Here is a 115,343-nt window from a genome sequence, read left to right on the forward strand (position 1 = left end):
TCGGGGGACCAACCCTGCGCGAGCAGGATGTAGGCCTTCGGAACGGCCAGGCGCACCGGATCGGGTGACGGCACGACGGCGGCCTCGACCACCGCCTCGTGCTCGATGAGCACGCTCTCCAGCTCGAACGGGGAGATCCGGTAGTCCGAGGCCTTGAAGACGTCGTCGGTACGCCCGACGTAGGTGATGTAGCCGTCCTCGTCCCGGGAGGCCACGTCGCCGGTGTGGTAATAGCCGTCCGCCATCCGCTCGGCGGTCAGCACCGCGTCGCCGTGGTACCCGACCATCAGGCCGGCCGGGCGCGGGTCCATCGCCACGCAGATCTCGCCCTCGGTGGACTCGGTCCCGGTCACCGGATCGATCAGGGCGATCCGGAAGCCGGGCACCGGGCGTCCCATCGACCCCGCCTTGACCGGCTGCCCCGGTGAGTTGGCAACCTGCACCGAGGTCTCGGTCTGGCCGAAGCCGTCCCGGATGGTCACCCCCCATCCGCTGCTGACCTGCTCTATCACCTCGGGGTTGAGGGGCTCGCCGGCCCCGACGGCGATCCGTGGCGGGGTCTTCAGCGCGCTCAGGTCGGACTGGATCAGCATCCGCCAGACGGTCGGCGGTGCGCAGAAGCTGGTCACCCCGCAGCGATCCATCTCGGCCATCAGCCGGCCGGCGTCGAACCGTGAGTAGTTGAAGATGAAGACGCAGGCCTGAGCGTTCCACGGCGCGAAGACGTTGCTCCAGGCGTGCTTGGCCCAGCCGGGGGACGAGATGTTGAGGTGGACGTCGCCGGGCTGGAGACCGATCCAGTACATCGTCGAGAGATGACCCACCGGGTACGACACGTGGGTGTGCTCGACCAGCTTGGGCCGGGCCGTCGTGCCGGAGGTGAAGTAGAGCAGCAGCGTGTCGGCGGCGCGGGTGACACCGTCCGGGGTGAAGGCCGCGTCCGATCCGGCACACGCCTCGCGCAGGTCGTGCCACCCCTCGGCGGCGCCTACCGCGATCCGGGTGACCGACGGGTCGACGGCGCCGAACCTGCCGATGGTCGCGGCGTTGGTGACGACGTGCCGGGCACCGCCGCGGGCCACCCGCTCGGCGGCGTCGGCCGGGCCGAGCAGCGGGGTGGCCGGGATGATCACCGCGCCCAGCTTGATCCCGGCGAGCAGCGTGTCCCAGAGCTCCACCTGGTTGCCGAGCATGACCACGATCCGGTCGCCGCGCCCGACGCCCCGGTCCCGCAGCCAGTTGGCCACCCGGTTCGAGCGCTCGGCCATCTCGGCGAAGGAGAACCGCTGCTCGGAGCCGTCCTCCTCGACGATCCAGAGTGCCGGTTCCGGGTTGCCGGCGGCGATCGTGTCGAACCAGTCGAGTGCCCAGTTGAACTCGTCCAGCTCCGGCCAGGCGAACCGCTGGTACGCCGTGGCGTACTCCTCACGGTGTGCCAGCAGGAAGTCTCGCGCGCTGCGGAAACGCCGGTAGCCCTCGGACATGCTGCCTCCTTCGCTGCCCCGTCAGTCTGCGCTTCTTTCCGCGACTGACGGGGTGGAGAGAGGACTTTTCTCAGACTGCGGCGGGGCTGGTGGCCTGGCTCGTCACCGGGGTGGGAAAGTGACCCTCCCGGGCGTCGTGTGCCTCCTGGGCCTTCGCCAGCTGCTGCGGGAAGCGGCGGCAGGCCTGCAGGAACTTGAAGATCAGGAAGAACTCGAAGAGCAGCAGGCCGGCGCCGGAGAGGATGGTGACCGGGAAGATCAGGCCGGTCACCGGGCCGAGGATGTAGACGAACATCTCATACTCGATGCCGCTGAACAGGTGCGTGCGGATCCGGTTACGGCGCAGGTAGCCACCGACCCGGCGCTTGAGCGACCGCTGCGGTGCCGCGGTGGCGGGGCCGTCACCGGCCTCGGGCAGCTCGTCGCCCGGCTCGGCCATCTGCTCGGCCGACTCCGGGTGCACCTCGCCGCGGAGCGCGTCCAGCTGCTCCCGCATGCCGCGGCGCACCTTGTGCACCTGGCTGCCGTTGAGGTAGCGGAACAGGTCGAGGAAGACCGCGACGGACATCAGCCAGAGCCAGGCCACGTCGTGGGTGTACAGGTACTGCCCGCCGAAGAGGGTCAGCGCGCAGAAGAAGACCCGGACGCGGTCGAGCACGAAGTCCAGCCACTGGCCGAAGACCGTGCCGGTGCCGTTCAGCCGGGCGATCTTGCCGTCCATGCAGTCGACCACGAAACTGACGTGGAAGAGCAGGCCGCCCACGATCAGCCACAGCCGGTCGCCCTGGGCGAAGCTGACCATCGCGCCGACACCGAAGACGGTGGCGATCAGGGTCAAGATATTGGGCGTGATCCACCGGTACGGCGCGACGAGGCGCACCAGCCTGGATGCCAACGGGTCGACCAGTAACACGGTCCACCACGCGTCGACCGGCTTGTAGGTCCGCTCCCGGATCTCCTGCAAGGTCACCTTCACGCGCGGCACTCTAAACCTTAATCCTAGGCAAACGCCACGTGCCCCGCTGGTTCACAGGAGGCTACTACCAGCGGTGACGCCGGTGACGTATGTGGGTGATGGACGATGTCTTCAGGATAACCGGACGGTTACCGGAAGGCTCCCGTGCGCACGCTCACGTCCGGGTGCCGGTTCCGGCGTACGGCGATGAGGGTATAGCCGGATCGTGCTCGGGAAGAAACTGACAGTCGCGGAACAACTGGTCGAGGTGCTGGCTCAGGCCGGCGTCCGGCGCATCTACGGGATCGTGGGGGACAGCCTCAACGCGTTCACCGACGCGATCCGCAAGCAGGACGTCGTCGAGTGGGTCCACGTGCACAACGAGGAGGCGGCGGCGCTGGCCGCGGCGGCCGAGGCACAGCTCACCGGGCGGCTGGCGGTCTGCGCGGGCAGTTGCGGCCCGGGCAACACGCACCTGATCCAGGGCGTGTTCGACGCGCACCGGTCCGGAGCGCCGGTGCTCGCCATCGCCTCGCACATCGTCTCCACCGAGATCGGCACCGGTTTCTTTCAGGAGACCGACCCGAAGCAGCTGTTCGGGCAGGCCGGCCACTGGACCGAGCTGGTCTCGTCGCCCGCCCAGCTGCCCCGGATGGCCCGGGTGGGCATCCAGGAGGCGGTCGGCCGGCGCGGCGCGGCCGTGCTGGTGGTGCCGGGGGACGTGCTCGCGGCTGCCGCGGCCGGGGAGACCGGTGCGCCGCAGCCGTACGCGGAACCGGCGCCGTCCGTCCCCTCCGAGCCGGTGCTCGCCGCGCTGGCCGAGCGGATCGATGCCGCGGACCGGGTGACGATCTTCGGCGGGATCGGCTGCGCCGGCGCCCGGGACGAGGTGCTCGCCCTGGCCCAGGTGATCGCCGCGCCGGTCGGGCACACGCTGCGGGGCAAGGAGTCGCTGCAGTACGACAACCCGTTCGACGTGGGGATGACCGGGCTGCTCGGGTACGGCGCGTGCTACGAGGCGATGCACGAGGCGGACCTCCTGCTGATGCTGGGCACCGACTTCCCGTACCGCCAGTTCCTCCCGCAGCGGAACACCGTGCAGGTGGACGCCGACCCGGCACGGCTGGGCCGCCGCACCGCCCTGGAGCTGGCGGTGACCGGTGACGTCGGCGCCACCATCCGCGCGCTGCTGCCCCGCCTGCGCCCGAAGAAGCGCGACTTCCTGGACCGGATGCTGCACCGGCACGACGCGGAACTCTCCCGGGTGGTCGAGGCGTACACCCACGACGTCGGGGAGACGACCCCGATCCATCCCGAGTACGTCGCCCGGGTCCTCGACGAGGAGGCCGCCGCCGACGCGATCTTCACGGCCGACACGGGCATGTGCACGAGCTGGGCCGCGCGCTACCTGACCCCGAACGGCCGGCGCCGCGTGCTCGGCTCGTTCGTACACGGCACCATGGCGAACGCCCTCCCGCACGCGATCGGCGCGCAGACACTGGACCGCACCCGCCAGGTGGTCTCGATGTCCGGCGACGGCGGCCTCGCCATGCTGCTGGGCGAGCTGCTGACCGTGCGTACGCACCGCCTCCCGGTCAAGGTGGTGGTCTTCAACAACTCCAGCCTGGGCATGGTCCGCCTGGAGATGATCGTCGCGGGCGACCCGCCGTACGAGACCGACCACGACCACGTGGACTTCGCCGCCATCGCCGCGGCCGCCGGCTTCCACGCCGTCCGGGTCGAGAAGCCCGGCGAGCTCCGCGCGGCGATGCGCGAGGTCCTGGACCACGACGGCCCGGCCCTGCTCGACGTGGTCACCGACCCGGATGCCCTGGAGGTCCCGCCGCACGTCTCCAAGGAGGAGATGGCCGGTTTCGCCCTCGGCATCGGCCGCACCGTCCTGGCCGGCGGCGTGGGCCAGATGCTCCACGTGGCCCACGCCAACCTCCGCAACATCCCTCGCTAGGTCCCCAGTGTCGCCGCGCTGCGCGCCGCCCCGTGCCGCCGCCCGCGTCGCCGCGCCGCGCGCCGCCCGGGTGGCGGCGCGGGCCTCAGCGGTTCTGCCGCAGGTCCGCGCCGACGTCGTGGAGGTGGCGCAGGGCCTGGCGGTAGGACTCGATCAGGCCGGTCTCCTCGTAGGGGACCCCGATCTCGGCGCAGTAGCCCTGGACGATCGGCCGGGCGCGGCGCAGGTTCGGGCTGGGCATGGCCGGGAAGAGGTGGTGCTCGATCTGGTGGTTCAGGCCGCCGAGCGCCGCGTCGACCAGTCGGCCACCCCGGACGTTACGTGAGGTCAGCACCTGTTTGCGCAGGTAATCCTCGGTGCCGTCGGGGTGGGGCATGCCCTTGTGGTTCGGCGCGAAGGTCATGCCGAGGTAGACCCCGAACAGCGCCTGGTGCACCACGAGGAAGGCCAGAGCCTGCCCCGGGGTGAGCACCAGCAGCAGCGCCGCCGGATAGCCCACGATGTGCGCGCCGAGCAGCGCGCCCTCCAGGCCACGGCGTTTCACCATGCCGGCGAGCAGCGCCCGGACGCTGTCCCGTCGCAGCGAGAGCCCGAGCAGGGTGAGCAGCGGGAAGAAGAGCCAGGCCTGGTGTCGTACCAGAAAGCCCTTGTTCTTCGCGGCCTCCCGGGACCAGACCAGAACGCCGGGTCCGACGTCCGGGTCCAGATCGTCGTGGTTCGGATTGGCGTGGTGCTTGGTGTGCTTGTCCATCCAGTAGCCGTAGGACATGCCGATCGCCAGGTTCCCCGCGATCAGCCCGGCCCGGGCGCTCGGTGTGTTGGTGCGGAACACCTGCCGGTGTGCCAGGTCGTGCGCCACCAGCGCGATCTGGGTGTAGACGACCGCGAGGAACACGGCGATCACGAGGGTCCACCAGGTCGCGCCGGCGACCAGGAAGGCGGCCCAGCCACCGGCCAGCGCGAGGGTCACCAGACCGATGCGCACGGCATAGTGGGCGGGCCGCCGCTCCAGCAGGCCGGCGGCGTTGATCCGCCGGTTGAGCTCCGCGAAGTCGCTTCCGGCCGTCCGTGTCTTCCCCGTGGTCGTCGTCATGTCCGCAAGCCAACCGCTTCGCGTGCGGTCTGTCGGTAGTGCAGGGGTGACGGTTCCCGGTAGTGCCAGCACCACCCCGTCCCGGTCGCGCGTCGCTTCGGTCCTGCTTCGCGCTCGCTCAGTCCCGCTTCGTCAGCCAGTCGGTCAGGGTGATCCCGCCGATCCGGGCGCCGGCGCCGGTGATCAGGGTGTCCGGGCCGATCGCGGTGCCGAAGTAGCGCGCGGCCGGGTCGCCCACCACCGGACGGTCGTCGCCGGTGGCGGCCAGGTAGCGGCGGAGCAGGTCGTCGAGCGGGCAGGCGTCGGGTCCGCCCAGCTCGACGATGCCGCCGGCCGGCTCGCCGGGGGCGAGCTCGGCCAGCGTGGCGGCCACGTCGTCGGCGGCCACCGGTTGCATCGGCCCGGACGGTACGCGGACCACCCCGTCCACCGTGCCGGCGCCCGCGATCGCGCCGAGGAACTCGAAGAACTGGGTCGCCCGCAGGATCGTGAAGGGGACCCCGCTCTCCCGGATCAGCTCCTCCTGGGCGACCTTGGCCCGCAGGTAGCCGCTCTCCGGCGCCCGGTCCGCGCCCACCACCGAGAGCGCGACGTGGTGCGCGACACCGGCGGCCCGCTCTGCGGCGAGCAGGTTGTGCCCCGAGGTCTGGAAGAACGCGAGCACGTCCGCGTCGGCGAAGGACGGCGAGTTGGAGACGTCGACGACGACGCGCGCGCCCGTCAGCACCTCGGCGAGACCGGCGCCGGTCAGGGTGTCGACCCCGGTGGCGGGCGAGGCGGCGACCGCCTCGTGGCCTCGCTCGCGGAGCAGGGCGATCAGCCGGGAACCGATGAGCCCGGTGCCGCCGATGACAACGATCTTCATGGTGGTGGATCCCCTCATTAACTCGGACATTGCTTGTCCGGGATGACTTCGATGCTACTCGGATAAGTCGTGTCCGAGTCAAGTAGGCTGGCGGCATGAAGATGTCCGGCGGCGTCGAGTGGGCGCTGCACTGTGCGGTGGTGCTGACCGCGGCGGAGCGCCCGGTGCCCGCGGCGCGCCTCGCCGAGCTGCACGACGTGTCCGGGAGCTACCTGGCCAAGCAGCTCCAGGCGCTGTCCCGGGCCGGACTGATCCACTCCGTGCAGGGACACGCCGGCGGCTACGCGCTGACCCGCCCGGCGTCCGAGATCACCGTGCTCGACGTGGTCATCGCGGTCGACGGGCCGGCGCCCGCCTTCGTCTGCACCGAGATCCGGCAGCGTGGCCCGATGGCCGCCCCTCCCGAGATCTGCGTCCGGCCCTGCGCGATCTCGCGGGCGATGTCCGCTGCCGATCAGGCCTGGCGGTCCGCGCTGGGTGCCGTCACCGTGGCCGACCTGGCCCGGGACGTGGTCGGTGACTACGGCCCGCCGGTCCTCGACGGCATCCGGGGATGGCTGGCTCCCGCCGAGGAGTAGTGCCAGCACTACCGACACGGCGGTCGCCGGAGGCCAGGATGGACACATGGATTCGCGTGACTGGATCCGCGACGGCCTCCGCGCCGTGGCGGGCGGGGTGGCCGGGATCGCGCTGGCGGTGCTCAACCTTCCGCTGCTCGTGCTCTCCCTGGTGACCCTCGTGCTGAGTGTCGTGCCGGGCCTCGGGTTGGTCCTCTTCCCGCTGGTCACCCGGCTGGTGCGGCGGCGCGCCGGTCTGGCCCGGCGGCTCGCCGGGGGCTACGGCGTGACGATCGCCCGGCCCTACCGCCCGCGTCCCGAGGGGATCCGCCTCGGCGGCTGGCGGGACTACCGCTGGATCATCACCGACCAGGGCACCTGGCTCGACCTGGCCTGGCTGCTGCCCGGTGCCGTGGTCGGGTTGGTGCTGGGCGTGCTCACGCTGGCCGTCCCGCTCTACGGAGTCGAGGGCATCCTGCTGATCCCGCTCTGGATCTGGCTCGGCACGGGGTGGTACGGCTACGGTGCGATCTGGCCGATCGAGACGGTCGGCCAGGGTTTCCTGTCGCTGCCGCAGGGCGCGCTGATCCTGGCGATCGGGATCGCGGCCGCGCCGTACCTGCGACGCGTCGACGCGCTCTTCAGCCGGCTGCTGCTCGCGCCGACCCGGAACGCCCAGCTGCGCATGCGGGTCAGCCAGCTCACCGTGACCCGGGCCGACACGGTCGACGCGCAGGCCGCCGAGCTGCGCCGGATCGAGCGCGACCTGCACGACGGCGCGCAGGCGCGGCTGGTCTCGCTGGGCATGACGATCGGGATGGCCGAGGAGATGGTGGCCGACGACCCGGACGGTGCCCGCAAGCTGCTCGCCGAGGCGCGCGAGACGAGTTCGGCCGCGCTGGTCGAGCTCCGGCACCTGGTCCGCGGGATCCATCCGCCGGTGCTCGCCGAGCGCGGGCTGGAGGGCGCGGTCCGGGCGCTCGCGATGGCGCTGCCCATCCCGACGTCGGTGGGCGCGGCGGTGCCGGGGCGGCTCGACACGCCGGTGGAGAGCGCGGCCTATTTCGCGGTCGCCGAGGTCCTGGCCAACGTGACCCGGCACAGCTTCGCCCGCAACGCCGAGGTCCAGCTCTGGCACCACGGCGGCACCCTGACGATGCGGATCAGCGACGACGGCCTCGGCGGTGCCGACCCGTCCGGCGGCACCGGGCTGCGAGGCATCGAGCGTCGTCTCGCCGCCTTCGATGGCACGATGAGCCTGTCCAGCCCGCCGGGCGGTCCGACTGTCGTGATCATGGAGCTGCCGTGCGTGTCGTCCTCGCCGAAGACCATGCCCTCCTCCGGGACGGGTTGACGCGCTTGCTCTCCGCGCACGACTTCCAGGTGGTCGCGGCCGTCGACAACGGACCGTCGCTGTTGCCGGCGCTGATCGAGCACCGGCCCGACATCGCGGTTCTCGACGTACGCCTTCCGCCGACCTTCACCGACGAGGGCCTGCAGGCCGCGATCGCCGCCCGCGCCCGGATCCCCGGCCTGCCGGTCCTGGTGCTCTCCCAGCACGTCGAGCCGCTCTACGCCCGTGAACTGCTCTCCGACCGCACCGGCGGCGTCGGCTACCTCCTGAAGGACCGCGTCTCGCACGTCGCCCAGTTCGTCGACGCCGTCCGCCGCGTCGCCACCGGCGGCACCGCGATGGACCCCGAGGTGGTCTACCAGCTCCTGGCCCGCCGCCAGTCCCCGCTCACGGCTCTGACCACGCGCGAGCACGAGGTCCTCACCCAGATGGCCGAGGGCCGCTCCAACGCCGCCATCGCCGCCAAGCTCTTCATCGGAGAGAAGGCCGTCAGCAAACACATCAACAGCATCTTCACCAAGCTCGCCCTCCCTCCTTCCGACGACGACAACCGCCGCGTCCTCGCCGTCCTCACCTACCTCAACGCCTGACCCGCTCCCCTTTCTGGGTCAGGAGGTCAGGGTGGCGACGCGGCCCTCGGCGCCGGAGGACCAGCAGGAGCCGTCGGGGGTGCAGGCGACGGCGTCGAATGTGCCGGTGTCGAAACGATGCCAGGTGCGGCCGGCGTCGTGGGTGATGTCGCTGCCGGTGGGGCCGACGGCGAGGGCGGTGTCCGGGGCGGAGGTCCACGCGACGCCGGAGCGGTACTCGCCGGGCGGGGTGCGGGAGACGGTCCACGAGCGGGCGCCGTCCGTGGTGGAGGCGGCGGCGGAGGGCGCCGAGGTGGGGGTGGCGTAGTCGCCGCCCACGGCCAGGCCGTGCCGGGCGTCGCGGAAGGCGAGGCCGTAGACGCCGGCGCTGGGGCCGCTCGGGATCGGTGTGACCGAAACGGACCAGGTGCGCCCGCCGTCGTGGGTGGCGAAGACCCGCGCCGTGGCGCCGCCCCCGGTGGCGAACCAGGCGTCGTGTCCGGGAGCGGGCGCGGAGACCGGCGACGTGGCGTCGTGTCCGGGAGCGGGCGCGGGTGCGGAGTCCCGCGAGGTGGCGGATCGGGCGTCGTGGGCCGGGGCGGAGACGAGGCAGGTGCCGCTGGCGGCGAAGGCGAACTCGCCCGGCAGCGCCTCCGGCATGCCCGTCGTGGGGCGCACGGACCAGGAGCGGCCCCCGTCGGTGGTGGCCAGGATGCGGAAACGGCCGTCGACCGGGTCGGAGAGGGCCAGGCCGTGGCGGGGGTCGAGGAAGGTCAGGCAGTCGTAGAAGGCGGCCGGGTCCGGGTTGCGGAACGACTCGAGCCAGGTGGTGCCGCCGTCGGCGGTGGTGTAGACGCGGGAGTCGGTGCCGGAGCCGATGGTCAGGGCGACCGCGTGGTCGGCGTCGAAGGCCTCGATGTCGCGGAACTGCAGGTCGGCGGCGGCCGCCGGGCCGACGGAGGACCAGGTGCGGCCCCCGTCGACGGTACGCAGGACGGTGCCCGCGCTCCCGGCGGCCCAGGCCACGCGGGAGCTGACCGGCGCGAGTCCGCGGAACCGGGCCGTGGATCCGGTGTCGCTGAGATGCCAGGTGGGGGAGTGTGCCGGTCCGGTGAGCCCGGTTCCGATCAACAGTATCGATAATCCCCAATGAATGCTCATCACCGGAGACTAGCCGGGCTAACCGTCCAGCAGCGCCCGCAGGCGGATGGTGTCGTCGACGGACCAGCCCGGCGGTGGGGCGACCGTCGCCCACCCGTCCACCGTGGCCGCCTTGTAGACGTGGCCGTGCCCGGTCGGCGCCTTGTTGGCGAAGAGCAGGTCGCAGGTGGTCTGCCAGAACGTGATGCCGGGATACCAGTGCATCGCCGGGGTGACGTCCGGACCCCGCTCGCCGCGGAGCCACGCCGGGCGTTTCCAGAGCAGGTCCCAGTTCCACCAGACGATCGGGTCGGACGAGTTCTGCAGGTAGACCACCTTCGGCTGGGTGCCGGCCCGGTTCCGCAGTTCCTCGGCGGTGTCGGCGAACTCCACCGGCAGGGACGGGTAGACCGGATCCCAGACCGGCGTGCCCGGAGCGCGTGCCCGGGTGAGCGCGTGGTGCACCGGGTTCGCGAAGGTCGGTCCCTCCAGGAGGATGCCGTCCGCGCCGTCGACCAGGTTCCGTGCGGTGCCGAACGTCGCCTCCAGCCCGTACGTACCCAGGCTCTCCCCGAAGAGCAGCAGCTTGGGCCGGTGCGCGGCGGGCATCGCGGCCCACCGGTCCCGGACCGCGGTGATCAGCGCGGAGGCGGCGTCCACCACCTCGGACCGGTCGCCGAGGAACGCGATCCAGCTCGGCAGGTACGAGTACTGCATGCTGACCAGCGCGGTGTCCCCGGCGTACATGTACTCCAGCGACTGGGTGACCCGGTTGTCCACCCAGCCGGTGCCGGTCGGGGTGAAGACGGCGACCACCGCCCGGTCGAACGCGCCGGTCCGGTCCATCTCGCGGACCACCAGGGCGGCCCGCTCCTCGACGGTGTCCGCGGAGTCCAGCCCGGCGTAGAGGCGGATCGGCTGCGCGGCGGGACGACCGGCGAAATCGGTCAGCTGCCCGGTGGTCGGGGAGCCCGCCACGAAGTTGCGGCCCTGCCGGCCGAGCGAGTCCCAGGAGACGTCCGATCCCGGCCCGCCGGACCGCAGTCCGGAGGCGGGCACCAGCACCCCGGTCCCGGTCCCGTCGTTGACCACGGCGGCCGTCCGGTCGGCGACCGCGAACAGGTGCGCGATGAGCAGCCCGTCGAAAGCGCCGTAGCTGAGCACCGCGACCACCAGCGTGCCCGCGCAGTACGCCGCCCGGTCCGGCACGATCAGCCGGAACACCTGGGCGCACCCGTGGGTGGCCAGCCGGAGTGCCCGGGCGATCAGCAGCAGTAACGCGAAGGTGAGCAGGCTCGCCCCGACGGTCCGGACGATGTCGATCTCCTGGGCCGGGGGCAGCCCGAGCCGCAGGCGCACCTCACGCTGCCAGCGGGTGCCGAGCCAGAGCGAGACGGCGAGCAGCGGCGGCAGGATCGCGATCAGGATCCGCCAGGCGAAGCGGCTCTCCCAGCGGATCCGGACCAGCGCGCCGATCGCGGTGCCCAGGGCGTACCCCATGGCGGCCGTGATGCCGGCGATCACGCCCTGCAGGAACCAGGCTCTGGGCAGCAACGACGGTGTGAACGAGAGGGTGTGGAAGACGACGGCGGTGCCGGCGCCGGTGATGCTGAGGCCGGACCGCATGATCCGGGGGCTCGTCCTCTCCGGAGCCGTCCCCTCGGGGGATCGCCGGGGCATCGGGATGCGGACACGGAGTGGGGGTGCGACCACGGGTCTGGGCATGCGGTGCTCCGATCATCGATCGGTTCCTTCCCCCATCATCACGGGTCGATGCCCCTCCGCGCTGTCCCGTTTTGGTTGAGTGACGCCCCGGCGTGCCGATGACTACCGTGAGGAGGACGCCATGCGGGTGCGGAACTGGATCGCGGTGCTGGTCAGCGTGATCCTGCTGGCGGCCGCCGGCACGGTCGCCCTGCTGGTCAACCGCTCGGCGGTGAGCGCCGCCGACGCGGTGCACCGGGCCGACAGCACGGCGCTGGGCGCGAACAACGCGACGCTCACCGGCCAGCTGCAACTGCTCTCCGCGCAGGAGCTGGCCGAGGTCCTCGCCGACTATCCGCTGCGCCTGGCGAAGGCGGACACCGCCGATCGGGCGATCCTGACCGCCGCGGCGGCCAAGAGCACCACCTTCCAGTACGGCCTGATGCTCACCGACCTCGACGGGAACGTGCTGACCGCGAGCCGCGACTCGGGGCTGCCCGCCCAGGACGACGCGGCCTGGGCGCCGATGCGCGAGCAGTTCCGGGACGGCGCGACGACCGGCTTCTCCGGCGTGATGATCGTGGACAACATCACGGTCGCGGCGGTCGCCGTGCCGGTGACGGTGGCGGGGACGGTCAGCGGATACCTGGTCGGGCTGAACCAGATCGCCACCACGGCGCTGCAGAAGTACACCGCGGAGCTCTCCGACGACGCGTACATCACGGCGATCGTGGACAGCTCGGGGCGGGTCGGCGCGAGCAGCGTGCCGGACCTGATCGGTGGCTCGCTCAACGAGGCGATCGACCCGTCGCTCGGCTCGGGCGCCACGCACTTCGTCGAGTACAAGGCCGGGAAGACCGCGATGATCGCGATCGTGGTCGGCGGGCTGCCCAGCGGCTGGTCATACGTCCGGACCCAGAGCAAGTCCTCGTTCGACGGCGCGGTGCACGGCCGCAGCCAGACCCTCAACGTGGTGCTGCTGCTCGTGGTGCTGATCGGCATGTCCGGCGTCTCGCTGCTCGGGTACCGCACGCTGATCCAGCGCCGCCGGTCCGACCAGCGCTTCCAGGCCCTGTTCCAGCACGCCCCGGACCTGGTCGCGATCCTGGACGACCAGGGCCGGATCATCTTCACCAGCCCGAGCTCGCACGCGGTCCTCGGGTACGAGCACGGCTCGCTCACCGGTCAGAGCGTCTTCGACATGCTGCACCCGGACGACCAGGAGGGGATGCGGGCCCGGCTGGCCGCCCTGCTCGCCGACCAGTCCGGCGTGCTGCGCCTGCAGTGCCGGGTCCGGTCGGCCACCGGGCACTTCCGCTGGTTCGACTTCACCGCCTCGAACCAGATGCAGAACCCGGCCCTGAACGGCATCGTGATCAACGCCCGGGACGTCTCGGAGAACCGGGCCTTCCAGGAGCGACTGGCCCACGAGGCCCAGCACGACGCGCTCACCGGCCTGCCGAACCGTCGCCGGATGCAGGATGTCCTCGGCACCTCGCTGGGCCGGATCCCGGTGGCGGTGCTCTTCGTCGACCTGGACGGCTTCAAGCCGGTCAACGACGAGCACGGCCACGAGGCCGGCGACGAGCTGCTGCGCCAGGTGGCGGACCGGCTGAGCGGCTGCATCCGGGCCGGTGACGTGCTGGCCCGGGTCGGCGGCGACGAGTTCGTGGTGCTGATGCCGGGGCAGATCTCGCCGGCCGCGGTGGAGGCGACCCGCAACCGGGTGCGCCAGGTGGTCGAGCTGCCGTTCCGGATCGCCGGCGCGGAGATTCACATCGGGGCGAGCGTCGGCGTGCACATGGCCACCCCGGCCGAGGATCCGGACGCCGCGCTGCGGGCCGCCGACCACGCGATGTACGAGATCAAACGCGGTCGTCAGGCTTCCGGGCATACCGGTCGGCATCGCGCTACCGACCGGAGTTGATGCACACTGAGTGCATGAACTCCACGGTGCTCTCCCGGCGGGATCTCGACTTCCTGCTCTACGAATGGCTGAACGTCGAGTCGCTGACCGCACGGGAGCGGTTCGCCGAGCACTCCCGGGAGACGTTCGACGCGTTCCTGGACGTCTCGCAGCGGATCGCCGAACGGGACTTCGCTCCGCACAACCGGGCGAACGACCTGCATGAGCCGACCTTCGACGGCAACCGTGTGGAGACCATCCCGGAGGTCGCGAAGGCGCTCCAGGTCTTCGCCGAGTCCGGCCTGATCGGCGCGACCATGGACGCCGAGTACGGCGGGCTCCAGCTGCCGCAGGTGGTCCAGCGGGCCTGCTTCCTCTGGTTCCAGGCGGCGAACACGGCCACCTCGGCGTACGCGATGCTCACCTCGGGCAACGCGCACCTGCTGCTGGCGCACGGCACCGAGGAGCAGAAGCGGACGTACGTGCTGCCGATGCTGGAGGGCCGGTTCACCGGGACGATGTGCCTCTCCGAGCCGCAGGCCGGGTCCTCGCTGAGCGAGGTCACCACCCGGGCGGTCAAGCAGGCGGACGGCACCTACCGGGTCACCGGCGGCAAGATGTGGATCTCCGGCGGGGACCACGAGCTGAGCGAGAACATCATCCACCTGGTCCTGGCCCGGGTCGCCGGTGCGCCGGCCGGGGTCAAGGGCCTCTCGCTCTTCATCGTGCCGAAGCGGGACCCGGCGACCGGCGAGCGCAACGGCGTCACGCTGGCCGGGCTCAACCACAAGATGGGCTACCGGGGCACCACCAACGCGGTGCTGGCGTTCGAGGACGCGGCCGGTGAGCTGGTCGGCGAGGAGGGTCGCGGCCTGCAGTACATGTTCCACATGATGAACGAGGCGCGGATCGGCGTCGGGTCGGGCGCGGTCGCCCTCGGTTACACCGGCTATCTGCACGCCCTCGACTACGCCCGCGAGCGCGAGCAGGGCAGGCCTCCTGCCGCGAAGGACCCCGCGGCCCCTCCGGTGCCGATCATCAAGCATTCCGACGTACGCCGGATGCTGCTGGCCAGCAAGACGTACGTGGAAGGCGGTCTTGCTCTGGTTCTCTTCGCGGCGAAGTTGCTGGACGAGCCGTCGGCGGAGAACGACCTGCTCCTGGACGTGCTGACCCCGATCGTGAAGGCCTGGCCGTCCCAGTGGTGCCGCCTCGCCGACGACCACGCCATCCAGATCCACGGCGGCTACGGCTACACGCGGGAGTACCCGGTGGAGCAGTTCTACCGGGACAACCGGCTGAACTCGATCCACGAGGGCACCGACGGCATCCAGGCGCTGGACCTGCTCGGCCGCAAGGTGACGATGAAGGGCGGCGCGGGCCTGGCGCTCCTCCTCGATCGCGTCGCGGCCGCCGCCCGGAAGTGCCCGGAGATCTCCGGCCCGGTCCTCGATGCCTGCGAGCGGCTGAAGCGGACCACGGCCAAGGTCTGGGCGAGTGGTGATCCGTCGACCGCGCTGGTCAACGCCACCGCCTACCTCGACGCCGCCGGTCACCTGGTGGTCGCCTGGATGTGGCTGGAGCAGTGGAACGCCGCGGCGGGTAAGGAGGGCGACTTCTACCAGGGCAAGCGCGTCGCGGCCCGGTACTTCATCACCCACGAACTGCCCCGGATCAACCCGATGCTCGACCTGCTCGACTCGGGAGACACCCTGCTTCTCGACCTCGACGACGCCTGGTTGGGTTAGTTTCAGAGGCATGGCCTCTCCCGCCACGGTCGTCGAGGCCGGTGACTACGAGGTCCGGGTCTCCAACCCGGATCGGGTCTACTTCCCCGAGCTCGGGGTCACCAAGCTCGACCTGGTGCGGTACTACCTCGCGGTGGGCGACGGGATCGTCCGCGCCCTCCGCGAGCGGCCCTGCATGCTGCACCGGTTCCCGGACGGACTGGCCGGCGAGAAGGTGCACCAGAAGCGGGTGCCGAACGGCGCGCCACCCTGGCTGGAGACGGTCCGGGTCACGTTCCCCCGGTACCACCGGCACGCCGACGAGCTCTGCGTGACCAAGCCGGCCGACGTGATCTGGGCGGTGCAGATGTCCACCGTGGAGTTCCATCCGTGGAACTCGCGCCGGGCCGACACCGAGAAGCCGGACGAGTGGCGGATCGACCTGGACCCGATGCCGTCATGCGGCTTCGACACGGTGCGGCGGGTCGCCGGAGTGGTCCACCAGGTGCTCGACGAGCTCGGCATGGTCGGCTACCCGAAGACCTCCGGCGGCAGCGGCCTGCACATCTATGTGCGGATAAGGCCGGACTGGGGCTTCGATGACGTCCGCCGGGCCGCCCTCGCGTTCGCCCGCGAGGTGGAGCGGCGCGCGCCGGACGACGTGACGACGACCTGGTGGCGCAAGGACCGGGATCCCCGGGCGGTCTTCGTCGACTTCAACCAGAACGCCCGTGACCACACGATCGCGAGTGCGTACTCGGTCCGCGGGGTGCCGACGGCCACGGTCTCCACTCCGGTGGACTGGTCGGAGATTCCGGATGTGGACCCGGCGGAGTTCACGGTGCGCACGGTTCCGGCCCGATTTGCCGCGAAGGGCGACCTGCATGCCGGAATCGACGCGATAAATCACGACATATCACCGTTACTGGCATGGGCGGACCGTGACGCCGCGGCGGGCCTCGGCGAGGCGGAGGCGGAGGCGGAGGCGGAGGCCTAGGGCCGAGTCCGCGGCTGGCGACCCGCAGTGCTCTCCCGGATCACCAGACGATGCGGAGCCCGCACCTCCAGGCCCGGCGGCGGGGTAGGGCTGCCGATCCGCAGCAGGAGCCGCTCCACCGCGGTCGTCGCGATCATCTCCTTGTCCGGTGAGATCGTGGTGACCGACGGGTTCGAGTACGCCCCGTCCTCGATGTCGTCGTACCCGATCACCGCGACGTCCTCCGGCACCCGCAACCCCCGGGCGATCAGCGTGTGGATCGCCCCGAGCGCCACCAGGTCCGAGTAGCAGAAGACCGCGTCCGGTGGCTCCGGCAGGTCCAGCAGGTGGGTCATCGCCCGCGCGCCGTCGAGCCGGTTGAACCGGGGCGTGCTGATGATCAGGTCCTCGCGCGCGGTCAGCCCGCGCGCCGCGAACGCCTCCCGGAAACCCCGGGTGCGCAGCTGGGCCGCCTCGCCGGTGGCGTACGGCTGGTCGCCGATCGCGGCCACCCGGGTCCGGCCCAGGTCGAGCAGGTGCTCGGTGGCCTGCCGGGACGCGGCGACGTCGTCGATGCCGACGTGGTCGAAGGTCCCGTCGCTGGTCCGCTCGCCGAGGATGACCAGCGGCAGGTTCGGGTCGTGGTCGGCGAGGGCGTTCTGGTCGAGGCCGAGCGGGCTGAAGATGACGCCGTCGAAGAGGAGCCGGCGGGAGCCGTGGGCGATGAACGCGCGCTCGTGCTCGGCGTCGCCGTCGGTCTGGTCGATCAGAACGTTATAACCGCGTTCCCGTGCCGCACGGATCACGCTCTGCAACAACTCGGAGAAGTAGGGGGTGTCCAGGTACGGCACCACCAGCGCGATCTGCCCGGACCGGCCCTGTGCCAGGTTCCGGGCCAGTACGTTGGGCCGGTACCCGAGCTCCTCCACGGCTTTCTGCACCCGGACCCGGGTCCGCTCGGTGACGTTGGCGTAGCCGTTGACCACGTTGGAGACGGTTCTGCTCGACACGCCGGCCAGTTCGGCCACGTCACGAAGCGTGACTTCTCGACGCAATGATGCCCCCTCTGCCTGCGCCAAGTTTCCGGCAGGTTACCCCTTGCCGTCGATTGGCCGTCCGTGCATGCTGTTTTGCAGCGCTGCAAAAGCGTAGCAATATGAGACGACGCGCAGCGAAAAAGAGAGCGTACGGCCGGACCCCCGGTGTGCCAGCACCGGAGGCCGGCTCTCTGACCCGATCAACTGGATACGAATTTTGTGAGGACCCAGTGAACGTGCGTAACCCTAGTCTACGGCGGGGTGCACGGCGATCAGTTGTGGCGACCGTCGCCGCCTTCACGGCCCTGGCCGTGGCGGCGTGCAGTGGTGGCTCCGACGCCGGTACCGACAAGGCCTCCGGTCCGACCACGGTGAAGGTGTGGGCGTGGTACCCCTCCTTCCAGAAGGTCGTCGACCTCTACAACAAGACCCACACCGACATCAAGATCGAGTGGACGAACGCCGGCGCGGGCCAGGACGAGTACACCAAGCTGCAGACCGCGCTCAAGGCCGGCAAGGGCGCGCCCGACGTGGTCATGCTGGAGTTCCAGGAGCTCCCCACCTACCAGCTCACCAAGCACCTGGTGGACATGGGTGAGTACGGCGCCAACGACCTCAAGAGCAAGTACGTCGACTGGGCCTGGAAGCAGGTCAGCACCGGCGACAAGGTCTACGCGATCCCGGTCGACTCCGGCCCGATGGCGATGCTCTACCGCGAGGACCTCTTCAAGCAGTACGGCCTGACCATCCCGAAGACCTGGGACGAGTACAAGGCCCAGGCCGAGAAGCTGAAGACGGCGTCGTCCGGCAAGGCGTTCATGACCGACTTCGGCGCGAACGACGGCGGCTTCCTGACCGGCCTCAGCTGGCAGGCGGGCGCGAAGCCGTACACCTATGACACGGCGAACCCGTCGAACATCGGCGTGACCGTGAACGACGCGGCCACCAAGCAGGTCCTGACGTACTGGGAGGGCATGGTCAACGGCGGTCTCGCCGACACCAAGGCCTACGGTACGACCGACTTCTACAGCGGTCTCGGCTCCGGCAAGTACGTCACCTACCTGGCCGCCGGCTGGGGCCCGGGTTACCTGGCGAGCGTGGCCAAGACGACCTCCGGCAAGTGGCGCGCGGCCCCGCTGCCGCAGTGGACCGCCGGCGCGAACGCGCAGGGTGACTGGGGCGGCTCGTCGTTCGCGGTGACCGACCAGGCCTCGGACAAGGAGGCCGCGTCCAAGGTCGCCATGGAGATCTTCGGCGCGGACAACACCGACGCGTGGAAGATCGGCATCGACGAGGCCTATCTCTTCCCGACCGCGACCCCGGTCCTGGAGTCGGACGCGTTCCTCAAGAAGGAGTACGAGTTCTTCGGCGGCCAGACGGTCAACGACGTCTTCGTCCCGGCGTACAAGGCGATCGCGCCGTTCTCCTGGAGCCCGTTCAACAGCTACAACTTCAACCAGTTGACGACCGGCCTGAACCAGGCGATCGAGAAGAAGAGCTCCTGGACGGCCGCGCTCGACACGGCGCAGACCAACATCACCCAGTACGCCACCCAGCAGGGCTTCAAGGTTCAGTAATGACGCAGGTGCACACCCGGTCCGCGGCCGCTCCGGCGGCCGCGGGTCCCGCGGCCCGGAACAAGGTGAGTCACGCCCGTGAGGCCCTGACCGGGTGGATCTTCGTCCTCCCCTTCGTGGTCCTGCTGGTCGCCTTCCTTCTGCTTCCGATGGCGTACGCGCTCAAGCTGAGCCTGTACCGGTCCACCCTGATCGAGGGGGAGCACTTCGCCCTCTTCGAGAACTACACCCAGGCGTTCCAGGACCCGCTGGTCCGCCAGGGCGTGCTCCGGGTGATCATCTTCGGACTGGTCCAGACGCCGGTGATGATCGGTCTGGCGCTGCTCGCGGCGCTGCTGATCGACCACGCGACGTCGCGGTTCTCCCGGATCTTCCGGCTGGCCGCGTTCGTGCCCTACGCCGTGCCGGTGGTGATCGGCACGCTGATGTGGGGCTTCCTGTACAGCAAGGACACCGGCCCGCTCAGCTTCCTGGGGGTCGACTTCCTCTCCGGCGGCACGGTCCTCGCCTCGCTCGGCAACATCGTGACCTGGCAGTGGGCCGGGTACAACATGATCGTGCTGTACGCGGCGTTGCAGGGCCTGCCGCGCGAGGTCTACGAGTCCGCCAAGATCGACGGTGCCGGGCCGGCCCAGATCGCCTGGCGGATCAAGACCCCGATGATCTCCTCGGCGATCATCCTGGCCACGCTCTTCACCATCCTGGGCACCCTGCAGTTCTTCACCGAGCCGCTGATCCTGCAGCCGCTCAACCCGGGCTCGATCACTCAGCACTACACGCCCAACGTGTACGCCTTCAACCAGGCGTTCTCGTTCCAGCAGTACAACTACTCGGCCGCGATCTCGTTCCTGCTCGGAGCGGTGGTCTTCGTCGGGTCGTACATCTTCCTCTTCGCGACCAGGAAACGGAGCGCGCTGTGAGCACGAAGAACGAGCGCGCCGGGATCGTCCCGCACATCGTGATGGGCGTGATGGCGATCTACTTCCTGCTGCCGTTCTGGTGGCTGCTGGTCGCCGCGACCAAGAGCAACGACGGGCTGTTCCAGTCCGCGCCGCTCTGGTTCGCCGACTTCCACCTGATCGGGAACCTGAAGACGGTCTTCACCCAGGAGAACGGCATCTACCTGGTCTGGCTGCGCAACTCCGCGCTCTACGCGGTGGTCAGCGGGCTCGGTGCGACGGTGGTCTCGGCACTCGCCGGGTACGCCTTCGCCAAGCTGCGCTTCCCCGGCCGGACCAAGCTCTTCGCCCTGCTCCTCGGTCTGATCATGGTGCCGGCCACCGCCCTGGTGCTGCCGACCTACCTGCTGATGTCGCAGGCCGGGCTGGTCGACACGGTCTGGGCGGTGATCCTGCCCTCGCTGCTCAACCCGTTCGGGGTCTACCTGCTCCGGGTCTACACCCACGAGTCGGTGCCGGACGAGATGCTCGAGGCGGCCCGCATCGACGGCGCCGGCGAGCTGCGGGTCTTCACCAGCGTCGCGCTGCCCGCGATGCGGCCGGCCCTGGTCACCGTGCTGCTCTTCTCGATGGTCGCGTCCTGGAACAACTTCTTCCTGCCGCTGGTGATGCTCAGCGACGACCACCTCTTCCCGCTGACGGTCGGGCTGCGCACCTGGTACATGTCGGCGATCCTCGGCAACGGCGGCGAGGCCCTCTTCAACGTGATCGTGACGGGCGCCCTGGTGGCCATCCTGCCGCTGATCGCCGCCTTCCTCCTTCTTCAGCGTTACTGGCGCGGTGGCTTGACCATCGGCGCCGTCAAGTGACGTCTTCTCCTCCCCCAGCGCTTCGTTAAGGACACCGAAATGCTCCGTGCGCGTGTCGCATTGAATCCGGCTGCCGTCGTGGCCCCCGTCAACCGCCGTACCTTCGGCTCGTTCGTCGAGCACATGGGCCGCTGCGTCTACACCGGCATCTACGAGCCCGGGCACCCGAGCGCGGACGAGGACGGCTTCCGCGGCGACGTCCTGGCGCTGGCCCGCGAGCTCGGTGTCACGATGGTCCGTTACCCCGGCGGCAACTTCGTCTCCGGATACCGCTGGGAGGACGGCACCGGCCCGGTCGAGAAGCGCCCCCGCCGGCGTGACCTGGCCTGGCGGAGTATCGAGACGAACCAGGTCGGCATCGACGAGTTCGCCAAGTGGGCGGAGAAGGCCGACGTCGAGATCATGTACGCGGTCAACCTCGGCACCCGCGGCGTCCAGGAGGCGCTCGACGTCCACGAGTACGTCAACCACCCGGAGGGCACCGAGCTCTCCGAGCGGCGGCGGGCGAACGGCGCCGAGAAGCCGTACGGGATCAAGCTCTGGTGTCTCGGCAACGAGCTGGACGGACCCTGGCAGACCGGCCACAAGACCCCGGAGGAGTACGGTCTGCTCGCCGCCTCCACCGCCCGGGCGCTCAAGTCGGCCGAGCCGGACCTGGAGCTGGTGGCCTGTGGCAGCTCCAGCTCGACCATGCCGACCTTCGGCTCGTGGGAGTCGACGGTGCTGGAGCACGCGTACGACGTGGTCGAGTACGTCTCCTGCCACGCGTACTACGAGGAGTACGACGGCGACCTGGGTTCCTTCCTGGCCTGCGCGGTCGACATGGACCACTTCGTCGACAGCATCGTCGCCACCGCGGACGCCGTCGGCGCGCGCCTGAAGAGCAAGAAGAAGATCAACCTCTCGTTCGACGAGTGGAACGTCTGGTACCTCTCCCGGTTCCAGAGCGCGCCGCTGCCCGAGGAGTGGAAGGTCGCACCGCCGGTCATCGAGGATCAGTACAACGTGGCCGACGCGGTGGTGGTCGGCAACCTGCTGATCTCGCTGCTCCGGCACAGCGACCGGGTCACCGCCGCCTGCCAGGCCCAGCTGGTCAACGTGATCGCCCCGATCATGACCGAGCCCGGCGGACCGGCCTGGCGGCAGACCATCTTCCACCCGTTCGCCCGGACCGCCGCGCTGGCCAAGGGCGACGTGCTGGAGACCCGGATCGACAGCCCGACCTACGAGACCGCCCGGTACGGCACCGCCCCGCTGGTCGACGCGGTCGCCACGCACGACCCGGCCACCGGCGACGTGGTCCTCTTCGCGGTCAACCGCGACCAGGAGAACCCCCTGGAGCTGACGGTGGACCTGTCGGCGTTCGGCGGGAACCTGACGGTCGCCGACTCCTGGACCCTCACCGACGACGACCTGCGCGCGAGCAACACCCGTGACGAACCGGAGCGGGTCACCCTCCGCCCCACCGCGGAGATCCCCACCGGCGGCCTCACCGTCGACGGCGGCACGATCACCGCGACGCTGCCCCGCGTCTCCTGGACCGCGCTGCGCCTGACCCGGGCCTGAGCCCCGTTCGCGGGTGGGCCGGGGTGTCGAGCGTGCCCCGGCCCACCCGTGGGCGGCTTCCGGAGAATTCTGCCGAAGAAGTGTTATCGGCCGCGGCGAAACTCGTCGCGGAACTTAGTCATTAAAGCAACCTTAAAGACCGCACCGGCACCATTGAATTCTCTCCATAATGGGCGCGCCCCGTCGTCCCCCTGGAGGAAAGATGCGCCGGAAGAGAAGTCTGATCCTGGCCTCGGTGACCGTCGTCGCCGCGCTGGGAACCGCCTGGTTCGCGCTGCCCGCCTCGGCCGCGTCGGCCACGGCGTCCCTGCGTACGGTCTCGGACTGGGGGACCGGCTGGCAGGACGAGGTGGTCGTCACGAACGACGGCACGTCCGCGATGTCCTCCTGGAAAGTCGAATTCGACCTCCCCTCGGGCACCACGATCGGCAGTTTCTGGGAAGGCCAGATGACCGCCGACGGGAGTCACCGGACATTCACGAATCGTAGTTGGAACGGCACGATTCCGGTCGGCGGAACGGTGACGTTCGGATTCATCGGCTCGGGTGCCCAGCCGACCGGCTGCAAGCTCAACGGCCAGTCGTGCGACGGGACGCCCGGCGGCACGACGGCGACCACGGCCCCGGTCGCCGCCACGACGGCCGTCGCCCCGGCGGTCACGGCCACGAAGACCGCGACCGCTACCGCGACGGCCACCACGGCGGCGACGAAGACCACGGCCGCTGCCGAGGCCGGGACCGCGACCTCGATCCCGCCCGCCGAGGCGCTGCTGCCGGTCACCGTGACGAACAAGACCGGCCGCTCGGACGCGGTCCACCTCTACGTGCTCGGCGTCAACCTGGACACCGGCAGGCTCGGCTACGTGAACAAGGCCGGCGCGTTCACCGCCTGGACCGGCGGCGCGGCCGTCCCGGTCGCCGCGCCGGACGTCTCGATCGACGGCCCGGCCACCGGCGGGAGCACCACGATCAAGGTGCCGCGCAACATCTCCGGCCGGCTCTACTTCTCGTTCGGGAAGAAGCTGGACTTCCGGCTCACCACCGACGGCCTGGTCCAGCCCGCGCCCTGGGCGTCCGGCGACCCGAACCACGACATCCTCTTCGACTGGAGCGAGTTCACCGTCAACTCGTCCGGTCTCTGGCTGAACAGCTCGCAGGTCGACATGTTCGCGATCCCGCACGTGGTGAGCGTCCTCGGCGGCAGTGGTACCACCTCGTCGACCGGTGCGGTGGTCTCCGGCGGCCGGCAGAAGGTGATCAACGCGATCAAGGCGGACGCCGACTTCGCCAAGAGCGTGGTCACCGCCGCCGACGGCACCGTCCTGCGCGTCCTCGCCCCGGGCAAGGCGGCCGAGGCGGGCCTGATGAGCGCGACCTACCTGGACTCCTACATCTCCAGCGCGTGGAGTGCGTACACCGGAAAGAATCTGACCGTGGTCCCCTTCACGGATCAGCCGAGCGTCAGGTACACCGGGCGCACGACGGGTGACGTCATGAACTTCACCGACACCTCGGGCAAGGTCGTCGCCTCGTTCACCAAGCCGTCCAGTGCGAACGTCTGGGGCTGCGACGGCGCGCTGGCCGCCCCGAACGACCAGGTGGTCGGCCCGATCGCGCGGACCCTCTGCGCCGCCCTGCAGCGCACCACGCTGGGCCGGCTCGACACCCAGCCGAGCGGCACCGCGAGCGACTTCTATCAGGGCAGTCCCACCAACGTGTACGCCAAGGCGATCCACGCGAACATGGCCGACGGCAAGGCGTACGCGTTCGCCTTCGACGACGTGCAGAACCAGGAGTCGCTCGTCCACGACGGTGACCCGCGATCGGCGGGCATCACTCTGACGGCTTTCTGAACAGCGCGGCTGTATATCGACGGGGTTCGCTGTCTCGGGCAGCGGGCCCCGCTCCGCATGGTGGGACGAATCACTCCATCGCAAAACGCAATCTTAGATTTCGCGGCAGTGCTGGTGGCGTGCCGTGTGGATCGTCCGGAGGCCGCAGAGGACCGCGCCCGGAACCCCCGTGGTGCCGCGCTTAAGTTTCCTTCCGATGTCCGGCCGGTTAGCCTCCCCTCAAGTTAGGTAAGGTTAACCTTAGGAGGCTGCGTTGGAGGGGTCCGTTTCCCCGCATCTGTTCTCCGGGGCCACACTCGACGGCTACACGTCCGGTGTGTGGCACGCGTCGGCGCTGCTCGCCGACCGGGTCAAAGCAGTGCGGCAGCCGTACTCCGGCGCCACCGTCACCGAGCTGCAGGAGCAGGTCGACGCCGTCGACCTGGACCGCCCGCTCGGCGACACCGGGGCGGCACTGCACGAGGTCGCCCGGCTCTACCTGGACAACGCCGTCTGGTTCCACGAACCGACGTACGTCGCCCACCTCAACTGCCCGGTCGCCATCCCGGCGCTCACCGCCGAGGTGCTGATCTCCGCGGTCAACTCCTCGGTCGACACCTGGGACCAGAGCGCGACCGGCACCCTGATCGAGCGCCGCCTGATCGACTGGACCGCCGGCCGGATCGGCTTCGGTCCCGGTGCCGACGGCGTCTTCACCAGCGGTGGCACCCAGTCCAACCTCCAGGGCCTGCTGCTGGCCCGGGAGGAGATCCTGGCCGGGCTGGCCGAGGAGCGGGCGACCGCGATCCCGCGGCTGCGGGTCTTCGCCACCACCCAGAGCCACTTCAGCGTCGGCAAGTCGGCCGGCATCCTCGGCATGTCCGCGGACGCGGTCGTCGGGGTGCCCACCGACGCCACCGGCGCGATGGACACCGGTGCCCTGGCCGCGGCGATCGCCGCGGTCCGCGCGGCGGGCGGCATACCGATGGCGGTGGTCGCCACCGCCGGCACCACCGACCTCGGGCGGATCGACCCGGTTGACGCGATCGCGGGGATCTGCGCCGACCAGGGCCTCTGGCTGCACGTCGACGCCGCGTACGGCTGTGGCCTGCTGGTCTCCACCCGCCGCCGGCACCTGCTGGACGGCATCGAGCGGGCCGACTCGGTCACCGTCGACTTCCACAAGAGCTTCTTCCAGCCGGTGAGCTCCAGCGCGATCGTGGTCCGCCGGGGCGAGACGCTGCGCCGGATCGCGGTGCACGCCGACTACCTCAACCCGAAGACCGCGACCGTGCCCAACCAGGTCGACAAGAGCCTGCAGACCACCCGCCGCTTCGACGCGCTGAAGCTCTGGATGACCCTGCGGACGATGGGCTCCGACCAGATCGGCGACATGTTCGACACGGTGATCGACCGGGCGGCCGAGTCGTACCAGCAGATCGAGGCGGACCCGGACTTCGAGACCCTCGCCGTGCCGACGCTGAGCACCGTGCTCTTCCGGTTCCGGCCGGACGGGCTCGGCGTCGAGGAGTGCGACGAGCTGATGCCCCGGCTGCGGCAGCGGCTCTTCTACGGCGGTCAGGCGATCGTCGCCGGCACCGTGATCGGCGGCCACTACTGGCTGAAGTTCACCCTGCTGAACCCGAACACGACGATGGGCAACGTGCGCGACGTCCTGGGCCTGATCCGCGGCATCGGCCGGGAGATGCTGGGCGAGCGCGAGGAGACTCCGGCGGTGATGGTCTGATGCACACCTACGACTTCGTGGCGATCGGCGCCGGCCCGTTCAACCTGGGGCTGGCCGCGCTCACCGAGGACCTGCCGGACATCGACGGGATCTTCCTGGAGGCGCGGTCCGCATTCGACTGGCACCCGGGGCTGATGCTCGACGGTGTCACCATCCAGGTGCCGTTCATGGCGGATCTGGTCACCATGGCCGATCCGACCTCGCGGTTCTCCTTCCTCAACTACCTCAAGCAGGTCGGGCGGCTCTACCCGTTCTACATCCGGGAGAGCTTCTACCCGCTGCGCGCCGAGTACAACGAGTACTGCAAGTGGGTGGCGACGTCGGTCTCCACGATCCGCTGGGACACCCGGGTCGACACGGTCACCCACGACGGTGAGGCGTACCTGGTGCACGCCGCGACCGGGGAGACGTTCCGGGCCCGCAAGCTGGTGCTCGGCATCGGCACCGCGCCCCGCGTCCCGGCCGCCGTCGACCAGGGGCCGTACGTGCACAGCGCCGACTACCTGCCGAACAAGGCGGAGCTCCAGCAGCTGGACTCCATCACGATCGTCGGCAGCGGGCAGAGCGCCGCCGAGATCTACCTCGACCTGCTGAGCGAGATCGAGACGTACGGCTACCACCTGAGCTGGATCACCCGGTCGCCGCGGTACTTCCCGATGGAGTACACCAAGCTGACCCTGGAGATGACCTCGCCGGAGTACATCCGGTACCACCAGGCGCTGCCGATCCAGACCCGCGACCGGCTCGGCCGCGAGCAGCGCAACCTCTACAAGGGGATCAGCGGTGACCTGGTCGACACCATCTACGACACGCTCTACGCCAAGAGCCTGACCGGCCCGGTGAACACCACCCTGCTGACCGGCACCGCGCTGACCGGCGTGATCTGGGACGAGGCCGAGCAGCGGTACACGCTCGCGCTGCACCACGAGGAACAGGATCGCTCGTTCACCGCGAGCACCCGGGGCCTGCTGCTCGCCACCGGGTACGCCCCGCGCCTGCCGTCCTTCCTGGACCCGGTCCGCGACCGGATCAACTGGGACGCCCGCGGCCGCTTCGACGTGACCGTGGGCTACAGCGTGGACCGGAACGGCGACGAGATCTTCGTGCAGAACGCCGCCGAGCACACGCACAGCGTGACCGATCCCGACCTGGGCATGGGCGCATACCGGAACTCGGTGATCCTCAAGGGCATCACCGGCCGGGAGATCTACCAGATCGAGGAGTCGATCGCCTTCCAACAGTTCGGCGCTCCCACCGCCGACCTCCCCCGACAGCTGGTGACCTCATGAGGCTGATACCCCTCGACCTCGATCGCGACCTGGCGATGCTGCACGGCTGGGTCACCCACCCGCGCTCGGTCTACTGGATGCTGCAGGGCGCCACCGTCGAGCAGGTCCGCGCGGAGTACCAGGGCATCGTCGACAACCCGCACCACCACGCGTGGATCGGGCTGGACGACGACGGCACGCCGCTCTTCCTCGCCGAGACGTACGATCCCGCGCACAGCGAGCTCGCCCCGCACTACGACGTCCGGCCCGGCGACATCGGCATGCACGTGCTGGTCGCGCCGCCGACCCGGAAGCGCTCCGGGCTCACCTCGGCGGTGATGCGCGCGGTGATGGACTTCTGCTTCGCCGACTCCCGGGTCGACCGGGTGGTGGTCGAGCCGGACGTCACCAACGAGGCGATCGCCCGGAAGAACGCCGAGGTCGGCTTCGTGGTGGTGAAGGACGTCCCGCTGCACGGCAAGACGGGACGGCTCAGCTTCTGCACCCGGGCGGCGTACGAGATGAGTGTCCCGCACCTGCGGCCGGAGACGATCGCGTACGCCCACCGGCGCCTGATCGCCAAGGCGATCGCCGAATTCAGTCACGAGCGCCTGATCGCACCGGTGTCGCTGGGCGAGGACCGCTACCGGTTCGGCGACCACACCTTCACCGCGCGGCGGTTCGCGCTGGAGCACTGGGTGGTCGACGCCGACTCGATCGAGGGCCCGCTCGACGCGCTCGACGTCATCGCCGGTCTGCGGGAGACGCTCGGCATCCCGGAGAAGCTGCTCGGGACGTACCTGGAGGAGATCTCCGCGACGCTGGCCGGCACCGCCTGGAAGCTCACCCACCGCCGGGAGACCGCCGACGAGCTGGTGCACGCCGACTTCCCGACCATCGAGGCCGCGATGACCGAGGGCCACCCCGGCTTCGTGGCCAACAACGGCCGGATCGGTTTCGGTCTGCGGGACCACGAGGCCTTCGCCCCGGAGGCCGGGCAGCCGGTCCGCCTGCGCTGGGTCGCGGTTCTCAAGACCAAGAGCATTTTCGTGTACGACGGTGACGAACGCGACCACTACGAGGACGAGCTCGGTCCCGGGGGCCTCGCGCACTTCGAGCAGCAGCTCCGAGGACGCGGCCTGGACCCGGAGGAGTACCGCTACCTGCCGGTCCACCCGTGGCAGTGGGAGCACAAGGTCACCGTGACCTTCGCCGCGGACGTGGCGAGCCGGGCGATCGTGCCGCTCGACGAGAGCACCGACCGGTACCGCGCCCAGCAGTCGATCCGGACGTTCTTCAACGTGGACCGGCCGGACCGGCACTACGTGAAGACCGCGATCGCGGTGCAGAACATGGGCTTCCTGCGCGGGCTCTCGCCGAAGTACATGCAGGCCACGCCGCCGATCAACGAGTGGGTCGCGAGGCTGGTGGCGGGCGACGAGGAGCTGCGGGCGTGCGGCTTCGGCGTGCTCCGCGAGCTGGCCTCGGCGGGGTACACCGGGGACGCCTACCACCGGATCGGGGTGCCCAGCGCGTACACGAAGATGCTCGCCGCCCTCTGGCGCGAGAGTCCCGTGCCGCAGCTCGCCGCCGGCGAGCGGCTGGCCACCATGGCCAGCCTGCTGCACCGCGACCGGGACGGGAACGCCCTGGTCACCGCCCTGATCCGGGAGTCCGGGGTGAGCGCCGCGGAGTGGGTGGCGTCCTACTTCCGGGCCTACCTGCGCCCGGTGGTGCACTGCATCCTCCGGCACGACCTGGCCTTCATGCCGCACGGCGAGAACCTGATCCTGGTCCTCGAGAACCACGTGCCGCGCCGGGTGTTCATGAAGGACATCGGCGAGGAGGTCGCGGTGATGAACGACCAGCCGCTGCCGCCCGAGGTGGAGCGGATCCGGGTCGACGTCACCGACGAGCTCAAGGAACTGGCGATCTTCACGGACGTCTTCGACGGCTTCCTGCGCCACCTGGCCGGGATCCTCGCCGTCGACGGGGTGCTGCCGGAGCGCGAGTTCTGGGCACTCGCCGGCGACTGCGTCCGCGAGCACGCCAAGGACCACCCGGACCTGGCCGGCCGGCTCGACCTGCTCCGGCCGACCTTCGCGCACTCCTGCCTCAACCGGCTGCAACTGCGCAACACGCTGCAGATGGTCGACCTCACCGACCAGGCCAGCTCGCTGATCTTCGCGGGCGAGCTGGAGAATCCGATCGCGGTCTTCGGGTGAGGGTCTACCGCGACGACTACGGGATCCCGCACCTGCGGGCCGGCTCGGTCCTCGACCTGGCCTACCTGCAGGGGCGGGTGACCGCGTCCGATCGCGGTCGCCAGATCACCGTGGAACGGCTGCGCTCCGAGGGCCGGCTCGCCTCGGTGCGCGGCGCCGAGGAGGTGAGCTGGGACCGCTTCGCCCGCCGGGCCCGGCTCGACGACACCGCCCGGCGCTGCTTCGCCACGCTCTCCGACGAGACCCGGGAGTTCCTGACCGCCTACGCCGAGGGCGTGACGGCCGGCGGCGTGCCGTGGCACCCGTGGTCGTCGCTCGGCGTCTTCCAGGTGCAGCACATCCTCTTCGGCACCTTCCCCAACAAGATGTGGCGGGCGCACGTCGCGCGGACGATGGGCGAGCGGGCGCTGCCCTGGTTCGCGATCGAGGGACCGGCGGGCTCGGGCAGCAACGCGTGGGCCGTCCCGTTCGAGATCGCCGGCGACCCGCACCGCGTCCTCGAACTGCCCGGCGTCTACCAGCAGGTCCGGCTCGCCTGCGACGAGTTCGACGTGGCCGGGCTGACCTTCCCCGGAGTCCCGGGCGTGCAGCACTTCGGGCACACCGGCACCGTGGCCTGGGCGATCACCAACGCGATGGCCGACTATCAGGATCTCTACCGCGAAGAGGTGCGCCGGACCGGGGCGGGGGCCGAGGTCCGTGGTGCGTCCGGCTGGGAGCCGGCCCGCACTCTCCAGGAGCTTATCGAGGTACGCGACGGCGAGCCGGTCGAGGTGGAGATCCTGGAGACGCCGCGCGGCCCGGTCATCGACGGGGACCTGGCGTTGCGCACCCCGGCCCGGGTCACGTCCGACCTGGGGTTCGGCGCTCTGCTGCCGCTGCTCCGGGCACGGACCGCGGACGACGTGGCGGCGGCGTTCGCGCTCTGGGTGGAACCGGTCAACAGCGTGCTCGTCACCGACACCGGCGGCCGGGTCCTGCAGCTCACCGCGGGCCGGGTGCCGCTGCGCCACGAGCGCAACCGCCTGCTCCCGGTCCCGGCCTGGGATCCGGCGTACGCCTGGCAGCCCGGCTGGGCCGTCATGCACCGGTCCGAGGTGACCGACGCGGTCAACGCCAACGACCGCCGCCCGGACACCGAGCCGTACGGGGCGGACTTCGCACCGCCCGGCCGCGCGCGGCGGATCCGTTCGCTGCTGGACGCGGGGGCCGCGCCGGAGAGCATCCACATGGACACCGCGTACCCCGCCGACTCGGCCGAGGCCGGGCGGCGGCAGGCGTGGCGTACCGCGGTGGCCGTCGCCCTGCACCGGCACCCGGACCTGAAGCCGCTCTTCGAGCCGCACGGCTACGACCCGGTCTTCGGGCCCTGGACCGACCCGCGGGCCCGGATCGGCCTGGCCATGGACGGCATCCTGGCCGGGCTGGGCCTCGATACGGAGGACCTCGCCACCCCGGTGGACGCCCCGCCCTGGGGCGACCGGCACCTGCTCCACCCGATCCTGCTGCCCGGGCTGGACGCGGAGATCCCGCCGACCCGGCTTGCCGGCTCGTCCGACTGCGTGCTCAACACCGCGAGCGTGCCCGGTCTCAGCGACCTCTGCTGGCGCGGCCCGGTCGCCCGGTACGTCTGGGACCTGCACGACCGGCAGCGCAGCCGGTGGGTCGTCCCGTTCGGCGCCGCGGACGCCCCGGACTCGCCACACTTCCTGGACCAGCTGCCGCTCTGGCAGTCGGGCGACCTGATCCCGCTGGTCACCGACTGGGACCGGCTCACCCCGTACGAGGAGTACCGATGACCGTCGTCTCGGAGAAGCTGGCCGGACTCGGCGAGCTGACCATGATCCGCCTGGACCCGGCCGCGCACGCCCCGATCGTGCACTGCTGGGTGATCAAGGAGCGGAACCGGTTCTGGGGGATGACCGAGCACACGGTCGACCAGGTCGAGGAGGTCTACGGCTTCGTCGACGGCCTGACCACGCACCATGCGTACCTGCTGCTGATCGACGACGCGCCGATCGGGGTCTTCCAGACGTACGAGCCCGCGCACGACCCGGTCGGCGAGCTCTACCCCGTGCTCCCCGGCGACTTCGGCATGCACCTGCTGCTGGACGCGGGCGACCGGCAGCTCCCGCACGTGACGACCGCGGTCTTCCCGGTGCTGCTCCGCTTCCTCTTCGCCGACCCGGCCCACCGGCGGGTGGTCGCCGAGCCGGACATCCGGAACGAGCGCATGATCGCCCGTCTCCAGCGCCACGGATTCACACTGGGGGAGGAGATCGACCTGGGCCACAAGACCGCCCGCCTGACCTTCCTCACCCGCGCCGACTTCGAGAGATGACCCGCCCTGTGGAGGACGTCCCCCTGTGGATGACAGGGGCCGTCCCCCGCCTCTTCGGCATACCGTCTGCGTCCGGGGTCGAACGAGTCCGGCTCGCCACTGCTGGCCTTCGTCACCTACGACCGGCGACTGCTCGACAGCGCCGAGGCAGCCGGGCTCCCCACGGCGAGTCCCGGCCGGGACGGAACCACCCTCCCGAACGATCGTGACGGCCTGAATCGTTCTGCCGGTTGGCCTATCGTCGCGGCATGGAGTATCGCGGGGAGTTGCAGAAGACCGGGGGTAACACCACCGGGTTCGAGATTCCGGACGACCTCGTCGCGGGGCTCGGCGGGGGCGGGCGGCCCAAGGTCGTGGTGCGGGCCGGGGACTTCGAGTTCCGGTCCTCGATCGCGAAGATGGGCGGGTCCTACTGGCTCGGGGTGAGCGCGGACCGCCGGGCGGCGGGCGGCCTCTCGGGCGGCGAGACCTACGACCTGACGATCGAGCTGGACGACGCGCCGCGCACCGTCGAGGTACCGGCGGACCTGGCCGCGGCGCTGGCCGCCGAGCCGCCGGTGAAGGCGTTCTGGGACGGGATGAGCGTCAGCAACCGGCGCTGGCACGCCGACCAGCTCACGTCGGCGAAGACCGCCGAGACCCGCGACCGCCGACTGGCCAAGTCGCTCGATCTGCTGCGTGCCGGCAAGGCCCGCTGACGCGCGCTCAGGACGTGGCGGCCGGGCGGTAGGCGACCTCCGGGTCCAGTAGGGACGTCCAGGGCGGCCGCCAGGACGGGCCACGGGCGGCCATCTCCTCCTGCAGGTTGGTACGCCACGGGCCGGAGACGCCGTCGTCGTGCCACCACGCGGGCCAGGAGTCGTAGCGGCGTTCGACCTGGACGCCGGAGGGGCCGGTCTCGACGCGGAGGAAGAGCCAGCGGCCGTAACGCGGGTCGGACTCGGCGTGGCGCAGGGCGCGGACCAGCTCGGTGAGGTGGCGGAAGGACGCGTACCGCTCCTCGCCGGGGTGGTCGCCGGGCGGGTGGTCGCCGGGCTGGGAGCCGAGGCTGGTGGCGTCGGCGTAGGCGAGCAGGGAGCAGCGGCCGTCGCCCGTGGGTGAGCGGTCCTCCAGCCAGCCGACCAGGGTGTCCAGCTCGTCGGTGGCGGGTGGGGTGGGGCGGGGCAGCTCGGTGGCGTCGTGCATGGCGGCCCAGACGAGACGGTCGTGCTCGCCCTGGCTGAGCCGGCGGACGCGGCGCATCGGCGGGCGCTTGCCGGGGGCGATCCGGGGCGGGCGGGTGCCGGGGGCGATCCCGGCCCGGACGGCGACGGCGACGGCCGCCGCGATGTCCGGGCGCGCCCCGGTGTCCGATGGCGTCCCGGTGTCCGACTGCATCCGGTTGTCCGGCGGCGCCCCGTTGTCCGGCGGCGCCCCGTTGTCCGGCGGCGCCCCGGTGTCCGGGCGCGGCTCGGCGTTCGGGTGCGGCTCGGGGGACGGGGTGCCGGTGAGCAGGTCCTCGAAGTGGCGGGCGGCGACCTCCCCGCGTACGCCGGAATGAAGCAACGTGGCGCAGGCCGCGTGCACCCGCTCGCGCCGCACCTCCTCGCGCAGGTCGAGACCGCCCGCGCCGGTGAGGACGGCCATCAGCGCGGAGAGCGTGTTCTCCTCGGTCAGCAGCGAGGTGAGCAGGCCGGTCATGCCGTCCGCCAGGGGGCGGTGGTAGCGGACGCGGGACCAGCGGCCGTTCTCGTGCCAGATCACGAAGCCGAGCCGGTCCCGTTCGGCGAGCGGGCCGAGCTCCGCCCAGGGCAACCAGTCGGGGGCGCCGGTGAGCAGGTCGATCGGTGGATCGGCGTCGGTGGTCGCGTGCTGCCCGGCGTGCAGGCCGAAGAGCACGGCACGGCGGCCGTCGAGCAGCGCGAAGCGGGCCCAGCTGCCGGGAGAGTCCGGGCCGCCCAGATGGGCGCCGTGGTCGTCGATCGACCAGAGTCCGGTGTTCCCGATGCCGGTCAATGCGGCACTCAGTGTCGCCCAGCGCGTCCAGAGCAGTCCGGGCGCGGGCAGGTCCACGTCGGTCAGCATCTGTCCACTGTGCCAAATGGGAACGGCGGGTCGTCACCCCAGGGGTGCGAGAGGCGAAACATCCGGAAAGCGAGTATGTGCACGAGGGGAGACCCGCCCCGCCAGGCTGACTCGACGACGGTCTAAGGTGGCGGCCCTCGATTCAGGAGATCACCTAGGTGTTTCCTGTGCATCAGCTTTCTACGATGCGGTCCTCCTCGAGAAAGGGGCACCGCATGCACCTCTCACGATCACGCCTGCTGGCCGCCGGCATCGCCGCCGTCGCCGTGGCCGCGAGCATCGCCGTCCCGTCCGCCGCACAGGCGTACGCGACGGCCGCGGTCACGAGCAAGGCCGAACGCAAGCGGGTCGACTCGGTCCCAACACCGAAGCTCGGCTGGTACAAGTGCTACGACATCGCCGAGTGCGCCACGGTGAAGCTGCCGCTCGACTACGACAAGCCGAAGGGCGCGAAGACCGAGATCGCGGTTCTGCGGGTCAAGGCCAAGGACCAGAAGCACAAGATCGGCAGCCTGTTCCTGAACCCGGGCGGGCCGGGCGGCTCGGCCACCTCGTTCGCCCTCTTCGCGCCGTACTTCCTGAGCGACTCGGTGCTGCAGCGCTTCGACATCGTCGGCGTCGACCCGCGGGGGATCGGGGCCAGCGCCAACGTGAAGTGCTTCAAGTCCGTGAAGGATCAGACCGCCGTCTTCGACAAGATGAGCGTGGCCTTCCCGTACGGCAAGAGCCAGGAGCAGACCTACATCAAGGGCGCCCAGCAGCTCGGCAAGGCGTGCTCGACCACGGGCAAGTCGCTCGCCGGCGCCATGTCGACCGCCGAGGTGGCCCGCGACATGGACGTGGTCCGGCGCGCGGTGGGCGACAAGAAGCTCACCTACCTGGGCTTCAGCTACGGTACGGAGCTCGGCGAGACGTACGCGAACATGTTCCCGGACCGGTTCCGGGCGCTCGCCATCGACGGCAACCTCGACCCGCGGGCCTGGGCCGGCAACGGCAAGGCGGGCGACCAGATCCTGGACGCGCGACTGCACTCGGCCGACGGGGCGTACCGGGCGCTGAAGGAGATCTTCAAGCGCTGTGACGCGGCCGGCGAGACGTACTGCCCGTTCGCGGCCGGGAACCCGGAGAAGAACTTCGCGGCGATCGCGGACAGCCTCAAGGCCAAGCCGCTGGTGATCACCGACGAGTTCGGGACCTACACGATCACGTACGCGGACTTCGTCGGGGCGATCCTCGGCTCGCTCTACGGCACCTACGCGGGCGAGGACACCATGTCGATCGCGGCCGAGGTCAGTGCACTGATCAACGGCGGGTCGGCGGCGGCCGCGGCCAAGGTGGCGGTCAGTGACCGGATCCAGACGGCCCGCCGGATCGGGTACGACTTCCCGTACGACAACGGTTTCGAGGCGACCAGCGCGGTCATCTGCACCGACGGTACGCACCCGAAGAACGCGTCGAGCTGGCCGGGCGCCACGGCCACCCGGGACACCAAGGCACCGTACTTCGGGCGGGCCTGGGGCTGGATCGACGCCCAGTGCGCGCGGAGCACCTGGACCGTGCGGGACGAGGACGCGTACAAGGGTCCGTTCAACAAGCGGACGGTCAGCCCGGTTCTGATCATCGGCAACTACTGGGACCCGGCGACCAACTACGACGCGTCGGTCGCGGTGAGCAAGCAGCTGCCCAACTCGCGGCTGCTGACCAGCGACAACTGGGGGCACACCGCGTACGGGACCGGCGTCTGCGCGACGAACGCGATCGACCGGTACCTGCTGAGCGGGAAGCTGCCGGCGAAGGGCACCGTCTGCACGGCCGACCACCAGCCGTTCACCGAGCCGATCGAGACGGGCGAGGAGCTCGCCGCGAAGGCCACCGCGGCGGCGGTCACCGGCAAGCAGCTGCCGCCGGTCGCCACCCCGAAGCCGATCTCCATCCTGACCGGCGGCCGGGACTGATCAGTAACGGGGAATGATCAGCGGCCGCAGCCGATCGGTGGCCGCGACTGATCGGCCGGTTCGGCCAGCGATCAGCGGTTTACGGCACCGACGGCGCTGACGGGCCGGGGCCGGGCTCACACGCCCGCCCCGGCCTTTCGGCGTCCGTCCGTCGCGGTCAGCGGGGCAGTTCCTCCTCGGCGGCGGCGAGCCAGTCGAGGGCGTACTCCAGGTCGGTGGCGGCGGCGCGGCGGCGGTAGGAACGATCGGAGCGGGCCGCCACCGCGCACGCCTCGATCCGGCGGCGCAGGCCGGTGTAGAGGAACGGGTCGTCGATCGGCGCGGGACCCGGCGACGCGGCCCGCGCCCGCCGCCGGCGCCGGGCGCGCAGGGCGGTGCGGGCCCCGATCGCGGCCCAGAGCGCGGCGACCGCCACCCCGCCGAGCACCGGCGGGCGGCCCGGGTCGTCGAGCAGGAGCACCACCGGCGCCGCGACCAGCAGCGCGGCGGATCCACCGGCGAGGAGAGCGGGAAGATCGGGAGACGGCCCGTCGGCCCGGTAGCGGCGTGCCGCCGAGTGGATCTCGCCGCGGGCCTGGCCCAGCCGGGCGAAGCCGACCCGGTCCGGCCGGTCCGCGGCCCAGTCCCGGCACTGCGCGTCCGTCGCGGCCCCGGCCAGGGCCCGCTCGATCCGCCGCAACCGCGGCACGACCCCACCGGTGAACGGATCATCCCGCCTCACGGCTCACACCCCCTCGGACCGCTCGGTCACTCGGCAGGCCGGGCCCGCTCCGGTGGCAGGGGTGATCGGGAACGGTCACGGCCAGCCCTTCGCGAGGTCGTCGAGGTAGCGCTCCAGACAGTCGACGGCCTGGCAGAGCAGCATGTCGGCATCGGCCAGCCGGGCCACCACCGGGTCGTCGGCGATCGCGCGGCGCAGCGCCGGCGTGGTCCACTCCCGCGACCCCACCCGGCGCAGGGCCGCCGAGACCAGGCGTACCCGGGCCCGCAGCAGCGCCTCCGGGACCGCGACCAGCCCGGAGCCGGTCGTGGTCCCGGGGGCGGTCGCCGGCATGGTGAACGCGACCGGCGGCCGCCGGCGGCGCAGCGCGACGGTCACCCAGAGCGCGGCGCTCAGCAGCGCCCCGGCCGTGACCAGGGTGCCCGCGGTGCTCCATCCGGCCGCCCGGGCGATCGCCGCGCCACCCGCCACCGCCACGAACGACACGAGCGTGGTGATCAGGGCCGGCGCGGGCCCGGACGGCGCCGCGGCGGCCCCGGCGAGCGCGGCGTCGGCCTCGGCCAGGCGGGAGCACGCCGTGCGGATCCAGAACTGGTCGAGGTCACCGGCCGTACCCACGATCTCGGCCAGCCCGTCGGCCACCAGGGCACGCACGGCGCTCAGCTCGGCGGGCAGCGAGCGGACCGGCATACCCCCGAGCGTCGCACCGTTCCGTCCCCCACGAACTGTCGGATTTCCGCGCCCACCGCCGGCGGTGCCCGCTCACCGGCCGCACCATGCCGGACGACGGGGACTCGCCCGTGGTCAACGACGCGATCGCCCGCTGTTCCGGTCTCGCACCGTGCGCCTGCCGCTCGACCCCGGAACCCTCTGACCCGCCTCGGGGCGTACCGGAGGAGGTGGGGTGGGGTAAAGGCTTAAGGGGTGGGGTGGCGGGCCGATTGTCGCGCGGTGCGGAAGAACTGGCTGAGGCTGCCGGCGGGCAACGTGGAGCGGGCGAGGCTGGCGGCCGTCGGCATCGGGTCGGTCGCGATGACCATGCAGATCCCGCAGGTCGGCAATGTGTTGCGGTCGGTGGCGTACCAGCGGATGTCGATGGTGGCGATCGCCGTCCTGGTGATCGTCTGTGTCGTCGTCTATCTGCGTAAACGCGCCTACCTCTGGACGCTGCCGCTGATACCGGTGCTCAGCGTGCTCGGCGCCTCGGGCCTCAAGGATCCGCTCGCGGGCATGTCGCTCGCGATCTTCCCGGTCGTGCTCTGCTCGCTCTACGGGTCGACCCGGGTCTGGCTGATCCGGGCGCTCACCGCGATGGCCTCGGTGCCGGTCGCGCTGGCGATCTCGCCCCGGATGCTGGAGCAGGAGATGCCCTGGCACTCCCCGTCGGTGCTCGGACTGGTGCCGCAGATCCTCCTGATGAGCGCGTTGACCAGGGCGTTCTACGTCGGGTTGCGGCGGCAGGAGCGGGCCGCGGCGCGGGACGCCACGGTCGCGCAGGCCGGGCGGCTGCTGCTCGCCGCGACCGACGCGGCCGAGATCCGGCGGATCGGGGAGGAGGCCGGCGAGGCCCTGCTCCGGCTGCACCCGGGTGTGGTGCTGATGATCGTCTACCGGGCGCGGGAGGGGCTCACGCTGGCGTACCCGGTGGAGCGCCGCGGCCGGGTGCTGGCCGCGGGGCCCGCGCCGCAGCCGGGTGAACTGTCCCGGATGATGCCGGGGTTCACCGACTGGCACGTGGACCCGCTCGGGGAGGACCCGGAGACCGCCGGGCTCTACATGGTGGTCGGCGGGCGGCGTGCGGTCCCGGCCGAGGTGCTGGACGCCTTCCGCAGCGTCTCCTACCAGGTGATCCTCGGGGAGCAGAGCCTGCGGGCGCGGGCCGAGCTGGAGTACAGCGCGCACCACGACCACCTGACCGGCCTGCCCACCCGGGCGAAGTTCCTCCGGGCGGTCGACGAGGCGCTCGCGCTGGACCGGCCGGTCGCCCTGCTCAACGTCGACCTGGACGGGTTCAAGCAGGTCAACGACGACCACGGGCACGCCACCGGCGACGACCTGCTGGTGCACGTGGCGACCCGGCTGGCCGCGGCGGCGGGTCCGCACGGGCTCGCGGCCCGGTTCGGCGGCGACGAGTTCGCGGTGCTGCTCTTCTCGCCGGAGGGCGCCCCGGAGATCGCCGCCCGGCTCTGCGCCGAACTGGCCGAGCCGGTGCGGCTGCGGTCGGCGACGATCCGGCCCGGCGCGAGCATCGGGGTGGCGCTCGCCTCCCCGGGCGTCACGGTCACCGAGCTGATGCACCGCGCCGACGTGGCGATGTACGCGGCGAAGGCGGCGGGCAAGAGCCGTGTGGTGCTCAGCGATCCGGTAGCCGTCTGAGCCAGGTCGCGGCGGCCTCCGCGGTGGGCACGGTGGGTGCGGCCGGCAGCGGCGGGCGATCCACCATGATCACGGGTACGCCCGCCTCCCGGGCCGCCACCAGTTTGGCGTCCGTGCCGCCGCTGTCCTTGGTGACCAGCACGTCGATCCGGTGTGCGGCGATCAGCGCCCGTTCGCCCGCGACGGTGAACGGGCCCCGCTCCAGCAGCACCTCGGTCCGGCGCGGCATCGGCGGTTCCGGCGGCTCCACCGAGCGGGCCAGGAACCAGCACTCGTCGCGTCCCGCGAAGGCCGCGATGCCCTGCCGCCCGGTCGTCAGGAACACCCGTCGCCCGACGCGGGGCAGCAGACCGGCGGCGGCCTCGAGATCCGCGACGCGGTGCCACTCGTCGCCCGGCGAGGCGCTCCAGCCAGGCCTCCGCAGGATCATTCCGGGTACGCCCGAGGCCTGACATGCCTGGTGGGCGTGCCGGGTCATGGTGGCGGCGAACGGGTGGGTCGCGTCCACGAGGACGTCGATCGCGGCGTCCCGCAGGTACGCCGTCAGCCCGTCCACGCCGCCGAACCCGCCGATCCGCACCTCGCCCGCGGGCCTCCGCGGCGACGTGGTCCGCCCGGCCAGCGAGGTGATCACGTGGTGCTCGCCGGCGATCAGCGCGGCGAGTTCCCGGGCCTCGGTGGTGCCCCCGAGGATCAGGACCCTCATGACCGGCAGCGGTCCGCCGAGTAGAGGTGGCTGTCCGGGAACTGCCCGGCGGTCAGCGCGGCACCCACCACGATCACCGCGGTCCGCCTGATCCCGGCCTCCTCGACCTTGGCCGCGATGTCGGCGAGCGTGCCGCGGACGATCAGCTCGTCCGGGCGGCTGGCCCGGGCCACCACCGCGACCGGGCAGTCCGCGCCGTACTCGCCGACCAGCTCGGCGACGACCGCGCCGATCCGCTGCACGGCCAGGTGCAGCACCATGGTGGCCCGGCTCCGGCCCAGCGTGGCCAGGTCCTCGCCGGGCGGCATCGCGGTGGCGCGCTCCGCGGTCCGGGTCAGGATCACCGTCTGGGCCACCGCGGGCACGGTCAGCTCCCGGCCCAGGGCGGCGGCGGCCGCGGCGAACGCGGGCACACCGGGGACGACCGCGTACGGCACCCCGGCGGCGTCGAGGCGGCGCATCTGCTCGGCGACCGCGCTGAACACCGACGGGTCGCCGGAGTGCAGCCGGGCCACGTCCTGCCCGGCCGCGTGGGCGGCGGTCATCTCGGCGACGATCTCGTCGAGCGTGAGGTTCGCGGTGTCCACCAGACGGGCGCCCGCGGGGCAGGCCTCCAGCAGCTCGGGCGGGACCAGGCTGCCCGCGTACAGGCAGACCGGGGAGGACGCCAGCAGGCGGTGGCCGCGCAGCGTGATGAGGTCGGCGGCGCCGGGACCGGCGCCGATGAAATGTACGGTCATCGGGACACCGTCCAGATCGTCACCGGCATGAACGACCGCCAGCCGGTGAAGCCACCGACCGGCGATCCGCGTTGCACGGTGAGCCGGGTCAGCTCACCGCCGAGCTTCGCGTACGCCCCGGCGACCACGGCCTCGGACTCGACGGTCACCGCGTTGGCGACCAGCCGGCCACCCGGGCGCAGCGCGGTGAGGCAGCGGTCCAGCACGCCGTCCCGGGTCAGCCCGCCGCCGATGAAGATCGTGTCCGGTTCCGGCAGACCGTCCAGCGCGCCCGGCGCCCGGCCGTGCACCACCCGCAGCCCGGGGACGCCGAGCCTGGCCGCGTTCGCGGTGATCGTGGCGACCCGCTCGGCCGAGGACTCGATCGCGATCGCGCGGCAGGCCGGGTGGGCGCGCATCCACTCGACGCCGATGCTGCCCGAGCCGGCGCCGACGTCCCAGAGCAGGGCGCCCGGGACGGGGGCGAGCGCGGCCAGGGTCACCGCCCGCACCTCGCGCTTGGTGAGTTGCCCGTCCGTCTCGTACGCCTCGTCGGGCAGCCCGGCGACCAGCGGGATCGCCGGGCCCTCGCCGCACTCGACCGCGATCACGTTGAGCGGGTCGCCGGCCGGCATCGCCCAGTCGCCGGCGGTGCCCGTGACGATCCGTTCGCCCGCCCCGCCCAACTGCTCCAGCACGGTGATCTGCGTCTCCGGGTAGCCCCGCGCGGCGAGCAGCGTGGCGACCTCGGCGGGGGTGTCCGCGCCCCGGGCGAGCACCAGGATCCGGCGTCCGGGATTGATCGCCCGGCCGAGGGTCGCGACCGGTGCCGTGACGAGGCTGACCACGTCGGTACGGGCCAGGTCCCAGCCGAGCCGGGCGGCCGCGAGGGAGACCGACGAGGGGTGCGGGATCACCCGGATCCGGTCCGGCCCGGCGACCCGGGCGAGGGTCGCGCCGATGCCGTGGAACATCGGATCGCCGCTGGCCAGGACGGCGACGCGGTGCCCGGCCTCGGACTCGAGCAGCCCGGGGAGCGCGGGCAGCAGCGGTGCCGGCCACGGCCTCCGGCGAGCCGTGACGTCGCCGGGGAGCAGGTCCAGCTGGCGTGCGCCACCGAAGATCACCTCAGCACGGGCGAGCGCCTCCCGGCCCGTACCGGAAAGGCCGGGCCAACCGCCGGCGCCGATGCCGACGACCGTGACCACCGCGGGGTTCTCCGAACGCACCCGCTGAACCTATCCCGCGATCTCCGGTGCGAATTTTCTGCCCCGAGGTTGAGCCGAACGACGGCGGTGTGCGTACGCATTCCTGACGGCTCCCACCGGGCCGACACGTCGGCCGCAGGGGTGGCGGGCGCCAGACGACTGCTGAGCAGGTGAGGACGATGGCCATTCCGGCCTTCCAAGACCAGCGAGAGCTGCCGGACGACGACGACGGATACTTCGCCGGGCTGCGCGCGGCCCCGGACACCCGCCCCTCCTGGGACTCCCCGTCCCGTTCCGAGGACCGCCCCTCGTGGGACACGCCGTCGCGGTCCGAGGAGCGCCCTTCCTGGGATGCGCCGTCGCGGTCCGAGGCCCGGCAGGCACGTCCGTCGTGGGACTCCCCGTCGCGATCCGAGGACCGCCCCTCGTGGGACACGCCGTCGCGGTCCGAGGAGCGCCCTTCCTGGGACGCGCCGTCGCGGTCCGAGGCCCGGCGCTCGCGCTCCGAGGAGCGCTCCTCGCGGGAGCAGGACCGCGACGGGGAGTACCGCGAGCGGGAGCGGGAGCGCGACTACGAGGACCGCCCGTCGCGGTCGCAGGCCCGGCCCTCGTGGGACACGCCGTCGCAGGCCGCGCCCCGGCCCTCGTGGGACTCGATGCCGGAATGGCCGCAGAGCGAGCCCGGCCCGCAGGCAGCACCCGCCGACCCGTACCGCCGTGGCGACATCGTCGTCGAGTCGAGCACCTCGCCGACCGGCTGGAAGGTCGGCACCGGCGTACCGGTACCGGACGACCGGCCGCCCGCCGAGGCGACCTCCGGCAACCGGCTGCTCACCGTCCTCCTCTTCTTCTCCGGACTGGCCACCAGCGTCGCGCTCTGGCTCTTCGACACCCAGGCCGGTGCGGTCAACGACACACCCACCGCCATGCTCGCGGTCGGCCGGATCACCGGGCTGATCGGCGGCTACCTGCTCTTCATCCAGCTGCTGATGATGAGCCGGGTGTCCTGGCTGGAGGAGTGGGTCGGCTCGCGGGACCTGCTGCGCTGGCACCGCTGGCTCGGCACCACGCTGCTGATCTCGGTGCTCACCCACATCGTCACCATCGTGTACGGCTACGCGCTGCTGGCGCAGACCGGCGTGGTCGAGCAGGGCTGGACCGTGATCACCACGTTCCCCGAGATGATCAGCGCGACCGTGGCCACCGGGCTGCTGGTGCTGCTCTCGCTCACCTCGATCCGGTTCCTGCGCAACGTGCTGCCGTACGAGCTCTGGCAGCTCATCCACGTGACCGGCTACCTGGTCCTGCTCCTCGGGTACGGCCACCAGATCGCCACCGGTGCCGACCTGAGCGGGACGTTCGCCTCGTACTTCTGGCCCGGCCTCGGCGCGCTCACCCTGGCCGCGCTGGTCTGGGGCCGGATCGTCGAGCCGGTCTGGCTGAACGCCCGGCACCGGTTCACCGTCGCCGAGGTGGTCGGCGAGGGCGCCAACACGTTCTCGATCTACATCGCCGCGAAGCGCCTGGACAAGCTCCCCGCGCAGGCCGGCCAGTTCATGCGGTGGCGGTTCCTGAACGGCAACGGCTGGTGGCAGTCGCACCCGTTCTCGCTCTCCGCCGCCCCGAACCGGGAGTGGCTGCGGCTGACCGTCACGGTCGCCGGCGGCCACACCGCCAAGCTGGGCGAGCTCCGGCCGGGCACGCCGGTCTGGGCGGAGGGCCCGTTCGGCACCTTCACCGCGCAGCGCCGGACCCGCCGCCGGGCCCTGCTGATCGCCGGTGGCAGCGGTATCGCGCCGGTCCGGGCGCTGCTCGAGGACATGCCGGCCGACACCATCGTGATCTACCGGGCCAGCCGCCCGGACGAGCTGGTCTTCCGCGCCGAGCTGGAGGAGCTGGCCGAGGAGCGGGACGCCTGGGTGCGCTACATCGTCGGGTCGCGGACCGACCCGGGCCCGCGGCGGCTCTTCACCCCGGCCGGCCTGCGCGGGCTGGTGCCCGACGTGAACCGCCGGGACGTCTACCTCTGCGGCCCGCCCGGGCTGGTGGAGGCCGCGGTCGGCACCCTCAAGCAGCTCGAGGTGCCGGACAGCCAGCTCCACCTCGACCCGTTCGAGTTCTGACCGTTCCGTTCCCTTGTTCCTCGAAACACCTACGACCTGGGAGATCCCGCCATGCGCCGTAGCACCGCAGCAGCCGTCGGCACCCTCACCGGTGCGGCCCTGATCCTGGGGGTCCGCCTGAGCGTGCAGCCTGTGGCGGCACCCGACGCCGCACCGGCCGCCCAGGAGGTGGTCGACGAGCCGGTGGCCGACGAGACCACCGAACCGGCGGAACCCGAGGACTCCTCCTCGTCGTCCGCCGAGGACGCCGACGCCGAGGATGCCGACGCCGAGGACGCCGGGGACGACGAGGCCGCGGCCGACGACACCGGCCTGGCCAACGGCACCTACAAGGGCAAGGCCGTGCAGAACCCGTACGGCACGGTCCAGGTGACGATCAAGGTCAGCGGCGGCAAGATCAGCGCGGCCGACGCGACGTACCCGAAGAGCGGGTACAGCGCCACGATCAACCCGAACGCGGTCAAGACGCTGGCGCAGGAGACGCTGAGCAAGCAGAGCGCCGACGTGGACGCGGTCTCCGGGGCCACCTTCACCAGCCAGTCGTACGTCACCTCGCTGCAGGCCGCGCTGGACAAGGCGGGAGCGTAGGGTTCCACCTCGTGCGCCACGTCGAACAGGTCATGGGAACCGTCGTCAGCATCGAGATCGTCGATCCGCTGCCCGACACGGTCCTCCGGGAGATGATCGAGTCGACCTGCGCGTGGCTGCACGAGGTGGACGCCCGGTTCAGCACGTACAGGGACGACAGCGAGGTCAGCCGCCTGCGGGCCGGCGCGGTCCGGGCCGAGGAGTGCTCGCCCGACCTGCGGCTGGTCCTGGAGCGCTGCGCCGACCTCTGGCGGACCACCGACGGCTACTTCGACGCGTACGCCGGTGGCGCCCTCGACCCGTCCGGCTACGTGAAGGGCTGGTCGGTCGAGGAGGCGTCGTCCCGGCTGGCCGCGGCGGGCTCGTCGCGGCACTACATCGGCGCGGGCGGCGACATCCGGATGCGCGGTACCGGCCCGTCCGGCGGCCGGTGGCGGGTCGGCGTACGGCATCCGTGGGAGGCCGACAAGCTGGCCTGGGTGCTCGCGCTGACCGACGGCGCGGTGGCGACCTCCGGCACCTACGAGCGTGGCGCCCACGTCTGGAACCCGCGCACCGGTGAACCCGCTACCGGGCTCCGCTCGGTCACGGTGGTCGGCCCGGACCTGGCCGTGGCCGACGCGTACGCCACCGCGGCCCTGGCCATGGGCGAGCCGGGCCTGGCCTGGCTGGCCGGGCTGACCGGCGAGGGCTACGAGTCCGCCGTGGTGACGGAGGACGGGCGGGCCTTCACCTCGGCGGGATTGCCGGTCGCGGTCTCCTAGAATTCCGCGAACATGTACGGGATCCGGCGCGGGAAGAGCGTGCCGAGGGCCTCGACGGCGGGTGCGCCGAGTGTGCCCAGGCCGCGCAGGACGACCTCGACCGGGTCCAGTACGCCGTAGACCAGGGCGCTCAACCCGGCGGCCGTCAGCGTGGCCGCGGGCGTGCCGCCGCCCCGCTGCACGGTCAGCCGTCCGTCGTCCGCGCCGAGCCGCCAGACGCCCCCGATCAGCTCGTCGTCCGCGACCTCGACCGTGAGGCCGCCGGCGCCGACCGGGGTGCCGGCCAGCGCGGGCAGGTCGAGCACGCGGACCATCGGGGCGTTGCTGCCCGGCGAGGCGAGCCGGCCCGTGGTGGTCACCTCCATCTCGGTGGCCCAGAGGTCGGGGATCTCGTCGGCACCGAGGAAGACCTCGACGTGGGAGACCTGGTCGACGTGGCGGGCCAGATATCGCAGAAGCAGGGCGCGTCCCAGCGGGCCGGTGGCGAAGAGGTTCGACGCGAGCAGCTCGCCGCCGAACTCCGTGATGCGGTAGCGCACCGCGCCGACCACCTCGTCGCCGGAGCGGGCGACCGCGAGCCAGAACGGGTCCTCGCGGAACTCGGCGCCGCGCACCTCGTCGAAGACGGCGAACCCGTGCCTCTCCCGGAGGAGACGGTGAGTCAGGGCCTCGTACGCCGGGAACGCCTCTCGCATCGGCGATCGGGTGACCGAACCGGGAAGGTCTCGCCGCAGCAGCTCGGCGAGCCCTTCGGGGGTGAAGCGCGCCTTCCGGACACGGGGGATGCCCACGTAGCCGAAGCGGGCGTAGAAGCCCGGCCGGAACGGGTAGAGCGCGCTCACCGGGCAGCCCTGGTCGCGCATCTGCCGCAGCAGACGGGTCAGCAGCTCCCGGACCAGCCCGCGGCGCCGCGCCGACGGGTGCGAGGCGACCGACGCCACACCGGCCATGTCCCGCACCTCGCCGCGCACGTTCTGTCGCATCGGCAGCGCGGAGGCGCAGGCCAGCGCCGCCCCGCCCTCCTCCGCGACCAGCCCGACGCCGCTCGTGAAATAGCGCATCCGGCTCCGGTAGCGCTCCAGCGCCTCCTCGGGGCTGGGGGAGGCCTCGAACGCGTACGCCTGCAACGGGTACATGACCTCGGGGCGCTCGTCGGCGCTGATCTGCCGGAATTCCATGCACCCATCCAACCCGCGGCGGCCGCCCGGCGCTCGCCATATATTCCGCCCTGTGGACGGGCCGCGTTCACCCAGGTCACGACACGCCGGACCACCCCGGTTTGGCGGTCGGCCCGGTGACCAGCTATGGTTTTGTCCGTCGCCGGGGAAGCCGGACGGCACGCGGACGTGGCGCAGTGGTAGCGCATCACCTTGCCAAGGTGAGGGTCGCGGGTTCGAATCCCGTCGTCCGCTCGGAGCGGCCTTGAACGTTGGTTGAGCCGGGGCCACCTCGGTGGAGTGGCCGAGAGGCGAGGCAACGGCCTGCAAAGCCGTGTACACGGGTTCAAATCCCGTCTCCACCTCGCAAGACTGCTTTGCATGAAGCAGGTACCAGGGCGATTGGCGCAGCGGGAGCGCGCTTCCTTGACACGGAAGAGGTCACTGGTTCGATCCCAGTATCGCCCACGAGTGACGGGACCCTGTGTTCGCGGAAAGCGCGAACCGGGGTCCCTCGTCATGTCTGCTCAGGGGGCCGAGCCCCCTGAAACCCCGCGTTGCGAATTCTTGCGCTTGCGGGATGGGTGCGCGCCTGGGGCTGCGCCCCTTGCCCCCGTTGCGTCACGCGTGGTCCGTGCTCACGATCATGGGCGGCTGGGGCGGCTGGGGCGGGTGGGAATCCGCGATCGCCGGGTGAGTCGTTCTGGCGCCGCTATGGCGGCTGCGCGAGTGCGCGATCGCGGATCGTGCACGCTCACCGCCCCTGGTCACCCTTGATCGGGTGCGGGTGTCGCCCCGCTCGTGTCGTTCGGGTGCGGGTGTCGCCCCGCTTGAGTCGTTTGGGTGCACGTGTTGTTCCGCTTGAGTCGTTTGGGTGCATGTGCTGTTCCGGGGCCGGCGACCGTAGCGCCGCCGTGTGTGGCGTCGGAGGGGGTGAGGGGAAGCGGAGGGGGAGCGGGGGTGATGAGGGTGGGTGAGAGGGGCGTGGGTGGGCCGGTGATCGGGAGTGTGGGATCCGGATCACCGGCCCGGGGGTCGGTCAGCCGATGCCGATGTTGTTGTGGGCGCTGACCGGGGCGTAGCGGGTGTTGCCCCAGAAGGTGGCGTCGTAGCCGTTGACCAGGAGGTTGGCCAGGGAGATGGGCGGCGGGACCGGGCCGTTGTTGCACTCGGCGTAACCGTTGAGGTCCGTGGTGGCCTCGCAGAGCGGGAAACGCTCGCCGGTGGTGACGAACGTGATGATCAGGTTCGGCACCGGGCGGCCGGTGATGGTGATGAACCGGGCCTTGAGGCCGAGGGTCTCCCGGGCGATGACGTCCAGGGTGCCGTAGTACGCGGTGGCGTGGAGCCGTTCCAGGCGGAGGGCGGGGGTCGCCTCGGCCGGGCTGGCGATGGCGGCGGTGGCTAGACCGGCCAGGGCCGCGGCGGCAGCGAACCACCGCTTTGTCGTGTGCTTCATGGCGCATAAAGCTAGGAGATCCGCCGGTTTTTCCCAAAATCGACACACCTGGGGACATGATATTTGCCCCTATCGGGTGGATTTAAAGATATTCATCGGGGAACCGCAACCGGCGGGGTGTCTTCCCCGTTTCGGCCGCGCCGCCCTGGCTGGGAATGGTTAATTCGGCGGTGAAGTGGACGCGGCTCATGACGCTGTTGTTACCGGATCGTTGTGATTAGGTTTCCGTGTTCCTGATATCGAGATATTCGTTCTGCTGGTGCCCTGGAATGGGTAGCGATTAAATTTCGCCGGCCACGCGCGGACCGGTCGGTACGGGCTGTACGTCATGCACGGGTGGGTGATGACCTTTTCGGGGTCTGGTGCCGGTGGCCCGGGGGTGCCTCGGGGCGGGTCCGGGCCGCGATGGTGCACCTTTTGCCTTAGAGAGGGGCTCCCGGCGGTCGCCGGAAAGGGTGCCGGGAACGTGATTGGCTCTCGGAAAACGCGAATGGCGGAGGGCCGTGTCTCGCATGCTGCCGACGTGTCGCCCCGGTCTGACCTGCTTGGGTGACAAGGGCATACACCCGTTGGAGTGACCCTGGGCCATAAGATCACGCGAGCGCCGCCGCGTCGTTCCGTTTTCTGCCGAGGATCTGCGTAGCATCCGTCGCAGCATCCAGGCATCAGTCACGTCTGGATCAGAAAGCGCACTCCGTGGTGATCCAGCGTCGGATTCACCCCGCGTTTTCCCGGCCGCTTTCCGGTTTTTCCGCGAAGGCACGCAAGCATGGGGAACTTCATTGGATATTGCGATCGTCGGCCTTTCATGCCGCTTTCCGGGCGCCCGCGACGTCGTCGAGTTCTGGACGAAGTCCCTGGCCGCAGCCCCGCAATTCAGGCCCGTTCCGGCGAGTCGCTGGAATCACGAGACATTTTTCTCGAAGGATTTCCGGGACACGCACTCCACGTACACCGACCGGGTGGCCTTCCTGGACGACGTGGATCAGTTCGCGGCCCTGCACCACCGGATCCCGCCCCGCCGGGCCAAGGCGATGGACCCGCAGCACCGCCTGCTGGTCGACCTGGCCCGGGAGGCCGTGCAGGACGCGGGCTGGGAACGCCGGGAGTTCGACCGGGCCGGTACCGGCGTCTTCGTGGGGCTGAGCTCGGCCGACTACAAGGACATGACCGGTGCGCGGCTGATCGCCTCGATGCTGGCCGACGGCTCGCTCTCGGCGAACGCGAACGACCCGGAGCTGCTGAGCGCGATCGCCGAGGCGGCCGGCTCGGCGATCGAGTCGCCGCAGTCCTTCTCGATGGCGGGCTCGCTGCTCAACATGGCGCCGTGCACGGTCAGCGAGATCCTCGACCTGGGCGGCCCGTCGTTCGCGGTGGACGCGGCCTGCTCCTCCGCGCTGGTCGCGCTGCACGAGGCGGTCAACCACCTGCGCGCCGGATCGTGCACCTCGGCGCTGGTCGGCGGCGTCTACGTCAACCTGACCCCGTCCGCGCTGGTCGGCTTCTCCCGGGTCGGCGCGCTCTCGCCGAACGGGGTCTGCCGGCCGTTCGACTCGCGGGCCGACGGGTTCGTGCTGGGTGAGGGCGGTTCGCTCGCGCTGCTCCGCCCGCTGGAGGACGCGGTCGCGGCCGGTGACCGGATCTACGCGGTGCTCAACGGGATCGGCACCGCCAACGACGGCAAGGGCGCCGGGCCGATGACCCCGATGGCCGAGGGCCAGGAGAACGCGATGCGGGCCGCGTACCGGGACGCGGGGCTCTTCCCGGGGTCGATCGACTTCCTGGAGGCGCACGGCACCGGGACCACGGTCGGCGACCGGGTCGAGGTGGAGGCGATCCGGCGGCTGCGCGCGGACGGCGCGAACACCGGGCGTCCCTGCTATCTCTCCTCCGGCAAGGCGCTGATCGGGCACACCCTGCCGGCCGCCGGCGCCGCGGGCGTGCTGCGCGCCTCGCTCACGCTGCACCACCGGACCGTGCCGCCGCAGCCGGGTCTCGAGTCGCACCCGGAGCTGCCGCTGGCCGAGGCCGGTCTGACGATCGCCACCGAGCCGCGCGAGCTCCCGGAGGTGCCGGACGACCGCCGCCGCGCCGGGGTCAGCTCGTTCGGCTTCGGCGGGACCAACGTGCACGCGGTGCTGAGTGAGGCCCCGGAGAGCCGGGAGCTGAGCGAGAACGACCCGTGCGCGGAGGAGAAGCCGTGGGTGGTCCTTCTCTCCGCGGGCACGGTCGAACTGCTTTCCGAGTACGCGGACCGTCTCGCGGTCCTGGTCGCCGAGGATCCCGCGATGGTGCCCGCCGCGGTGGCCCGCACGATGGCCAGCCGCCGGCTGCTCACCGCGCGGCTCTCGGTGATGTGCCGGACCCGCGGGGAGCTCTCGGAGCGGCTGGCCGAGGCGGCCCGCGCGCTCGCCGCCGGGGTGCTCGGGCGCCTGGGCCCCGGCATGTACGCGGGCGCCGCCCCGCTCGACGAGGAGCAGCGCCGTCTCGCGTTCCTCTTCCCCGGTCAGGGCTCGCTGCGCGCGGGCGTGCTGCGTGACCTGGTCGCCCGGTTCCCGGCCCTGGCCCGGTACGCCCGGCCGCTCGCGGAACGGGTCGACGAGCGTACCGGCGCGCCGGTCAGCAAGTTGCTCTGCGAGGAGCCCGGGCCGGACGCCGAGGCGGAGGTCGCGGCGACCCGGATCTGCCAGCCCGGCCTCGGCGTGGCGGGCATCTCGATGACCCGGCTGCTCGCCGACTGCGGGGTGAACCCGGAGGTGACCCTCGGGCACAGCGTCGGCGAGCTGGTCGCCGCGGTGGCGGCCGGCGCGCTGCGGCCCGGCGACGGCCTGGAGTTCCTGATCGACCGGGGCGCCGCGGTGACCGCCGGCACGGAGCCGCCGGCCGGGACGATGGCCGCGATCAAGGCCGGCCCGGACGTCTTCGCCGAGCTGACCGCGGGTCTCGACGGGGTCTGGGCGGGCTGCTACAACCACCCGGCGCAGACCGTCGCGAGCGGTCACCGGGCCGCCGTCGATCAGCTGCTGGAGCGCTGCCGGGACCGGGGCGTGCCGGCCGTGCCGCTGCGGGTGTCGCACGCGTTCCATTCGCCGCTGCTCGCCGAGGTCGACCTCCGCGTCGGCCGGTACGCCGCCACTCTGCCGATCTACCCGCCGATCCGGGCCCTGGTCTCCAGCGTCGACCCGGGCGCGCCGGTGGAGCCGGAGAGCCTGCGCGACCTGTGGACCCGCCAGGGCTCCGCGCCGGTGCGCTTCCGCGAGGCGGTGGACGCCGCCGTCGCCGCCGGCGCCCGCCTGCTGGTCCAGGTCTGCGCCGGGGACGCCCTGCTCGGGATGGCCGCGCAGACCCCGTCGGCCACCGGGCTGGAGTCGATCGCGCTGATGCCCGCCGAGCCGGACGAGGGCTACGCGCTCCTCGACGGGCTGGGCCGGCTCGCCGTCGCCGGTGTGCCGGTCGACCTGACGCCCCTCTTCGGCGGGCTGCGGGTGCCGCTGCTGACGCTGCCGCCCACCCCGCTCGCCACCCAGCGCTACACGATCCGCCGTACCTCCCGGGACGGCCGTCCGCCGGCAAAGGCGCCGGTCACGAAGGCCACCGGGAACCAGCCCCGCCCGCCGGAGCCAGCCGTGCTGCGGGCAGCCACCAAGAACGGAGTGCCGACGCCCGTGAACGACGTGATCTCGCTGATGCGTGAGCAACTGTCCATCCTGCGTACGCTGGGAGCGGAGCCGGAGGAGAGCCCGGCCGGCGCCGGGGCCACCGCGCCCGTGTCGCCCGCCGTGGAGAGCCGGCCGCGGCCCGCCGAGCCGGAACGCCCGGCCGGCGCGCACCGTGCCCAGGTGCCGGCCCAGCAGAAGCCGGTCCAGCCGAAGAAGACGCAGCCGGTCGACGCCGACCAGGTCGTGGCGGAGCTCGGCGCGATGGTGGGCCGGATCAGCGCCTACCCGGCCGACATGGTCCGCGCCGGGCACGCGTTCGCCACCGACCTGGGCTTCGACTCGATCATGAGCGCGGAGCTGACCGCGGCGGTCAAACGCCGCTGGCCGGCGCTGCCGTTGAGCGCCGAGGACGTCTTCGGCGTCACCACCGTCGGCGACCTGGCCCGGGTGATCGCGACCGCCCTGGGCGGCGCGCCGGTCCCGGTCAAGTCGGCGGCCGAGCGGGCCCTGCCGGCCCCGGAGCCGGCGCACGCGCCGTCGCTGCCCGCCGGGCCGCGCCTGGACGTACGCCGTCCCGAGGTCACCGACGTGGCCCGGCTGCCCGAGGTGGTGGAGTTCGAGCGGCGCGGCGCGATCCTCGAGCGGGTCCGGGTGGGCAACCCGTACTACCTGCGCCACGAGGGCGTGATCGGCCGGACCACCTCGGTCGAGGGCCGCTCGCTGATCTCCTTCTCCAGCTACAACTACCTGGGCTTCTCCGGTCACCCCGCGGTCGCCGCCGCGATCCGCGAGACCGTCGACCGGTACGGCTCCTCGGTCTCCGCCGCCCGCATCCTCTCCGGCAACCGGCCGCTCCACGACGAGCTGGACCGGGGACTGGCCCGGCTGGTCGGTGCCGAGGACGCGATCACGCTGATCGGCGGGCACGCCACCAACGTCGGGGTGATCGGCCACGTGGTCGGCCCGGACGACCTGATCGTGCACGACGCCCTCGCGCACGACAGCATCCTGCAGGGCTGCCGCCTCTCCGGGGCCAGCCGCCAGCCCTTCCCGCACCAGGACCTGACCGCCCTGGACGCGCTGCTCGGCCAGATCCGCGACCGGTACCGCCGGGTGCTGATCGTGGTCGAGGGCGTGTACAGCATGGACGGTGACATCTGCGACGTCCCGGCGCTGATCGCGCTGAAGAAGAAGCACGGCGCGCTGCTGATGATCGACGAGGCGCACAGCATCGGCGTGCTGGGCGAGCACGGCGGCGGCGTCGGCGAGTACTTCGGCGTCGACCGCAACGAGGTCGACATCTGGATGGGCACCCTCTCCAAGTCGCTGGCGAGCTGCGGTGGGTACGTGGCCGGCCGGGCCGAGCTGATCGAGTACCTGCGCTACACGCTGCCGGGCTACATCTTCAGCGCCGGCATGAGCCCGGCGAACGCCGCCGCGGCCCTGACCTCGCTCCGGCTGCTGCGCGAGGAGCCGCAGCGGCTGGCCGCCCTGCGCGCGAACTCGGCGCGCTTCCTGAAGCTCGCCCAGGAGGCCGGTATCGACACCGGGACCAGCGGCGGGACGCCGGTCATCCCGTGCATCACCGGCGACTCGGTGAAGGCGCTGCGGCTCTCCGACACGCTGCTGAACAACGGGGTGAGCGCCAACCCGATCCTCTACCCCGCGGTCAAGGAGAGCCTCGCCCGCCTCCGGTTCTTCATCACCGCCGAGCACACCGCGAAGGACATCGAGACCACCGTCGGCCTGGTCGCCAAGCACCTGGACACGGCGGCCGTCCCGCAGCCGGCCTGACTCACCGACCGATCGGCGGCTGCGCCCGATCAGATTGCGCCTGACATGACCTCTGTGACACCCCGCCCGGTACGGACCGGCCGTCACCACCTGGTGGCGGCCGGGCCGGCGCCCGGTGCGGTCGTACGGCTCGTCACCCGCTTCCCGAAGCTCGTGCTGCTCACCGCCCTGCTGATGGCCGTCCTGGCGATCGCGTTCAGCGGCGACGTGGTCAGCGCGCTGAAGACGGGCGGCTTCGACGACCCGGCCTCGGACTCGGTACGCGGCCGCGCCGTGCTCGCCCAGCACTTCCGCTCCGCCGACCCGAACCTCGTCGTCCTGATCGAGAAGCCGGGTGGCACGGTCGACGACACGGACACGCGTACCGTCGCCCAGCGGGTGATCCAGCGGCTGGACAGCACCACCGGGATCACCGTCGCGGGCTCGTACTGGACCGACCGGCTGCCGCAGCTGGCGAACCGGGCCCGGGACAAGGGCATGATCCTGGCCCGGGTGGACGGCGACGAGGACCAGGCCGCCGACCGGACCGCGGCGCTGCACCGCGAACTGGCCGACGACTCCGGGCCGGTCCGGGTCTCGTTCGGCGGCCTGACCCAGATCAACAACGACATGAACGACCAGGTCACCAAGGACCTGGCCACCGCCGAGTCGATCGCCATCCCGATCACGCTGGTGCTGCTCCTGCTGGTCTTCGGCACGGTGTGGGCGGCCGGGGCGCCGCTGCTGATCGGCATCTTCGCGATCGTCACCACGCTGGGCACGCTGCGGCTGCTGGCGGCGATCACCGAGGTGTCGATCTTCTCGGTCAACATGGTGACGGCGCTCGGGCTCGGTCTCGCCGTCGACTACAGCCTGCTCTTCGTGTCCCGGTACCGCGAGCAGCGCGCCGAGACCGGCGGGCTGGGCGCGGCACTGGACGCGACCATGCGCACGGCGGGCCGGACCATCCTGTTCAGCGCGGCCACCGTGGCGGTCGCGCTGCTCAGCCTGCTGGTCTTCCCGCAGTACTTCCTCCGGTCGTTCGCGTTCGCCGGGATCGCCGTCGTGATCACCACGGCCGCCGCGGCGCTGCTCGTCCTCCCGGCGCTGCTGGTGCTGATCGGCGACCGGATCGACAGGTGGTCGCTGTGGCGGCGCCGCCCGGGTGGCACCGGCGGCGAGCGGTCGGTCGCGTTCTGGCGCCGGTTCGCCGCGTTCGTGCTGCGCCGCCCGGTGCTGACCGCGCTGCCGGTGGTGCTGGTGCTGCTCGCGCTCGCCTCGCCGTTCACGCACGTCAAGTTCGGGGTGGCGGACGACCGGGTGCTGCCCCGGGACGCGGAGAGCCGGGTGGTCGCGGACGCGGTGCGCCGGGAGTTCACCGACACCGGCAGCGGTGCCACCGTGATCGTGGCCCCGCGGTGGGGTAGCGGTCCGGACGCCGCGGTACGGGTGGCGGACTACGCCGCGCGGGTCTCCCGCCTGCCCGGGGTCACCCGGGTGGACAGCATGGTCGGGTCGTACCAGGACGGTGTGATCGTGATGGCCACCGGGAAGCCGGACCCGCGGTTCACGGCGGGCGACGCGACCTACCTCTCGGTGGTCAGCGACGTGGAGCCGTACTCCGGCGAGGGTGCGGCGCTGGCCCGCGCGGTGCGTGCGGTGCCGGTGCCTGCCGGGGTTCCGGTGCTGGTCACCGGTCCGCCGGCGCAGTTGGTGGACATCACCGGCTCGATCGGTGACCGGTTGCCGTTCGCCCTGGCGCTGATCGCCTGCACCACGTTCGTGCTGCTCTTCCTGCTGACCGGGAGCGTGCTGCTGCCGGTCAAGGCGCTGCTGTTGAACACCCTGACGATGGGCTCGGTCTTCGGCGTGGCGGTCTGGGTCTTCCAGGACGGCCACCTGTCGGGCCTGCTCGGGCAGACCGGGGCGCCGCTCGCGGTGGCCATCCCGGTGCTGCTCTTCTGCGTGGCGTTCGGGCTGTCGATGGACTACGAGGTGTTCGTGCTCTCCCGGGTCATCGAGCGCCATGAGCAGGGCGCCGACCTGCACACCGCGGTGGTCGACGGCCTCTCCCGCAGCGTCCGGGTGATCAGCGCGGCCGCGGCGATCCTCTCGGTCTCGTTCCTGGCGATGCTCACCTCGGGGGTCTCGCTGATCCAGTTCTTCGGTCTCTGCGCGAGCCTGTCGATCATCCTGGACGCGCTCCTGATCCGCCCGGTGCTGGTCCCGGCCTTCATGCGGGCGGCCGGTCGGTGGAACTGGTGGGCGCCGCGATCGCTGCGGGCCCTGCACGCCCGGATCGGACTGCGCGAGAACGGCTGATCGATTTCGCTCTCCACCCTTCCCCCGTGACTTCAAGATCGAATGAAGTCGCGGGGGAATTTCATTTTCATTAACGTACGCTAAGGGGGGTGGAATTTGCCCGAAAAATCAGCACACAATGCGCGTCTGTCGTGATCACTTAACGCGATACACCCGTAGCTCATAGCCATAACCCCCGCTTGGCATGTACGTTCATCGCTGCATGGACGCTGATCTTTTTGCGTCTGGTCGGCTGTGGCAAGGGGGCGGCAACCGACACTAATCCTTCGGATCAGCGGCTTTCGAAACGCCATCGCAACGGCACAGTCACCACGGGAGGAACGTTGCGCAAGATCCTTATTGTCGGGGCCGGTCAGGCCGGTCTCCAACTCGGTCTGAGTCTGCGCGCCGAGGGCTACGACGTGACCATCGCCTCGCCCCGGACGGCGGAGGAGATCCGGTCCGGCGGCATCACCTCGACCCAGGTGCTCTTCGGCCCGGCGCTCGCCACCGAGCGGGCCTACGGCCTCGACCACTGGGCGGAGAGCGCGCCGGGGATCCGCGGCCTGCGCCTCTCCCTCGCCGCCCCGCCCGGCACCCTCGCCCTGGCGCTCAACGGCGAACTCGACGAGACGGCCAGCTCCGTCGACCAGCGGATCGCGTTCGCCCGCTGGCTCACCGACGCGCAGGACCAGGGCATCGAGGTGATCCACCAGCCGGTCACCCCGGCCGAGCTGGACACCTGGACCGCCGAGGGCCGCTACGACCTGGTCGTCGTCGCGGCCGGCAAGGGCGACCTGACCGGCCTCTTCACCCGGGACGCGGCGCGCTCGCCGTACGCGGAACCTCAGCGCGGCCTGGCCGTCGCCTACGTCCACGGGCTCGCCCCGGACCCGGCCTTCCCGGAGACGCACGTCGGGTTCAACGCGATACCCGGCCTCGGCGAGCTCTTCGTCATCCCGCTGCTCACCCTCAGCGGCCCGGCCCACGCGCTCTTCTGGGAGGCGGTGCCGGGCGGCCCGCTGGACCGCTGGGCGTCCGGCCCGTCCGCGACCCCCGCCGAGCACCTGGCCGTCACCCTGGAGCTGGCCCGGGAGTACCTGCCCTGGGTCCACGAGCGCACCGCGGGGGTCGAGCTCGCCGACGCCCGTGCCACGCTCAGCGGCCGCTACACGCCGACGGTCCGCCACCCGGTCGCCCACCTGCCCGGCGGCGGTTTCGTCCTCGGCCTCGGCGACGTCCTGATCGCCAACGACCCGATCACCGGCCAGGGCAGCAACACCGCCGCGAAGGCCGCGGCCCACTACCTGCGCGCCATCCTCGACCACGGCGACCGCCCCTTCGACGCGGAGTGGGCCACCGCCACGTTCGAGACCTTCTGGTCCGCCCACGGCGAGATCGTCACCGGCTGGACCAACGCCATGCTCCAGCCCCTCCCGCCCCACATCCAGCAGATCCTCGGCGCTGCCGCGTCCCTGCCCCCGGTCGCCCGCCGTTTCGCCAACGGTTTCGCCGACCCCAACGACTTCGCGTCCTGGCTCCTGGACCCGTCCAGCGCCGAGGCCTACCTGACGGAGGTCGCCACCGCCGCCGCCTGATCACCCTCGCTTCGGACGGTGCCGGCAAGCCCGGCACCGTCCGAATCCGCTTTCCGGTGGCGCGGGGATTGTGTAGACAGAGGTGGTGAAGACCGGGTTGCGGGTGAGCGCCGAACAACGGACGCCGATGGAGTCGGCCGGCCGGGCAGTCGGTGCGAGCGTGCCGGAATCCGTCGTGGGCAGTGCGCTCGATGCCGCAGCCGACGTGCTGGCCGACCGGCGAGCCTTCTCGCTCGACGAGGCGGCCTGGCGGGCATTCGATGACGCGCTGGGGCGACCGGCTGCGGAGAGGGAGGTCGGCGAGCGCGGGGCTCACGCGGCCGAGGCGACCTGGAACGAGGTCACGAACGGAGTGGCCTCGATCTGAGGCTGAGCGGCCTCGCCGAGGTAGAGTTCGACGGCCTCGCGCAGGTTGGTCATTGCCTCGTCCAGGGACTCGCCCTGACTGGCGACGTCGAGTTCCAGGCAGCGTGCGACATACCACTCTTCTTCCTGGTGAACCGCTGCCGTCAGGGTTCTGTTCATGGCTTTCTCACCGCTCGCACCGAGTGCTTCACAGCCTAGCCATGTGCGTTGATCTCGGCCTGGCCGAGGACATGGAACGGTGCGCGGCCGCTGGGCGGGCGCGCACCGTTCGTCGGTGGAGGGGTTCAGGTGCCGGTGCCGGTCGGGGCCGTGGTCGGGGCGGTCTGGGTGCCGCCCTGCTGCTGGTCCGTGCCGTTGCCGAAACCGCCGCCGGGCTGCTGGCCCGTGGTGCCGCTGTCGGACTGACCGGTGGTGCCGCTGTCGGACTGGCCGTTCTGGCCGCCGAAGCCGCCGCCGCCCTGGCCCATGCCGCCGCCGAAACCGCCGCCGCCGAAGCCGCCCTGGCCGGAGCCGCCCTGCTGCTGGCTCATGCCGGGCGGGCCGCCGGAGGGACTGGTGCTGCTGTCGCTGCCGCCGAGGGCCGACATGATGCCGGCGGTGATGCCGGAGCTGGCGATGGCGGTGGCGGCGATCGCGGCGATCAGCACCATCTTCGGGTTGCGGGGCTTCTTCGGTGCACCGGGCGGGGGCGGCGCCCACGGCGCCGGGGGAGCACCGGGGACGTCACCCCCACCCGGAGGGGTCGCCCCGGCCGGCGGCGTGCCTGGGATCGCCGCGGCCGGGGAGCTTGCGGTCTCCAGTACGGGACCGGGTGCCGCCCATGCGGGCGGGGTGGCGACCGTCTCGGCGCCCTGCGGTGGCACGCCGCCGAGCACGACCTCGTTGCCCGCGACCGGGATCGGCTGCTGCGGCGCGACCGGGAACTGCGCGGTCGGTTCCGGCGCGGCGGACGGGGTCGCGGCCGGCGTGGCGAACTGCGCGGTCGGGTCCGGTTCCACCGCCGAAGTCTCGATCGGTGCCGTCGGGTCCGGGTCGTCGACGTCGGTGGGGGAGGAGGAGGTGGGGGAGGAGGAGGTGGGGGAGGAAGAGGAGAGGTCGGTAGGGGAGGAGGCCAACGTGGCGGTGGGCTCCTCCGCGGAGGCGTCTGGGGTATCGGGGGACACTGCCGGGGAGACCCGGGTGTCTTCGTTCGTGCTCATCGGTTGGCTCCCTCGTGATCGCTGAGGGAATCGTGGCGGACCCCGCTATGTGGACCCTGTCGCATCTCTGAGGGTCTGCTATTAATCAACCGCCACTCGGGGCCGATAGGGCGATCACTGAACGTCACATTCATCCGCGCCTTTTGACCTGTTTCTAGGCAACTGGGCGAAGTTGCGTACCGGAAATCACTAGAAGACTCACGGGGAATTCTTAGAAAGCGCTTCTAGGGTCGGAGAATGCTGAGTGTGGCGGTCGTGCCGTGATGACGGTGCTCCGGCCGGAGGGGGAGGCGTCTCCCGAGCCCTCCGCCCCGGAGGAGCCGATTTCCCGGTGGGCCCGGTGGAACACGCCTGAGCTGCGACGACGCGTCCTCGTCGGTGCCGTGCTGGTCTGGGCGCTGGGGATCACGTACGCCGTGGCCGTACGCGGAGACGGCGACAGCGAGACGCCGGCCGCGACCACCCGCCCCTCCGCCGCGCCCTCCGCCTCGGAGGGCCCCCTCACGGTGAACGAGGTCTATCAGACCGTCCTGCCCTCGACCGTGCTGATCCAGACGACCGGGCACGACGCGAAGAACGCCGCCGAGGCGGGCACCGGCACCGGGGTCATCGCGAACGCGGACGGCACCATCATGACCGCGAACCACGTGATCGACGGCGCCGAGACCATCAAGGTCACCTACACCGACGGGACCACCGCGTCCGCCGAGGTCGCCACGCAGGACCCGGAGCAGGACATCGCCACGATCACCCCGGCGAAGCTGCCCGAGACTCTGGTCCCGGCCACGCTCGGCGGCGGCGTCGAGGTGGGCGACGAGGTGGTGGCGCTCGGCAACCCGCTCGGGCTGACCATGACCACCACCGACGGCGTGGTCTCCGGGCTGGAGCGGTCGCTGACCCGGGAGAAGCAGGACGACATCACCGGGCTGATCCAGTTCGACGCGGCGGTCAATCCGGGCAGCTCCGGCGGACCGCTCATCAACGACCAGGGCCAGGTGGTCGGGATCGTGGTGGCGCTCGCCAACCCGACCGACGCCGGCACCTTCATCGGCATCGGGTTCGCCGTGCCGATCGGCGCCGCGCTCGGCGGCGGCGGCGAGGGTGACGGGCAGCAACCGCCCCTCTGACGTACCGAACAATGACCAAGGACGGACACATGACCTGGACCGACGCACCGCCCGCCTCCGCCGGCCCGATCGAGAAGGTGCTCTACGAGGTCAAGAAGACCATCGTGGGCCAGGACGTGCTGCTGGAGCGGCTGATCGTGGCGCTGCTGGCCCGCGGTCACATCCTTGTCGAGGGCGTGCCCGGCCTGGCCAAGACGCTGGCGGTGAAGTCGCTCGCGCAGGCCATCGGCGGTGATTTCCACCGGGTCCAGTTCACCCCCGACCTGGTGCCCGCCGACATCGTCGGCACCCGGGTGTACCACCAGCCCACCGGCGAGTTCCAGGTGCAGCTCGGCCCGGTCTTCACCAACCTGCTGCTCGCCGACGAGATCAACCGCGCGCCCGCCAAGGTGCAGAGCGCGCTGCTCGAGACGATGCAGGAGCGGCAGGTCACCATCGGCCGTGAGACGCACAAGCTGCCGAACCCGTTCCTGGTCATGGCGACCCAGAACCCGATCGAGAACGAGGGCGTCTACCCGCTGCCCGAGGCCCAGGTCGACCGCTTCATGATGAAGGTGGTGATCGGCTACCCGACCCCCACCGAGGAGTTCGTGGTCGTCGAACGGGCGCTGCAGAAGGCCGCCGCGATTCAGAAGATCATCGACCCGGAGACGCTGATCGGACTCCAGGAGGCGGCCGACCAGGTCTATGTCGACCCGTCGCTGATCGAGTTCGCGGTGCAGTTCGCCAACGCCAGCCGCGATCCGTCCCGGGTCGGCCTCGGCGAGCTGAACCGGTACATCACGTTCGGCGCCAGCCCGCGGTCCTCGATCAGCCTGGTGCTCGCGGCGCGTGCCCTGGCGTACATCCGCGGCCGGGAGTACGTGGTGCCCGAGGACCTCTCCGACCTGGTGCTGGACGTCACCCGGCACCGGATGGTCCTCTCCTACGAGGCGCTCTCCGACGAGGTCACCGCCGACCTGATCCTGCAGAAGATCCTGGCCAACCTGTCCTTCCCGGAGCCCGCCGGCCGGGGCCGCTGACCCATGGTCAGCACCCCCGATCGGCTGCTGCGGCGCCTGGAGTGGCGGATCGGCCGCCGTCTCGACGGGCGCCTGCAGGGTGCCTACCGTACGGTCTGGCACGGCTCCGGCATCGACTTCTCCGACCTGCGGGCGTACACGCCGGAGGACGACGTCCGGCACATCGACTGGAACGTCACGGCGCGGATGGACGAGCCCTTCGTCCGGCAGTACACCGAGGACCGTGAGATGACCGCCTGGCTGGTCGTCGACAAGTCGGCCTCGATGAAGTTCGGCGGCCACGAGGGCAAGGACTCGGTCACCACCGAGCTCGCGGTCAGCCTGGCCCGGCTGATCTCGAAGGGCGGCAACCGGGTCGGCGCGATCCTCTTCGACAACGCGGTGCAGAAGGTGATCCCGCCGCGGACCGGCCGGGACCAGATCCTCCGGATCACCCACGAGCTGCTGCGCCCGCCGCCCGGTGAGACGCCGGCGGCCAAGAAACAGAAGAAGAACGCTCCGGTACGCACCACCGACCTGGCCGCCATGCTCACACTGGCCGCGACCACCACCGCGAAACGCCGCAGCCTGATCTTCGTGATGTCCGACTTCATCGGTGACCCGGGCTGGGACCGGCCGCTCGCCATGCTCACCCACCGGCACGAGGTGGTGGTGGTCCGGGTCGCCGACCCGGCCGAGATCCAGCTGCCCGACCTCGGCGTGATCCTGGTCGAGGACGCGGAGACCGGCGAGCAGCTGCTGGTCGACACCAGCGATCCGCTGCTGCGCGGCCGTCTCGCCGAGCAGGCCGGCGCCCGCGAGGACCGGCTCTCCGAACAGATGCGCAAGGCCGGCGTCGACGCGCACCGGATCACCACCGATCAGGACCTGATGGCCGTGCTGGTCGAGATGGTCCGCCGTTCCGGACGGGGGCGCCGGTGACCTTCACCTATCCCATCGTGCTCGCGGTCGCCGTGCTGCTCACCGGCGCCGCGGTCATGGGCTACGTCGCCCTGCAGCGGCGCCGGACCGCGGCCCTCAAGGCGACCGGCTTCGGCACGCTCGTCGGCGGGGGCCTGCGGCGGCATCTGCCGTACGGGTTACTGCTCGCGGCCCTGCCGGTCCTGCTGATCGGGCTGGCCCGCCCGCAGGCCGAGCTGGCCGTGCCCCGGGTCTCCGGCACCGTGCTGCTCGCCTTCGACATCTCGAACAGCATGGCGGCCACCGACGTCACCCCGACCCGGCTCGAGGCGGCCCAGACCGCGGCGAGCCGGTTCGTCGACGAGCAGCCCGACACGGTCGACGTGGGCGTGCTCGTCTTCGGCGACCAGGCCCTGCTCACCCAGGCTCCGACCGACGACCACAGCCTGGCCACCGCGGCGATCAACCGGGTCAAGGCCAGCGGCGGCACCTCGCTGGGCCAGGCCATCCTGGTCGGGCTCGGCACCATCACCGGCAAACCGGTCAGCCTCCCCGAGGACGGCCAGACCGCCGACACCGGCGACCTCGGGTACTGGCCGTCCGCCACGATCGTGGTCTTCTCCGACGGCGAGAACACCGGTGGCCCCGACGCGGAGGCCGCGGCCGAACTGGCCGCCGCCGCGGGCGTCCGCATCCAGACCGTCGGCGTCGGCACCGCCAAGGGCGCCACCGTCGAGGTCGACGGGTACCAGCTGAACACGGCGCTCGACGAGTCCCTGCTGACCGAGGTCGCGCAGGTCACCGGCGGGTCGTACCAGGCGGCCGGTGACGCCGACACGCTGAACAGCACCACCGAGTCGATCGACCTGCGCCTCACCACGAAGAAGGAGCCGATCGAGCTGACCGCCGGATTCGCCGGGGCGGCCCTGCTCCTGCTGACCCTCGGTGGCCTGCTCGGTACCCGCTGGCACGGAAGGATCGTCTGATGTCTTTCAGCTGGCCGTGGGCACTGGCGGCAGTCCTGGCCGTCCCGTTGCTGCTGGTGGCCCGCTGGTGGCTGAACCGGCGCCGCAAACGGTCCGCGGTCACCGTCTCCAGCGTGGCACTGATCCGGGCGGCGCTCCCGGGGCGTACCGCCTGGCGCCGCAGGATCCCGGTCTACCTCCTACTGGCCGGGATGATCGCGCTCGCCGGTGGCCTGGCCCGCCCGCAGGCCACCGTCTCGGTGCCGTCGAACAACACGTCGATCCTGCTCGCCATCGACGTCTCCGGCTCGATGTGCAGCACCGACGTCGAACCCAACCGGCTCGCCGCGGCGATCGACGCGGCCCGCGAGTTCGTCGAGAAACAGGGCGACGGCACGAAGATCGGCCTGGTCGCCTTCTCCGGCATCGCCGGCCTGCTGGTCCCGCCGACCACCGACAAGGACCAGCTGCTCGACGCCATCGACACCTTGAAGACCTCCCGGGGTACGGCCATCGGCCAGGCGATCCTCACCTCGATCGACGCCATCGCCGAGATGAACCCGGACGTCGCCGCGACCGGTGTCGACCTGGGCGACTCGGCCACCGGCACGGCCGCCGACCCGTCCCTGGGCTACGAACCCGACACGATCGTGGTCCTCACCGACGGCTCGAACACGACCGGCGTCGACCCGGTCACGGCGGCTGAGCAGGCCGCGGCCCGCCGCCTGCGGGTCTTCACGATCGGATTCGGCACCACCGAACCGGCCCAGATGGTCTGCACCGCCGACCAGGTCAGCGGGGACTCCTTCCAGTCCGGCGGCGGTGGTTTCGGCGGCGGTGGCGGGGGTGGCGGCGGCCGTGGCCGTACCCAGGAGATCGACGAGGACGCACTGACCCAGGTGGCCGACCTGACCGGCGGGAAGTACTTCAAGGCCGAGGACGCGGACCAGCTCGTCGGCGTGCTCACCGACCTGCCCAGCGAGATCGGCCTGCACAAGGAGAAGGTCGAGATCAGCGTCTGGTTCCTGCTGCTGGGCGCGATGCTCGCCTTCAGCGGCGTCGGCCTCTCCCTCTGGTGGAGCCGCGGCCCGGCTGTCCCGGCCCGTCCCCGCACCTGACGGCTCTCGGCCGCCTCCGGGGTGTCTCGCGGCGCGTGAGACACCCCGGAGTGCCGGGGTGTCGGATATCCGCAACACCCGGGTAGTAGTTTCCGCGGATGGAGATCGATTTCGCGGACCCCGGGTTCGTGGCGGACCCGTACCCGGCCCTCGGTGAGCTGCGCGAACGGGCGCCTATCGGCTGGCACGAGGGCACCGGGCGGTTCCTGGCCGCCGGGCACGCCGAGGTCAACGCGGTGCTGCGGGACCGGCGGCTCGGGCGGTTCTGGGTGGACCGGGAGCCGGCCTGTGTCTGGGAGCCGTTCAACACGCTGCACCGGAACCAGATGATGGAGAACGAGCCGCCGGTGCACACCCGGCTGCGCTCGCTGGTGGCGCAGGCGTTCGGCCGGGGCCACGTGGAACGGCTCGGCCCGGCGATCGAGACCTCGGCCGCGGCGCTCCTCGCCGGCCTGGAGGGGGAGTTCGACCTGCTCGCGGAGGTGGCGGAACCCCTCGCGGTCACCGTGATCGCGGAGCTCCTCGGCGTTCCGGAAGCCGATCGGCACCGGTTGCGGCCGTGGTCGGCGGCGATCGTCCGGATGTACGAGGTGACGCGTACCCGGGAAGCCGAGGAGGCCGCACTGGACGCCTGCCGGGAGTTCGCCGCCTACCTGGACCACCTCGCGGCCGTGCGCCGGGACGCGCCGCGCGACGACCTGATCTCGCACCTGGTCGCGGCCCGCGACGGCACCGACCGGCTCTCCGGCGAGGAGCTGGTCGCGTCGGCGATCCTGCTGCTCAACGCCGGCCACGAGGCGTCCGTCAACACTCTGGGTAACGGCATGGTGGCGTTGCTGCGGCATCCGGAACAGATGGCCCGGCTGCGTGCGGACCGCGCGCTGATCGCCACCACGATCGAGGAGATGATCCGGTACGACCCACCGCTGCACCTCTTCGCCCGGACGGCCGCGGCCGAGGTGACGATCGGCGGGGTGACCGTGCCCGCCGGTTCCGAGGTGGCCGCCCTGTTCGGCGCGGCGAACCGTGACCCGGACGTCTTCGCAGCTCCGGGCGCCTTCGACGCGGGCCGCGACCCCAATCCGCACGTCGGTTTCGGCGCCGGACTGCACTTCTGCCTCGGCGCGCCGCTGGCCCGGGTGGAGATGCGCGCCGCGCTCGCCGCCCTCCTCGGCCGTTTCCCCGGCCTCGAACTCGCGGAGGAGCCACCGCAACGGCCTACTTTCGTGCTGCGCGGTTACACCCGGGTGCGGCTCCGGGCCGTCCGATGATGCACATCTCTCGCCGGAACGGCCGGTGGCCCGTGATTACGGAGCGTGAAAGATTATCGGCCGTGTTGGAGGAGGTACCCATGGACGATGCACTGCTCGCGTACGCCGCCGGTCACGCCGACGGTGCGGCCGGACTGCGGTCCGCCGAGGCCGCCGATCACCCGGACACCGGCTCGGACTACCGGATCGGGGTGGCGGACGGGAGCGTGGTGGCATTCCAGACCGAGCTGCTCGCCGAGGTCCGCCGCCTGCTCGGGGAGGATCCCGCCTGAGCGGTGGCTTTCGTGTGTCAGATCTCGGACCGAGGCGCGCGGGGGTCTCGGCCCGCTGGCCACGCTGGCTCTCATGGCACAGGGTGAGTTCCGCGGTGGCCCTCGCGGCAGTGCGATGATCTCCGGCGTCACGTTCCGCCCCCGTCCGGTCGTCTACAGCGAGATCGGCGGCCTGGCGATCTTCGAGGGGGACATCGTCCTCGGCACCCTCGACGAGCTCGACCGGCAGCGCGCCGAGGCCCGCGAGCAGGCGGCCGCCGGCGACGTCGCCTCCGCCATCGGCATCAGCGGCACCCGTTTCCGCTGGCCCAGCGCCCTCATCCCGTACGAGATCGACCCGGCGCTGCCGGATCAGCAGCGCGTCCGCGAGGCGATCGCCCACTGGGAGGCGAACACCCGGATCCGGTTCACCCCGCGCGACGAGCGGCACGCCAACCACGTCCGGTTCGCCGACGAGGGCGGCTGCTGGTCCTTCGTCGGGATGCAGGGCGCCGGTGCCCAGACGATCAGCCTCGGCGAGGCCTGCACCACCGGCAACGCCATCCACGAGATCGGCCACGCGGTCGGCCTCTGGCACGAGCAGAGCCGCGAGGACCGGGACATGTTCGTCCGGGTCAACTGGGCCAGCATCGAGCCCGGCATGGAGCACAACTTCGACCAGCACATCACCGACGGCGACGACGTGGCCGGCTACGACTACGGCTCGATCATGCACTACCCGCGTACGGCGTTCAGCGCCGACGGCACCGAGACCATCACCCCGCTGGAGGAGAAGGCCGAGATCGGCCAGCGGGTCCGCCTCTCGGTCGGCGACGTCTCCGGGGTGCACCGCCTCTATGCCGCCATCCTCGGCGCATGATCATTTCCCCAGCTCGGCCCGGTTTCCACCACCCCGTTTTTGGTATCCGCCGGAGCACCAGCTAAGGTTTCTCTCGTCGCCGGGGAAACCGGGCAACATGCGGACGTGGCGCAGTGGTAGCGCATCACCTTGCCAAGGTGAGGGTCGCGGGTTCGAATCCCGTCGTCCGCTCGGAGAGGCTGTTGCGGTTACACGTGGCATCGGCCGGCTCGGTGGAGTGGCCGAGAGGCGAGGCAACGGCCTGCAAAGCCGTGTACACGGGTTCAAATCCCGTCTCCACCTCGCAGTTCGTATGCGGGCGATTGGCGCAGCGGGAGCGCGCTTCCTTGACACGGAAGAGGTCACTGGTTCGATCCCAGTATCGCCCACGAGTGACGGGACCCTGTGTTCGCGGAAAGCGCGAACCGGGGTCCCTCGTCATGTCTGCTCAGGGGGCCGAGCCCCCTGAAACCCCGCGTTGCGAATTCTTGCGCTTGCGGGATGGTTGCGCGCCTGGGGCTGCGCCCCTTGCCCCCCGGGCGTTGCTTGCGCCCCTTGCCCCCCGGGCGTTGCTTTCGTCCCTTGCCTCTGGGGGTTGCTTCCGGGTGTTGAAGGGCTTCGACTTCGGGGCGGGGACCATCGGTACGAATCTTCGTTGATGTCGCACAGGACGATGGTTCTCTCGCGTCGTCGCGGTCAGTAGGCTCGGCCGGAGCCACGACTAGATGATGATGTCGGCACGCCGCAGGGCCTGTATCTTGCGATGCAGGCCCTGTCGCTGTCGGGAGACACGGTCAGTCCCTGGATCTCGCGATTGACATCCGGGGGTACGAGGCGAGGGCGCGGCCCGAGCCGGGCGCGGCGCTCACGGTCTCGTCAGGACTCTTCGAACAGTGCGATGGCGCGGGTCCAGCCGGCGCCCGCCCCGATCACCTTGACCGGTGGGCAGGACACCGTGAAACCGTGCGGCCGGGGTAGCGAGTCGAGGTTGGCGAGCCGTTCCACCTGGCAGAACTCCCGCTCCCGGCCGGCCATGTGTGCCGGCCAGAGGTCGGCGCGGTCGCCGGTTCGCCGGTACTTTTCGATGATGTGGGTGAACGGCGCGTCCAGGCTGAACGCGTCCGTGCCGATCACCCGGATGCCGAGGTCGAGCAGACAGTGCGTGCCCGAGGCGTCCAGCCCGACGAAGTCGGTGAAGTACTGCGGGGTGCCGGCCAGACGGTCCGCGCCGGTGCGCAGCAGGCAGCCGGTCGGTGACGGCGCGCACCGACAGCCACGCCGCACGGTCGGCCGCGATCTCGTCCAGCCCCGCGTCGTCCGCGGCGATCAGCAGCGACCAGCGAGGGTCGCGCAGCTCGGCGAGGAGCGCGCGCCATCCGGGCTCGTCCTCGTCCTGCGCGGTGACCCGGGCCAGCCGCTCACCGGGACGCGGCACAGTGTCGTCCGGTACGTCGGCGGTCAGCGGGCTGTCCGGGTACGCGACCGCCAGCGCGGACATCTCACCCATGATCTTCCGCTGGATCTTGCGCCGCAGCGGCGGCAGATGGTTCATCAGGCGGACGGCGAACGGCAGCACCGTGCCGAGGACCGGGTTCTTCAGCTGTACGGCGGCGGTCGCCTTGCGGGTCGAGGCCAGCAGCGTGCGCCCGATCGGCACGCGCTCGGCCGGATAGCTGTCCAGCAGGTCGTCGCCGGCCTCGCCGCGGATCACCATGCTCAGCTTCCACCCCAGGTTGAACGCGTCCTGGATGCCGGTGTTCATGCCCTGACCGGAGGCGGGGCTGTGCACGTGCGCCGCGTCGCCGGCGACGAAACACCGTCCGACGCGCATCTGCGGGATCATCCGCTGCTGGATGGTGAAGACCGAGACCCAGGTCGGCGTCGCCACCCGCACCTGGTGCCCCAGACCGGCGGTCAGCTTCGCCGCGAAACGCCGTCCGACCGCGTCCGGGTCGTCGGCGTGGTCGGCGTCCACGGTGTCCAGCAGGCGCCAGCGGCGCGGCTCCGGGAACGGCACCATCATCGCCGTGCCGCGCCGGGTGCGTACCCAGTGGATGCTGTTCTGCGGGAGGTCGGTGTCGACCGTGGCGTCCGCGATCAGCCACGTCTCGCTGGAGTCGCCGAGCAGGGGGATGTCCAACTGCTTACGGACGGTGCTGTGCCCGCCGTCGCAGCCGACGAGCCACGGAACGGTCAGATCCTCGACGGTTCCGTCGGCTTGCCGCAGGCGTACCCCGACCTCGTCCGCCCCCGGGGTCAGGGCCTCCAGCCGTACCCCCCACTCGATGTGGCCGCCGAGATCGACGACCGCCTGCCGCAGCACCTCCTCGGTGATCACCTGATCGATCATCACGGTGAACGGGAACCGGGTCGGCAGGTGGCTGTAGTCGGTGCCGAGCCGGGTCAGCACGCTGCCGTTCTGGTGCAGCGTGAACGCCTGCACCCGACGCCCGCGCGGAATCAACCGATCGAGCAACCCCATGTGGTCGTACGTCTCCAGCGTGCGCGCGTGCGTAGCCAGAGCCCGGCTGGTGGAGGCCGGCCCGGCCTTCGCGTCGATCAACCGCACCGGGACGCCGCGGCGCAACAGCTCGTGCGCGGCGGTCAACCCGACCGGCCCGGCGCCCACCACCAACACTGCCGGCGACCTGAGTTCTGCCGTCATGAAGCCCCCTGGAAGTGCGCTCGCCGGCCGTGTGCCGGCTCCGACCCAGACTTACAGCGGGCCCTCGCATCAGGCTAAATCGTTGCTAGAACTCGCAGGTCAGCCTGCTTGGCGGGGCTGTCCGGCGGTCGCGCCGGCGCGGCGCAGCAGCACCAGCAGGCGGACGGACAGCACGAAGGCGAAGGCCATCAGCGCGGCGGCGGTGAGGAAGACGGCGTGCGCGGCGTCCGCGAACTCCCCGGCGGCGGCCCGTGCGGCGGCGGGACTCAGCTCGCGGAGCCGGGCCGGGTCCTCCACCAGAGCCGACGCGCCGGCCAGCCGGGCCGCAAGCACGGCTCCGAACAGTGACGCGCCGAAGGCGCCGCCGAGCTGCCGGAAGAACGTCACGGTCGCGGTCGCTGCGCCGAGCTGTTCGGGACCGGACGAGTTCTGCACCGCGAGCACCAGCACCTGGGTGACCAGGCCCAGGCCGAGACCGAGAAGGAAGATGTCGACGCTGAGGCCGACCGCTGAACTGTGCGCCGGCAGCGAGCCCAGCAGCGTCAGGCCGATCGCCGCCAGGCAGGTGCCGGCGACCGGGAAGAACTCGTATCGGCCGAAGCGGGAGATCACCGAGCCGGAGCCGGTCGATCCGAGCAGCACACCGGCCATCATCGGCACCAGGTGCAGGCCTGCGGTGATCGGATCCAGACCGTTTTCGACCTGCAGGTAGAGCGAGATGTAGACGATCGCCCCGAACGTGGTGGCGCCGACGATGGCGGCGACCGGAACGGCCAGTCGCAGCACCGGCCGGCCGAGGAGTCGCAACTGCAGCAGCGGCGCAATCGGACGGTCCGGCCGGGCGTCGGCCCGCCGGGCCAGGTGGCGCTCCCACAGCACGAACGTCACCAGCAGGACCGCCGCCGTCGTCGCCGTCGCGAGCAGCGGCCGGTCCGTCCACCGGTACCGCTGCCCGCCCCACTCCGCCACCAGCAGCGCGGTGCATACTCCGCCCACCAGCAGGAGCGCCCCCGCGACGTCGACCCGGGCGCCGGACCGCTTCCGGCTCGGCCGGCTCATCGCGGGCAGTGCCATGGCCAGACCGACCAGCCCCAGCGGCAGGTTGAGAAGGAACACCCACCGCCAGGAGGCGAAGTCGCCCGGCCAGGGCTGTTGCTGAGCCAGGAAGCCGCCCAGCAGGGGGCCGGCGACGCTGCCCACCGCGAAGACCGCTCCGAAGTAGCCCTGATAGCGGCCACGGCTGCGGCCGGGCGCCAGATCGGCGACGACCGCGAAGGAGAGCCCGATCAGGCCGCCGGCCCCGGCGCCCTGCACGGCACGGGCCGCGATGAGCTGATCGAGGCTCTGCGCCAGCCCGGCCGCCAGTGAACCGGCCAGGAACAGTGTCATGCCCGCGGTGTAGCACGGCCGCCTGCCGAACATGTCGGACAGGCGGCCGTACAGCGGCGTGGTCGCGGCGGCCGCCAGCACGTACGCGGTCACGATCCAGGACATCCGGGTGATGCCGTGCGCCGGGTCGAGATCGGCGACGATCGTGCGGAGCGCGGTCGCCACCGCGGTCTGGTCGAGGGCCGCCAGAAGCATGCCCGCCAACAGCCCGACCACGGCCGTCCGCAGACGCCACCCGGCGGGTGAGATGGCAATGGCTTCCCGGGACGGCGTTTTCTGATCCACTTCCGGCGTACACCCTTCCCGCGGTGGTGGCCCGCCTCGGCTACGGCTTCTCGGCAAGCAGGACGTAGTCGTTCCCGACCGTTGGGATGCGGTGGCCGCTGGTCACCACGAAGCCGGCTTTCTCAGCCATGGCACGGCATTCCTCGATCGGGTACTCCGCCCCGTGCGCCGTCATCAGCGCCACGTTCAGGCTGGCGAGCGAGCTGTAGAGATCAGGTTGGGCCTCATCGATCATTTGATCGTAGACCACCACCGCGCCGCCGGACGGCAGCGCCTCGTACGCCCGGTTGAGAAGAATCTGACGCTCCTCAGCGGACCAGTCGTGCAGGACGTGACCGAAGATCAGTACGTCGGTGCCGGGCAGCGGGTCGGTGAAGAAGTCGCCCCCGTGGAAGTCGATCCGGTCCGCGGTGCCCAGCTGGTCCATGTACTCGTGGAACAGCGGCTCGATCTCCGGGAGCTCGAACACCGCTCCGCGCAGGTGCGGGGCACGCCGGACGATCTGGGCCGCGATGTTGCCGCGGGCGCCGCCGACGTCGGTGAACGACGAGTACTTGCTCCAGTCGACGGAGTCGGCCAGGGCCGGCCCGACGAACCCGTTGATCGAGTCCATGTGCTTGAGGAAGTTGCGGGCGTCGTCCAGATTGGCGTACAGATCCCGGAACGCGTTCGGGCCACCCCGGCCGGGCGCCTTCGGCAGGCCGTCCTGCAGCGCCTCGGTCAGCCGCCCCCACGTCTGGTAGTGCCGGCGGCTGGCGGTCCGGACCGCGCCACCGAGGTACGTGCCGCCGCCTTCGACGAGGTACTCGGTGGCGACCGTGGCGTTCGCATACTGGCCGTCGGCCAGCTCGAGCAGACCCAGTGCCGTGAGGGCGTCCAGGAAGGCTCGGGAGAAACGGGGGTGCAGCCCCAGCCGCTCGCGCACCTGTGCCTCGCTGGCCGGCCCGTCGGTCAGCGCGTCGAAGACGCCCAGCTCGACCGCGCTGTGCAGCACCTTGGCCTGCCGGTACATCGTGCTCAGGCGTGCGGTGGACAGCCCGTCGACCGTGCCCTGTGTCGCTTTCATCCCATGCCTCCCAATGGTCGTCTGGTACGTCGATCCTGGACATGGCTCCTCGCGTGATCCTCGCGCCGGGCTCGAGCGCGCCGGTCACGACTGGCTCCGCCCGGCGCGACGGTGGCAGATTCACGACAGGCCCGCCGGGCACGGCGATCACCGGCGGAATGGCAGAGCGAGGGTACGGATGGCACATGACGTCGTGGTAGCCGGTGCAGGCCCGGTCGGTCTCATGCTCGCTTGCGAGCTGCAACTGGCCGGCGTGCGGACCGTGGTGGTGGACCGTCTGCCCAAGCCCAGCGGGCAGTCGCGCGCGCTGGGACTGCATGCGCGCACCGTCGAGGTGCTCGACCAGCGAGGGCTGCTGGACCGGTTCCGGGAGGGGGCGCCGGTCTGGCCGACCGCGCACTTCGCCGGTCTGCGCCGGCTCGATCTCTCCGCGCTGGACGGCAACCACACGTACGCCCTGATGGTCCCGCAGTCGCGCACCGAGGCGATCCTGGCCGAGCGGGCCGTGGAGCTCGGGGTCGAGATCCGTTACGGGCACGAGGTGACCGAGCTGGTCCAGGACGAGGACGGCGTCAGCGTGACAGTCCGCACTCCGGCCGGTGATCAGCGGTTGCGCGCCTCCTACCTGGTCGGCTGCGATGGCGGGACGAGCGCCGTGCGCAAGCTGGCCGGCATCGACTTCCCCGGCAGCCCGTCGACGATGAACGCGGTTCTCGGCGACGTCCGGCTGGCCGAGGAGCAGCCACCGGGTCCGCAACTGCGGCGCATGCCGGGCGGCCTGTTCGGTGTCGTGCCGCTGGGCGAGGACAACTACCGGGTGGTCGCGGTCGAGTTCCGGACCCAGCCGCGCCCCCGGGAGCTCCCGGTGACCCTGGAGGAACTGCGGGCCTCGGTCAAACGGGTCGCCGGCGTGGAGCTCGAGATGGATCAGCCGATCTGGATGTCCCGGTTCGGCAATGCGACGAGGCAGGCCGCGCAGTACCGCAGCGGCCGGATCTTCCTGGCCGGCGACGCGGCCCACGTGCACTTCCCGGCCGGTGGGCAGGGGCTCAACACCGGCGTCCAGGACGCGGTCAACCTGGGTTGGAAGCTCGCGGCCGTGGTGGCCGGCTGGGCGCCGCCCGGTCTGATCGACAGTTATCACGCCGAGCGCCACCCGGTCGCGCAGCAGGTGTGTCACAACACCCGTGCCCAGTTGGCGCTCATGGACCCGGCCGAGGAGATCACTCCGCTGCGGGAGCTGTTCGGCCACCTGATGGAGTTCGCATCGGTCAACCGCTATCTGGCGGGGATGATTGCCGGTGTGGATATTCGATATGATTTGGCCGGTGTGGACCACCCACTTGTCGGTAAGCGCCTGCCTGATCTGTCGATCGGAGGCCCTGTATCTCGTACGGTGAACCTTCTGCACTCCGGTCGCGGCGTCCTCCTCGATTTCGCGTCGGATCCGGGCATCGCGGAACTGGTCGCGGGCTGGGCCGGCCGGGTCGATCACGTGGTTGCCCGCTGCGACACCGAGGTCTCGGCGATGCTGGTCCGCCCGGACGGTTACGTCGCCTGGGCCACCGGTCTGTCGGCGACCTCGGACGGCCTCGGCGACGCGTTGGCTCGCTGGTTCGGCGCAGCCGGGCCGTCACCGCTTTCCTCGCTCAACGAAACGGAGTTGTAGTGCCGCATCTGCTCCACATCGACACCTCCACCCGCGTGGCGGGCTCGGTCTCTCGCGAGCTCAGTGCCGCATTCGCCAAGGCCTGGCAGGCCAAGCACCCGGATGGCGAGATCACCTACCGTGATCTGGCCGCGAACCCGGTGCCCTACCCGGACCTGCCCAGCCTCGGCGACGCGTTCGCGCCGGCCTCGTCCCGCACGCCGGAACAGGCTGCCAGCTGGGAGATCACCGAGCAGCTGATCGCGGAGCTGGAAGCCGCGGACACGTATGTCTTCGCCCTGCCGATGTACAACTTCGCGGTGCCGGCCTCGTTCAAGGCCTGGGTGGACCGGATCGTTCTGCCGGGCCGCACGTTCGACACCGAGACCCGGCAGGGAAAGCTCGTCGGCAAGGACGTCACGGTGATCACGGCGCGCGGTGGGTCGTACGCGCCGGGCACGCCGCGAGCGCCGTTCGATTTCCAGGAGCCGTGGATCACCGCGGCGCTGGGACAGGTCGGGCTCGACGACATTCGTTACATCCACGCCGAGCTGACGCTCGCCGCCACGATGCCCAAGATGGCGGCGTTCAAGGACATGGCCGTCGAGTCGAGGCGCCGTGCCTACGAGATCATCGAAGACCTGCACGCGCCGGCTGACACCGCGGGCTGACGTCACGACGTGAAAGGGGGCGTTCCGCCGAAGCGGAGCGCCCCCTTTCACGTGGGGTGGTTATGGGCGGGGCAGTGATGCTTCGATCAGTGCCTGTTGTTCGGCTTCGTGCATTTTGGCGGAGCCGACTGCGGGGGCGGCTGCGGCGGGGCGGGAGATGCGGCGTAGTCGTACGCCTTCGATGTGTTCGAGCAGGTTGAGGGCGACGAAGGACCAGGCGCCCTGGTTGGCGGGTTCTTCCTGGACCCAGGCGAAGTCTTCGGCGTTCGGGTATTGCGTCAGGACGGCCTTGAGTTCGTCGATGGGCAGGGGGTAGATCTGTTCCATGCGGATGATCGCGGTGTCGGTGATGCCGCGGTCGGTGCGGGCTTGGAACAGGTCGTAGTAGACCTTGCCGGAGCAGAGCAGGACCCGTTTGACGGAGTTGGGGTTCAGCGCTTGTCCGTTGATGCCGGCCTCGGCGAGGACGGGTTGGAAGGTGCCTTGGGTGAAGTCGGCGACCGACGAGATTGCGAGTTTGTGCCGTAGCAGCGATTTGGGGGAGAAGACGACCAGAGGTTTGCGTTTGCTGGACAGGGCTTGGCGGCGTAGTAGGTGGAAGTAGTTCGCCGGGGTGGTCGGGTTCGCCACCCGCATGTTGTCTTGCGCGCATAGTTGTAGGAAGCGTTCGGGGCGGCCGGAGGAGTGGTCCGGGCCTTGGCCTTCCTGGCCGTGGGGTAGCAGTAGGACCAGCGACGACTTTTGGCCCCATTTGACTTCGCCGGAGGACAGGAATTCGTCGACGATCGATTGGGCGCCGTTGACGAAGTCACCGAACTGGGCTTCCCAGAGGACGAGCGCGTCGGGGTTTTCGACGGAGTAGCCGTATTCGAAGCCCATCGCCGCGTACTCGGACAGCAGCGAGTCGTGGACGAAGAATCGGGCGTTGCCGGTGGCGAGGGTGCCGATCGGGAGGAAGTCTTTGCCGGTTTGCGAGTCGACGATCGCGGCGTGTCGTGAGGTGAACGTGCCGCGGCGGGAGTCTTGTCCGGCGAGGCGGACGGTGACGCCCTGGGCGAGCAGCGAGCCGAACGCGATCAGCTCGCCGAAGCCCCAGTCGATGCCGCCGTCGGTGGACATTTTCGCCCGCCGGTCGAGTAGTTGCTGGACTCGTTTGTGGGCGGTGAATCCGTCGGGTAGTTCGATGTGTGCCTGGCCGACGGCGCGGACGGCGTCGGCGGTGATCGCGGAGGTGACCTCGGGTTCGGGTTCTTCGGCGATGATGTGTGGGCGGGGTGGGCTGCCGGCGGCGTCGCGGGTGGCTTTGAAGACTTCTTCGAGGCGGGACTGGTAGTCGCGCAGCTGCTCCTCCGCGTCCTGCACGGTGATGTCGCCGCGGCCGATCAGCTCCTCGGTGTAGAGCTTCCGCACGCTGCGCTTGGTGTCGATGATCTGGTACATCCGCGGGTTGGTCATCGAGGGGTCGTCGCCCTCGTTGTGACCGCGGCGGCGGTAGCAGATCATGTCGATCACGACGTCCTTGTTGAACGTCTGCCGGTATTCGAAGGCGAGTTTCGCGACGCGGACGACGGCCTCGGGGTCGTCGCCGTTGACGTGGAAGATCGGGGCTTCGACCATGCGGGCGACGTCGGTGGAGTACATGGTGGAGCGGCTGTACTCCGGGGCGGTGGTGAAGCCGACCTGGTTGTTCACGATCACGTGGACCGTGCCGCCGGTACGGTACCCGCGCAGCTGGGACAGGTTCAGGGTTTCGGCGACCACACCCTGACCGGCGAACGCGGCGTCGCCGTGCACCAGGACCGGGAGCACGGTGTAGCCGTGCAGGCCGAGGTCGAGGCGGTCCTGCTTGGCGCGGACGATGCCTTCCAGGACCGGGTCGACGGCTTCCAGGTGTGACGGGTTCGCCACGACGCTGACGGTGGTGGCGTGTCGGCCGTTCGGCGTCGTGTATCTCCCGGTCTGGCCGAGGTGGTATTTGACGTCACCGGAGCCGTGCGCCGACTTCGGGTCCATCCAGCCCTCGAACTCGTTGAACAGCTTCTCGTACGGCTTGCCGACGATGTTGGTGAGCACGTTCAGCCGACCACGGTGGGCCATGCCGATCACCATCTCGTCCAGCCCCGCCTCAGCCGAGGACTGCAACACCGCGTCCAGCAACGGGATCAGCGACTCACCGCCCTCCAACGAGAACCGCCGCTGACCGACGTACTTCGTCTGCAGGAACGTCTCGAACGCCTCCGCGGCATTGAGCCGGAGCAGGATCTGGCGCTGGCTGTCCGAATCGGGAACCTTGTGTCCCACTTCCACATGTTCCTGGACCCAGCGGCGCTCCTCCGGGTCCTGGATGTGCATGTACTCGATGCCGACCCGCCGGCAGTAACTGTCCCGCAGCACGCCGAGCACGTCGCGCAGCTTCATCTTCTCCTTGCCGGCGAAGCCGCCGACCGGGAAGGCGCGGTCCAGGTCCCACAGGGTCAGGCCGTGCTGCAGTACGTCCAGGTCGGGATGCTTACGAATGGTGAACTCGAGCGGGTCGGTGTCGGCCATCAGGTGACCACGCACCCGGTACGCGTGGATCAGCTCGACCACCCGCGCGGCCTTGTCGATCTGCCCCTCGGAGGTCCGGGCCACGTCGCGCACCCAGCGCACCGGCTCGTACGGAATCCGCAGCGAGGTGAAGATCTCGTCGTAGAACGCGTGCCCGCCGAGCAGCAGCTCGTGCATCACCTTGAGGAACTCGCCGGACTGCGCGCCCTGGATGACCCGGTGGTCGTACGTGCTGGTCAGCGTGGTGACCTTGCTGACCCCGTGCTCGGTGAGCATCTCGTCGCTCATCCCGGCGTACGGCGCCGGGTACTCCATCGCACCGACACCGATGATCGCGCTCTGCCCGTTCATCAACCGCGGGATCGAATGCACCGTGCCGATGCCACCCGGGTTCGTCAACGAGATCGTCGTACCGGCGTGGTCATCCATGGTCAGCTCGTTACGGCGAGCACGCCGCACGACGTCCTCGTACGCCTGCCAGAACTGCCGGAAATCCATCTGCTCACAGTTCTTGATGGAAGGCACCACCAAGCTGCGCGACCCGTCCTTCTTCGCCAGGTCGATCGCAATACCGAGATTCACGTGCTCCGGCTGCACCAGGTTCGGCTTGCCGTCGATCTCCGCATACGAGTAGTTCATCTCCGGATGCGCGATGACCGCACGAACCAACGCCCAACCGATCAGATGCGTGAAACTGACCTTGCCACCCCGCCCACGCGACAGATGGTTGTTGATCACGATACGGTTGTCGACCATCAACTTGGCCGGAACACCACGCACCGAAGTAGCAGTCGGAACCCCGAGCGAAGCCTCCATGTTCTGCACGATCTTGCCGGCCACGCCACGCAGAACCGTGGTTTTCGCGCCGGGCGGGGCGGTGCCGTTCGCCGAGGGCTGCGACGCGGCCTTGGCCGGTTGCGCCTTCGCGGGCGATGCGGTGCCGGTATACGGCTCGAAATCCGCGAAGAACTCGTGCCACGCGGGGTCCACACTCGTCGGATCTGCCAGGAAGAGCTGATACTTCTCTTCCACGATCCAATCGTTCGGCCCGAATGAGGCCAGCCGAGCCGGATCCGCGTTTGTTTCATTTGCCATGTTGCTCGCAACCACTCGATCGTCGGGAGTAGACCGGGGCCTGGACGGCTCCTCGGTCGGTTGCGGGGCACCTCGTCATCGGCACGCGGTTTCCCGCAGAGAAGGGCGAAGGTCAGGCGGCTCTCGGAGCGCGGTGCGATTCCGAGTGATCACCGGACGTGCGGCGGTGTCAGTTGGAATGGCGCAATCGTGACCTTTCCGCATGTTGTGGCGAGGGTAGCACCACCGGGAACCGCGACCAACCGCGCTAACGGCCTTGGTCGCGCGGCTTGAGCGAGACTCAAGGTTGCCTGATCAGAGGCTTGTTTCGAGGCTGTCCGGTAAGCCCCTGAACACCCTCGGACTCCTGACGACACCATGATCCACAATGTACCCAGGGGTCACAGCCCTAGCTTGAGGTTCAACCCGTGCGGCGTGGCCTCGAGGACGCCAATGCGGGGGACCTGCGGCCGCTGGTGCGGATGTTCGCGCGCCTGGAGGGTGTCGCTCTGCGGTCGGAGCTGATCCACCCGACTGGGGAGGTGCCAGCCGGGTCGTGGTTGCGGGTGAGGGGCTCAATCGTCCAGGTTTTGGACGATTTATCCGGTGCAGCATCTGTACTTGGAAGGCGCGGTCCTCGATGGCGGGCGTCAGGTATTCGATCGGCATCAGCGACAGCGGGGGGAGAGGGCGAACTGCCTGCGCCCGCGGTCTGAGGTCCTGTTCGCTCTGGCGGCTGCCGCCAGGAACCGTCAGTGCCATCGCCCTGACCGAGGTGCTCCGCGGCGGTCCTCGGGACGCTTCGGTCCATCGTGTGCTGTCCCGGATCGTGGTGCTTCCCGTGAGTCAGGAACTGGGATGGCGAGCGGGAGAGCTTCTCGGCGCGGCCGGGCTGTCCGGGCACAGATGCGCCATCGACGCGGTGGTGGCCGTGACGGCACTGGAGCTACCCCGTCCCCTGCTTCTGCTGACCAGGGATCCCGGCGATCTGACCCGGCTCGTCGAGGAACCGGGCCGGCCCAAGGATCAACGGATCGCCGTGATCCACGTGTAGTCCGCCGTCGGCGTCGAGGTGGGCTGATCCGGTCAATTCCAACGTCGCCATGGGACGTCAGCCCGGCGGCGGGTAGGTGGTGAGAAACGCGGCACGAGCGGACGGCCGTGTCCTTCGCCGTGCCGGATCGTTGTGCGGGTGGCGTGGTCGGTTTCGGAGAAGGCGCCCGGGGTGCGGTGATGAGGCAGGTCTTCGAGGCGTCTGATGTCGAGCACGCCGAGCATGTCCTCCGCGAGACCTACGGTGGGAACATCCGCGTCGACACCGGGCGCGTGCCGGCGGGCATCCGGCTGGAGACCGCGCCGATCGTGCCGGGGCTTCGGCTCGATCAGATCGATCTCGGACTCGACTTCGGGTTGCGGGCGGAGCCGCTCGGGGTGCTGGTGATCTGCCGGATACGGTCGGGGAGTCTCGCCTATCGATGTGACGGGGGCCCGCGGTCGTACGGGCCGGGTGACGTCTTCATCCCGGTGCGGCCCGATGAGGCGTACGCGGTCAGCTGTGCAGAAACGGACTTCACCACGGCGGTGCTCGATCCGGCCCTGCCCGGGAGGATGGCGGACACCGAACCGGGGCGCCGTCCGGAGCCGGTGCGGTTCAGTGGGCACGCACCGCTCTCGCTCGAAGCGGCGCAGACCTGGAATCTCGCCTACCGCTACGTTCGCGAGGCGATCAGCTGCGTCGACGAGGCGATCGGTGGCGCCGGCGAGATGCCTCCGATCGGCGGGCCGGTGGTGAACCCGCTGCTCGCGGACAGTGCCACCCGGCTGCTGGTGGCCACCGCGCTGACCGTCTTCCCGAACAACGCGCTCGCCGACCCGACGATCGAGGACAGACGCGACGCGCACCCGGTGACCCTGCGCCGGGCCGTCGCGTTCATCGACGAGAACGCGCACCGGGAGATAGCCCTGGCCGACATCGCGGCGGCCGCGCACGTCACCGGCCGCTCGTTGCAGCTCTCCTTCCGCCGCCATCTGAACATCACCCCGATGGGCTATCTCCGCCGCGTCCGCCTCGAGCACGCGCACCGCGACCTCCTGGCCGCCGACCCGGCCGCCACCACGGTCATCGCCGTCGCCGCACGCTGGGGATTCCTCGACCACAGCCGCTTCGCCGCCGCCCATCACCAGGCCTACGGCGCCTCACCCGCACAGGCCCTCCGCGACGGCGCCGGCTGATCGCCTTTCTTGCGCTTTCTGGCTTTTCACGTACGGCCGTCCCGCTCCCGACCCGCTCAAAAGGCGGCCGGGTCAGCGTGCGACGGCCGTCCCGCTCTCCAGCCTATCGACATGGGTGAGCGTGAGATGGCCACCGGATGACATCTCGGATTTCCGGGAAACGGGAGGTACCGGGGCTCGATCGCGTTCCTAAGCTGGGCCCGGGAGTCCACTTCAGACCGTATCGGAGTGATGGTGAGACGGCACGATCACGGCCAACGGCAGTCCGGGCGGCCCGGTGGCACGCCGCACCGGCACGAGCACGGGCACGACCCGGCGGCGGGTGTGCACGGACAGATCGCCCTGCTCCAGCGTACGGCCGGGAACGCCGCGGTCGAGCACCTGCTCGCGCAGCGCATGCACGACCGCCGCCTGTCCCAGGAGGACGACTCGGACGACGAGTTCTTCGACGCGATCGAACAGCAGGACGCCGAGGCCCCGGCGCAGGAGCCGCCGGCCCGGGAGCAGCCCGCGCAGGAGACCGGCGGCGGCATCGACCTGGCCGCCCCTCTCGCGCCTCTCGCCGCCGTGCGGCAGTTGCTCGCCCAGGCCGGGCTCGACGAGGCGACGGCACGGCGGCTGACCGGCGAGATCGTGGAGATCGTGGCCGCCGGCGGTGGCGTCCAGGAGGTCGCGATCCGGCTCTCCCGCGAGGGCAGTGTCACGACCGAGGGGGAGGGCAGTGTCACGACCGAGGGGGAGGGCAGTGTCACGACAGAGCGGGAGGGCAGTGTCACCGCCGGGGAGGAGCCCGAGGCGCCGGCTGCGGAGGCCGCGGTCGCCGAGCAACAGAAGGGCTTCTGGGACGGCGACCTCTACAAGGGCGTCGGCAACCTCGGCGCCGGGGTCGGGATGCTTCTCCAGATCGTCGGCATCGCCACCGGCAACCGTACGCTCTCGATGACCGGCGCCGGGCTGACCGGCCTGTCGTCCGCCGGTGACCTGGGGTCGGAGCTCAACCGGCTCTGGGAGAAGAAAAACATCAACTGGGGCAAGGCGGGCGGCGGCGCGCTCGGCGTGCTGGGTGGCGCCCTGAACATCAAGGGCATCTCGATGCTCGCCGCGGGCACCAGCGCCACGCTCGCCACGAACCCGGTTCGCAACGCGGGCCTCTCCATCATCCTGGTCGGCCAGGTCGTCAAGGCGATCGGCGAGGGCAAGAAGTGGGAGGAGTGGGGCATCTTCGACAAGTCACGGAAGAGGCGGGAGCCCACCACCGCCCTGGAGATGCAGGCCCGCTGACCGAAAAGGACAGGAACGAGGAAGGGCCCGCGCTCCACGGGGGAGAAGCGCGGGCCCTTCCGGCCTGTGTGGAACCGGTCAGTCGTCGGACGTGGTCTTCTTCGTCTTGATCATCAGGCCGTTGAGGTACAGGGACTCGCGGCACTGGGTGGCCGGGGAGGCGTTCGCCGGGGTGCCGGGCGTACGGCAGCTGACCAGCATGCTGATCTTGGCGCCGGCCGGGACCCGGATCGGGGTGACCGAGTGGTAGTCCTGGTTGCGGAAGTTCTCCAGGGCGTACGTGACGACCGGGACGCCGTTCGCGGTGACCCGCAGCGTGCCCTCGTCGCCCTGCACGTTGTCCACCAGGAAGTCGGTGAGCAGGAACGTCTGGCCCTGCGGGACGGTGTAGCTGCGCTCGGCCGAGCCGGACTTGTTGGTCCGGAAGGTGATCGCCGCCGAGAACTGCTCGCCCTGCCCGTTCCCGGTCGCGCCGGTGCCGCCGCCGTCGCCGGTGCCGCCGCCCTGCTGGCCGGAGCCGCCACTGGGCGCCGCGGTGGTCGCGGCCGGCGCCGGGTCCGGCGGGGTGGTCGCCAGCTCCGCCTCCTGGGCGGCCCGCTCCTGCGCGGTGTTCTGGTCGACCGCCTCCTTCGCGGCCGACTTCACCGCCGGGCGGACCAGGCCGAACCAGAGCGCGAGCAGTGCCAGCAGCAGCGCGAGCAGCGCCGCCAGCAGCTTGAGCAGCCCGGCCGAGATGATCGGCTTCTGGACGAAGACGCCCTCCATGGCGAGGACCCGGCCGCCCTCGGGCTTGGCCTCCGCGGTGAACGGGAACTCGCGCGGCGGACCCCACCAGTGCCAGCGCCGGGCGCGGACGGTCAGCGAGGTCTCGGCGCGGGTGCCGTTGCCGATGATCGCGACCGGCGGGCGGAGCGCGAAGGTGACCTGGTCGGTGCCGTCGACCGCGGCGAACGCGACGTCCTCGGCCACGTTGCCGTGGTTGTCGGTGTCGATCCGGTACCGGGCCTGCTTGATCCCCGAACGGGAGCCCGGCTGGAGCTGGGTGGTCACCTCCTGGAACGGCTCGACGGTGAGCAGGCCCTCCTGCACCACGGTCGCGTCCGGGTGTTCCGAGGGGACGACCCGTACGCCGAAAGGCCTCTCACCCGCCGCGACCCGCGCCGAGCGTGGCGGGGCGAAGGTGACCGTGACGGTCTCGCTGCCCGCGGGATAGATGGTGACGTCCGCCGGCTCGACCCGGGCCCACTCCGCCGTTTCGCCGAGGACCTCGATCCGATAGGCCTCCACGGTGTCGCCCGAGTTACGCACGGTCACCGGGACCGCGACTGTGGAGCCGGGGGCCACCGAGACGGTCTCGCTCCCCAGATTCGCCGATGCACGCATGGTGCTGAGCGTCAGGCATCGACGAGCGCAACAGTAGGGCCGTCCGGGAACGGTCTCGGGCAAACCCGTTGCCCGTCCGGTACGCGGCCCTTGGCGTCCACAATCCGTTAAGTACTTGCTAAGGCCCTCCGGTCAGAATGTCCGTGTCACACCGAAGGGGGAACGATCATGCAGCGGGTGCCGGTATATGTCCAGGCCACGGATCCGATCACGTTGCTCGGCATGAACAGCCACCTTGCCGGGCGGCCCGAGATCCGGGTGGTCGGCGAGGCGGAACGGGCGTCCGCGGCGGTCACCGTCGTCGTGCCGGACACGGTCAACGAGGAGACGTACGCCACTCTGCGTGAGTTGCGCCGCGGGACGAGCCGGCTGGTGCTGGTGCCGTCCACTCTGGACGACGCGCAGCTCTCCCGCGCGGTCGAGTGCGGTGTCGTCGGCGTGGTGCGCCGCTCCGAGGTCTCCTCGACCCGGCTGGTCCAGGCGATCCTGGGCGCCGCGAAGGGCGAGGGCAGTGTCCCGGGCGATCTGCTGGGCCGGCTGCTGGAGCAGATGGGCCGCCTGCAGCGCGAGGTGCTGCACCCGCGCGGTCTCACGCTGCGTGGCCTGACCACCCGCGAGGTCGACGTGCTCCGGCTGGTCGCCGAGGGCCTGGAGACGCGCGAGATCGCCTCGAAGCTCTCCTACTCGGAGCGGACGGTGAAGAACGTGTTGCACGAACTGACCACCCGCCTCCAGCTCCGGAACCGGGCGCACGCGGTCGCGTACGCCCTACGCCACGATCTGATCTGATCACGCTGATCTGATCACGATCCGGCCGGTTCGGCATTTCGGCCGAGGGCACAGATCCTGCCCCCAGAACTGCCCCGGCGCCCGGTGCGGGCGCCGGGGCTTCCGTCTGACGATGTAACCCCGTCTGTCTTCCCTGAGGTGTCTCACGTGCGAATGTCTCGGACGTTCACGGCCGCCGCGCTGGCCGCGCTCGTCGCGGTGCCGGTGGTGTGGGCGGTGGTCGCCGGTGAGGCGGGCGCCGCACCCGGCGATCCGCCGCTGGCCGCGTCCGACCTGCGGGTGGCCTATGTGGGCACCGCCCACCGGTCGATCGGTGTGATCACCGGCAGCGGCGCCACCGCGGTCACCACCCCGCTCTTCAACACCACCGTGCAGCACTTCGACGACGAGGCCTCGGCCCGCGGCGCCACCGTGACCTGGGTGAGCCGCCGTACGTCGCGGCTCGCGCAGGTCTGGGTCCGGACCGGCAGCGGCGACCCGAGGCAGCTCACCACGGACACCGCGCAGGTGGCGAGCCATCCGGTGGTCTCGCCGGACGGCGCCACGATCGCGTACGCGATGACCCGCGAGGGCCAGGGCAGTGCCCGCGACGTCTGGACCGTCCCGGTCGCCGGGGGCACTCCGGCCCGGGTGACCGACGGGACCGGCGACAACTACTGGCCCTCCTGGTCGCCGGACGGTACCGAGATCGCCTTCGAGGGCAAGCGCGGGAGCGATGTGCCGCAGGTCTGGTGCATCCCGGTCGTGAACGGCACCGCGGCCTACGTCACGGACGTCGCCGGTGGGGCGGGGGAGCCGTCCTGGAACCCGGTGGACCGGAGCCTGATCGCGTACACCGCGGCGCCGGCCAGCGCGAACGACCGCAAGGTGCACATCGTCGCCCCGGACGGCACCGCCGACCACCTGATGCTGAACAGCGTGTGGGAGAGCCGGGAGGCCGCCTGGTCGCCGGACGGCGTCACGGTCGCGTTCGTCAGCCGCAGCACCCAGCCGGACGGCGCGATGGACGACGTCGAGAAGGTGTACAGCGGCGTGCCGCGCGCCGACGGCTGCCCCTGCATCGCCGAGCTCCAGCTCCAGGAGGACCGGTCGGTCGGCACCCCGAGCTGGTACGACCCGGACGGCTCCGGCGAGCGCCTGCTGATCACCCGCACCACCGCGGCGGACCGCTACACCGCGGACCTCTCCGACGTACGGCCGGACGCGGTCGACCCGCGGGACCTGGGCCTGACCGTGCTCCGCGAGGACACCGGCGCGTCCGCGAACCCGGACCTGCTCTGGAACACCACCGGCGGTGACCCGTGGACGTCCCGGCCGTCGTACTCGCCGGACGGGCAGCGGATCCTGATCAGCCGCTTCCAGACCGAGGGGACGACCCGGGTGGCGCGGCTCTGGACGGTCTGGGCGGACGGCACCAACGCCGCGCAGTTCACGCTGCCGGACCGCACGGCCACCGGGTCGGAGACCCAGGCGGTCTGGTCACCCGACGGGACCCGGATCGCCTATGTCCTGCGTACGCCGGGAGCCGCGGCCCGGATCGTCGTCGTGAACGCGTCCAGTGGCGCGCTGGTCACGACGATCCCGACGAGCTACGACGCGGTCGGCGACACCCAGCCGGCCTGGTCGCCGGACAGTACGACGCTGGTCTACTCGCACGGCCAGACCGAGGGCAGCACGGCGAACAGCCACATCTGGACCGCGTCCGCCGACGGCACCGGCACCCCGATCGACCTGACCCTGCTGTCGGGCGGCACCGGGCGCGCCGACTACGGCGCCGCCTACTCCCCGGACGGCAACGAGATCGCGTTCGGCCGGGCGCCGGACGGCATGCTCGTGATGAACCCGGCCGGTGGGGGCTGCCGGGTGCTGGTCCCGGCGGGCGACACCTGCTCGGGCACGCTGACCGCACCGGACGACGGGCCGCACCACCCGCGCGAGATCGACTGGTCGCCGGACGGCGCGTACCTCGCGCACACCGCCCGCCGGTACGCCGCGGACACCGAGCCCGATTACGTCAAGTCGTACGAGATGAGCAGCGGGGACCGCGACGGCCTGACCTGGGAGATCCCCGGCCGTCACATGTGGCCGGCCTGGCAGCACGCCAGCGATCTGACCACCGCGGTGGTCAAGGAGCCGGAGACCTTCACCACCGGCGAGACCACCACGGTGAACCTCTCGGTCACCGACAACGGCCCGGTCACCGCGAACGGCGTGCACGTCGACTTCACCGTGCCCGCAGGCTTCAGCGTCACCGACCTGGCCACCGACACCGGCACCTGCGACGTCAACGCGCTCCGCTGCGACCTGGGCTCGCCGGGCATCGGCGTGACGGTCGTCGTGCGGGCGACGATCACCGCGTCCGCCGCCGTGACCGGAGTGCTGAGCTGGACGGCGGCCGGCTGGCTCTACGACGCCTCCCCGGTGGACAACACCGCGTCGGTCGGCGTGACGGCCGAGGCGCCGCCCGCCTCGCCCAGCCCGTCGGCCCCGGCCTCACCCAGCGCGTCCGCCTCGGTCCCGCCGGTGCCGCCGGTGGCGCCGGACCCGCCGGAGCTGGTGGTCAGCGTGGTGATCAACCCGTCGCCGACCTTCGTGGGTCACCGGACCACGGTGCGGTACACGATCCGCAACATCGGCGGCAGCACCGCCACGGACGTGACCATCGAGCCGAAGCTGCCCTCGGGCATCCCGGTGGTCTCCCGGCCGGGTGCCTGTGACGCGACCGTCTGCCGGATCGGCGACCTGCCCGCGGGCGGGGTCAGCACGCTGACGTTCATCCTGGTGCCAGGGAAGAAGACCAGCACGACCGTACGCGGCACGATCACCGCGGACACCCTGGACGACCTCGACGTCAGCAAGGTGTTCCAGGTGCTCGAACCGCGGATCGAGGTCACCCCCGAGGTGGGGCCGCCCGGGTTCGTCACGAGCGTCCGGGGCTTCGACTTCCCGCCCGGCGTCAAGGTCCGGCTGGCCTGGGACACCGGGGTGACCGTGGCGGCCAACCCGGCGGTGCCGGACGCGAAGGGCCGGTTCGACGCGCAACTGCTGGTGATCTGGAAGGACGAGCTGGGCGCCCGTAGGGTGCTGGCGACCGGCTCCGGGTTCAGCCCGGCCGAGGCGGACTTCTTCGTGGTCCAGCCGGCGCAGCAGCCACCGGGTCTGGTGTGGCGTAAGTGATCGACGAGGTGGACGCGGCGCTGATGGCGCTGCTGACCGAGGACACCCTGCCCGGCACCGACGTGCAGGTGGCGTTCGACGCGCCGACCAAGGAGTGGACCGCCCGGCGGACCGCGCCGACGGTGAACCTGTTCCTCTACGACATCCAGGAGGACATGACGCTGCGCCAGGAGGGTTCGGCGGTCGAGTACGCCGCGGACGGCGCGGTGGTGGCCGAGCACGACGCGCCCCGCTACTTCTCGCTCTCCTACCTGGTGACCGCGTGGACCAGCCGGCCGCAGGACGAGCACCGGATCCTGTCGATCCTGCTCGCCGGCCTGGTCCGGTACGACGCGGTGCCGCCGGAGCGCCTCACCGGGACGCTCGCCGGGCTGCGGATGCCGGTCTCCATGACGATCGCCGTACCGCCCGCGCGGGACCGGGGTCTCGCGGACATCTGGACCGCGCTCGGCGGCAACCTGAAGCCCTCGCTCGACCTGGTGGTCCTCGCGCCGCTCGCGGGCGGCAGCGTCCGGGCCGCCGCGGCGGTCACCGACGGGCTGCGGCTGCGGACCCGGGACGTGCAGTCCGGAGCGGACGAGTCCCGCCGGCTCAACCTGCCGGACGTCCCGGCCGAGGACCCGGACGGCGCACTGGGCGGGCCCCGGGAACGCGAACTGCCCGCCGAGCGCCGCCGCCGCGGTGACGGCAGCCGGCCGCTGGGACAGCGCCGGTGAGCGCCCCGGAGGAATCGGTGCCGGACGAGCTGGGGCGACCGGAGCCGGAGACGGCCGGGCCCGCGTACCTCGGCGCCCGGGTCACGCTGGTCGAACAGCGGGTACGGCGGGCCGTCGAGGTGCGGCAGTCCACCGACCCGCAGCCGGACGACCCGCTGCGGGGCCTGCACATCTCGCACGCCGAGGTGCGCCGCCTGCTCGACGACCCGGCCGCCGGACCGCTGCCGGACCTGGTCGACCGGGACGCGCTGGACGCCGCCGAGGAGGCCGCCGAGCGTGCCGAGAAGGCCGGCGCCCCGGTGCCGCTGCGCCGGCTCGCCGAGGAGTTCGGCCTGCTCCCGCTCGACGTCGAACTCCTGCTGATCGCGCTCTTGCCGGACCTCGACCGGCGGTACGAGCGGCTTTACGGATATCTCAACGACGACGTCACCCGGCCGCGCGCCACCGTCGGGCTCGCCATCGAGCTGTGCGGGGTGCCCTCGGTGCTCGGCGGTGCGCGGGCCCGGCTGACCGCGGGGTGCCCGCTGGTCGACGGCGGGCTGCTGCTGGTCGAGGAGGCGGACCGGCCGTTCCTGACCCGGACGCTGCGGGTCCCGGACCGGGTGACCGGGCACCTGCTCGGCGACGACCGTCCCGACCCGCGCCTGGGCCGCCTGCTGCGCCCGGCGTCCGGGTTCCAGGAGAGCTCGCCGGGGCTGATCGAGGCGCTGACGGCCGGGCACCGGCTCGCGTACGTGCACGACCCGACGGGCGGCGCGGCCGAGGAGCTCGCCGCGGCGGCGCTGGCCGGGCTGGGCCGCCCGGCGTTCCACCTGGACCTGGAGGCGCTGGCCGGCGATCCGGCCCCGGCCGAGGCGGTCGCCGCAGCGGTCCGCGAGACGCGCCTGGCGGGTGGCGGCCTGATCGGCGGGCCGGTCGACCCGGCGCACATCGGGCTGCTCGCCGGGCTGCTCGACGCGCCCGTCCCGGTGTTGCTGACCGGGCGGTCCCGGTGGGATCCCCTGTGGTCCTCTCGTCCGCCCGTGCTGGTCACGGCGCCACCGCTCGGGGCGGAACGGCGGGTGGCGGTCTGGTCGGCGGCGTTGGATGATCTCGGTCTCTGTCCGGAGGAGGGCACCGACGTCGCACGGGAGCTCTCGCCGTACGTCCTGAGTGTGAAGCAGGCACGGAAGGCAGCTGCGGTAGCGGCGCAGAAGGCCCTGATCGCCGGCGCGAAGCGCATCGGCGGCGACCATATCCGGGACGGTGTACGCAGTCAGAACGCCGCCGGTCTGGAACAGCTCGCCCGGCGGGTGGAACCCGGCGTGACCTGGGACGACCTGGTGGTGCCGCCGGACACCGGTGAGCAGCTGCGCGATCTGGCCGGACGGGTGCGGCACCGGGAGCGCGTGCTGGGCGACTGGCGCCTGCGGCCCGGCGGCGGACGGGGACGCGGTGTGACCGCGCTCTTCGCCGGCGACTCGGGCACCGGCAAGACCATGTCGGCCGAGGTGGTCGCCGCGGATCTCGGCCTGGACATGTACGTGGTCGACCTCTCCACGGTGGTGGACAAGTACGTCGGCCAGACCGAGAAGAACCTGGAGCGGATCTTCACCGAGGCGGCGGGCGTCAACGGCGTGCTGCTCTTCGACGAGGCGGATGCGATCTTCGGCAAGCGCTCCGAGGTGAGCGACGCGCACGACCGGTACGCCAACATGGAGAGCGCCTACCTGCTCCAGCGGATGGAGTCGTTCGACGGGGTGGCCATCCTGACCACGAACCTGCGGTCCAACCTGGACGAGGCGTTCATCCGGCGGCTGGATGTGATCGTCGACTTCCCGGTGCCGGACCACATGCAGCGGCGGGCGCTCTGGGACCACTGCCTCGGCACCGAGCTGCCGCGCGCGACGGACGTGGACCTGGTCCGGTGCGCCCGGATGTACGAGCTCTCCGGTGGCGCGATCCGGGCGTGCGCGATCAGCGCCGGCTACCTCGCGGCGGCCTCGGGCGGCCCGGTCACCATGGCCCACCTGGTCGCGGCGGCGGAACGGGAGTACCGCAAGATGGGCCGCCTGCTGCCGATCGGCTGACCGGGCTCAGGTGGCCTGCGGACGTGGCGTGCCCATGTCGATCTCGATCCACGGGCTCATCAGCTCCGGGGTGATCTTCCGGTCGGCACGCCGCGTCTCCATCCGGCCACGGGCGTCCTCCTCGCTCTGCGTCTCCAGCGGCCAGAACTCGGTGGTGCCGTCCACCTTGACCAGCGCCCAGTACTGATAGTGGGTGAGGGTCAGGTAGATCCGCTTGCTCCGGTAGTCGAGCACGATCTTGGTGTTGTGCTCGCCCTTCGACCCGGCACCGGTGTACTCCGCCAGGCCACGAGGGGCCTCGGCGGCGTTCTGCACGGACGAGCCGGCCCCGCTCTGTGACGCACGATGGTAGTGATCCTGCAGGAGCGCGCTCTCCGCCGGGACGTTCTCCTGGCTGGCCTTCGGGAGCTTCCCGGCGTCGTCCTGGTGCCAGCTGCGCAGCGTGCCGGGCTCGGTCGGGCTCTTCACCCGGCGGCCCCGCTCGTCCGCCGTGCGCTCGTCCAGGAGGGATCCGCTCTCCAACTGGTAGCGCACGTCGAAGAGCAGGTTGAGCATCGGCCGGGGCAGGATGGCCCGGGCCTTCGCCCAGGTCAGCCTCTCGATCGGCAGTTGGCCGGGGGTACGGGCGGCGCTGGGGCCGGTCTCGAATCCCGCGGTGCCCAGGGCGGGGCCGGCCTTGTCCCACATCTCCTGGTCGTCGGCCCAGGTCGTCGACATGGCCTGCTGACTTCCCTTGTTCAGGACGTTGTGCTGGTGCCCCTGCAGCTGCGGGTTCACGCTGTACCGGGTCGCGTGTGCGGACCGCCCCCGCAGCGCCTGGTTGATGAGCGGGATGAGACCGTCCAGGAAGGCGGCCTGCTCGCCCACCTCCTGCCCGGCGGTCAGCGTGCGCACATTCCGGCGGAGGGTGTCGACCTTCGTCTTCTCCGCCTTCAGCCTGCTCTCCTGCTCGTCCGTGGCGGCCATGCCGATCGCCGCGTCCAGGTCGTCCAGGACCGCGATCACCAGGTAGTCCATCAGCTGTGGCCGGGTCAGCCGGGTCACGTCGTCTTTGCCGTGCGCGGTGGCGTAGCCCTGCGGGGTGACCTTGACGGCCTGTGTCAGCAGCCCCTCCCGGCGCGCCGCCTCCTCGGGGGCGAGTGGTGCGAGGGCCCGCTGGACGACCTGGCCGACCGCCGCGTTGCCGATGCTGCGCTGCAGGAGATGCAGACGGGCCGCTTCCGGGGCAAGATGTGTCCTGTGTAGACGAGGCCCGGCCGTCCGGTTCTGATCCGGTCTGGTCCGGTCGAGCCCCTGTCGCATCCCCTCAGTCAACACCACCGCGCGGCGGTCGCTCGGGCACGCTTTGTGCCCTCCGGTACGCCCCGACGGACCTTGGAACCGCACGGCGTCCCGGCGAGGCTGGCAGGGTCCACCATTACGGGTTTAAGGGGTTCCGTATGCCGACGTACCTGTCTCCCGGCGTCTACGTGGAGGAGGCGCCGAGCGGCTCTCGTCCCATCGAGGGTGTCGGCACCGCCGTGACGGCGTTCGTGGGGTTCGCCGAGAAGGGCCCCTTCCACACGCCGACCCTGGTCACCAACTGGAGCCAGTACGTCCAGGTCTTCGGCGGCATGGTCGAGGGCACCTACCTGGCCAACTCGGTCTACGGCTACTTCGCCAACGGCGGCGGCGTCGCGTACGTCGTCCGGGTCGGCACCCCGGCCACCGGGAACGTCAGCGGCAACGGGCAGAAGGCGCTCTCCAACGGCTCGCCGGTCCGCGTCGGCACCTTCCGCGCGGCGGCCCTGGCCGGTTCCGCGGCCGGCGGTGAGATCACCGTCGAGGTGGCCGACCCGGAGGGCGACGGCACCGGCGACGACCAGTTCCGCCTCGTCGTCAGCCAGAACGGTCAGCAGGCCGAGGTCTTCCAGGGCTCGTTCCGGCGCCGCGCCGACAACAACGTGGTCGCCCAGGTCCGCGAGCACTCCAAGCTGATCGTGCTGGAGGAGGCGGCCGCCGCGAACTCGCTGGCCCGCCCCGCCAACCAGTCGGTCGCGCTGCCCACCCCGGCGCCCGGCGCGGACGTCGTCCCCTCCGGCATCTCGGTCGACGAGTTCGCCGGTGACGTGGACACCCGCTCCGGTCTCGGCGGTCTCGAGGCGATCGACGAGGTCACCATGGTGGTGGCGCCCGACCTGATGGCGGCGTACCAGCAGGGTGCGCTCAGCCTGGAGGAGGTCAAGGCCGCGCAGCTCGCGCTGATCTCGCACTGCGAGCAGATGGGCGACCGGCTGGCCATCCTGGACGCCCCGCCGGAGCTCAGCGCCCAGCAGGTGCGCGTCTGGCGGCAGGAGACGGCGGGCTACGACTCCAAGTTCGCGGCGCTCTACTACCCCTGGGTCAAGGTCTTCGACCCGGCCGGCGGCCGCAACGTGATGATGCCGCCGAGCGGTCTGATCGCCGGCCTCTGGTCGCGCACCGACAACGAGCGCGGCGTGCACAAGGCCCCGGCCAACGAGATCCTGCGCGGCGTCGTCGAGCTGCAGAACAACGTCACCAAGGGCGAGCAGGACCTGCTCAACCCGATCGGCGTCAACTGCATCCGGGCGTTCCCGGGCCGCGGCGTCCGGGTCTGGGGCGCCCGTACCCTCTCCTCCGACCCGGCCTGGCGCTACATCAACGTGCGCCGCCTCTTCAACTACATCGAGGAGTCGATCCTCCTCGGCACCCAGTGGATCGTCTTCGAGCCGAACGACCAGCGGCTCTGGGGCACCATCCGGCGCAACATCAACGCCTTCCTGACCGAGGAGTGGCGGCGGGGCGCGCTGTTCGGCGCCACCGCGGCCGAGTCGTTCTACGTCAAGTGCGATGCCGAGACGAACCCGCCGGAGGTCATCGACCGCGGCCAGGTCGTCTGCGAGATCGGCCTCTGCCCGGTCAAGCCGGCCGAGTTCGTGGTCTTCCGCCTTTCGCAGTTCTCCGACAGCACCAGCCTCGTCAACGAATAGGCGACGAGCAACCAGTAAAGGAAGGCGGCGACAATGGCCGGTGGCGACACTCTCATCGTCCACAGCTTCTCGGTGGAGCTCGGTGGCATCCAGGTCGAGTACGTGCAGGAGGTCAGCGGGCTCACCTTCGAGCTCGACGCCATCGAGGTCCAGCAGGTGACCCCGACCGGCGAGCTGGTCATCCGCAAGATCCCCGGCGCGCGCAAGGGCGGCGAGTGCACCATCACCCGCGGCCTCGACAAGAGCAGCGCCTTCACCGAGTGGATCAAGAAGACGTTCCTGAACGGCGCGGTCGACGACGCCCGTAAGCACATCAGCATCATCATCAACGACTCGCAGCGCCAGGAGGGCCGGCGCTTCGAGCTGACCAACGCCTGGGTCAACAAGTGGGAGGGCCCGAGCCTCAAGGCCGGCGACTCCACCGCCGCGACCGAGAAGGTCACCGTGGTCTACGAGGACATCAGCACGTCATGAGGCGCCGCAGCGTATCCGCGGGGGAGGTCCTGCCGGATCTCCCCACGGAGGCTGAACCCCCGGTCCGCTTGCAGACCGAGTTCACCTTCCACCTCCCCCGGGGGTACGTGGACGAGGACGGCCAGGTGCACCGGGACGGCTCGATGCGCCTGGCCACCGCGCGGGACGAGCTCGCGCCGCTGATCGACGTCCGGGTGAAGCAGAACCCGGCGTACCTGTCGGTGGTGCTGCTCAGCCTCGTGGTCACCCGGATCGGCACGATCACCACGATCCGTACCGAGACCATCGAGCGGCTCTTCGCCTCGGACCTGGCCTTCCTCCAGGACCTCTACCGGCGGATCAACGCCGAGGGCCACACCCTCGCCGAGGTCACCTGCCCGAACTGCGACACGTCGTTCGACGTCGACCTGGCCGGCAGCCGCCTGGGGGAATCGTGACGTACGGGACCGACCGTCTCCACGAGGAGGTCGCGTACGTCGCCTACCACTTCCACTGGCCGCGAGCGGAGATCCTCGGCCTCACCCACGCCGACCGTCTCCGCCACGTGGAGGAGATCGCGCGCATCAACACCAGGATGAACGAGGTTCGGTAACACCATGGCGGTTTGGGACAGGCTGCGGCGGCGCGGTTCCGCTCCGGCGCCCACCGAGCCTCCCGCTCCGGCGGCGCCCCGGGAGCCCGAGCCGGCCTGGACGTCGCTCCCCCCGTTGCGCCCGTCCCTGGCCGACCGCCCTCTCGACCTGCTCAGCGACGCCGCCCGGTTCACCGCATCCCTCTCCACAGTTCAAAACCCTTCCTTCCGTACGCCGTGGGCCAAGCATCGCGACGCGACCGCCCCCGCGGGAGTCCTCCGCGACCTGCTACGCCCCGCCGGCCCCCCGCGCCCGCCGGCCTCGCGCGTGTCTGCCCCGAGTCCGTCTGCCGCCGCGCCGTCGATGCCGCTGCGCGTTCCCGCCGAACCCGCCTCCGCCGCTCCCTCCGATAGGGACCCGGCACCCCTCGCGGTCCCGTCGAGTCCGTCCGGGGCATCCGTGCCCGCGCCGCTCTCCTCCGGGCCCTCCTCCAGCGCGACTCCGCCGGGTTCCGGGCGTGCCTCCTCCGCCGCGGTGCCGGTACGCCCGTCGGCGCGTGGCCGCTCCCTGATCTCCGCACCGCGGTCCGAGCCCGCCCGTCGCCTGCCGACCCGCCCACGCCACCCGATCGCCAGGAGCGCGACCTCACCCGCTTCCCCCGGCACGACGGCCTCAACCGCTTCACCCGGCCCGGCCTCGGGCTCTTCACCCGGCACGGCTTCGAGCTCTTCACCCGGCACGGCCTCAGCGGCCACTTCCGCGCCGATCGACATGCCCCTGCACTCCGCCGCCGTCCCGCCGCCCGTGACCGTTCCAGATCAGTCGAATCCCGCGGTGCTCCAGCGCTCGTCCGCTGCTGTTCCCGAGAGGTCGCCCGCACCCCCCACGGTCCGCCGCCCCCGGGTGTCGGGCCTCGGCGACCCGATGGAGGGCGCCCCCGCGACCGCCCGCTTCGGCCCGGCGAACCAGGACCGCCCGCCACGCGTGGTCAGCCGCCCGGCGCCGCTCTCTCCCACCTCGAACACCGCAGACACTCCGGCCCCCTCCGGCTCCGAACCACGCCCGCTCCCGGCTTCACCCCCTCCCGGCGGCACCGCACCCACCGTTCCTCGTCTTCCCGGCACCGCACCTGCCGCTCCTGGTTCTCCCGGCGCCGCACCGGCTGTTCGAGGATCTCGGGGTGCCGCGCCTGATTCTCCGAACCCCGTGATCGCCCGGCGTCTCACCGGCACTCCGGATACTCCACCGGACAGGTCGGCACCGACCGCCGGCTCCTTCGGCGACAAATCAGAGATGTCGGTTAGGGGGAGAGGTGGCGACTCGCCGTCGGCTGCGCTCCGGGACGTGACGCCGGGCAAGCCCCGCCCGGGTGGCCTGGGCGCTCCAATGTCGACACCGCCCGCCTCGATGTCCTCGACCCCACCCGCCCAGCGCACCGAGCGCATTCGTCCGGCCGAGCCCGTTCGCCCGCCTGAATCGGTTCGCCCGCCTGAATCCGCTCGCCCGATTGAATCCGCTCGCCCGGCAGAACCTGTTCGTCCTGCCACCCCCACCGGTCCCGCCGTGCCGGGTGGTGAGCGGCCGGTAGTCCCCGGTCAGTCACAGCGTGCGACGACCCCGGGCGCGCCATTGGTACAGCGCTCCGTGCTACCCGCCGCCGACAACTCCGCCGGTCCCGCCCAGCACCCCGGTCCCGCCCAGCACTCCGGTCCCGCCCAGCGGCCTGGTTCCGTCCCGGCTGGCGCTCATGGGTCCATCCCGGCTCCCGATGCACCTCTGAGCGCCAGCCGCCCCGACTCGGCCGGCGCTCAGGCACGGAGCTCAAGCCTGGATCCCGTCATGCGGGCCAGCCGTCCGGACTCGCGGGCCGGTGATGCGGACTCGCGGGCCAGCCGTCCGGACTCGCGGGCCGGTGATGCGGATTCGTTGGCCAGCCGTCCGTACCCGCGGTCCGGCGGTCCGGGCTCGCGGGCCGGCGGTGCGGACTCGGCTGGTGTCCAGGGGTCTGTCGCGGGCTCCGAGGCACCCGTGAGCACCAGCCGGGTGAAGCCCACCGACTCGGCTGGCGCTCAGCTACGGAACCCGAGTCTGGATGCGGTCGTGCGAGCCGGCCGCGTCGACTCGGCCGGTGCTCAGGGGTCTGTCACGGGCTCCGATACAGCCGTCAGCGCCAGCCGGGGCGGGGCGGCTAGTGCTCAGGGGTCTGTTCCGGGGGCTGAGGCACCCCTCAGAGCCAGCCGGCAGAGTGGGCGAACCGTGGTGCGTCCGGTCGTGCGGGTCTCCGGGCTTCGCGTCGAGGTGCCGACGGCGGGAAGCGGTGGAATCGCGGCGGCCCCGGGCGGAGTGGTGCAGCGATCTGGGCGGAACACCGGAGCCGGAACTCGCGGAACGGGAACTGGAGCGGGAACTCGCGGAGCTGGGCCGGGAACTGGAGCGGGAACTCGCGGAGTCGGGCCGGGAACTGGAGCGGGAACTCGCGGGGCGGGGGCGAGGACGGGGAGCGCGGCTGCTGGAGCGGCGGAGACCGCGAGCGGGAGTGGCGCGCGGGTTCGCGCCGGGGCGGGTTCGGAACGGGCGCGTGTGGAACTCGTGCAGCGCGTGGCTCCGGGCGCCGTGCCGGTCGTCGGTGCCGGCGGGCCGGAGGCGGGAGTGCCGGGCGACGGTGCCGCCGCGCGACCGGTTTCGATCAAGCCGCCGAAGGAGCGGAGCGCGCTGTCGGCAGTGGTGCAGCGGGCGGGTACGAGTGGGCTGCCCGGGAATCTCCTGGCGGGAAGCGGGACGGCCGGGACCGGCGGCGCGGCGTATGCGGTCGTGCAGCGGGCGAGCGGCCCGGCGGCGAGCGGCCCTGCGTCGAGCGGTGCGGTGTCGAGCGGTGCGGCGTCGAGCGGAACGGCGTCGAGCGGTGCGGCGTCGAGCGGGACGGTGTCGGGTGGCGCGGTGCAACGCAGCGGTCCGGGACCGCGGATCGGCACGGGGCAAGGGGCCGGGCAGCGGAGCGGTGCGGGGCACGGGAACGGGCAGCGGAGCGGCGCGGGGCAGGGGATCGGGTCGCGGAGTGGTGCGACCGTTCAGCGCGTCGGCGGGGCCGGGCAGAGCGGGGCCGGGCCGGGTGACAGGGGTGCTCCGGTGGATGTGGACGTACTCCTGCAAGGGCTCGACGACCGGCAACTGCACAAGCTGATCAAGCTGTTCCGGCGGGAGCATCTCGACGCGCTGGCGCACCGGCTGGCGGATCCGGTGCAGCGGCTGTTGCGGGCCGAGATGCGGACCAGCCGGGAGAGATCGGGACGCCTGCGGGACGGCTGGCGATGACGTGGTGGAAGGGGACCGAGGGTGACGGGCGGAGGAGGACGGCGTGAGTGATCCAGGGACCAGCGTCCACTTTCGGCTGCGGATCGACAGTATCGACCTCGGGGATTGGAACACCTGTGACGGGCTGGGGATCCAGGTCGAGCTGGAGGAGCATCAGGAGGGCGGGAACAACGACTTCGTGTGGCAGCTCCCGTCGCGGCTGGTGTACACGAATGTGACGCTGACCCGGCCGTTGACGCCGGACACCGCGAAGGTGTTCAAGTATCTGTCGAAACTGCCACAGAAGGTGCGCCGCGGTACGGCGGAGATCGCCGCGCTCAAGCCCGACCGGTCCCTGCTGGTGCAGTGGGGGCTGGCCGACGTGGTGCTGGTGCGCTGGTCCGGACCGACGTTCGACCCGAGCCGGTCCGAGGTCGCGTCGGAGAGCATCGAGCTGGCCTATCACGGATTCACCGAGGTCGGCTGATGGCACGTACCGGAAAAGTGGCCGCCGGCCTGCAGCTCTATCAACCACCGCCGGCCGGTGGGGACCAGCCGGGCGGGCCGCTCGGCGGGCCGATCACGTTCATGTTCAATCCGAACGAGCTGTCGCTCTCCAAGTCGGCGAACTGGATCCCGCACGTGGTCCGGGCGGCCGAGGACGTCGGGGTGGCCGAGTTCAGCGGATCGGGGCCGCGCACGCTGAGCCTGGCGATCTTCCTGGACGCGACCGACAAGCATGACCGGTCCGTGCAGGAGCGGGTGGAGACGCTGCTGACCTGCTGTGTTCCGACGAAGGCGAGCATCGCGGCCAAGGCGCCGTCCCCGCCGTGGGTGAAGTTCACCTGGGGGCAGTTCCAGACCGTCTCGTTCTACGCGTACGTCAGTCAGATCGACGCCACCTACAAGCTCTTCGACCCGGACGGTACGCCGCTGCGGGCCACCTGCAACCTGAGCCTGACCGAGATCAGCGGGTCGACGCCGGGGCAGAACCCGACCTCGGGGACGCTCACCGCGCAGCGGGTGCACCGGCTGGTCGAGGGGGACACCCTGGAGATGCTGGCGTACCGCGAGTACGGCGACCCGACCCGGTGGCGGGTGATCGCCGAGGCGAACGACATCGACGACCCGGTACGTCTGCGGCCCGGGCGGCAGCTGCTGCTGCCCAGTGTGGACGGCTGACGTGGGCGCCGGCACTGACCACGTCAACAACCTCCAGATCGGGCTGCCCGGCCAGTTGCCGAAGAAGTGGGAGCGGCGCCTGGTCTCGGCGATCGTCGAGGACAGCAGCAACCTGGCGGCCGTCGCCGAGCTGCGGTTCCGGGACGAGCACGGCGTCTTCTACGGCGAGAACGGCGTGGCGATCGGCACCAAGGTGACGCTCCGGATCAAGCGCGGGCAGCAGGCGGCGATCCTGCTCTTCCAGGGCGAGGTGGTCACCCTGGAGTCGCAGCACGACGGGGCCGGCACGTTCTCGGTGATCCGGGCGCTGGACCTGTCGCACCGGCTGATGCGCGGGCAGCGGGTGAGAAGCTTCGTGAAGCAGACCTCCTCGGTGATCGCCCGGAAGCTGGCCACCTCCGCGGGCCTGCCGATCGGGACGATCGACGCGTTCACCCGGTCGTACGAGATGCTGACCCAGCCGAACGTCAGCGACTGGGACTTCCTCAAGATGCTCGCGGTCGACAACGAGGCCGAGGTGGCCATGGTCGACGGCAAGTTCTGCTTCCGGGCCAGCGAGCGGGCCTCGACGGCGCCGGGCACCGGGCTGACCGCCGAGCAGAGTCCGAAAGTGATCGAAGCGGGCAACAACGTTCTCTCGGTACGCTCCACGGTCACCTCGGTCGGCCAGGTGCCGACGGTGACCGTACGCGGCTGGGATCCCGTACAGAAGAGGTCGGTGAAGACGGAGCTCCCGGTGACCGCGAGCACCGAGCTCGACGTCAAGACCACGCCGCAGACGGCGATCGCGCAGTTCGCCGCCGGTGGCGCCGGCCTGAACGTGACCGACGTGCCCTACGAGACCGAGGCGGAGACCCGGGTGGTGGCGCGTGCCGTGGCGGCCGACGTGACCGCCGCGCTCGCCGAGCTGGAGGTCGGCGTCCGTGGGCGGCCCGAGCTGCGCGCCGGCGTGCCGATGACGCTGAAGAAGGTCGGACCGGAGTTCGACGGCAGGTACACGATCACCTCCAGCCGGCACGTCTTCGCGCCGGGGTCGGTCTACGAGACCTGGGTGACGGTCAGCGCCCGCCAGGACCGTTCGGTCTTCGGGCTGGCCGGTGGCACCGCGGCTCCCGCCCGCCCGGTCCGGGTGCCCGGGATGGCGATCGGCATCGTCACCGACACCAAGGTGGACGCCGACCCGCGGCAGTCGGGGCGCGCCTCCGGCCGCAAGAACCAGGGCTGGGTGCGGCTGCGGTTCCCCTGGCTCACCGACGACGCCGAGTACCAGACCGATTGGGTACGCACCGTCCAGCTCGGCGGCGTGAGCGGCGGCGGCGTCTTCAGCCCGGAGATCAACGACGAGGTGCTGGTCGGCTTCGAGCAGGGTCTGCTGGACCGCCCGTACGTGATCGGCGGTCTCTACAACGGCAAGGACGACCCGTCGCCGCACCAGACGGACCTGATCGACGGCACGACCGGCAAGGTGAACCGGCGCTCGTTCGCCAACCGGAGCGACGACCGGATCGAGCTGCTCGACGCGCGGCTCAACCCGCAGGGCATCCGGCTCGCCACCGCCAAGGACAAGCTGGTGGTCTTCCTGGACCGCGGCAACAAGAAGATCGTGGTGCACGCCGACGGGAAGATCGAGATCGACGCGACCGGGTCGATCGAGGTACGCGGCAACGGGATCACCCTCGACGCCGGCCGGGGCGACCTGACGCTCAAGGGCCGCCGGGTCGAGGTGGCGGGCCTGATCGAGGCCGACATCCACGCGCCCATCGTGAAGCTGAACTGACCTGTCGAGGAGGAGCGTCATGCATCTGCCCGCCGCACGCATCGGCGACCCGATCAGCGACGTGGCCGCGCCGATGGTGCCCGGCCCGCCGACCGGGGTGCTCGGCATGCCCGGACCGCCCCCGGTGATGGGCGTACCCACCGTGCTGATCGGCGGCAAACCCGCCGCGGTGGTCGGCACCGCCGGCGCCTGCGTCCCGCACTACCAGCTCCTGATCACCAACGTGGTCCGCCCGCCCACCCCGCCCCGGATCGGCGGTCAGGTGCTGATCGGCGGCTTCCCCGCTGCCCGCCAGTACGACCAGCTGGTCTGCAACGCGCGGATCGTGGCCGGCGCGCCGAACGTCCTGATCGGAGGCTGAGGTGGCGGAGCAGTTCATCGGCAACGGCTGGGCGTTCCCGCTCCGGCTCGACGCCACCGGCGGCATCGCGCTGGTCAGCCGGGAGCGGGAGATCGCCGAGGCGATCCGGCTGATCCTGGCCACCGCGCCGGGCGAGCGCCCGATGCGCCCCGAGTTCGGCTGCGGGGTGCACGACTACGTCTTCGCGCCCGCCGACGAGAACACCGCCGGGCGGATCGCCTTCGAGGTACGCCGCGCCCTGGAGCGCTGGGAGCCGCGGATCGACGTCACCGATGTGGTGGTCGGCTTCGACGAGGAGGACGCCGGCGTGCTCTACATCGACGTCCGCTACACCATCCGGGGCACCAACGACCCGCGCAACCTGGTCTTCCCGTTCTACGTGATCCCGTCGCACGACGACGCCGTCGAAGAGAGCGCCGCCTGATGTCGCTGCCCGCACCCAACCTCGACGACCGCCGCTTCCAGCAGCTCGTCGACGAGGCCAAGAGATTCGTCCAGCAGCGCGCGCCGGAGTGGAGCGACCACAACGTGTCGGACCCCGGCGTGACGCTGATCGAGGCGTTCGCGCACATGGTCGACCAGTTGATCTACCGGTTGAACCGGGTGCCGGACAAGAACTACCTGACCTTCCTCGACCTGATCGGGGTGCGGCTCTTCCCGCCGGCGCCGGCCCGCGGCGACCTGACGTTCTGGCTCTCCGGCCCGCAGGAGCAGCCGGTGACCGTACGCTCCGGGACCGAGGTGGCGACCGAGCGCACCGCGACCGAGGACGCGGTCGTCTTCACCACCACCGGCGACCTGACGATCGTGCCGTGCGAGCTGACCCGGCTGCGGCGGCACCCCGCGTCCGGTCCGCCGGCCGACCTGCTCGACGGGGTGACCGAGGGCCGGGACATGCCGGTCTTCCAGGCCACGCCGGTGGCCGGGGACACCCTGCTGGTCGGGCTCTCCGCGGCGGTACCGCACTGCGCGGTGCTGCTCGGCCTGGACAGCCGGGTGGAGGGCGTCGGCGTCGACCCGCGGCAGCCCCCGCTGGTCTGGGAGGCGTGGACCGGGGAGGGCTGGACCGCCTGTGACGTGGACCGGGACGAGACCGGTGGCCTGAACCGGCCGGGCGACGTGATCCTGCACGTGCCGGCCGGGCACACGGTCTCGGTGCAGGCCGGTCAGTCGGCGGGATGGCTGCGCTGCCGCCTCGTCGAGCCGGCCCCCGGTCAGCCCTTCTACGTTCAACCTCCTACGGTACGCGCGGTCTCGGCCGCCACCATCGGCGGAACGGTGTCCGCGATGCACGCCGAGACGATCGCCGACGAGCTGCTGGGGGAGTCGGAGGGCGTACCGGGGCAGCGTCTCGTGGTGGCCCGGCCGCCGATCGTGGCGGACGACGAACCGCTGGTCGTGGAGACCTCGGACGGCGACGTCTGGGTGCGGTGGACCGAGGTGGACAGCTTCTCCGGCTCGGAGCCGCGGGACCGGCACGTCACCGTCGACCGGACCGCCGGGGAGATCGGTTTCGGTCCGGCGGTGCGGCAGGCGGACGGCACGCTGCGGCAGTACGGCGCGGTGCCCACGGTCGGCGCGAAGATCCGGATCCGGCGGTACCGGACCGGCGGCGGGCGGCAGGGGAACGTGGCCCGGCGGGCGCTGTCGGTGCTGCGCAGCTCCATCCCGTACGTCAGCGTGGTGGAGAACCGCGGCCCCGCCCTGGGCGGCGTGGACGGCGAGACGGTGAACGAGGCGCGGCTGCGCGGTCCGGTGCAGCTGCGGGCCCAGGACCGGGCGGTCACCGCCGCCGACTACGAACTGCTGGCCCGGCAGGCGGCCCCGGCGGCGGCCCGGGTGCGGTGCCTGCCGGCCGGGGACGGGAGCGACGCGGGTGGCGTCCGCCTGCTCGTGGTGCCCGCCGCGGTGCCGGACGAGACCGGCCGGATCCCGTTCGAGGACCTGGTACCCAGCGACGCGATGCTCGCCGCGATCGCCGCCGACCTGGACGCCCGCCGCCCGGTCGGCGCCCGGCTGGTCGTGGAGCCGCCGTTCTACCAGGGCGTCACCGTGGTGGCCCGGCTCCGGCCCCGTCCCGAGGCGTCCGCCGTCCGGCTGCGTGCCCGCGCCGAGGAGACGCTCTACCGGTACCTGGATCCGATCCAGGGCGGCCCGGACGGCAGCGGATGGCCGTTCGGCCGCCCGGTGCACTCCGGCGAGGTCTTCGGCGTACTCCAGCGCCTCCCCGGCGTCGAGGTGGTGGAGGAGGTCCGGATGTTCCCGGCCGACCCGCTCACCGGTCGCCGCGGCGACGAGATCACCCGCATCGACCTGGACCGGCACGCGCTGGTCTTCTCGCACCAGCACCAGGTCCGGGTGGAGGCGCGATGATCGACTGCACCGAGCGGCACTCACCGCAGGCTGACAACGGCCTTGCGCGCGAGGGCCGGGAGAGCATCGCCGTGGAGGCACAGCTATGAGCGGCGAGAGGGCGGCGATCCCCGGGTTGCGGTCGCCGGATCCGCTCGGGCGGCGGCTTCCCTCGGTGTACGCCGGTGACCCGCTCACCCAGCAGCTGACCGGCGGTTTCGACGAGGTGCTGGCCCCGGTGCACGCCGTGCTGGACAACCTCTGGGCGTACCTGTCGCCCGCGCTGGCGCCGGACGACTTCGTCGACTGGATCGGCGGCTGGGTCGGCGCCACGGCCGGCCCGGACTGGCCGGTCGAGCAGCGCCGCACCGGTGTGATCAACGCCGTCGCGACGCACCGTTCCCGGGGTACGGTGGCCGGCCTGCGCGCCGAGATCCGCGACGTCTTCGGCGTCGACGCGGAGATCGAGGAGAGCGGCGGCACCACGTGGTCGGCCACCCCCGGTTCGCCGCTGCCCGGTTCCCCGGAGCCGTCGCTGCTCGTCCGGGTGCGCGTCCCCGGCGCCGGGCCACCGGTCCTCGCCGAGCGCCTGCGCGAGTTCGTCGAGGCCAACCGCCCCGCCCACGTCCCCTGCCGCGTCGAGGTGGTGACCCGATGACCCTCTGCGAGAACTGCGGCTCCCCGGTCACCCAGGGCGACGCCTTCTGCGGCGTCTGCGGCAACTTCCTCGACTGGTCCGCCGCCGCTCCTGCTCCGACCCCTGCGCCCGCCCCTGCGCCCGCCCCTGCTCCCACTCCCACTCCCACTCCCACTCCCGCTCCCGCACCGACCCCTGCGCCTGTTCCTGTGCCGCCCCCCGCTCCGTTGCCGGAACCGGCTCCCGAGCAGAAGGCGAAGCCGGAACCGGCTCCCGAGCAGAAGGCCGAGCCGGAACCGGCTCCCGGGCCGGAGGCTTCGCTGCCGCCCCTGCCCGCCGCGTTCGCCCGGGTCGCCGAGCCGCCCCTGCTCTTCGTGCCCTCGCAGCCCAGGCCCGAGGCGATCGCCGACGCGCAGAAGGCCGTCGAGGAGACGCCCAGCAGCCGGGCCGCCGCGCTCGTCGTCCCGGTCGCGGAGGCCAGCCCCGAGGCCGTCGCCGCCGCACCGCCGGACGTGGCGAAGGTGGCGACCGGCGAGCAGCCCGGGGCGGTCCAGCCCGGACGGCCGGTGGCGCCGCGCCCGGTGCTGCGGGAGTTCACCGACGTCCCGGACGAGTCGGGCGAGGTGAGCTGCGAGAACTGCGGGGCGGCGAACCCGGCGGGCCGGACCTTCTGCCGTCGCTGCGGGCATCCGCTGGTCGCCGAGGAGACGGCCGAGGAGGCCCGGCGGCGGTGGCGGTTCCGGTGGCCGACGGGGCGGGGACGGCTCCGGCGGCTGCTCGCGATCCTCGCGCTGCTGGTCCTGCTGCTGGTGGTGGGCTGGGCCGCGGTCAACTACGGCGAGCGCGCCGTCGACGCCGTCCGGGACCGGCTCGCCACGCCGAAGCTGGTCACCCCGGACCGGGTCACCGCCTCCGCTTCGGCGCGGAACCACCCGCCGAAGCTGGTCGGCGACGGTCTCAACAACCGCTTCTGGGAGCCCGCGCAGGGTAAGGAGAAGCAGCCCTGGGTGGAGCTGACCTTCGACGACCCGATCCGGGTGCTGGACCTGATCGTGCACGGGGGCGTCTCCCCGCAGCAGGAGGAGTACGCCAGGCAGGGGCGCCCCGCCGACCTACTCGTCGAGATGTGGACGCCGGAGGGGGACCGTACCGAGGAGAGGCTCCATCTCGTGGACCGGGCCGGGCCGCAGACCTTCGACATGGCGGTCGGCGACGTGACCCGGATGCGGCTGACCGTGGTGGGCGCCTACGGCGGGAAGCCGCCCGCGATCGCCGAGATCGAGGTGTTCAAGCGGCCCTGATCCACGCCGCCCTGATTCACGCGGCCCGGATTCAATCGGCCGGATTCACGCTGCCCGGACGCCGAGCGTGCGCAGGACCCCCTCGTAGCGGTGCCGGGTCCGCGCCGCGGCGGCCCGGTCGCCGGAGCGCAGCTGCGCCGCGATCAGCAGCCGCCACCCGGCGTCGTGGTGGTCGTCCAGGTCGAGGGCGCGCCGGGCCGCGCGGGCCGCTGCGACCGGCCGGCCCGCGTCGAGCTCCAGCTCGGCCAGGAGGGCGGCGGCGTCGGCGGCCTGTGACCGATAGCGATCGCGGTCGGCCACCACCCAGTCGGCCGCGCCGTCCTCGGGCAACAGGTCGCCGGCGTACCGGAAGAGCGCGCTCTGCAGGAGATACGCCGCCTCCGGTCCGCCCTTGGCCATCGCCCGGCGTCCGGCGGTGAACGCCTCGCCGAACGCGACGACGTCCAGGTCCGGTCCGGTCACGAGACGGTACGTCGGCCCGTCCCGGACGATGTAGCGGGACTGCGCGCGGGCGACCCCGGGCTCCAGGAACGTCCGCAGCGTGGAGACCGCCACGTGCAGGCTGTTCACCGCGGTGGCCTCGGAGAGCTCCGGCCAGAGCGCGTCGATGATCTGCTCCCGGTGCACCGGCCGTCCCGCCGCCGCGGCGAGATAGCGCAGGAGCGTGCGGCTGCGTGGCCGGATGGCGCCCAGATCGAGCTCCCGCCCGTCGGATTCGACCCGGAAACCGCCGAAGCAGTACCAGCGCAGCGCCATGATGCGTCTCCCGTCACCTCGTCGGGTGATGACCGTCCGGGCAAAGCGGCCCACCCTTGTGGATCGACAGTGTGGACGATCGGGCCGAGTATCGAGGACGCGTGGGCGACAATGACAGGCGTCAGTTCGGGGACGTTGCGTCGTCGCCGATCCTGTGACAATGCCCTGACCAGGGAGTATCGATGTCTGCCGAGATGCCCGAAAGGACCGGGGAGCTGTCGCCCGCATCACAGTCCATGAACGGTGGGGCGGATCTCACCGTCGTATATTGGCCTGTTCCGGACATGGCTGAGCTGGCCCGATTGACATGCCCGGTCGTGGTGCTCGGTAAAGCTCCGGACACGGACCCGCTCGCCCTGATCGCGGCCGGGGCGCGCGCGGTGATCGGCGACGAGGCGACCGAATTGCCCGCGGCCAGGGCGGCGATCCGCTCCGGCGGCTCCTACCTGGCCCCGTCGGTGCTGGCCGCGATCATCACGAGGGACGACGACGAGGACCCGGTGCACCTCGCCCCGCGTGAGGTGGCCACACTGCGCTGCATCGTCGCCGGGCTCACCCACCGCGAGGCCGCCCGCGAACTGGGGGTCACCGAGCAGACCGTCAACACGTACGCGAAGAGGTTGCGGCGCAAGCTCGGCGCGGCGAACAAGGCCGAGCTGACACGGCGCGCCGCCGAACTGGGCTTCGTCGCGATGTGACCGGGCCGGGTGGCCGGCGCGATGTGACCTTCGAATTGCCGGTCGTTTTGCCTCGCCGACGACCCGCCACATGCGATCGACTCCGGGTCGGGGCGTGCGATGCGTGGGGGTGTGCGATGGACGTGTACGCGGTGGCCGGTGAGCCGCCGGCCCGGCAGGCGATCCGGCGGCAGATCGGCGGGCTCGGCGAGGTTCGGCGGTTGACGGTGGTGGACTCGCCCGGCGCGATCGAGGGCGTGCCGGACCTGGTGGTGTCGGTGGGCCGGCCCGCCGCGGTGATGCGGGTCCTGGCGGCCCGCTTCCCCACGGTCGCGGTGGTCCCGGCGACCGCGACGGTCTCGGCCCGGGTCGCGTTGCGTTCCGGCGTACGCGCGGTGGTCAGCGACGCGGCCTGCCCCGACGAGGTGCGGATCGCGTTCGCCGTGGCGCGGGCCGGCGGTGGCTACCTGTGCCGCGAGCTCTCGGTCCGGCTGCGCACCGACACGGTGGCGGCCGCCTCACTGGGGCGCCGGGAGAGCGAGACGCTGGCGCTGATCGCGCACGGGTTCACCCATGCCCAGACGGCGCGGCGTCTCGGAGTCTCGGAGGCGACGGTCAACTCGTACGTGAACCGGATCCGTCTGAAGCTGGACGCGGGCAACAAGGCCGACCTGACACGGCATGCGCTGGCCTACCTCTGAGGCCCGTCCGGGTCCGGCGGGCGCTGTCTAGCAGGCGCGGGCGTCCTGGCGGCGCAGGGCGCGGCGCAGGCGGCCCACCTCGGCGAGGTGACTGCGCTTGGCGTCCGAGGCGATGAAGATCTCGGCGGCCCGGTCCAGGTGCGTCGCGGCCCCGGCCTGGTCGTCGCGGGCGACGGCGATCGCGGCCATCGCGAGGTGCGCCTCCCCGGAGTGGCCGACGTCGTCCCCGGCGGCGAAGTCGGCGACCGCCGCGGCCAGCGTCGCCATGGCCCGGTCCGGCTCGCCGCGGTCGGCCTGCACCATGCCGAGCTGGGCGCGGAGGTACCCGCGGATCGCGTAGCCGGGCAGCCGCTCGGCGACCTCCGGGTCCCAGCGGCCGAGCGCGGTCTCCAGCACCGACTGCGCGGTGTCCAGCTCGCCCCGGGCGCGCAGCAGTTCGGCCTGGGCGCGGGCGGTGACGATGGCGGCCAGCCGGTCACCGGTGCCGGTGAACACGCGTTCCGCCTCGGCCAGATGATGCAGGGCCCCGCCGGTCTCGCCGCGCTCGGCGAGCACCGCGCCGAGGTAGCGGTCCGCCCAGCCGGCGCTCACCGGGTCGCCGGCCGCCCGGGCGAGCCGCAGGGCCGTACGGTGATGCCGCTCCGCGTCCTGCGGCCGGCCGAGGGTGACCCGGAGCGCCCAGCCGAGGTTGTTCTCCTGCACCGCCTCCGCCCGGTGGTCGCCGAGGGCCCGCGCCGCCTCGACCGCGAGCTGGAAGAACTCCGCCCAGGGCAGGGCCGCGTGCCGTCGCTCGGAGTACCAGTAGAGGTCCCGCGCCGCGGTCAGCACCCCGTCGTGGCGGTGCCGGGCCGCGGTGTGCCGGACCGCCCACCAGAGTGCGTCGTGTTTACGGTCCAGCCAGTCGAGCGCGGCCCGTGAGCCGTCGAAGACCCCGCCCGGCCGGTCGCCCTCGGGTTCCAGCCAGGCACCCGCGTCCGAGCAGCGGCGCAGCAGGAACGCGGCGAGCCGGTCCTGGGCCGCGAGCCGTTCGGCCGGGTCGTCCTGCGCGTACGCCCGGTCCCGTGCGAAGAGGGCGAGCAGGTCGTGCAGCGCGTACCGGCCGCTGGCCCGGGCCGGCTCGGCGAGGCCGGCGTCGACCAGCGCGTCCAGGGCCCGTTCGGCGGTCGCCTCGTCCGCGTCGATCAGCGGGGCCACCAGCTCCGCCGAGTACGCCGGCAGCGGCGCCACCGCGAGCCGCCGCAGCGCCCGCCGCCCGGTCGCGTCCAGCAGCCGGTACGACAGCTCGAACGCGCTGCGTACCCCGAGATCACCGACGTGCAGCCGGTCGAGCCGGTGCCGCTCGTCGCGGAGCCGGTCGGTCAGCGACCGGACGCTCCACTCCGGCCGGATGATCAGCCGGTTCGCCGCCACCCGCAGCGCCAGCGGCAGCCCGCCGCAGAGCCGGCCCAGCTCGGCCGCGGCCGACGGCTCGGTCCCGATCCGCTCCGCGCCGACCACCTCGGTGAGCAGCCGCTGCGACTCGGGTTCGCTCAGCACGTCCAGCGACATCCGCTCGGCGGCGGAGAGCCCGCCCAGCCTGCTCCGGCTGGAGATCAGCGTCAGCCAGCGGCCCCCGGCCGGCAGCAGCGGCCGGACCTGTGCCTCGTCCCGCGCGTTGTCCAGCACCAGGAGGCCGCGGCCCCGGTTGGTGACCGTCCGGTACGCCGCGAGCCGCCCCTCCTCGCTCTCCGGCAGCGGCCCGAGCCCGAGCGCGGTCAGCAGCTGCCCGAGCGCCGCGGCGGTACCGGTCGGCTCGTCGTCCATCCCGCGCAGGCCGGCGAAGAGCACCCCGCCCGGGAACCGTGCCGTGAGCCCGTGCGCCACCTGCACGATCAGGCTGGTCTTGCCGACACCGGGCGGTCCGGCGACGACGACCGTACGGACCCGGTCCTGTTCGGCGAGCTCGGTGATCCGCCGGAGGTGCGCCCGCCGCCCGACGAAGTCCGGCAGCGCGGCCGGGAGCGAGACCGCGGAGGGCGGCGTGCCGCCGGTGGCGCGGACGGCACCGAGCAGCCGGGCGCGTTCCGCGTCGCCGAGGCCCAGCCGGTCGGCGATCCGCTCCAGGGTGTGCCGTCGTGGGTGGGCGACCCGGCCGAGCTCCAGGTTGCGTACCGTCCGGACCGCCACCCCGGCCAGCTCGGCCAGCTCCTCCTGGGTGTGCCCGGCCGCGAGCCGGTGCCGCCGCAGGGCGTCGGCGAGACCGGGGCTCATCCCATCGACAGTCGTCACCCGACCCATGATTCCAAAGTGGGCGGTCAATAGGCCGCGCTGTCCCATTCGTATCCGGGCGGGATCCGTTCCAGCAGCCGGTCGCCGCCGCTCAGCTCGACGGTGAGCACCTCGTTCTGAGACACCGAGGCCGACGTGACCGTCCAGTCGCCGCCCGCGGACTCGGGCAGCAGCGCGTCGGCGAGCAGCCGGGTGGCGAACGCGGCGGTGCCGGGTACCGGCCCGGCGTCCGGGTGCACGGTCGCGATCCGCAGGGTCAGGACGGCTCCGTCCCGCGCCTCGACGTGTGCCCGCCACAGCTCCGACATGCCCACCGCCTCCTAGAGGGTGATCCGCCCGGTGCCGAGGTGCTGGCACAGCTGCGCCATCGCCACGTCACCGTTGGTGTAGCCGTCGATCCGGGTGCCGAACGTGATGCCCTGGGTGCTCCGCTGCGGCCGGCCGCTGGCACTGACGCCGGCGGCGGTCTTCGGCTTGAAGGGCATCTTGTCGAAGGCGTAGCGGTACGCGTACATCGGCTCCTTCTCCGCCACCACCTCGTTGAGGTATGCGGTGAACTCCGCGTTCCGGGTTCCGTTGGGCGTCGCGATGTCGTGCAGGAAGTCGACGTCCTCCTGGGTCCACTTCTGGGTGCCGGGCGCCAGCGCCTTGAGGATCGAGAGGTCCACGCTGGAGAGAGCCGTCACCGTGCCCGGATCGGTCGGTTGTGCCTGGGAGAAGGGGAACAGCGTGCCGTTGTGCCGCTGCGTCCACTGCTGTGTCGCCGCCTGGTAGTAACCGTGGTAGACCTGCAGCGCGGTCGGGAAGAACGGCGCGTTCGTCTGCTGGCCCGGGGTGCCGGTCACCGGTGTCTGGTAGTCGAGCTCCACCCCGTAGAAGACCTTGTCTCCCACGACCGGTTTGGCCGCGGCCACGTCCCTCTTCAGCGCGTTCTCGTACCTGTTGTGGTATTGCGAGTTGTCGATCTTCGACGCCGGGACCAGGTTGTCCGCGCTGCCCGGCCCGCCGGCGATCTCGTTGACCAGATGGAACCGGATCCAGAAGTTGGTCATCCCGAGGTTCTGGATGTAGTCCCAGCCGGGCGGCGCCTGCCGTGGCGCGTAGCCCTGCAGCGATCCGTCGGTCACCATCCACGCGTCGTCGACGCGGCCACCCGCCCCGAGATGCCGGTGGAAGCCGACGTTGGAATTCTCCGCCCCGGCCGGCAGTGCGCGCTGGATCACCGAGCCGGTGGTGGCGCGGGCCACCGGCTGGTCGTCGTCGAGGGCTCCGGCGCCGGTCACCGTGCTGGCGCCGCCCGCGGCGATCCGGCGGGCGTTCGCCTCGGCCTCGCGCTCGCCCGCGCCGCCCGGGTCGGTCACGCCGACGCCGCCGACCGTGGAGCCGACCGCGGAGATCGGCTTCACCACGTGGGTGAGCTCGTGGATCCGGGTCTCCTTCGACTCGCCGCCGGCGCCGTACACGATGTTGCTGCCGATGGTGAAGGCCTTGGCGTCGACCGCGGCCGCCGCCCGCTCGGCCGCCGGGCCGCGGAACTCCCGGACACCGGAGAGATCCGACCGGAACGTCGACTCCATCTCCCGCTGGAACGGTGCCTCGAGCGGCCGCCCGCTCCCGCGCAGGGCCGTGTCGATCAGCCCGTTCGCCGCGCCGCCGTCGTGCCCGCAGCCGTCGCCGCACCCGGCCGAGTGGCTGCGTGCCGCGAGCAGCTCGCCGAAGGCCCGGTTCCCGATCGCCCGCTGGAGTGTGGGTAGATCCCACCCGCCGGCACCGGGTCGCGCGGTCTCCCCGCGAGCGGCGGTCCGCCCGGTCGCCGCGTGCTGATCCCCGTCCGGCCGCCGGCTGCTGCCCACGCGTCGCCTCTTTCCGCCGCCCTGCCCGTCGTCCGACGGTAGCCCGCCCCACCCGGCGGCGGCACGCTTGTTTCCCCTTGGGGCAGCCATCGTGCCCGGATGGTCGCTCCGGTCCCCGGGGCTGCCCCCGGGGACCGGAACACCTCAGCTGGTGACGGGCTCGCCGGGCACCGTGAAGAGCGGCGCCCAGGGCTCCTCGGGACCGATCGGGTACTCCGTCGACGGCGCGTCGCCCGTCGTCGACCAGCGGGCCTCGTACGGGAGACCGTCGAAGAGCACCCGGTCGCCCCGCTTGTAGACCGTGGTCGCGGTCCAGAGCTTCTTCACGCCGGTGACTGTCGGCGTCGGGGTCGGCTTCGTGTCGGTCGAGCTGACCGGGCCGATCACCGACCACGGGGTGGGCGTGCCGGAGTCGTCGTCGGCGGACGGGTCGGAGCCCGAGTTCGCCCACTTGGCCTGGTAGACCACGCCGTGCCAGACCACCTTGTAGCCGCCGACGTACTGGGCGGTCAGCCGCCAGACCGGGTACGGGCTGGTCGCCTCGTCGTCGATGGTGGTCGCCTGGGTCGGCATGGTGATCGCCTCCTGGCTCGCGGTGCCCGAGTCGGTACCGGGCAGGCCCGCGAAGACCGAGGAGAACGCGAGCTTCTCCTGCTCGACGCCGCTGCAGGTGTTGGAGTGGACGACCACGTTGGTGAAGGTGCCCTTGCACGGGGCGTCCCGGTTCACCGACCACATGGAGACCCGGCCCAGGCCCTTGTCGACGGCGAACTGGGCCAGCCCCTCGGCGTCCTTCACCGTGAAGCGCTCGGCGTCCACGTCGTTCTGGCCGATCATCGGGGTGGCGCCGATCCGGGACCAGACCTGGGGAGAGGTCAGGTTCACCCCGAGCCGCAGGTAGAGGTCGGAGAGCTGCTTGTGGGTGGCGTTCAGCGCGTCCTCGGAGAGCTGCAGCATGTCCGGATCCGATCCGGTGGCCGCGGCGCCGAAGTCCATCGTCATGATGTTGACGCCGCGCAGCGAGACGCCGCCCTCCAGGGTGGTCCGCACCGCGGCGAGCCCGTCCGTGGTCAGCCCGGCGGGCGCGACCGGCAGGGTCAGCCAGACGGTCAGCGGGTCGCCGGCCGCGGTGCGCTCGGCCTGGATCGTCGTCAGCGCGGCCGCGCGGCGTTCCAGGGAGGCCTGGTCGGCGACGGCGGTGCCCTCCACGTCCAGGTCGATGGTGTCCACGTCGTACCGCTCGATCAGCTGCCGGTACGCGTCGGTCAGCTTGGCCTGGTCGGTGCAGGCGACCGCGAGTTCGGTGTTGTTCAGGCCGCCGACGCTGAGCATCACGTTGCCGCCCGCCGCGCGCAGCTGGCTGACCCGCCGGTCCAGTTCGAGGGAGGTGGCCGCCTCGTCCGGCGTGTACGCCCCACCCCAGCTCGGCGAGCACCCGTCGGTCTTGTCGGCGACCACGAAGCCGAGCGCCACGTTGTTGGACGGGTTCGCGTCCGGGTCCTGGAACTGGAAGGTCGGGGTGAGCGTGACGTCGACGTACGGCACCGCCCACGACTGCGCGTGCGGGCCGGCGTTGTCCCGGAAGTGCAGGACCGCCACGGTGCCACCGGTGCCGAGCACGCCCGCCAGCACGATGAGGAACCCGAGCCGCAGCCAGGAGAGCCGCTGCTCCGGGGGCTCCGGCTCCTGCCAGTTCGGATCGGCCAGTGGGTCGTCCGACCGCACGGAGTCGGTGAGCAGCATGGCAGCCCTCTCGATAGGGATGGTCGGACCCCTCGGATCGGCAGCCGCGGGCCCCGCTGAAGGGATTCCCTTGGATCGCCGCCCGGCCCGCCGATGGGAGCCGTCAACAGCCCCCCAGCCGAATGAAGGGCGCCTTCATGCAGGACAAGCGCCGACCGGACGGGCCCCGCCAGTGGGGCGCCGACCGCCGGTCCGCACCGCATCCGATCGTCGCGCCACCCGTCTCCGAGGGCCGGATCGCCCGCGGCCGGCTGGCGATCGTGCTGACCATCACCGTCTGGGCCTGCTACATCGCCTACACGGTGTTCGAGCAGTTCATCGTCGGCAAGGCGACCAGCGCGCGGCTGGCCGTCGAGGCGATCGTGTACATGCTGGTGGTCACCGGCCTCGCGGCGTCCGCGATGGCGTACCTGATCACCCGGATCGGATTCTTCTACCGCAGCCGCGCCCACCACCGGTCGCCGCGGATCCTGCTGGACGGCTTCCTGGCCGAGCCGAAGACGCCCTCGGTGACCGTGCTGGTGCCCTCCTATCAGGAGGACGAGCGGGTCATCCGGACCACGCTGCTCTCCGCGGCGCTGCAGGAGTACCCGGGGCTGCGGGTGACGCTGCTGATCGACGACCCGCAGCAGCCGAAGACCCGGGCCGCGCGGGACATGCTGCTCTCGGCACGCGCGCTGCCCGGCGCGATCCAGGCCGAGCTGGACGTACCGTTCCATCGGGTCAAAGCGATTCATGATGATTTCGCGGTCAAGAACAGCGTTGATCTGACCGACATGCGCACCCTGGCGGCCGAGTACCGGTTCGCCGAGGGCTGGCTGTACGGCCTCGGCCACCGCCAGGAGATGGTCGACCACACCGACACGTTCTTCGTCGACCACATCGTGCACGCGCTCGCCGCCGACCTGGGCACCATCGCCGAGGCGATCGAGCAGGGCGCCGCGCAGAACGCGGTCCTGCCGTACGCCCGGCTGAACCAGCTCTACCGGCGGCTGCTCGCCATCTTCGACGTGACCATCACCGGCTTCGAGCGCAAGCGGTACGTCTCGCTCTCCGCCGAGCCCAACAAGGCGATGAACCTGAACAGCTACGTCGGGCTGATGGGCGGGGCGTACCAGGAGGTCAGCACCCCGCTCGGGATCGCGCTGGTCTCCGCCGCGCCGGGCCGTGCCGAGCTGATCGTCCCGGACCCGGACTACGTGCTCACCCTGGACGCGGACAGCGTGCTGATGCCGGAGTACGCGCTCCGCCTCGTCCACCTGATGGAGCAGGGCGCCCACGCGCACGTCGCGGTCGCGCAGACGCCGTACAGCGCGTTCCCCGGCGCGGCCACCCGGATCGAGCGGATCTCCGGCGCCACCACCGACATCCAGCACATCGTGCACCAGGGCATGACGCACTACGACGCGACGTTCTGGGTGGGCGCCAACGCGGTGCTGCGCAAGAAGGCCCTCGACGACATCTGCGAGATCGCGTACGAGGGCGACTGGGAGATCAAGCGCTACATCCAGGACCGTACGGTCATCGAGGACACCGAGTCCACGATCGACCTCGGCGTGCACGGCTGGACGCTCTACAACTACCCGGAGCGGCTGGCGTACTCGGCCACCCCGCCGGACTTCGGCTCGCTCTGCATCCAGCGGCAGCGCTGGGCCAACGGCGGCCTGCTGATCCTGTCCCGGCTGAAGGACCAGTTCAAGGCGCGCAAGGCCCGCGGCCAGAAGAACCGCTTCGGCGAGCTCTTCCTCCGGGTGAACTACATGGCCTCCATCTTCTGGAGCTCCATCTGCCTGGTGGTGATGCTGGTCTACCCGTTCAACGCGGACCTGCTCAACCCGATCCTGCTGCTCGTCTCGGTGCCGTACTTCCTGATGATGGCGGCCGACCTGAAGTCCTGCGGCTACAAGCGGATCGACGTGCTGCGCATCTACGGCTTCAACCTGATCCTGCTCCCGGTCAACCTCTCCGGCAGCTTCGCCAGCATCCTGCAGCTGCTGACCGGCGAGAAGAGCCAGTTCAAGCGCACCCCGAAGGTACGCGACCGGACCACGGCGGCGACGTTCTACCTGGCCGCGCCGACGGCCCTGATCCTGCTCTGCCTCTACACCGCGGTCCGCGACATCCAGCTGAGCAACTGGAACAACCTGGTCTTCGCCGGCATCAACCTGGTGCTCGCGTCGTACGCGATGGTGGCCTTCGTCGGTGTCGGCAACACCATCGTCGACCTGCTCACCCACCTCAAGGCCTGGCTGTACCGCCCGGTCAAGCGCCCGGTCCGCCGGGAGAAGACGACCGTGCCGGCCACCCGCCACGAGTCGCGGGCGATCGGCGACTGGGCCTCGGTGCTGCACTACGGCTCGGTCCAGGGCGCCGCCCAGGTCGCGGTCCGCTCACAGCCGCCGTCCGGTGGCCGGCGCGCCGCCGCGACCACCGCGTCCAGCTCGTTCGAGGAGTTCACCTTCTTCACCGTCTTCCAGCCCATCTTCGAGCTGGGCTCCGGCGACGTCGTCGGCTACGAGGCGCTCACCCGGTTCGCCGACGGCAGCAGCCCGCAGGAGGGCCTGAAGGCCGCCCGGGCCCAGGGCCTGCAGGTGGACCTGGACGCCGCGCTGATCCGGGCCGCGCTCGCCTCCGCCGAGGCGCTCCCGGCCGGCGCCTGGCTCTCCGTGAACGTCTCGGCCGACCTGCTGCGCCGCCCGCGGGAGCTGGACCTGCTGCTGGCCGAGAGCAACCGCCCGCTGGTCCTGGAGGTCACCGACGCCACCCGCGAGGATCTGGACAACATCCACCACCGGGTACGGATCGCGGTCGACGACGCGGGGGCGGGCTACGACAGCCTGGCCCGGATCGAGTCCCTCCAGCCGTCCTTCCTCAAGGTGGGCCGGGCCGCGCTGGCGGGGGTGGAGACCGAGGTCGCCCGGCAGGCGTCGATCCGGTCGCTGGCCGAGTTCGCGAGCGCGCAGGGCTGTGTCCTGATCGCCGAGGGCATCGAGTCGGCGACCCAGCTCAGCGCCCTCGCGGCGTGCGGCGTCCCGCTGGGCCAGGGCTTCTACCTGGGCCGCCCGGTGCCCGCCGACCGGGCCCTGGCGGGCGCCGCTCACTGAACCCCGGTCCAGCAGTGCTGGAGTCCGGCCCGCAGCAGGGCCTCGTGGCAGCGCAGCACCGAGGCCCGCGCGCCGACCGCGATCGGGTAGCCACCGGTCTTCGCCGCGAAGGTGTTCAGCAGGATCGCGTGCCCGAGATCGATCCCGGGGAGCGCCCGCCAGAGCGCGGTGACCGCCGAATCGAGTGAATGGGCGGGATCCGGCCCGAGATAGACCGCGCCGCTGCCGTCGTCCAACCGGACCGGCGGCGGCGCGGGCGTCTCGTCCACCCGCAGCATCGGCCAGAGCCGGTCGATCGCGGCATCGACGTCGGCGTGTCTCCGGAAGTCGATGCCGCCGGGCCGTCGCGCGTGCTGTCCGTCCTCAGGGTCACCTTCCCAGGCGGAGCACTCGTCGAGCAGGCGATT

At 71.5% G+C, this 115,343-nt stretch carries 90 protein-coding genes, 6 tRNA genes and 1 pseudogene (2 of these 97 only partly in view); 66 read left to right on the top strand and 31 right to left on the bottom strand.

Annotated elements, in window-relative coordinates; genetic code table 11:
• Together AB0M08_RS02790 and AB0M08_RS02795 are read right to left on the bottom strand one after the other, a co-directional pair.
• A protein-coding gene (locus tag AB0M08_RS02790) for an AMP-binding protein (protein WP_364487321.1) crosses the window boundary here: on the bottom strand, window positions 1-1,484 show its 5' portion. Its footprint begins 193 nt before the window's first position; only the first 1,484 of its 1,677 coding nucleotides appear in the window; the start codon lies at window positions 1,482-1,484; its stop codon lies off the left edge, out of view.
• A gap of 70 nt (window positions 1,485-1,554) precedes the next feature.
• Window positions 1,555-2,460, bottom strand: a complete 906-nt coding sequence (locus tag AB0M08_RS02795) for a CDP-alcohol phosphatidyltransferase family protein (protein WP_364487324.1) — start codon at window positions 2,458-2,460, stop codon at window positions 1,555-1,557.
• A gap of 220 nt (window positions 2,461-2,680) precedes the next feature.
• Here AB0M08_RS02795 and AB0M08_RS02800 point away from each other — a divergent pair, with 220 nt between their 5' ends.
• Window positions 2,681-4,405 (top strand): pyruvate dehydrogenase, encoded by a 1,725-nt coding sequence (locus AB0M08_RS02800; protein WP_364488012.1) that lies wholly within the window; start codon window positions 2,681-2,683, stop codon window positions 4,403-4,405.
• 85 nt (window positions 4,406-4,490) lie between these two features.
• Here the strand turns inward: AB0M08_RS02800 and AB0M08_RS02805 are convergent, their stop codons facing one another.
• Window positions 4,491-5,498 carry an acyl-CoA desaturase gene (locus tag AB0M08_RS02805; protein WP_364487327.1) on the bottom strand — a complete coding sequence of 336 codons (1,008 nt, stop codon included), beginning with the start codon at window positions 5,496-5,498 and terminating at the stop codon, window positions 4,491-4,493.
• 118 nt (window positions 5,499-5,616) lie between these two features.
• Window positions 5,617-6,363, bottom strand: coding sequence for an SDR family oxidoreductase (locus AB0M08_RS02810; RefSeq protein ID WP_364487330.1), 747 nt, complete (start codon window positions 6,361-6,363; stop codon window positions 5,617-5,619).
• Window positions 6,364-6,458: 95 nt separating this feature from the next.
• On the opposite strand from AB0M08_RS02810, the gene AB0M08_RS02815 reads away from it, so the two are divergent.
• The 3 genes from AB0M08_RS02815 to AB0M08_RS02825 are packed head-to-tail and all read left to right on the top strand — an operon-like array spanning window position 6,459 to window position 8,864.
• A complete protein-coding gene (locus AB0M08_RS02815) occupies window positions 6,459-6,941 on the top strand; it encodes an Rrf2 family transcriptional regulator (RefSeq protein WP_364487333.1) in 483 nt (160 codons plus the stop codon).
• Between the two features lie 46 nt (window positions 6,942-6,987).
• Window positions 6,988-8,274, top strand: a complete 1,287-nt coding sequence (locus AB0M08_RS02820; RefSeq protein WP_364487336.1) for a histidine kinase — start codon at window positions 6,988-6,990, stop codon at window positions 8,272-8,274.
• Complete coding sequence (locus AB0M08_RS02825; RefSeq protein WP_364487339.1) at window positions 8,226-8,864, top strand: response regulator transcription factor; 639 nt, start codon at window positions 8,226-8,228, stop codon at window positions 8,862-8,864. The genes AB0M08_RS02820 and AB0M08_RS02825 overlap by 49 nt, the downstream gene beginning before the upstream one ends.
• 18 nt (window positions 8,865-8,882) lie before the next feature.
• On the opposite strand, the gene AB0M08_RS02830 is transcribed toward AB0M08_RS02825, so the two are convergent.
• Together AB0M08_RS02830 and AB0M08_RS02835 are read right to left on the bottom strand one after the other, a co-directional pair.
• A complete protein-coding gene (locus AB0M08_RS02830) occupies window positions 8,883-9,974 on the bottom strand; it encodes an oxidoreductase (protein WP_364487342.1) in 1,092 nt (363 codons plus the stop codon).
• A gap of 48 nt (window positions 9,975-10,022) precedes the next feature.
• Entirely contained in the window at window positions 10,023-11,609 is a 1,587-nt protein-coding gene (locus AB0M08_RS02835; protein WP_364487345.1) for an alpha/beta hydrolase, read from the bottom strand.
• Between the two features lie 220 nt (window positions 11,610-11,829).
• Here AB0M08_RS02835 and AB0M08_RS02840 point away from each other — a divergent pair, with 220 nt between their 5' ends.
• The 3 genes from AB0M08_RS02840 to ligD are packed head-to-tail and all read left to right on the top strand — an operon-like array spanning window position 11,830 to window position 16,317.
• A complete protein-coding gene (locus AB0M08_RS02840) occupies window positions 11,830-13,614 on the top strand; it encodes a sensor domain-containing diguanylate cyclase (RefSeq protein WP_364487348.1) in 1,785 nt (594 codons plus the stop codon).
• A gap of 14 nt (window positions 13,615-13,628) precedes the next feature.
• Window positions 13,629-15,341, top strand: a complete 1,713-nt coding sequence (locus tag AB0M08_RS02845; protein ID WP_364487351.1) for an acyl-CoA dehydrogenase — start codon at window positions 13,629-13,631, stop codon at window positions 15,339-15,341.
• A 10-nt stretch (window positions 15,342-15,351) separates the two neighbouring features.
• A complete protein-coding gene (ligD, locus tag AB0M08_RS02850) occupies window positions 15,352-16,317 on the top strand; it encodes a non-homologous end-joining DNA ligase (protein WP_364487354.1) in 966 nt (321 codons plus the stop codon).
• Here ligD and AB0M08_RS02855 read toward each other — a convergent pair.
• Window positions 16,314-17,351, bottom strand: coding sequence for a LacI family DNA-binding transcriptional regulator (locus AB0M08_RS02855; RefSeq protein ID WP_364487357.1), 1,038 nt, complete (start codon window positions 17,349-17,351; stop codon window positions 16,314-16,316). The two genes, ligD and AB0M08_RS02855, sit on opposite strands and share 4 nt — an antisense overlap.
• A 260-nt stretch (window positions 17,352-17,611) precedes the next feature.
• Between AB0M08_RS02855 and AB0M08_RS02860 the strand changes: the two genes are divergently transcribed.
• The 11 genes from AB0M08_RS02860 to AB0M08_RS02910 all read left to right on the top strand — a co-directional run bounded on the left by AB0M08_RS02860 (window position 17,612) and on the right by AB0M08_RS02910 (window position 32,354).
• A complete protein-coding gene (locus tag AB0M08_RS02860) occupies window positions 17,612-18,910 on the top strand; it encodes an extracellular solute-binding protein (protein ID WP_364487360.1) in 1,299 nt (432 codons plus the stop codon).
• The gene (locus tag AB0M08_RS02865) at window positions 18,910-19,830 is read left to right on the top strand and encodes a sugar ABC transporter permease (protein WP_364487363.1); all 921 of its coding nucleotides are present in this window, start codon (window positions 18,910-18,912) and stop codon (window positions 19,828-19,830) included. Before AB0M08_RS02860 ends, AB0M08_RS02865 begins: the two co-directional genes overlap by 1 nt.
• Complete coding sequence (locus AB0M08_RS02870) at window positions 19,827-20,678, top strand: carbohydrate ABC transporter permease (protein WP_364487366.1); 852 nt, start codon at window positions 19,827-19,829, stop codon at window positions 20,676-20,678. The genes AB0M08_RS02865 and AB0M08_RS02870 overlap by 4 nt, the downstream gene beginning before the upstream one ends.
• A 39-nt stretch (window positions 20,679-20,717) precedes the next feature.
• Complete coding sequence (locus AB0M08_RS02875) at window positions 20,718-22,244, top strand: alpha-N-arabinofuranosidase (protein ID WP_364487369.1); 1,527 nt, start codon at window positions 20,718-20,720, stop codon at window positions 22,242-22,244.
• A 202-nt stretch (window positions 22,245-22,446) separates the two neighbouring features.
• Window positions 22,447-24,096, top strand: a complete 1,650-nt coding sequence (locus AB0M08_RS02880; protein WP_364487372.1) for a beta-1,3-glucanase family protein — start codon at window positions 22,447-22,449, stop codon at window positions 24,094-24,096.
• A 253-nt stretch (window positions 24,097-24,349) separates the two neighbouring features.
• Window positions 24,350-25,822, top strand: coding sequence for an aspartate aminotransferase family protein (locus AB0M08_RS02885; RefSeq protein WP_364487375.1), 1,473 nt, complete (start codon window positions 24,350-24,352; stop codon window positions 25,820-25,822).
• Entirely contained in the window at window positions 25,822-27,111 is a 1,290-nt protein-coding gene (locus AB0M08_RS02890) for a SidA/IucD/PvdA family monooxygenase (RefSeq protein WP_364487378.1), read from the top strand. The genes AB0M08_RS02885 and AB0M08_RS02890 overlap by 1 nt, the downstream gene beginning before the upstream one ends.
• Window positions 27,108-29,315 carry a GNAT family N-acetyltransferase gene (locus tag AB0M08_RS02895; protein WP_364487381.1) on the top strand — a complete coding sequence of 736 codons (2,208 nt, stop codon included), beginning with the start codon at window positions 27,108-27,110 and terminating at the stop codon, window positions 29,313-29,315. The genes AB0M08_RS02890 and AB0M08_RS02895 overlap by 4 nt, the downstream gene beginning before the upstream one ends.
• On the top strand, window positions 29,312-31,114 hold the full coding sequence (locus AB0M08_RS02900) for a penicillin acylase family protein (protein WP_364487384.1): 1,803 nt from the start codon (window positions 29,312-29,314) through the stop codon (window positions 31,112-31,114). Before AB0M08_RS02895 ends, AB0M08_RS02900 begins: the two co-directional genes overlap by 4 nt.
• The gene (locus AB0M08_RS02905; protein ID WP_364487387.1) at window positions 31,111-31,656 is read left to right on the top strand and encodes a GNAT family N-acetyltransferase; all 546 of its coding nucleotides are present in this window, start codon (window positions 31,111-31,113) and stop codon (window positions 31,654-31,656) included. The genes AB0M08_RS02900 and AB0M08_RS02905 overlap by 4 nt, the downstream gene beginning before the upstream one ends.
• 248 nt (window positions 31,657-31,904) lie before the next feature.
• A complete protein-coding gene (locus AB0M08_RS02910) occupies window positions 31,905-32,354 on the top strand; it encodes a YdeI/OmpD-associated family protein (protein WP_364487390.1) in 450 nt (149 codons plus the stop codon).
• Window positions 32,355-32,361: 7 nt separating this feature from the next.
• Here AB0M08_RS02910 and AB0M08_RS02915 read toward each other — a convergent pair whose 3' ends face one another.
• Entirely contained in the window at window positions 32,362-33,720 is a 1,359-nt protein-coding gene (locus AB0M08_RS02915) for a hypothetical protein (RefSeq protein WP_364487393.1), read from the bottom strand.
• A gap of 215 nt (window positions 33,721-33,935) precedes the next feature.
• On the opposite strand from AB0M08_RS02915, the gene AB0M08_RS02920 reads away from it, so the two are divergent.
• Window positions 33,936-35,675, top strand: a complete 1,740-nt coding sequence (locus tag AB0M08_RS02920) for an alpha/beta hydrolase (RefSeq protein ID WP_364487396.1) — start codon at window positions 33,936-33,938, stop codon at window positions 35,673-35,675.
• Window positions 35,676-35,832: 157 nt separating this feature from the next.
• On the opposite strand, the gene AB0M08_RS02925 is transcribed toward AB0M08_RS02920, so the two are convergent.
• Both AB0M08_RS02925 and AB0M08_RS02930 read right to left on the bottom strand, forming a co-directional pair.
• Window positions 35,833-36,396, bottom strand: coding sequence for a hypothetical protein (locus AB0M08_RS02925; protein WP_364487399.1), 564 nt, complete (start codon window positions 36,394-36,396; stop codon window positions 35,833-35,835).
• A gap of 75 nt (window positions 36,397-36,471) precedes the next feature.
• On the bottom strand, window positions 36,472-37,086 hold the full coding sequence (locus AB0M08_RS02930) for a hypothetical protein (protein ID WP_364487402.1): 615 nt from the start codon (window positions 37,084-37,086) through the stop codon (window positions 36,472-36,474).
• Window positions 37,087-37,347: 261 nt separating this feature from the next.
• Here AB0M08_RS02930 and AB0M08_RS02935 point away from each other — a divergent pair, with 261 nt between their 5' ends.
• Window positions 37,348-38,772 (top strand): GGDEF domain-containing protein, encoded by a 1,425-nt coding sequence (locus tag AB0M08_RS02935; protein ID WP_364487404.1) that lies wholly within the window; start codon window positions 37,348-37,350, stop codon window positions 38,770-38,772.
• On the opposite strand, the gene AB0M08_RS02940 is transcribed toward AB0M08_RS02935, so the two are convergent.
• From AB0M08_RS02940 to cbiE, 3 genes are read right to left on the bottom strand one after another with little or no spacing between them, the layout of a single operon-like run.
• Entirely contained in the window at window positions 38,750-39,478 is a 729-nt protein-coding gene (locus tag AB0M08_RS02940) for a cobalt-precorrin-6A reductase (protein WP_364487407.1), read from the bottom strand. The two genes, AB0M08_RS02935 and AB0M08_RS02940, sit on opposite strands and share 23 nt — an antisense overlap.
• Window positions 39,475-40,218, bottom strand: a complete 744-nt coding sequence (gene cobM, locus AB0M08_RS02945) for a precorrin-4 C(11)-methyltransferase (RefSeq protein WP_364487409.1) — start codon at window positions 40,216-40,218, stop codon at window positions 39,475-39,477. Before cobM ends, AB0M08_RS02940 begins: the two co-directional genes overlap by 4 nt.
• Window positions 40,215-41,426 (bottom strand): precorrin-6y C5,15-methyltransferase (decarboxylating) subunit CbiE, encoded by a 1,212-nt coding sequence (cbiE, locus tag AB0M08_RS02950; RefSeq protein ID WP_364487412.1) that lies wholly within the window; start codon window positions 41,424-41,426, stop codon window positions 40,215-40,217. The genes cobM and cbiE overlap by 4 nt, the downstream gene beginning before the upstream one ends.
• Before the next feature lie 158 nt (window positions 41,427-41,584).
• Here cbiE and AB0M08_RS02955 point away from each other — a divergent pair, with 158 nt between their 5' ends.
• Genes AB0M08_RS02955 through AB0M08_RS02965 form a run of 3 tightly spaced genes read left to right on the top strand, consistent with a single transcriptional unit; the run spans window position 41,585 to window position 44,880 of the window.
• Entirely contained in the window at window positions 41,585-43,528 is a 1,944-nt protein-coding gene (locus tag AB0M08_RS02955; RefSeq protein WP_364487415.1) for a ferric reductase-like transmembrane domain-containing protein, read from the top strand.
• Window positions 43,529-43,579: 51 nt separating this feature from the next.
• Complete coding sequence (locus AB0M08_RS02960; protein WP_364487418.1) at window positions 43,580-44,116, top strand: FMN-binding protein; 537 nt, start codon at window positions 43,580-43,582, stop codon at window positions 44,114-44,116.
• A gap of 32 nt (window positions 44,117-44,148) precedes the next feature.
• Window positions 44,149-44,880: an FAD:protein FMN transferase gene (locus tag AB0M08_RS02965; RefSeq protein WP_364488014.1), complete on the top strand. Its 732-nt coding sequence runs from the start codon at window positions 44,149-44,151 to the stop codon at window positions 44,878-44,880.
• Here the strand turns inward: AB0M08_RS02965 and AB0M08_RS02970 are convergent.
• Complete coding sequence (locus tag AB0M08_RS02970; RefSeq protein WP_364487421.1) at window positions 44,877-46,058, bottom strand: GNAT family N-acetyltransferase; 1,182 nt, start codon at window positions 46,056-46,058, stop codon at window positions 44,877-44,879. The genes AB0M08_RS02965 and AB0M08_RS02970 overlap by 4 nt on opposite strands.
• Before the next feature lie 162 nt (window positions 46,059-46,220).
• Between AB0M08_RS02970 and AB0M08_RS02975 the strand changes: the two genes are divergently transcribed.
• From AB0M08_RS02975 to AB0M08_RS02985, 3 genes are all read left to right on the top strand, one after another.
• Window positions 46,221-46,292, top strand: a tRNA-Gly gene (locus AB0M08_RS02975).
• Between the two features lie 39 nt (window positions 46,293-46,331).
• Window positions 46,332-46,402, top strand: a tRNA-Cys gene (locus AB0M08_RS02980).
• A gap of 31 nt (window positions 46,403-46,433) precedes the next feature.
• Window positions 46,434-46,505 (top strand) — tRNA-Val (locus AB0M08_RS02985).
• A gap of 571 nt (window positions 46,506-47,076) precedes the next feature.
• Here AB0M08_RS02985 and AB0M08_RS02990 read toward each other — a convergent pair.
• Window positions 47,077-47,496, bottom strand: a complete 420-nt coding sequence (locus tag AB0M08_RS02990; RefSeq protein WP_364487424.1) for a hypothetical protein — start codon at window positions 47,494-47,496, stop codon at window positions 47,077-47,079.
• A gap of 782 nt (window positions 47,497-48,278) precedes the next feature.
• Between AB0M08_RS02990 and AB0M08_RS02995 the strand changes: the two genes are divergently transcribed.
• The 4 genes from AB0M08_RS02995 (at window position 48,279) to AB0M08_RS03010 (ending at window position 57,194) form a co-directional block, all read left to right on the top strand.
• Entirely contained in the window at window positions 48,279-52,949 is a 4,671-nt protein-coding gene (locus tag AB0M08_RS02995; protein WP_364487427.1) for an aminotransferase class I/II-fold pyridoxal phosphate-dependent enzyme, read from the top strand.
• Window positions 52,950-52,994: 45 nt separating this feature from the next.
• Entirely contained in the window at window positions 52,995-55,250 is a 2,256-nt protein-coding gene (locus AB0M08_RS03000) for an MMPL family transporter (protein WP_364487430.1), read from the top strand.
• A 323-nt stretch (window positions 55,251-55,573) separates the two neighbouring features.
• Complete coding sequence (locus AB0M08_RS03005; RefSeq protein WP_364487433.1) at window positions 55,574-56,827, top strand: styrene monooxygenase/indole monooxygenase family protein; 1,254 nt, start codon at window positions 55,574-55,576, stop codon at window positions 56,825-56,827.
• Between the two features lie 85 nt (window positions 56,828-56,912).
• Window positions 56,913-57,194: a DUF1778 domain-containing protein gene (locus AB0M08_RS03010; protein WP_364487436.1), complete on the top strand. Its 282-nt coding sequence runs from the start codon at window positions 56,913-56,915 to the stop codon at window positions 57,192-57,194.
• Here the strand turns inward: AB0M08_RS03010 and AB0M08_RS03015 are convergent.
• Together AB0M08_RS03015 and AB0M08_RS03020 are read right to left on the bottom strand one after the other, a co-directional pair.
• Window positions 57,140-57,352 carry a type II toxin-antitoxin system HicB family antitoxin gene (locus AB0M08_RS03015; RefSeq protein ID WP_364487439.1) on the bottom strand — a complete coding sequence of 71 codons (213 nt, stop codon included), beginning with the start codon at window positions 57,350-57,352 and terminating at the stop codon, window positions 57,140-57,142. The genes AB0M08_RS03010 and AB0M08_RS03015 overlap by 55 nt on opposite strands.
• Window positions 57,353-57,477: 125 nt before the next feature.
• Entirely contained in the window at window positions 57,478-58,392 is a 915-nt protein-coding gene (locus AB0M08_RS03020; RefSeq protein ID WP_364487442.1) for a hypothetical protein, read from the bottom strand.
• Between the two features lie 263 nt (window positions 58,393-58,655).
• On the opposite strand from AB0M08_RS03020, the gene AB0M08_RS03025 reads away from it, so the two are divergent.
• The 11 genes from AB0M08_RS03025 to AB0M08_RS03075 all read left to right on the top strand — a co-directional run bounded on the left by AB0M08_RS03025 (window position 58,656) and on the right by AB0M08_RS03075 (window position 66,294).
• Window positions 58,656-59,519 (top strand): trypsin-like peptidase domain-containing protein, encoded by an 864-nt coding sequence (locus tag AB0M08_RS03025; RefSeq protein WP_364487444.1) that lies wholly within the window; start codon window positions 58,656-58,658, stop codon window positions 59,517-59,519.
• 29 nt (window positions 59,520-59,548) lie between these two features.
• Window positions 59,549-60,541 carry a MoxR family ATPase gene (locus tag AB0M08_RS03030; RefSeq protein WP_364487447.1) on the top strand — a complete coding sequence of 331 codons (993 nt, stop codon included), beginning with the start codon at window positions 59,549-59,551 and terminating at the stop codon, window positions 60,539-60,541.
• 3 nt (window positions 60,542-60,544) lie between these two features.
• Entirely contained in the window at window positions 60,545-61,462 is a 918-nt protein-coding gene (locus AB0M08_RS03035; protein WP_364487450.1) for a DUF58 domain-containing protein, read from the top strand.
• Window positions 61,459-62,427, top strand: coding sequence for a VWA domain-containing protein (locus AB0M08_RS03040; protein ID WP_364487453.1), 969 nt, complete (start codon window positions 61,459-61,461; stop codon window positions 62,425-62,427). The genes AB0M08_RS03035 and AB0M08_RS03040 overlap by 4 nt, the downstream gene beginning before the upstream one ends.
• Window positions 62,427-63,524 carry a VWA domain-containing protein gene (locus tag AB0M08_RS03045; RefSeq protein WP_364487456.1) on the top strand — a complete coding sequence of 366 codons (1,098 nt, stop codon included), beginning with the start codon at window positions 62,427-62,429 and terminating at the stop codon, window positions 63,522-63,524. Before AB0M08_RS03040 ends, AB0M08_RS03045 begins: the two co-directional genes overlap by 1 nt.
• Before the next feature lie 98 nt (window positions 63,525-63,622).
• A complete protein-coding gene (locus AB0M08_RS03050; protein ID WP_364487459.1) occupies window positions 63,623-64,795 on the top strand; it encodes a cytochrome P450 in 1,173 nt (390 codons plus the stop codon).
• Window positions 64,796-64,875: 80 nt separating this feature from the next.
• Complete coding sequence (locus AB0M08_RS03055) at window positions 64,876-65,067, top strand: hypothetical protein (RefSeq protein ID WP_364487462.1); 192 nt, start codon at window positions 64,876-64,878, stop codon at window positions 65,065-65,067.
• Window positions 65,068-65,140: 73 nt separating this feature from the next.
• Window positions 65,141-65,926: a M12 family metallopeptidase gene (locus AB0M08_RS03060; RefSeq protein WP_364487465.1), complete on the top strand. Its 786-nt coding sequence runs from the start codon at window positions 65,141-65,143 to the stop codon at window positions 65,924-65,926.
• 99 nt (window positions 65,927-66,025) lie between these two features.
• A tRNA-Gly gene (locus AB0M08_RS03065) sits at window positions 66,026-66,097 on the top strand.
• A gap of 40 nt (window positions 66,098-66,137) precedes the next feature.
• Window positions 66,138-66,208: transfer RNA gene (locus AB0M08_RS03070), tRNA-Cys, on the top strand.
• Window positions 66,209-66,222: 14 nt separating this feature from the next.
• Window positions 66,223-66,294: transfer RNA gene (locus tag AB0M08_RS03075), tRNA-Val, on the top strand.
• Between the two features lie 487 nt (window positions 66,295-66,781).
• On the opposite strand, the gene AB0M08_RS03080 is transcribed toward AB0M08_RS03075, so the two are convergent.
• The 4 genes and pseudogenes from AB0M08_RS03080 to AB0M08_RS03095 all read right to left on the bottom strand — a co-directional run bounded on the left by AB0M08_RS03080 (window position 66,782) and on the right by AB0M08_RS03095 (window position 71,310).
• Complete coding sequence (locus AB0M08_RS03080; RefSeq protein ID WP_364488016.1) at window positions 66,782-67,189, bottom strand: cyclase family protein; 408 nt, start codon at window positions 67,187-67,189, stop codon at window positions 66,782-66,784.
• Between the two features lie 361 nt (window positions 67,190-67,550).
• Window positions 67,551-68,570: pseudogene (locus AB0M08_RS03085) on the bottom strand (FAD-dependent oxidoreductase); the annotation flags it as partial.
• A 99-nt stretch (window positions 68,571-68,669) separates the two neighbouring features.
• Window positions 68,670-70,154 carry an MFS transporter gene (locus AB0M08_RS03090; protein ID WP_364488019.1) on the bottom strand — a complete coding sequence of 495 codons (1,485 nt, stop codon included), beginning with the start codon at window positions 70,152-70,154 and terminating at the stop codon, window positions 68,670-68,672.
• Window positions 70,155-70,284: 130 nt separating this feature from the next.
• On the bottom strand, window positions 70,285-71,310 hold the full coding sequence (locus AB0M08_RS03095) for a methyltransferase (protein ID WP_364487468.1): 1,026 nt from the start codon (window positions 71,308-71,310) through the stop codon (window positions 70,285-70,287).
• Between the two features lie 178 nt (window positions 71,311-71,488).
• Between AB0M08_RS03095 and AB0M08_RS03100 the strand changes: the two genes are divergently transcribed.
• Window positions 71,489-72,979: an FAD-dependent monooxygenase gene (locus AB0M08_RS03100; RefSeq protein ID WP_364487471.1), complete on the top strand. Its 1,491-nt coding sequence runs from the start codon at window positions 71,489-71,491 to the stop codon at window positions 72,977-72,979.
• Entirely contained in the window at window positions 72,979-73,629 is a 651-nt protein-coding gene (locus AB0M08_RS03105) for an NAD(P)H-dependent oxidoreductase (protein ID WP_364487473.1), read from the top strand. The genes AB0M08_RS03100 and AB0M08_RS03105 overlap by 1 nt, the downstream gene beginning before the upstream one ends.
• Before the next feature lie 60 nt (window positions 73,630-73,689).
• On the opposite strand, the gene AB0M08_RS03110 is transcribed toward AB0M08_RS03105, so the two are convergent.
• Window positions 73,690-77,271: a multifunctional oxoglutarate decarboxylase/oxoglutarate dehydrogenase thiamine pyrophosphate-binding subunit/dihydrolipoyllysine-residue succinyltransferase subunit gene (locus AB0M08_RS03110; RefSeq protein ID WP_364487476.1), complete on the bottom strand. Its 3,582-nt coding sequence runs from the start codon at window positions 77,269-77,271 to the stop codon at window positions 73,690-73,692.
• A gap of 820 nt (window positions 77,272-78,091) precedes the next feature.
• On the opposite strand from AB0M08_RS03110, the gene AB0M08_RS03115 reads away from it, so the two are divergent.
• The 3 genes from AB0M08_RS03115 to AB0M08_RS03125 all read left to right on the top strand — a co-directional run bounded on the left by AB0M08_RS03115 (window position 78,092) and on the right by AB0M08_RS03125 (window position 80,763).
• Window positions 78,092-78,304, top strand: coding sequence for a hypothetical protein (locus tag AB0M08_RS03115; protein WP_364487479.1), 213 nt, complete (start codon window positions 78,092-78,094; stop codon window positions 78,302-78,304).
• A 179-nt stretch (window positions 78,305-78,483) separates the two neighbouring features.
• Window positions 78,484-79,482 (top strand): helix-turn-helix domain-containing protein, encoded by a 999-nt coding sequence (locus tag AB0M08_RS03120; protein ID WP_364487482.1) that lies wholly within the window; start codon window positions 78,484-78,486, stop codon window positions 79,480-79,482.
• Between the two features lie 228 nt (window positions 79,483-79,710).
• Window positions 79,711-80,763, top strand: a complete 1,053-nt coding sequence (locus AB0M08_RS03125) for a hypothetical protein (RefSeq protein WP_364487485.1) — start codon at window positions 79,711-79,713, stop codon at window positions 80,761-80,763.
• Between the two features lie 78 nt (window positions 80,764-80,841).
• On the opposite strand, the gene AB0M08_RS03130 is transcribed toward AB0M08_RS03125, so the two are convergent.
• On the bottom strand, window positions 80,842-82,146 hold the full coding sequence (locus tag AB0M08_RS03130; protein WP_364487488.1) for a hypothetical protein: 1,305 nt from the start codon (window positions 82,144-82,146) through the stop codon (window positions 80,842-80,844).
• Window positions 82,147-82,314: 168 nt separating this feature from the next.
• Between AB0M08_RS03130 and AB0M08_RS03135 the strand changes: the two genes are divergently transcribed.
• From AB0M08_RS03135 to AB0M08_RS03150, 4 genes are all read left to right on the top strand, one after another.
• A complete protein-coding gene (locus AB0M08_RS03135; protein WP_364487491.1) occupies window positions 82,315-82,935 on the top strand; it encodes a response regulator transcription factor in 621 nt (206 codons plus the stop codon).
• A 153-nt stretch (window positions 82,936-83,088) separates the two neighbouring features.
• Window positions 83,089-86,112: a hypothetical protein gene (locus tag AB0M08_RS03140; RefSeq protein WP_364488022.1), complete on the top strand. Its 3,024-nt coding sequence runs from the start codon at window positions 83,089-83,091 to the stop codon at window positions 86,110-86,112.
• Complete coding sequence (locus AB0M08_RS03145) at window positions 86,109-86,828, top strand: DUF4255 domain-containing protein (RefSeq protein WP_364487494.1); 720 nt, start codon at window positions 86,109-86,111, stop codon at window positions 86,826-86,828. Before AB0M08_RS03140 ends, AB0M08_RS03145 begins: the two co-directional genes overlap by 4 nt.
• Entirely contained in the window at window positions 86,825-88,897 is a 2,073-nt protein-coding gene (locus AB0M08_RS03150; RefSeq protein ID WP_364487497.1) for an ATP-binding protein, read from the top strand. Before AB0M08_RS03145 ends, AB0M08_RS03150 begins: the two co-directional genes overlap by 4 nt.
• 6 nt (window positions 88,898-88,903) lie before the next feature.
• On the opposite strand, the gene AB0M08_RS03155 is transcribed toward AB0M08_RS03150, so the two are convergent.
• Entirely contained in the window at window positions 88,904-90,199 is a 1,296-nt protein-coding gene (locus AB0M08_RS03155) for a hypothetical protein (RefSeq protein WP_364487500.1), read from the bottom strand.
• Between the two features lie 137 nt (window positions 90,200-90,336).
• On the opposite strand from AB0M08_RS03155, the gene AB0M08_RS03160 reads away from it, so the two are divergent.
• Genes AB0M08_RS03160 through AB0M08_RS03175 form a run of 4 tightly spaced genes read left to right on the top strand, consistent with a single transcriptional unit; the run spans window position 90,337 to window position 92,953 of the window.
• A complete protein-coding gene (locus AB0M08_RS03160; protein WP_364487503.1) occupies window positions 90,337-91,887 on the top strand; it encodes a phage tail sheath subtilisin-like domain-containing protein in 1,551 nt (516 codons plus the stop codon).
• A 33-nt stretch (window positions 91,888-91,920) separates the two neighbouring features.
• The gene (locus tag AB0M08_RS03165) at window positions 91,921-92,361 is read left to right on the top strand and encodes a phage tail protein (RefSeq protein ID WP_364487506.1); all 441 of its coding nucleotides are present in this window, start codon (window positions 91,921-91,923) and stop codon (window positions 92,359-92,361) included.
• On the top strand, window positions 92,358-92,798 hold the full coding sequence (locus AB0M08_RS03170; RefSeq protein WP_364487509.1) for a hypothetical protein: 441 nt from the start codon (window positions 92,358-92,360) through the stop codon (window positions 92,796-92,798). Before AB0M08_RS03165 ends, AB0M08_RS03170 begins: the two co-directional genes overlap by 4 nt.
• Complete coding sequence (locus tag AB0M08_RS03175; protein ID WP_364487511.1) at window positions 92,795-92,953, top strand: DUF6760 family protein; 159 nt, start codon at window positions 92,795-92,797, stop codon at window positions 92,951-92,953. The genes AB0M08_RS03170 and AB0M08_RS03175 overlap by 4 nt, the downstream gene beginning before the upstream one ends.
• Before the next feature lie 798 nt (window positions 92,954-93,751).
• On the opposite strand, the gene AB0M08_RS03180 is transcribed toward AB0M08_RS03175, so the two are convergent.
• Window positions 93,752-93,967: a hypothetical protein gene (locus AB0M08_RS03180; protein WP_364487514.1), complete on the bottom strand. Its 216-nt coding sequence runs from the start codon at window positions 93,965-93,967 to the stop codon at window positions 93,752-93,754.
• Window positions 93,968-95,513: 1,546 nt separating this feature from the next.
• On the opposite strand from AB0M08_RS03180, the gene AB0M08_RS03185 reads away from it, so the two are divergent.
• From AB0M08_RS03185 to AB0M08_RS03225, 9 genes are all read left to right on the top strand, one after another.
• Complete coding sequence (locus AB0M08_RS03185) at window positions 95,514-96,245, top strand: hypothetical protein (protein ID WP_364487517.1); 732 nt, start codon at window positions 95,514-95,516, stop codon at window positions 96,243-96,245.
• A 43-nt stretch (window positions 96,246-96,288) separates the two neighbouring features.
• On the top strand, window positions 96,289-96,711 hold the full coding sequence (locus AB0M08_RS03190) for a phage tail protein (RefSeq protein WP_364487520.1): 423 nt from the start codon (window positions 96,289-96,291) through the stop codon (window positions 96,709-96,711).
• Window positions 96,711-97,406, top strand: a complete 696-nt coding sequence (locus AB0M08_RS03195) for a LysM peptidoglycan-binding domain-containing protein (RefSeq protein WP_364487523.1) — start codon at window positions 96,711-96,713, stop codon at window positions 97,404-97,406. The genes AB0M08_RS03190 and AB0M08_RS03195 overlap by 1 nt, the downstream gene beginning before the upstream one ends.
• A gap of 1 nt (window position 97,407) precedes the next feature.
• Entirely contained in the window at window positions 97,408-99,183 is a 1,776-nt protein-coding gene (locus tag AB0M08_RS03200) for a VgrG-related protein (RefSeq protein WP_364487526.1), read from the top strand.
• Window positions 99,184-99,202: 19 nt separating this feature from the next.
• Complete coding sequence (locus tag AB0M08_RS03205) at window positions 99,203-99,544, top strand: PAAR domain-containing protein (RefSeq protein ID WP_364487529.1); 342 nt, start codon at window positions 99,203-99,205, stop codon at window positions 99,542-99,544.
• A 1-nt stretch (window position 99,545) separates the two neighbouring features.
• Window positions 99,546-99,968 (top strand): GPW/gp25 family protein, encoded by a 423-nt coding sequence (locus AB0M08_RS03210; RefSeq protein ID WP_364487532.1) that lies wholly within the window; start codon window positions 99,546-99,548, stop codon window positions 99,966-99,968.
• Entirely contained in the window at window positions 99,968-101,917 is a 1,950-nt protein-coding gene (locus AB0M08_RS03215) for a putative baseplate assembly protein (protein WP_364487535.1), read from the top strand. Before AB0M08_RS03210 ends, AB0M08_RS03215 begins: the two co-directional genes overlap by 1 nt.
• Window positions 101,918-102,002: 85 nt before the next feature.
• Window positions 102,003-102,554 (top strand): phage tail protein, encoded by a 552-nt coding sequence (locus AB0M08_RS03220; RefSeq protein WP_364487538.1) that lies wholly within the window; start codon window positions 102,003-102,005, stop codon window positions 102,552-102,554.
• Window positions 102,551-103,834: a zinc-ribbon domain-containing protein gene (locus AB0M08_RS03225; protein ID WP_364487541.1), complete on the top strand. Its 1,284-nt coding sequence runs from the start codon at window positions 102,551-102,553 to the stop codon at window positions 103,832-103,834. Before AB0M08_RS03220 ends, AB0M08_RS03225 begins: the two co-directional genes overlap by 4 nt.
• Window positions 103,835-103,879: 45 nt before the next feature.
• Here the strand turns inward: AB0M08_RS03225 and AB0M08_RS03230 are convergent, their stop codons facing one another.
• On the bottom strand, window positions 103,880-104,590 hold the full coding sequence (locus AB0M08_RS03230; RefSeq protein ID WP_364487544.1) for a BTAD domain-containing putative transcriptional regulator: 711 nt from the start codon (window positions 104,588-104,590) through the stop codon (window positions 103,880-103,882).
• A 284-nt stretch (window positions 104,591-104,874) separates the two neighbouring features.
• On the opposite strand from AB0M08_RS03230, the gene AB0M08_RS03235 reads away from it, so the two are divergent.
• Both AB0M08_RS03235 and AB0M08_RS03240 read left to right on the top strand, forming a co-directional pair.
• Window positions 104,875-105,288: a LuxR C-terminal-related transcriptional regulator gene (locus tag AB0M08_RS03235; protein ID WP_364487547.1), complete on the top strand. Its 414-nt coding sequence runs from the start codon at window positions 104,875-104,877 to the stop codon at window positions 105,286-105,288.
• Between the two features lie 116 nt (window positions 105,289-105,404).
• Window positions 105,405-105,968 (top strand): LuxR C-terminal-related transcriptional regulator, encoded by a 564-nt coding sequence (locus AB0M08_RS03240; protein WP_364487550.1) that lies wholly within the window; start codon window positions 105,405-105,407, stop codon window positions 105,966-105,968.
• 27 nt (window positions 105,969-105,995) lie between these two features.
• On the opposite strand, the gene AB0M08_RS03245 is transcribed toward AB0M08_RS03240, so the two are convergent.
• From AB0M08_RS03245 to AB0M08_RS03260, 4 genes are all read right to left on the bottom strand, one after another.
• Window positions 105,996-108,236: a helix-turn-helix domain-containing protein gene (locus AB0M08_RS03245; protein ID WP_364487553.1), complete on the bottom strand. Its 2,241-nt coding sequence runs from the start codon at window positions 108,234-108,236 to the stop codon at window positions 105,996-105,998.
• 26 nt (window positions 108,237-108,262) lie between these two features.
• Window positions 108,263-108,544: a hypothetical protein gene (locus AB0M08_RS03250; RefSeq protein WP_364487556.1), complete on the bottom strand. Its 282-nt coding sequence runs from the start codon at window positions 108,542-108,544 to the stop codon at window positions 108,263-108,265.
• Between the two features lie 12 nt (window positions 108,545-108,556).
• Window positions 108,557-110,089, bottom strand: coding sequence for a DUF4157 domain-containing protein (locus AB0M08_RS03255; protein WP_364487559.1), 1,533 nt, complete (start codon window positions 110,087-110,089; stop codon window positions 108,557-108,559).
• Between the two features lie 144 nt (window positions 110,090-110,233).
• The gene (locus AB0M08_RS03260; RefSeq protein WP_364487562.1) at window positions 110,234-111,832 is read right to left on the bottom strand and encodes a chitinase; all 1,599 of its coding nucleotides are present in this window, start codon (window positions 111,830-111,832) and stop codon (window positions 110,234-110,236) included.
• Window positions 111,833-111,969: 137 nt separating this feature from the next.
• Between AB0M08_RS03260 and AB0M08_RS03265 the strand changes: the two genes are divergently transcribed.
• Window positions 111,970-114,936 (top strand): EAL domain-containing protein, encoded by a 2,967-nt coding sequence (locus AB0M08_RS03265; RefSeq protein WP_364487565.1) that lies wholly within the window; start codon window positions 111,970-111,972, stop codon window positions 114,934-114,936.
• On the opposite strand, the gene AB0M08_RS03270 is transcribed toward AB0M08_RS03265, so the two are convergent.
• Window positions 114,930-115,343: the 3' portion of a hypothetical protein gene (locus tag AB0M08_RS03270; RefSeq protein WP_364487568.1), read on the bottom strand. The gene runs 360 nt beyond the window's last position; the window shows 414 of its 774 coding nt (coding positions 361-774); its start codon lies off the right edge, out of view — the gene reads right to left on this strand; its stop codon occupies window positions 114,930-114,932. The genes AB0M08_RS03265 and AB0M08_RS03270 overlap by 7 nt on opposite strands.

It is taken from the genome of Actinoplanes sp. NPDC051851, from assembly GCF_040681165.1.
In the GTDB taxonomy this organism is placed as follows: Bacteria; Actinomycetota; Actinomycetes; order Mycobacteriales; family Micromonosporaceae; genus Actinoplanes.

Coding starts and splice junctions, on each gene's coding strand:
- AB0M08_RS02805 (WP_364487327.1), bottom strand. CDS start 5,498: ATGACGACGACCACGGGGAAGACACGGACGGCCGGAAGCGACTTCGCG.
- AB0M08_RS02810 (WP_364487330.1), bottom strand. CDS start 6,363: ATGAAGATCGTTGTCATCGGCGGCACCGGGCTCATCGGTTCCCGGCTG.
- AB0M08_RS02815 (WP_364487333.1), top strand. CDS start 6,459: ATGAAGATGTCCGGCGGCGTCGAGTGGGCGCTGCACTGTGCGGTGGTG.
- AB0M08_RS02820 (WP_364487336.1), top strand. CDS start 6,988: ATGGATTCGCGTGACTGGATCCGCGACGGCCTCCGCGCCGTGGCGGGC.
- AB0M08_RS02835 (WP_364487345.1), bottom strand. CDS start 11,609: ATGCGGTCCGGCCTCAGCATCACCGGCGCCGGCACCGCCGTCGTCTTC.
- AB0M08_RS02840 (WP_364487348.1), top strand. CDS start 11,830: ATGCGGGTGCGGAACTGGATCGCGGTGCTGGTCAGCGTGATCCTGCTG.
- AB0M08_RS02845 (WP_364487351.1), top strand. CDS start 13,629: ATGAACTCCACGGTGCTCTCCCGGCGGGATCTCGACTTCCTGCTCTAC.
- ligD (WP_364487354.1), top strand. CDS start 15,352: ATGGCCTCTCCCGCCACGGTCGTCGAGGCCGGTGACTACGAGGTCCGG.
- AB0M08_RS02865 (WP_364487363.1), top strand. CDS start 18,910: ATGACGCAGGTGCACACCCGGTCCGCGGCCGCTCCGGCGGCCGCGGGT.
- AB0M08_RS02875 (WP_364487369.1), top strand. CDS start 20,718: ATGCTCCGTGCGCGTGTCGCATTGAATCCGGCTGCCGTCGTGGCCCCC.
- AB0M08_RS02880 (WP_364487372.1), top strand. CDS start 22,447: ATGCGCCGGAAGAGAAGTCTGATCCTGGCCTCGGTGACCGTCGTCGCC.
- AB0M08_RS02890 (WP_364487378.1), top strand. CDS start 25,822: ATGCACACCTACGACTTCGTGGCGATCGGCGCCGGCCCGTTCAACCTG.
- AB0M08_RS02895 (WP_364487381.1), top strand. CDS start 27,108: ATGAGGCTGATACCCCTCGACCTCGATCGCGACCTGGCGATGCTGCAC.
- AB0M08_RS02905 (WP_364487387.1), top strand. CDS start 31,111: ATGACCGTCGTCTCGGAGAAGCTGGCCGGACTCGGCGAGCTGACCATG.
- AB0M08_RS02910 (WP_364487390.1), top strand. CDS start 31,905: ATGGAGTATCGCGGGGAGTTGCAGAAGACCGGGGGTAACACCACCGGG.
- AB0M08_RS02915 (WP_364487393.1), bottom strand. CDS start 33,720: ATGCTGACCGACGTGGACCTGCCCGCGCCCGGACTGCTCTGGACGCGC.
- AB0M08_RS02920 (WP_364487396.1), top strand. CDS start 33,936: ATGCACCTCTCACGATCACGCCTGCTGGCCGCCGGCATCGCCGCCGTC.
- AB0M08_RS02930 (WP_364487402.1), bottom strand. CDS start 37,086: ATGCCGGTCCGCTCGCTGCCCGCCGAGCTGAGCGCCGTGCGTGCCCTG.
- AB0M08_RS02940 (WP_364487407.1), bottom strand. CDS start 39,478: ATGAGGGTCCTGATCCTCGGGGGCACCACCGAGGCCCGGGAACTCGCC.
- cobM (WP_364487409.1), bottom strand. CDS start 40,218: ATGACCGTACATTTCATCGGCGCCGGTCCCGGCGCCGCCGACCTCATC.
- AB0M08_RS02955 (WP_364487415.1), top strand. CDS start 41,585: ATGGCCATTCCGGCCTTCCAAGACCAGCGAGAGCTGCCGGACGACGAC.
- AB0M08_RS02960 (WP_364487418.1), top strand. CDS start 43,580: ATGCGCCGTAGCACCGCAGCAGCCGTCGGCACCCTCACCGGTGCGGCC.
- AB0M08_RS02965 (WP_364488014.1), top strand. CDS start 44,149: ATGGGAACCGTCGTCAGCATCGAGATCGTCGATCCGCTGCCCGACACG.
- AB0M08_RS02970 (WP_364487421.1), bottom strand. CDS start 46,058: ATGGAATTCCGGCAGATCAGCGCCGACGAGCGCCCCGAGGTCATGTAC.
- AB0M08_RS02990 (WP_364487424.1), bottom strand. CDS start 47,496: ATGAAGCACACGACAAAGCGGTGGTTCGCTGCCGCCGCGGCCCTGGCC.
- AB0M08_RS03000 (WP_364487430.1), top strand. CDS start 52,995: ATGACCTCTGTGACACCCCGCCCGGTACGGACCGGCCGTCACCACCTG.
- AB0M08_RS03015 (WP_364487439.1), bottom strand. CDS start 57,352: ATGAACAGAACCCTGACGGCAGCGGTTCACCAGGAAGAAGAGTGGTAT.
- AB0M08_RS03020 (WP_364487442.1), bottom strand. CDS start 58,392: ATGAGCACGAACGAAGACACCCGGGTCTCCCCGGCAGTGTCCCCCGAT.
- AB0M08_RS03025 (WP_364487444.1), top strand. CDS start 58,656: ATGACGGTGCTCCGGCCGGAGGGGGAGGCGTCTCCCGAGCCCTCCGCC.
- AB0M08_RS03030 (WP_364487447.1), top strand. CDS start 59,549: ATGACCTGGACCGACGCACCGCCCGCCTCCGCCGGCCCGATCGAGAAG.
- AB0M08_RS03035 (WP_364487450.1), top strand. CDS start 60,545: ATGGTCAGCACCCCCGATCGGCTGCTGCGGCGCCTGGAGTGGCGGATC.
- AB0M08_RS03045 (WP_364487456.1), top strand. CDS start 62,427: ATGTCTTTCAGCTGGCCGTGGGCACTGGCGGCAGTCCTGGCCGTCCCG.
- AB0M08_RS03050 (WP_364487459.1), top strand. CDS start 63,623: ATGGAGATCGATTTCGCGGACCCCGGGTTCGTGGCGGACCCGTACCCG.
- AB0M08_RS03055 (WP_364487462.1), top strand. CDS start 64,876: ATGGACGATGCACTGCTCGCGTACGCCGCCGGTCACGCCGACGGTGCG.
- AB0M08_RS03060 (WP_364487465.1), top strand. CDS start 65,141: ATGGCACAGGGTGAGTTCCGCGGTGGCCCTCGCGGCAGTGCGATGATC.
- AB0M08_RS03090 (WP_364488019.1), bottom strand. CDS start 70,154: ATGCTTCTGGCGGCCCTCGACCAGACCGCGGTGGCGACCGCGCTCCGC.
- AB0M08_RS03095 (WP_364487468.1), bottom strand. CDS start 71,310: ATGAAAGCGACACAGGGCACGGTCGACGGGCTGTCCACCGCACGCCTG.
- AB0M08_RS03100 (WP_364487471.1), top strand. CDS start 71,489: ATGGCACATGACGTCGTGGTAGCCGGTGCAGGCCCGGTCGGTCTCATG.
- AB0M08_RS03110 (WP_364487476.1), bottom strand. CDS start 77,271: ATGGCAAATGAAACAAACGCGGATCCGGCTCGGCTGGCCTCATTCGGG.
- AB0M08_RS03120 (WP_364487482.1), top strand. CDS start 78,484: ATGAGGCAGGTCTTCGAGGCGTCTGATGTCGAGCACGCCGAGCATGTC.
- AB0M08_RS03130 (WP_364487488.1), bottom strand. CDS start 82,146: ATGCGTGCATCGGCGAATCTGGGGAGCGAGACCGTCTCGGTGGCCCCC.
- AB0M08_RS03135 (WP_364487491.1), top strand. CDS start 82,315: ATGCAGCGGGTGCCGGTATATGTCCAGGCCACGGATCCGATCACGTTG.
- AB0M08_RS03140 (WP_364488022.1), top strand. CDS start 83,089: ATGTCTCGGACGTTCACGGCCGCCGCGCTGGCCGCGCTCGTCGCGGTG.
- AB0M08_RS03155 (WP_364487500.1), bottom strand. CDS start 90,199: ATGCGACAGGGGCTCGACCGGACCAGACCGGATCAGAACCGGACGGCC.
- AB0M08_RS03160 (WP_364487503.1), top strand. CDS start 90,337: ATGCCGACGTACCTGTCTCCCGGCGTCTACGTGGAGGAGGCGCCGAGC.
- AB0M08_RS03165 (WP_364487506.1), top strand. CDS start 91,921: ATGGCCGGTGGCGACACTCTCATCGTCCACAGCTTCTCGGTGGAGCTC.
- AB0M08_RS03170 (WP_364487509.1), top strand. CDS start 92,358: ATGAGGCGCCGCAGCGTATCCGCGGGGGAGGTCCTGCCGGATCTCCCC.
- AB0M08_RS03195 (WP_364487523.1), top strand. CDS start 96,711: ATGGCACGTACCGGAAAAGTGGCCGCCGGCCTGCAGCTCTATCAACCA.
- AB0M08_RS03205 (WP_364487529.1), top strand. CDS start 99,203: ATGCATCTGCCCGCCGCACGCATCGGCGACCCGATCAGCGACGTGGCC.
- AB0M08_RS03215 (WP_364487535.1), top strand. CDS start 99,968: ATGTCGCTGCCCGCACCCAACCTCGACGACCGCCGCTTCCAGCAGCTC.
- AB0M08_RS03220 (WP_364487538.1), top strand. CDS start 102,003: ATGAGCGGCGAGAGGGCGGCGATCCCCGGGTTGCGGTCGCCGGATCCG.
- AB0M08_RS03225 (WP_364487541.1), top strand. CDS start 102,551: ATGACCCTCTGCGAGAACTGCGGCTCCCCGGTCACCCAGGGCGACGCC.
- AB0M08_RS03230 (WP_364487544.1), bottom strand. CDS start 104,590: ATGGCGCTGCGCTGGTACTGCTTCGGCGGTTTCCGGGTCGAATCCGAC.
- AB0M08_RS03235 (WP_364487547.1), top strand. CDS start 104,875: ATGGCTGAGCTGGCCCGATTGACATGCCCGGTCGTGGTGCTCGGTAAA.
- AB0M08_RS03240 (WP_364487550.1), top strand. CDS start 105,405: ATGGACGTGTACGCGGTGGCCGGTGAGCCGCCGGCCCGGCAGGCGATC.
- AB0M08_RS03250 (WP_364487556.1), bottom strand. CDS start 108,544: ATGTCGGAGCTGTGGCGGGCACACGTCGAGGCGCGGGACGGAGCCGTC.
- AB0M08_RS03260 (WP_364487562.1), bottom strand. CDS start 111,832: ATGCTGCTCACCGACTCCGTGCGGTCGGACGACCCACTGGCCGATCCG.
- AB0M08_RS03265 (WP_364487565.1), top strand. CDS start 111,970: ATGCAGGACAAGCGCCGACCGGACGGGCCCCGCCAGTGGGGCGCCGAC.